This window comes from Alloalcanivorax balearicus MACL04, from assembly GCF_025532145.1.
Classification (GTDB): Bacteria; Pseudomonadota; Gammaproteobacteria; order Pseudomonadales; family Alcanivoracaceae; genus Alloalcanivorax; species Alloalcanivorax balearicus.
The window spans coordinates 1-112,757 of the sequence record NZ_ARXS01000014.1 but is presented as its reverse complement, the minus strand read 5'-3'; the positions used below and the strand labels follow the sequence as shown (position 1 = coordinate 112,757).

Here is a 112,757-nt window from a genome sequence, read left to right as displayed (position 1 = left end):
CCAGTCGTCGCGGCGCAGGCCTTCAAGGCCCTCCACTTCCCAGCGCAGGCCGCTGCTGATGCCGATGATGAGATTGTTGATCGACATCCAGGTTTCCGCTACTACCACCAGAGCCTGGGAAAGCCGGACCCGGGCACCGTGCCAGGGGAGAATCAGCTTGATCAATGTCAGCAGGTAAAACGGACCAATGATCACCGTGGTGCTCAGAACGATGCCTGTCAGCGCCAGAATGCCGCGAATTTTGTTGTATACGGTCATGGATACGTTTGGATGGGAAAACCGCGATGCTAACGGACTTGCCGGTCAAAGTCCCATGTCCATTTCGGCCACTTTGACGATCGACTTGGCCATTGGCGCCGCCGCGCCAACGCCGTACGCTCAGGCGCGCATAACAAGGAGTAAACGTATGACCGGCCCCCTCAATTCATTGAAAGTTCTGGATTTCTCCACGCTGTTGCCGGGCCCGTTCGGCACTCTGATGCTGGCGGACATGGGCGCCGATGTGCTGCGCATCGAGTCTCCCACGCGCCCGGACTTCGTGCGGTTGCTGCCGCCGTCGGTGAACGGTGTGTCCGCCGCTCATGCCTATCTCAATCGTTCCAAGCGCGCCATGGCGGTGGACCTGAAACAGCCCGAAGGCATCGAGATCGTGCACCGGCTGGTGCGCGACTATGACATCGTGGTGGAGCAGTTCCGTCCCGGTGTGATGGACAAGCTGGGGTTGGGTTACGAGGCGCTCAAGGCGATCAATCCGGGGCTGATTTATTGCTCGATCACCGGCTACGGTCAGACCGGGCCGTATCGGCACCGCGCCGGCCACGACCTCAATTACCTGTCCATCGCCGGCATGACCGGCTACAACGGCCGGCGTGACAGCGGGCCGGCGCCAATGGCGTGCCAGGTGGCGGATGTGGCGGGTGGTTCCTGTCATGCGGTGATGGCGATACTCGCGGCGGTGATTTACCGTCAGCAAACCGGCGAGGGGCAGTACCTGGACATCTCCATGACCGACGCCGCCTTCAGCCTGCATGCGCTGACCGCGCCAGGGGCCCTGGTCGCCGGCGAGGATCCCGAACTGGAAGGCACCAAGCTCAACGGCGGCAGCTTCTACGATTGTTATCGCACCAGCGATGGACGCTATCTGTCCGTGGCCGGCCTGGAGCCGCAATTCTTCAGCCGGTTCTGCGAGGCGATTCAGCGGCCGGACCTCACCGCCAAGGGGCTGAGTTTTTCGCCGGAGGTGGTGGATGAGGTAAAAGGCGCCATCGCCGAGGCGATCGGCGCCCATCCTCTGAAACACTGGCTGCGGGTGTTCGCCGAAGTGGATTGTTGCGTGGAGCCGGTGTTGAGCTTTTCCGAGGCCCGTGAGCATCCGCAACTGAAAGCGCGCGACATGGTGGTTTCCGTACCCGACGGCCGGGGCGGTGAACAACCTCAGGTGGCTTCGCCATTCCGTTTCTCCGCCACCCCGGTGGGGTATCGTTTCGCCGGCGTTGGCCTGGGGCAGCACAACGAGGAAGTGTTGCGCGAGCAAGGCTTCACCGATGAGGAGATCGCCCGCTTGCGTGGAGCCGGCGCACTGGGCTGATTCCCGCCGCCGCGAAGCGGCGCTATGCTGAGCCCCATGAGGCGTGTTTTATGGCTGGGCGTGCTGGTGTTGAGTGGAGCGGTTCGCGCGGAGTCGCCGGATAGCTGTTACTCAGGGGCCAACGATACTCTGGTGGATCGCACCCACGGCTGGCTGTCACGCACGCTGTGCTGGCCAAGCCGCTGGGTGGACGGCTTTTTCGAGGACCCGGTGCGCGGCAGCAACGAACCGGCCTCCAGCCGGGTACGTGTTACCGCGGAGCAGGTGTGGCGCGACGATAACGACGATGCTGGCGACGTGGATGTGGACGCACGGGTCTGGCTTCCCAGTGCCGAACGCCGTTTCTCTCTGTTGTTTCGTAACCAGGACGAGGAGCAGGGCAGGGATACCCCGGCGACCCGGGAGCTCCCCACAGGCGAACGCGATGACGGTTTTCGTGGCGCGTTGCGCTGGGTCATCGACCGCTCCGATGCCATGGATCTGGACCTGGACGCGGGCGTGCGTTCCGACCTGACCACCTACACGCGGCTGCGTTACCGCCGTCTGTACCCGTTGTTCAATGAAACCGCCTGGCTGCGCTATACCCAACGCTTGTACTGGCGCGACCCGGAAGGTTGGGGCAGCCGTTCCCTGTTTGAGCTGGATCGACCGCTGACGCCGACTTCCAGCCTGCGTTTTTCCAGCGAAGTGCGCTATACCGAGGAACTCAATGAGGAGGACCTTGGGATGGGGCTGTTTCAGGGCGTTAACCTGTTCAAGCGGCTCGGGTCTCGTTCCGCGCTGAATCTGGGGCTGGCCGTGGGAGGCTTTAGTAAGCCGGGGGTGGTGGAGAATTACCGGGTGTATGCACGCTATCGGCGGAATGTCTGGCGGCCCTGGTTGTTCGTGGAGGTGGAGCCCTTCGTATTATGGCCCCGGGAGCAGGATTATCACGGCGTCAATGGCGTGGTGCTGCGCTTGGAGACCTTGTTTGGCAGGCTGGAGAGTTGACGCCATGGGCGAGCCTTCGCTTGCAAGGCAAGTCCTGCAGAGGCCTTGTCCGTGGCAGACTGGAGAGCTGTGGGAGCTTGCCTGCAAGCGAATTCTTGGACCTGAAAGCCCATTCGCTGCCAGGGCAGCTCCCACAGCGGCTCTGTGGTCCAGTCCATGGGGCAGCGGGTCAGTTGGCCCAATTGTTCCGGCGGCGTCCGGATTTGGATTTCAGCAGCAAGCCGCCGATGGCGCCAAGCAACAAGATGCCCACGCCGGTAATCCATTTGCGGGAGGTATTGTCATTGCGCAGCAGGGCGTTCTCCGCTTTCACCTGATCCAGCTCCGAGCGCAGCATGCTCAACTCCTCGTTGAGTCGGCGGTTGGCCTGATCCAGACGGATCGGGTCGGCGGCCACATTACGTAACTGATCCAGTTCATTACTGCGGGAGGTCAGGGAGGCGCGCAGTTCTTCCACTTCACCGCGCAGGGCATCGCGTTGACCTTCCATTTCCGCCATCTGCTGGCGCAGATCACTGGCGGTGCTGGTGGCTTTCTCGGTGTCCTGGGTCAGCTTCTGCAGGCGTAGCGCCGCGGTGGGCGTGCGGCTGATGTACTGCTTTTCCACATAGCCTTCCCGGTCGCCGTAGCGGATGTGGATCCAGTCGCCCTCTTCGCCGAGCAACTCCACCCGGGTGCCGCTTTTGATCCCCCTGTGCACAATGCGATAGCCAGTGCCGGCGCCGGCTCGCATGGGCACATAGATTTCATCGTCGATCCAGGCCGCGGCGGCATATACGGGGGCTGGCAAACACAGTGCCAGCAGCAGCAAGCCGCTTAACCATCGATTTTGCATTCACGAGTCTCCTTCTTATGGTACGGCAAGAGCAGTACGGCGCTATGAATGGGAAGCGCGGCGGCTATTCTTGCCGAAACAAGCGCGCTTTGCCGTAGTGCCGCGTACAGTATTTGTAAAAACGATCTTAAACAGGCTCTCAGGGCAGAACCTTCTTGAAGGGCTTCACCTGAACCTGGCGGTATACGCCGGCATCCACGTAAGGGTCGGCATCGGCCCAGGCTTGGGCTTCCGCCAGAGAGGGGAATTCCGCCACTACCAGGGAACCGGTAAAACCGGCTTCGCCGGGGTTGTCGCTGTCCACCGCCGGCAGCGGGCCGGCCAGCACCAGCCGGCCTTGATCTCTGAGCGTTTCCAGGCGCGCCAGGTGCGCGGGTCGTGCGGGCGTTCGCAGGGGCAGAGAGTCGGGCACGTCCTCACTGATGATCGCGTAAAGCATCGTTGTCCTTGTCGTCGGGCTTTTTGTCATTGGCGTCGCCGTGAAACAGACTCTTGCGGTCCGCCTCCGGCATGCGCTTGTAAAAATAGGCGAAAGCGGCCAGATAGAACACCATCTGGATCGCGGTGAAACCGAACAGTTTGAAATTCACCCAGAAGTCGGTGCTGAAATTGAAGGCGATGTACAGATTCAGCAGGCCGATGAAGATGAAATAAAGCACGAACGCCAGATTCAGCCGCCGCCAATCCTTCGCTTGCAGGGTGACTACCTTGCCAAAGGCACTGCGCATCAGGCTTTCGCAGAGACGTTGCAGCAGATTGCGGTGTTTCAGGAAATGGCCCACGGCCAGAATCGCCGCCAGCACGAAACTGATGATGGAAGGGCGCCATTTAATGAAGACGTCGTTGTTCAAGGCCAGGGTCAGGCCGCCGAAAACCAGGGTGATAGCCAATACCACCAGATGCAGACGGTGCCAGCGCTTCCAGATCAGGCGCCCGGCGATGACCTGGAAACTGGTGGCGGCGAGCAGCCCCCAGGTGGCCAGCATGATATCCCGGCCGCTAACGAAGTAGAGGCCGAAGAACACCACCACGGGCAAGTAATCAAATAGGGTTTTCATGGCGACATTACTTTCATAGCGACGTTGTCCTCCCGGAGGACGCATGTTATCGGGAAGCGCGGCACAAATCACCCGCCCCGGTCCATGATGGGGATTGGTCGGCGGTTATGATAGTGTGCCACCACCATGATCGCCCGTCTGGAGGGCTAATGTACCAGTGTCCGGATTTTCACTCCCACAGCCGTGCTTCCGACGGCCAGCTGACCCCGGCGGAGCTGGTGTCGCGGGCGGCGGACTATGGCGTGGATGCCCTGGCGTTGACCGATCACGATACCCTGGCCGGGCTGCCGGAGGCGCGTGCCCGGGCGCGGGAAGTGGGATTGGAACTGGTGCCAGGCATCGAGCTGTCGGTGCAATGGGACAACCGCGAAATCCATGTGGTCGGATTGTGGCTTGATGAGGACAATCCGGTGCTCCGGGCCCGGGTGGCCAGCCAGATGGAGGCACGCCGGGAGCGCGCCCGGCGCATCGGCGACCGCCTCGATCGTGCCGCCGGACTGACCGGCAGCTACGACCAGGCCTGCGCCCTGGCGGACAGCGACGCACCCGGCCGCCCCTGGTTCGCGCGCATGCTGATCAGCGAAGGCAAGGCCCGGGACAACCAGCACGCCTTCAACCGCTTTCTTAAGAAAGGCCAGTCCGCGTACGTTTCCACGCCCTGGTGCACGCTGGAGCAGGGCGTGGCGGATTTGCTGGCCGCCGGCGCGGTGCCCGTGCTGGCCCACCCCCTGGCTTACAACATGACCCGCAAACGCTTGCGGCAGTTGGTTGGCGCCTTCCGTGATGCCGGAGGATTGGCGCTGGAGGTGTTAATGCCGGGGCTGACGCCGGCGCAGGGCGCGTTGCTTGAAGAATGTTGGCGTCATTTCGGGCTGGCGGTGTCCGGTGGCAGTGATTTTCATTCCCCGGAACAGAAATGGCTGCGGCTGGGCGGGTTGCCGCCGTACCCGAAGGATGCGGTCCCGGTATGGGCGGCCCGAGACCTTGCGTCAGCGCGGCAAGCGGCGGACAATCCGCGCCCATGACCACCGTACTCCACATTCATCCGGAAGATCCGCAGCCACGTCTGATCAGCGAAGCCGCCAAGGTGTTGCGCCAGGGCGGGCTGATTGCCTATCCCACCGACACCACCTACGCGCTGGGTTGTGGCATCGGGGAGAAGGCGGCACTGGATCGGCTGATTCGCCTTCGCCGACTGGACAATAAACACCAGTTCACTCTGTTGTGCCCGGACCTGTCGGTGCTGGCGCTGTACGCCAAGGTGGACAATCCGGACTACCGTTTGCTCAAGGCGCACACGCCGGGCGCGTATACGTTTATTCTTCAGGGCACCAGTGAGGTGCCACGGCGGCTGATGCATCCCAAAAAGCGCACCATTGGCATCCGGGTACCGGACCACCCGATCTGCCAGGCACTACTGGCGGAATACGGTGAACCGATCATGACCAGTACTGCCCATTTGCCGGACGATGAGTTTCCGCTCACCGACCCGCAGGACGTGCGCGACTTTCTGAATAACCAGGTGGATCTGGTGATCGATGGCGGCTTCTGCGGCGTCACCGAAACCACGGTGATCTCCCTGGTCGATGGCAACGGACCGGAGGTGATCCGTGAAGGGGCCGGGCCGTTGGACGCCATTTTCTGAACCCGGTGGGGTACACAATCCGTGCACCCTGTCCCTGGGCACCTTCTTCGCCTTATAATCGCTGGCTTTCACGCCTTCACGACAGGAGTCGGTTTTGAGTTCCGTGGTTCCCGCCCAACGAGTGGTTTCCGGCATGCGTGCCACCGGCCGTCTGCATCTGGGACACTATCATGGGGTACTGAAGAACTGGGCACGTCTGCAGCATGAGTACGAGTGTTTCTTTTTCGTCGCGGACTGGCATGGTCTGACTACCGAATATGAAAATCCGGGCAGCATCGAGCAGCACACCTGGGATCTGGTGGTGGATTGGCTGGCCGCCGGTGTCAACCCGGGTTCCGCCACGCTGTTCGTGCAGAGCCAGGTGCCGGAGCACGCGGAGCTGCATCTGCTGCTGTCGATGATCACGCCGCTGTCGTGGCTGGAACGGGTGCCGACCTACAAGGACCAGCAGGAAAAGCTCAAGGAAAAGGACCTGGGTACCTATGGTTTTCTCGGCTACCCCCTGCTGCAGGCCGCGGACATATTGATTTACCGGGCCGGGCAGGTGCCGGTGGGGGCCGATCAGGTGGCCCATGTGGAACTGACCCGGGAAGTGGCGCGCCGCTTCAACCACCTCTATGGCCGTGAGCCGGGGTTTGAGGAGGCGGTGGCCGCGGCGATCAAGAAGATGGGCAAGAAACAGTCCCGCATCTACTTGAATCACCGCCGTCAGTATCAGGAACAGGGCGATGAATCGGCCCTGGAAACCGCCCGGGCCTTGGTCCAGGACCAGCAGAACATTACTCTGGGCGACAAGGAGCGGCTCTACGGCGACCTGGAGGGTGGCGGCAAGGTGATCCTGCCCGAACCCCAGGCGCTGTTGACTCCGGCTTCGCGCATGCCGGGCCTGGACGGTCAGAAAATGTCCAAGTCCTACGGCAATTTCATCAGTCTGCGCGAGGAGCCGGGGGAAGTGGAAAGCAAGATTCGGCGCATGCCCACGGACCCGGCAAGGGTGCGTCGAAGTGACCCCGGAGACCCGGAGAATTGCCCGGTGTGGGAATTCCACAAGGTCTACAGCGACGATGCCACTCGTATCTGGGTGCGCGAGGGCTGCACCAGCGCGGGGATCGGCTGTCTGGACTGCAAAAAGCCGGTGATCGAGGCGGTGCAGGAGGAAGTGGAGCCGATCCGCAAGCGGGCGGAAGAGCATTTGCGTAATCCGGACCTGGTGCGGTCGGTTCTGTCCGACGGCTGCGAAGAGGCCAGGGAACAGGCTCGCGCCACTTTGGAAGAGGTGCGGGCGGTGATGGGACTGCACTATCGATGAATAAGCCGTCGATAAGCAGGTACCAATGAGCAAGGTGCGATGAACGATCCGAACCCGGTGGACAATCCGCTGATGCCACCGCCTGCTCCACAGCAGGCGGAGATGCCCTTTGGGCTGATCTACGGCAAGGCGATCACCAAGCTGCCGGATGATCTGTACATTCCGCCCGACGCACTGGAAGTGTTCCTGGAAGCCTTCGAGGGGCCGCTGGATTTGCTGCTGTATCTGATTAAACGGCAGAACCTGGACATCCTTGACATTCCGGTAGCGCAAATCACCAGCCAGTACATGGAGTACGTCGAGCTGATGAAGGCGCTCAACCTGGAGCTGGCCGCCGAGTATCTGGTCATGGCGGCCATGCTGGGCGAGATCAAATCCCGCTCGTTGCTGCCGCGCCCGGCCAACGAGGGAGAGGACGAAGGCGAGGATCCCCGCGCCGAGTTGATCCGCCGGTTGCAGGAATACGAGCGGTTCAAGAAGGCGGCGGAAGATATCGAGGCGCTGCCCCGGCTGGAGCGCGATATCCATCTGGCCGCCGCCCGCCGTCCGGAATATGTGCGTGAGAAGTCGCAGCCGGACGTGGATATGCGCGAGCTGCTGCTGGCGCTCAAGGAAGTGCTGCACCGTGCCGACATGTTTGAGAGCCATCAGGTGTCGCGGGAAAAGCTTTCCACTCGCGAACGCATGGCGAATGTGCTGGACCGCCTGAAGGGACGGGAATTCGTGCCCTTCGTGGAGTTGTTCGACGCCGAGGAGAGCAAGTTGGGCGTGGTGGTGACCTTCCTGGCGGTGCTGGAGTTGGTCAAGGTGTCACTGGTGGAACTGGTCCAGAACTCGCCGTTCTCACCGATCCACATCAAGGCAAAAACGGTGACGGTGGAAGAGTCTGATGTGATCGCGCAGCTGGAACTGGAAGATGACATCCCGGACGCCGAACAAGGGAGCGAGGCATGAGCGAACTGTCGCCGGAGCGGATCAAGAGCATTCTGGAAGCGGCGATTCTGGCCGCCGACGGCCCGCTGGACCGGGATACCATGCTGACTCTGTTCGACGAACAGGATTGTCCCAGCAAGGCGGATCTGAGCCGGTTGCTGGAATCTCTGAGCGAGGATTATGCCGAACGGGGCATTGAGCTGAAGGAAGTCGCCACCGGTTTCCGTTTCCAGGTGCGCACTGAACTGGGGCCCTGGGTCAGCCGTTTGTGGCAGGAAAAGCCGCCTCGCTACAGCCGGGCGGTATTGGAAACGCTGGCGTTGATGGCTTACCGCCAGCCGATCACCCGTGGCGAGATCGAAGAGATCCGCGGCGTTTCGGTGAGTTCCCATATTATTAAGAGCCTGATGGAACGCGGCTGGGTGCGCGTGGTCGGACACCGGGATGTGCCGGGCCGGCCGGCGATGTTCGCCACCACCCGCCAGTTCCTCGATTACTTCGATTTGAAGAGTCTGGACGAGCTGCCGCCTTTGGCGGAGATCCGCGACCTCGACAAGCTCAACGAGGAACTGGCGCTCAGTGATGCGCCGTCCGAGAACGAGCCTGTGACGGAGGGGGAAGACGGAGACGAGGCCGAGCCGGACAACGCCAACGTGCTGGCATTGAATATGCACGATGAGCCGGAGATCGACGAATCCACCTTGATGAGCATGGAAAAGGTGGACTCGGTGATCGCCAATTTTGAAGCGGAATTCCGCCGCCGGCCGGATTCGGGTGCATCGGAAGAGGAGGGCGCTTCTCCCGATGAGCAGGACCCGGAGCCGCCGGAGCAGGAGGCGGCCGACATGACGGCCGATGAAGAGCGTTCGCCCAATGAGTGAGAAGTTACAGAAGGTGCTGGCCCGTGCCGGGCTAGGTTCGCGCCGGGAACTGGAGGTCTGGATCGCCGAGGGGCGAGTCTCCGTGAACGGCAAGGTGGCGACCCTGGGAGACCGGGTGGAGCCAGAAGATGCATTAAGAGTGGATGGCAGGATCATTCGAGTGAAGCCGGAAGAAGACATAGTTCGACGCGTGATCATTTATCACAAACCCGCTGGGGAGGTGTGCTCGCGAAATGATCCCGAAGGCCGGCCCACGGTGTTTGATAACCTGCCGCGTCTGCAGGGTATGCGCTGGGTGCAAGTGGGACGGCTGGATATCAATACCACCGGCCTGATGCTGTTCACCACGGACGGAGAGCTGGCACACCGCCTGATGCACCCGTCGAACGGCTTTGTTCGCGAGTACGCGGTGCGTATCCGTGGCGAACTCGCTGACGAGCAGCGCGGTGCCCTGCTGGAGGGCGTGATGCTGGAGGATGGGGTTTCCAAGTTCGACAGCATTGAGGAAGCCGGCCACAACGAGGACGCCGCCAACCGTTGGTACAAGGTATCGCTTACTGGCGGGAAATACCGTGAAGTGCGCCGCCTGTTCCAGTCCCAGGGGCTGGATGTCTCCCGGTTGATGCGGATTCGTTTTGGCGACCTGACGCTGCCGTCCAGCTTGCGCATGGGACGCTGGCAGGAGCTCACCGAGGAAGAGATTCGTCCGCTATTGGACAGAGTGGATCTGAAGGGCAAGAAGTACACCGGCCTGTATGGTCGGGCCCGGTTGCGTCATCAGCGTGGCGGCAGCAAGCCACCGCGTAAGCCGCGGCGCAATCCTTACCGCCGCTGAGCACCGAGGAAGAGGGGTATCGCGGTCCGTGGACCGCTGGTGCCCCACGATTTAACTCCTGGCAATGTCATATTAGCGGGTGCCCGGACAAGCTCCCACAGCGGCTTCGTACTGATTCTTTGGTCAGGGCAAGCGCATCAAGCTGCCCACCAGGGCGGGCAGGGCGGTCTCCACGCGCAGAATACGGCTGCCGAAACGGTGGCAGCGGAACCCGTGCGCTTCCAGCAGCTCCACCTCGAACGGGGTCCAGCCTCCCTCGGGGCCGATGGCCAGGGTCAGCGGTCCGTCTTGTTGATGGGGCAGGTCCGCATGGTCGCCGGGGTGAGCCAGCAGCCGCTCTCCGGGGCCGGCCCAGGTATCCAGTTCATCTTCCACGAAAGGACGGAAGCGCGGCGCCAGGCGTAACTCCGGCAATCGGGTGTCCATTGCCTGCTCCAGTCCCAGCAGCAGTTTTTCCCGCAACAGGCCGGCCTTCAGATTGGGGGTGCGCCAGTAGCTCTTGTCCACCTTCCAGCTGTTGATCAACACAATCCGCTTGATGCCCAGGCTGGCGGCGTCCACCAGCAGTCGCTTGAGCATCTTGGGGCGGGGCAGGGCCAGCAGCAGGTTCAGATCAAGCGGGGGAGGAGGGGGAGAAACAGCTTTAAAAAAAATCGTTATCTCATTGTTTTTTATGGATTCCAAACGAGCAGAACCTATGTCTCCGTCGAGCACGCCGGCACGGCATTGATCCCCTTCGGCCAGCTGCAACACCTGGCGCACGTGCTCGCACTGGCGGGCATCGAGCCGCCAAAACGGGCCTTGCAGATGTTGTTCCGGGTGCAGAAGGAGCAGATTCATGGTCGCGGATTATGACACAATCCTCCCGCTTCATGGCGGTTCTGGCCCTATGCGCTCTGTCCGCGGATTGCTAGAGTGTCCGGCCATGTTTCCGAAACGATGTGGAGATTCCTGCATGCAGTTCCAGGGTACCGACCAGTACGTCGCCACCGACGACCTGAAAATGGCGGTGAACGCCGCGATCGCGCTGCAGCGCCCCCTGTTGATCAAAGGGGAGCCCGGCACTGGCAAAACCTTGCTGGCCGAACAGGTGGCCGAGGCTCTGGGCAAGCCGCTGCTGGCCTGGCACATCAAGTCCACCACCAAGGCTCAGCAAGGCCTGTACGAGTACGATGCGGTATCACGGCTGAGAGATTCGCAGCTTGGCGCCGACGGTGTGGAAGATGTTTCCAACTACATCAAGAAGGGCAAGCTGTGGGAGGCCTTCGCCGCCGATGAGCAGGTGGTGTTGCTGATCGACGAGATTGATAAGGCCGACATCGAGTTCCCCAACGATCTGTTGCAGGAACTGGATCGCATGGAGTTTTTCGTCTACGAGACCGGCGAAACCGTGCGCGCCGCCAAGCGGCCGATCGTGATCATCACCTCCAACAACGAGAAGGAACTGCCGGACGCGTTCCTGCGCCGTTGTTTCTTCCACTACATCAATTTCCCCGATGCCCAGACCATGATGAAAATCGTGGATGTGCATTTCCCGGACATCAAACAGGAGCTGGTCTCCGAGGCGCTGGAAATTTTCTTCGACCTGCGCAAGGTACCGGGCCTGAAGAAAAAGCCGTCCACCAGTGAGCTGATCGACTGGCTGAAGCTGCTGCTGGCCGACGATATCCCCGACGACGTGCTGCGCAATCGCGACACCAAGAAGGCGATTCCGCCGCTGTACGGCGCCCTGGTGAAAAACGAAGCGGACGTTCAACTGCTGGAACGCCTGGCGTTCATGAACCGGCGCGAGCGCTGATCGGCGGCCCGTGCCGATACGCTCATTCCGTTCACAGAGGTTGCTATGCTGATTGGCTTCTTTGAAAACCTGCGCACTCACCGGGTGCCGGTGAGCCTGCGGGAGCTGCTGGATCTGTGCGATGCACTCAAGCACCACGTGGCCTTCGGCTCCGTGGAGGACTTCTACATGCTCTCGCGGGCGGTGATGGTCAAGGACGAGAAGTACTACGATCGCTTTGACCGCGCCTTCGCCAGCTATTTCGAAGGGATCGAGAATATCGAGCCGGAATGGCTCAATCGGGTGATCCCGGACGAATGGCTGCGCAAACAACTGGAAAAGACCCTGTCTCCGGAAGAGCGCGAAAAGCTCAAGGGGCTGGGCAGTCTGGAAAAGATTCTCGACGAACTGCGCAAGCGTCTGGAAGAGCAGGAGAAGCGACACCAGGGCGGCAACAAATGGGTTGGCACCGGCGGCACCAGTCCGTTCGGTGGTTACGGCGAGAACCCGGAAGGGATTCGCATGACCGGCCCATCCCGCAACAAGCGCGCGGTGAAAGTCTGGGAAAAGCGCGAGTACCGCAACCTGGACGACTCGGTGGAGCTGGGTATCCGCAACATCAAGCTGGCGCTGCGCCGGCTGCGCAAGTTCGCCCGTACCGGCCGGGAGGAAGAACTGGATCTGGATGACACCATTTCTTCCACCGCCCGCAACGCCGGCTTGCTCGACATTAAGATGCGCCCGGAACGGGAGAACCGTGCCAAGGTGCTGTTGTTTTTCGACGTGGGCGGTTCCATGGACCCCTACATCAAGCTCTGCGAGGAGCTGTTCTCCGCTGCCCGGCTGGAGTTCAAGCACATGGAATATTTCTATTTCCATAACTTCGTGTATGAGTACGTCTGGAAGGACAACCGCCGCCGCTGGGACGAGAAGACCGCCACTTGGGATGTCCTGCACAAGTACGGCAATGATTACAAAGTGATCTTTATCGGTGACGCCGCCATGAGCCCGTACGAAATCAACTCCGCCGGCGGTTCCGTGGAGCACTGGAACGAAGAGCCCGGATCGGTCTGGTTCCAGCGCATCAAGGACACCTATGAGAAGGTGGTGTGGCTGAACCCCGAGCCGCAACGAGCCTGGGAGATGACCACGTCCACCCAGTGGATCAAGCAGCTCGCCGAGGACCACATGTACCCGCTGACCCTGGAAGGGCTGGAGCGGGCTATGAAACACCTCAGCAAATAACCTCCCGGGATGCCTCTCTCCCGGTGGGAGAGAGGCGCCGGGCTGGCTTCAGGCCGGTTTCGGTTTCTTGTCGGATTTCAGCATGGCGATGCTGGCCAGGACCAGCGCCATGCCCAGCCATTGCACCGGTCCCAGGTGCTCATCCGGAAACACTGTCATTGCCGCCAGTACCGTCACCACCGGCCCGAACATGGACACCACGCCGGCCCGGCCGGTATCGGTGCGGCGAATGCCCTCGAACATGAGAAAGAACGGGATCACGGTGGAGAACACCACCATGACCACCATCCAGCCGAGCGCCGGCGCTGGCAAGCGCAGGCTCTCAAGCGGCACGCCCGGCAACAGGAACGCCAGCATCGCCACCAGCGTGAAGCTGTTGGAAAGCTGGTTGAAGCGCACCGACCCCAGCGGTTTCATCAGCGACTGACTGGCCCGCCAGAACAGGGCGTAGCACAGTGCCGCGCCGAAGCCGTAGGCGAGACCGGCCGGATCCACGGCGCCGCCATGCCAGCCCGGCATCAGCACCAGCGCGATACCGACCCAGGCGCCGGTGAAGATCAGCAGGGAACGGCCCTCGGGCCAGCGTCGACGCTCCGCCGCCTGCAACACCATGACCATGGCCGGAAACAGATACAGCACCATGCGTGACAGGCTGGCGCCCAGGCTTTCGATGGCGTGGAAGTCGCACCAGGCGCTGATAAAGAACAGCAATCCGGTGCCGGCGCACAGAGTCCATTGTTTGGGGGCCAGGCTGCCGGCGGGAGCGGGATTGCGGCGCAGCAGCCACATCCCGCCAAGCCAGAACAGCGGCACGGCCAGGGCAAAGCGCCAGATCAGCAGCGCGTTCACGGAGACACCGTACTGATAGATCAGTCGGGCGAAAATGCCCTTGAAGGCCATGGCGAAAGTGGCGGCGGCCACCAGGGTCAGGCCGGCTTGCCAAAAACCGCGACGCATCATGGGTACTCCATCGGCAAAGACCGCATGTTCCCGTCACGTCGCGGGAAAATCCAATGAAAAGCAGGATTGGCATTCATTCCTTCGTGGAATGAATGCCTTGAAAATCGATAATTAAAAGTGTTACTTGTCCGTTTCTCCGGGTTTCAGGAACCCTTTCAGCAGATCCATGGGCAGCGGGAATACAATGGTGCTGGAGCGATCGTTGGCCACTTCCGTCAGGGTTTGCAGATAGCGCAATTGCAGCGCCTGGGGCTGCTCCGACAGCGTGCGCGCCGCCTCCAGCAACACCTGGGCCGCTTCTTTTTCGCCGTTGGCGTGGATCACCTTGGCGCGTCGAATCCGTTCGGCTTCCGCCTGCCGTGCGATCACCCTAACCATGGTTTCATCCAGGTCCACATGTTTGATTTCCACATTGGAGACCTTAATGCCCCAGGAATCCGTCTGGTCATCCAGGATTTCCTGGATGTCGCGATTCAGCTCGTCCCGGGAGGCCAGCATTTCATCCAGTTCATGTTTGCCGAGCACCGAACGCAGAGTAGTTTGTGACAGCTGGCTGGTGGCGGCGAAGAAATCCTCCACGTTAACCACGGCCTTCTGTGCATCGATCACGCGGAAATACAACACTGCGTTGACCTTCACCGACACGTTGTCCCGGGAAATCACATCCTGGGTCGGAATGTCGAGCACGCGGATACGCAAGTCTACTTTCACCATTTGCTGCACGATGGGGATGATCACGATCAGCCCGGGTCCCTTGACCCGGTAGAAGCGGCCGAGCATGAACACCACGCCGCGCTCGTACTCGCGCAGAATCCGAAAAGCGCTGAGCAGAAAGGCGATCAAAAGGACCGCCAGTGAAATCCAGAAATAGTAGGTCGTCATGATGCGTCCTCCACATTCAGGGTCAGCCCCTGCCGGCCGATGACCCGCAGTCGTTGGCCTTTGCGCACCGGGGCGGCGGTGCGGGCACGCCACAACTCACCGTTGATGCGTACCATGCCGAGAAGCTCGAAATCCTGGATCGCTACCGCCGGTTGGCCGATCAGGGTATCGGCGCCGCTGACCAGAGCCTGCCGCCGGGAGCGAGTGATCAGGCGGATCATGACGCCGACCAGGAGCAGGGATCCGGTGCCGACGGCGGCAATCACCGGTAGCGCGATCTGGAACGCGGGCAATTCGGTATCCATCAGCATCACCGAGCCGATCACGAAAGCGGCCACACCGCCGATACCCAGTACCCCGAACGAGGGCGACAGGGCTTCCGCCGCGATTAGCCCTATACCCAGCACAATCAAGGCCAGGCCAACGTAGCTCACTGGCAACAGGTGCAAGGCGTAGGCGGCCACCAGCAGACAGATGCCCCCGAGCACGCCAGCCACGCCGACGCCGGGGCTGGAGAACTCCAGGATCAGGCCGTAGATGCCCACCAGTAACAGCAGGTAGGCGACACTGGGGTTGGTGATGATCGCCAGAAAGCCGGTGCGCCAGTCCTGCTTGATGTTCCGTACCTGATGGTCGCTCAGCGTCAGAGTGTGTTGCTGCCCGCGAATTTCGATTTCACGGCCTTCCAATTGCGACAGCAAGGCGGGCAGGTCATCGGCGATCAGATCGATGACCTTCTGTTCCAGCGCCTCCGCGGCGGGCAGGCTGGCTCCCTGGCGTACCGCCTGCTCGGCCCAGTCGGCGTTGCGCCCGCGCAGTTCCGCCAGTCCACGGATATAAGCCACGGCATCGTTGACCTGTTTGTTGCGCAGGGCAGTGGCGCTGTCCGGCGCCGCGTTCTGATTTTCGTCGCCGTCGCCAGGGGGGTTGCGGATCGGGGCACCGCCGCCCATTTCCACCGGGGTTGCCGCGCCAAGATTGGTGGCTGGTGCCATGGCCGCGATATGGGCGGCGTAGAGCAGATAGGTGCCGGCGCTGGCGGCGCGGCTGCCGGAAGGGGCGACGTGGATGGCCACCGGCACCCGTGAGTCGAGAATGGCGCGAATCATGGCGCGCATGGAGTGGTCCAGACCGCCAGGTGTGTTCAGCCGTAGCACGAACAAAGCCGCTGCCTCGTCGTTGGCGTCTTCCAGCGCGCGCACGAACCAGTCGCTGACCGCCGGGCCGATGGCATCATCCAGGACCATTACGCGGACTTCAGGTGGTGACGCGGAAAGGGCGGAGTGCTGCGCGGAGGGAGATTGAGCGGAAACGGGGAGGGCGATCAGCACGGTCGCGGCCAGCGCCAGAAGCAGGATCAGGAACAACGGCTTGCGTGCCATGGTTCACCTCCCATTGAGGTCGAAGCCCGCCGGACCGGCGCGGCCCTGTTCCCATGTAAACGCAAACCGTTGCCGAGTACCAGCGCTTTGCACGTTGGTCGGTTTTGATCTTTTCTTTCTTTTTAAATCAATAATTTAAAGGGGAAAATTAAAGTAAATACTTCGCTTCTAGGCCGGCACGCTGACCGTCTTGTTCCAGTCAAACCCGGAGGTTTCACCGCGATAGCCGGACTGATTGGAGATCAAACGCCCTTCGCCTACCGGCAGATCCAGCGACAGATGGGTATGGCCGTGAATCCACAGATCCACCAGACCGATACGGTCTTCCAGTCGGGAGAAGAAAGCGCCGTCCAGCGGCCCGGGAGAGAAGACCGGATGGCAGCAGGCGCCGGCGGGTCCGTGATGGCTGATCACCACGGTGGGGCCGTCAAAAGGTTCGGCGATGCGCCGGTCCAGCCATTCAATGGCGGCCTGGTGCAGAGCGAGCGCGTGTTCCGGGAGAAACGGCACGCCTTCAATGGTGATCAATTGATGGTCTGGCATGCGTTCCGCGGCCATTGCCATCGGTTCGTCCCGATTTTCGCCGTCGTAGGCCAGGTAATCGGTCCACAGGGTGCAGCCGAGGAAACGAATGCCGCCGATCACCGTCTGATCCCGGTCCAGCACCTGGACCCGGGTCCCTTCCGCGCGCTGGCGCATGGCGGCCAGATTATCCTGGATATCGTGGCGGTAATATTCGTGGTTGCCCGGCACATAAAGCACCGGTTTATCGTGCTTTTCGGATTGCTCCACGGCCCATTGCACGCCGCGGTCACCGGTATCGATGTCGCCAGCGAGAACAATCAGGTCGGCGTCGGTCTCGGGGATGTCCGGAATCGCCACCGGTGGCTCGGCGCGACGGTACAGCTCGTTATGCAGATCGCTGAGAGGATGGATGATCACGATACTTCCTTGCTCCGGCAGGATGGTATGGGGTTCTTAAGCATAGCTGTTCCCTACGGTAAGGTCAGCCGTCGACACCGATGCTTTATTACGGCGATACACGCTGAGGGGCTTTCGGTGTAACGTTTCATGACCCGCAAATACACATCCCATTACACGGCGGGATTGCCGAACAAGAAATCCGGACAGCACCGGGAGAAGGGCATGGACCATCAGGCGGTATATCGACATAACCACGCCACCCGTCGCAAGATTCACGAGATTTTCACCCGTGAGGAGATGGCGGCACTCACCGCCCGCTCCGATGCCATGGGCGCTTGGGCGATCGCCTCCACCTGGGCCGCTATCGCCGGCTGTTTCTGGGTGATGGCTTGGGCTCTGAGGTGGGAACCATGGCTGCAGATACCGGTATTGATACTGGCGACGGCTCTGTTGGGTGGCCGGCAACTGGCCCTGTCCATCCTTACCCACGAAGCCACCCACAAGACGCTGTTTCAGCGCCGTTGGGCCAATGAAGGCCCCACCGACTGGTTGTGCGCCAGGCCGTTGGGACTCAATCTGGCCAAATACCGGGCCCACCATTTCATCCATCACGCCAGGACCGGTACCGATGAGGACGCGGACATTTCGCTGATCGAGCATTTGCCCACCACCCGCCGCTCTCTGATGCGCAAGTTCCTGCGTGACCTGACCGGCCTCACCGGTCTCAAGTTTCTGCTCGGCCGCGTGTTGATGGACGCCGAGCGGATGAAATGGACCGTGGCCACCAATGTGGAATGGCTGCCGAAGCGCGGCTTTGTCTGGCATCTGCGGGCGTGGCTGCGCAACAGCCTGCCGACGGTGATCACCAATCTGCTGCTGTTTGCCGCGCTTTACCTCTGTGGCTATCCGCAATTGTTTCTCGGCTGGGTCATGGCTTACCTGATTCCCTATCCCTTGTTTATCCGCATTCGCGCGCTTGCCGAACACGCCGGTACCGAACGCTGTGCCGACATGTTCCGCAATACCCGCACCACCCGGGCCGGCTGGCTGGCACGTCTGTTCGTGGCGCCGTTCCGGGTCAACTATCACCTGGAGCATCATGCCATGGCCTCGGTGCCCTGGTTCCGCCTGCCAGCCATGCACCGCATGCTGCGGGAACGGCAAGTGGTACCGGCACCACCGGGGTACTGGCGGGTGCTGGACATCGTTTCGTCGGCACCGGCGTGAGTGCCACTCAGGAGCCCTTCAGACCCGGACGCAACAGCGCCACGTATGCCAGCAAGGCCAACAACACCAGTGCCATGCTGTACAACGGAAAGGTGATGCTCTGGCCATCGTGCAAAGCCGCCATGCCTTGAGTAACGGCGGCTACCACGGCGTAATAGGCGAGTCCCATTACGGCTCCGGCGGTTCCGAGCGCATCATGGTACCGCTCCAGTGCCCGGTGCAGACAGACGGTGGTGGTCAGGGTGAAACCGGTGAATAGCAGGGCGGCGAAGGCGATGAACGGGACCAGGGCAGGGCCCTGCGTTGACAGGCTTGCGACACCCGCCAGACCGCCGGCAGCGAGCAACATCCCGATCAGCCCCAGCCGGATGAGCGCGCCGCTTTCCCAGCCTTTCCAGCCCAAATAACGCAGGATTATGGCGCCGACCACGCTGCCACCCACTACCCAGAGTCCAGTCAGACCGTACTCCGCGGGCGTCAGCCCCCCGCTTTGAATCAACAAAAACGGGGCTTCCCCGTGGTAACTGAACAGCACGCCGTTGGCGATTCCGATAACCGCCACCATGCCGGCAATAAAGCGATCACCCAGCATGCGCCGGACAACAGGCAGCAGCGCTGGCGTCGGCCCGCCGCCGGTCTCCGGCAAGGCGCGCCAGACCGCCAGCCACAGGACCAACCCCATCATCAGCAGCAGTGTCAGTGCGGCCCGCCAGCCCCACAAGGTGGTTACCATGCCGCCCAGCAAAGGGCCTATTGCGGTGGACAGCGGAATCAGCATGCCGATCGTGGCAAATACCCGCACCCGATCTTCGCCCTGGAACGCTTCCCGGCACACCGCCTGGATCACCACCGAACAGGCGGCAGCCCCGAACGCTTGCACCGCGCGTCCCGCGCGCAGCATGGCCAGTCCTTCTGCACCAACGCACAGCCAACTGCCCGCCGCGTAGACCGCAAGAGCAGCAAGCAGGGCGGGGCGGCGTCCCCAGCGGTCACTGAACCGACCCCACACCAAAACACCAAGTGCGAAACCGAGAAAGAAGACGCTTAGGGAGGTCTGCGCCTGACTTTCGCTGATGGCAAGTCCCGCGGCCAGATCCGTCAGCGCGGGGGTGTAGATGGTTTCGCCGATCTGCGGCAGTGTCACAAGAGCGGCGAGCAGAATCACCGAGGGTGGGGGAAATCGTGTAGGGGACATGGGGCCTCCGTTCAGCTTGGCGGGCAAGATTAGGAGGCCCGGGGTATTGATGGAATGTGCTTTAATGGAATCCTTTCTTAATCAGAAGTTACGAATTAATGAAGGCCAGACTGGACCACATGAGCACCTTCCTGAGCGTGTGCGACAACGGCAGTATTGCCGCGGCCGCCCGTGCGCTCGGATTGTCCGCGCCGGCGGTCAGCAAACAGTTGTCCGCTTTGGAGCAGTCCCTTGAGGTTGTCCTGCTTGAGAGAACCACCCGCCGCATGGTCCTGACTCCGGCCGGCAGAACCTTTCAGGAGCACGCCGTGGCCACGTTACGACTGCTCGACGACGCGGAAAGAAATTGCCTCTCGCGAATCAAAGGCGAACCTTCAGGAACCTTGAGAGTGGTGGCCGCCCGTTGGCTGACGAAGACGTCTTTGTTACCACACCTGGACGAATTCGTGCGCCGCTACCCGGCAATTGATCTGGAATTGGAACTGGCCGAGCGCTTCCCGGATCTGGAGCAGGAAAACGTCGATCTGATCTTCGCCATGTCGATGGCGGGCAGCAACGGTATGGTACGGCGAAGTCTTGGCAAGACCGCCTATTGGCTTTGCGCCTCGCCGGACTACATAGAGCGCCACGGCATGCCTGAAACACCGGAGCAATTGGCGGAACACCGGCTCATTACCCATGCCATGCGGCATCCGCCGGATCGTGTCTGGCTGTGGGGTAGTCGCCAAGTGGTTATGCGGCCGGCGCTGCGGCTCAACGACACCGAGGCAATGATCGAAGCCGTGAAACAGGGGCTTGGCCTGGCCTGGTTGCATCACTATATGGTGCTGGAAGCAATCGAGGCCGGACACTTGTGCCGGCTGCGGTCCGAGTGGGAACAACCACCGATTGATGTGGCCTTGTTCTATCGGGCCAGCGGCCGGGCCCTGCCGGCGCTGCGTCATTTCATCGATTTCGCGGTGAGCCACTGTCGCCTGCCGCCACTCCCGACTTAGCATTCCTGACCTGGCATTTCCGACATAGACTCGACAAAAGCGGAACAACAGGCGCAGTCTTGGCGGATGTTTTTCCATGAGAGCCAGGAATGACTGCCCCCCTTTATCGCCTGCCGCCGATGGATGCGCTGCGCGGCTTCGTCGCCGTGGCCCGTAGGATGAGTATCACCGTGGCCGCGGAGGATCTGCACCTTACCCAATCCGCGGTCAGTCGCCAGATCCAGACGCTGGAAGCCCGCCTGGGTTGCAAATTGCTGGTCCGGGAATACCGTGGCGTCAGACTGACCGAAGCAGGCCGGCGGCTGTTCCAATCGGTGGACCCGATGATGCGGGAACTGCAGGAACTGGTGGAAACGCTTGGTGGTGGCGAACAACGCAAGCCGGTCACTATTACCGCCAGCATGGGTGTGGTGGGACTGTGGTTGCTGCCGCGGCTCGGCGATTTCATCACGCGCCATCCGGAGGTGGATGTGCGTGTGGCCGCCAACAACAGAGTCGTGGATCTGGACACCGAGGGCGTTGATCTGGCGATTCGTTACTGTGCACGCTCCGCGGCTCCAGAGGGCGCGATCAAGCTGTTCGGCGATGAAATCATCGTGGTCGGACATCCGGACTGGCGGGATGTCGCGCTGAATCGGCCGGAAGTGTTCGCTCGTCAGGTGCTATTGGAATTCGACGATCCTGACCACCCCTGGTTGCAATGGTCATCCCATCTCGGCAGCGCCGGACTGAACCATTTGCGCCCGGCGCGGTTGGTACGTTTCAACCAGTACGACCAATTGATTCAGGCGACGGTGAACGGTCAGGGGCTGGCGCTGGGGCGACGGGCGCTGGTGGCGGATTTGATCAGGGAAGGGCGCTTGCAGGTCTTTGATCTGGGGAAGGGGGAGCCGTCCGGCCTGCCATCCCGCTCCTCCTCCAGCCCTTCGTCCAAAAAATATGCCCACTGGCTGATCCAGGCGTCGCCGTCGCCGTCCATCTCGGTGCGCGCACTGGCGGAATGGCTGGTGTCCCAGGCGGCATCCAGCCATGAGTAAAAAGCATATCATTGCTGCAAAATGATCGTTTGAGCGGCGCTTCTGCGAAGCCTTCAATGGATTCTCACCCAGATGGAGGCGCAGCGTATGAATCATCTCTCATCGTCTTTTGCTCGTCATGAGGCGGCCATGCGGGCCCATCTCAGTTTTCATGTGCCCGGCGCCGAACGCCCCCGCCACTACATGTATCAGCCCGAGGACGGCTCCCCCCAGGATTCAGGCCAATATGAAATCCGGGCCATGACCATTCTGGATGCGCGTCGCGCGGACTTCGAACCGGAGCTGGACAGACAGGGATTCCGGTTATTGCGAACGGACACAGCGGTGCCGAACCAGGTGGACGACGGCGACTGGGTCGCCGCAACCTACTATCCGCCGATGGCGGAGATGGCCCGGCGCGCCACCGGCGCCGACCGCGCGCTGGTGTTCGATCATCAGGCCCGCCGCCGTGAGCCCGGCCAGATCACCGCCGGGTTTGGGCGGCAGGGTGATGGCAGTCGCCCGGGGGCGGTGGGGCGGCTGCACAACGATTACAGCGAGGCCTCCGGACGGGCCAGGGTGGCCGCGGTGCTGGCTCGCCAGGGGGAGCGTATGTCACCGCACAGCCGTTATGCCATTGTCAATCTGTGGCGGCCGTTACGCGGCCCGGTGCTGGATGCGCCGCTGGCACTGTGCGATGCCTCGACCCTTTCGGTATTGGATCTGAACCCGGCGGAGGTGCGCTACCGAGAGCGCGCTGGCGAGATCTATCTGACTCGCCACACCGCCCGCCAGCGCTGGTATTACTACCCGGCGATGACGCCGGACGAGGTGCTGATTTTCAAGCAGTACGACACCCAATTGAGCGGTACCGCGCGGTTCACGCCGCATGGCGCCTTCGATCCGCTGGCGCTGCCCGCCGATGTGGCTCCGCGTCATAGTATCGAACTTCGCGTACTGCTGATTCATCACTGACGGCTCCCGACGGAGGAAATCCCATGGTCTCGAAACATGCCGCTCCAGCCATGGAGTTCTGGTACGACTTTGGCAGCAACTACAGCTACCTGAGCGTCATGCGGGTGGAAGAGGAGGCGGATCGCCACGGCGTCGCCATTGTCTGGAAGCCGTTCCTGCTCGGCCCCGTTTTCAAGGCACTGGGCTGGCAGGGATCGCCGTTCCTGGCGCAACAGGAAAAGCTGCGTTACGTGTGGCAGGACATGATTCGCCAATGTGAAAAATACCGGCTGCCGTGGACCCGGCCGTCGACATTTCCCCGTAACGGCTTGCTGTCGTCCCGGGTGGCGCTGCTGGGGGCGGATATGCCATGGATCGCGGAGTTCAACCGCCAGGTGATGCGGCATAACTTTCAGCGCGACCGGGACATCAACAGCGAGGAGGAGGTGGGTGATATCCTCGTGGACATGGGGTTGCCGGCGGAGTCGCTGTTAAAGGCCGCCCAGTCCGACCACAACAAACAACGCTTGAAGGAGCAAACCCGGGAAGCCCTGGACCGGGGCCTGTTTGGCGCCCCGACCTTTCTGATCGGTGACGCCATGTTCTGGGGGAACGACAGGCTGGATGATGCCCTGCTGCACGCCGCTACCGACGAATGCCAGAGCAGAAATCGCCGTGGTGATTGATGCGCTTGGTCTGGAGTAAAACACGGCGCTTGCCCCTTCGCTCGCTGCGGTGTATGCCTTGCAAAGAGCAGAGTCCCTTTCCATGAGGAGGCTTCATCATGAGCAAGCGGATACTGCATGTCGTCAGTAACGTCGCCCATTATGCTGATCCGGCGGATCCGACCGGACTGTGGCTTTCGGAGCTGACACATGCTTACCACGAGTTCGAGAGGGCCGGCCATCAGCAGCGCATCGTCAGCCCGGAAGGCGGTCAGTCGCCCCTGGAGCCCCGTTCCCTGAAATGGCCCAACATCGATGCCACGGCGAAAGCCTGGTTGGCGGATGAGAACCGAATGGCGTTATTGGCGAACACCGCCAGTCCGGACCAGATCGACTCCGCGGATTATGACGCTATCTACTTCACGGGCGGTCATGCCGTAATGTGGGACTATCCTGGCGCATCCGGCTTGCAGCGGATCACCCGGGAGATTTTCGAGCGGGGAGGGGTTGTGGGGGCAGTGTGTCACGGCTACTGCGGCCTGTTGAATACCCGGCTTTCGGACGGCTCCTTGCTGGTTGCCGGCCGTAAGATCACCGGCTTTTCCTGGACAGAAGAAGTTCTGGCGGGGGTAGCCAAGAAGATGCCCTACAACGCCGAACAGGAGATGAAGGACAGGGGAGCCTTGTATGAAAAGGCGCTGCTGCCATTTACCTCGAATGTGGTGACTGATGGCCACCTGGTTAGCGGTCAGAACCCTCAGTCCGCCAAGGCAACGGCCAAGCGGGTGGCGTCCCTGTTGTGATTGGGGCCTGTTAAGGCAGGAGGATTGTTTCCTTAGTAAATACTCTATTTAACATAATATACATTACACTTAATTGTGTGTGGGCCGAGGAGCCTCTGGGATGACGGAGCCCCTTCACCAAGTCGGCTCCTCATTAGGAGCCGACCATTTCGGATTCTGGGTCCTCATCCGTGTCCGGTACGTCGTAGTACCCAATGGCCTCCCTCAATTGCCCCTTGTATTGAAAGATGTCCGTTGGTGACCGGATTGGATATCGGGTTTCCTTTTTGTCCTTATCGAACAGGCCGATGTATTTCTGGGATCGGTTGAAATGTAACCGACATATCGGCTTGCGGTTGTTGTCATCCAGTAGTACGCCAAAATAGCTTAAGGTGTCCCGTTCAGTGATGCGGTTGATGTCCACCTGGTCAGACAGGATCGCCCGGACGATATAGAAGCCCTGGAGTTCTTCCGCCGTGGTTTCGATCTGCGGCCCCTGGCCTTCCTCCTGTTCCGTCTCTTCCTGACGGTTCAAAGCACTGGAACGCTGGGTGTAATCATCACGTACAGCCCCTTTCAAGCGCTCGTTCAAGTTGTCGTTCAGAAACTGAGCGGTGGCTCGCTGTACAATGTCCCGGAACTCCTCTTTGGCTTTCTGGGTGAGTCGCCCGTCATAAACCTTGCCAGCGAACAAAACGACGAATTCCTCGGACGGTTGCGAGAACTCCTCGGCAATCAGCTTCTTGATGCGATTAGTATATTTCAGCTCGCCGGCGGCGGTGATGACATCACCCAGATCAAAGTCGTTCTTGGATAGCTTTCGGATCTCGTCCGATAATCGCCAATTGAAGTTGGTGAAATCGACCTCCATAAAGGGGTTCTTGTCCATGCGATTGGCGGCATCAAGATCGGTGAAGAATTGATAGCGAATGCCATTCGTGAGAATGGCAATACGAGCCTCGGTAACTGAAAAATAACGATAGAGTTGAGATGCATGCTTAAAGCCCAGCTCATCGCCGGCCCGTTTGCACTCAATGAGGATCTGAATCGAACCATGCTGTTTAACCGCGTAGTCGACCTTTTCTCCTTTTTTGATGCCCTGATCCGCGGTGAACTCGGGAATGACTTCCAATGGATTAAACACGTCATAACCCAGGATGTCTTTTATGAATGGCATTACAAGAGCGTTTTTGGTGGCTTCTTCCGTGGCCAGATCTCCGGCCAACTGCCCTACTTTGGACCGCATTTGTTCCAAACGGTCTTCAAAATCCATGAACATGGGATTCCCCTTCTTTGTGTTGTTGTATTGTTCCCCAAGAGGGTCTGGTTAAATCGCCCTATGAGATTAAGTCTAGGCGAACCATGATTAAGGTCAAATAACAAACAAGCCGTTTGGTTTTTGCACCGATTAAAAATGACCTAAAAAACGAATAAAAACATATAGTTAACATGTTTTTTTAAAGTGACTTGGTGAGCATGACGGACAGGCCCGTTCCTCATTGCTCCAGCAATGCCTCTCCCCACGTCTCCGCCCCAGGACTGGAAGCCCCTCCATGATTCTATTTGCCAGGGGTAAGCCCCCTTCCCTGCCAGGCGCCACCCTCCCGCGGAGGATGGTGCCTGGCGGCGTACTGGCCGATGGCACTACCAGCGATAGCTTACTTTCGCCGTGATTTCACGACCCGGGTTGTAGTAGTTTGCTGTGCCTGAGCCGACCACATGCTGCTCATCGAACAGGTTGTGGACATTGACGGTAACATTGATGTTTTTTATGAGCTGGTAGCCGAGAGACGCATCGAAGAGTGTCTCCGAGTCGCTTCTGGACGTGTTGGCGGCATCAAAGTAATAAGAGCCGACATGGCGAGCACCAAGACCAAAGCTCATCCCCGTATCTGGCAGAGTATAATGCCCCCAGAGCGAGGCGGTGTGTTTCGGTGCAATGGCGAACTCGTTCCCTTCGAGTGACGTGCCATCCCGGAGTGTGCCGCGAATCACTTTGGGTTCTATATAGGAGTAGCCACCGGTAAGACTCAGGTTATCGGTCAGCTCGACTTTGGCTTCCAGATCACCCCCTCGCACGCGGGATTCGCCAATGGTTTCCTGCTCGATGGTGCCGTTATCCTGCACAACGGCAATGGAAACGTCGTCTTTGTTCAGCTCATAGACCGCTGCCGAGAACAGCGCGTTCATACCCGCGGGCGCGTACTTTACGCCTATCTCGTGCTGCTCACCGCGTTCCGGTTTAACGCCGATGGACGGCGGTGCCACCGATTCCACATAACTGATATAGGTCGAAAGCCTGTCATTGACTTTATAGGTTAGCGCGCCCCGGGCTGACGTTTCCGAAAAGTCATCACTGTCATCGAATGGCGAACCATAGGAACTACCCTTGCTGGAAAGATCCATTGAGTCATTGCGAACCCCGGCCGTGACAACGAATCGATCATAAAAAGATAAGTTCTGTGTCAGGAAAACTGATTTGGTGGTGTAATCCTGTTTGTTGGTGCTATAGATATTCAGGCTGCTCGGAGCCCCGGAGTAAACCGGGTCTTCGATATCAATTGATTCCGTATCCCCATAGAAGGAGCTGTCATCCGTTGAGGCGTCACGGTATTCGATCCCCAGCAATGTGCTGCTGTCGACGTGATCGAAGCTGGCATCGTATTGCAGAATGACGTTGCCGATCAGCTCATGTGCTTTGCTGTTGGTGCCGAAGTAATCCCGATCCACCACCGTCCCTGTTCGCGCCGCGGAATCCGTCAGATAGACGTAACCAAAATCATCGGTCAGATCGCTGTAGCGCAGATTCCCGCGCAGGGTAAGCCCGTTACTGAAATCATGGGTGAGCTGCCCTGTCATGCTGGTACGTTCAACGTCGTGATAGTTGAAATCAGGCTCACCGAAGAAATCGCTGCGATCATATTCTCGATCAAGGGGATAACCACCACTGTTGGGCGTGCTGTCACGCTTCAGATAGTCCAGGATCAAGGTGGCGGAGGTATACGCTGTCGGCTCCCAGGTCAGTGACCCCATGAAAAACTGATTATCGTCTTTCGAGTGATCGTATTCGCGCTCGCCATCCTTGAATTTTCCGGTGAAGCGATAGGCCAGTGTCTGATCAGCGTCCAGTACGTCCCCCACATCGATGCCGGCCTCTTTCTGGTCAAAGGAGCCATAGCCGAGGTAGCCCTCGCCAAAGCGATAAAACTTCGGCCGTTTGCTCACGAAGTTTACCGAGCCCCCTGGATCCGCCGGGCCGAACAAGGTGGAGTTGGCCCCGCGCAGCACCTCAACGCGCTCATAGGCGTAGGGTTCCTCGCGCACACCGCGCATCGATCCCAGTGTCATGCCGTCACGGTAGGTAGTGGCCTGGAAGCCTCGAATTTTGAAATAGTCGTTACGGTCGTCGGTGCCGTAGTAATCGGTGATGACCCCCGGGGTATATTGCAGGACCTCCTCGGTGGTATTCGCGTTTCGCTGCTCGATCTCCTTTTCCGTGATAACCGACACGGAGGCCGGTGTGTCGAGGATGCTGGTTGCGACCTTGCCACCTACCCATAACTCTCGGGCAACAGTGGAGTTGGCATCATCATCAGGAGCTATTGCCTGCGTATTGACGATAATGGGGGCGAGTCGGTATACCGTTTCACCCTCATCCCCGCCGCCCGCCTCCTGTGCACTCCCAATTGTCGGTGCAATAGCCAGAGTCGTGCCGCATAGCAGCGCGGTCGTGGCTCGTCGGCACCGTGGTCTATTGACCTGGCGTCGGGCTGCACTGTTGCGATCAATCATTTTGAACCCCCTAAAGGTGAAGAACGTGGCCTGGCGCGCCCAATGAGCCTGATCAGCGCGCTTTACGATTCTCTATCGAAAGGGGTAGGGATTATCCGGGGGGAATCTGCCCGGGTCAATAATGATAATGTTTATCATAATTATTATTGTTCTTTGGCCGGCCATGCCAACAACTGACACCTCCGGGCCCCTTCAGGTCCGGATTTCGGCATCCGCCACGGTTCTATTGATGTATATCAAGGGCAGCTTTAGCGCCGACTGATACCTTGCACTCGCCTCAATCTGCAAGGACAACACCATGCAAGACGCCGCTGCGCCGCCGGCGTACCACTATCGTGTGGTTCGCCAATTTACAGTCATGACCGTGGTTTGGGGGGTCGTGGGCATGTTCGTGGGGGTTTGGATCGCCGCGCAACTGGCCTGGCCCGCCTTGAACTTTGATTTGCCCTGGCTGAGTTTCGGGCGCCTTCGCCCGTTACACACCAACGCCGTGATCTTCGCCTTTGGCGGCTGTGCCTTGATCGGCACGTCCTTATATGTGGTTCAGCGCACTTGTCAGGCCCCACTGGTGTTGCCGGGGCTGGCGGCTTTCGTGTTCTGGGGTTATCAGGCGGTCATCGTTCTCGCCGCTGTGAGTCTGCCGCTGGGATTCACCAGCGCCAAGGAATACGCAGAGCTGGAGTGGCCCATCGACATTCTGCTGGCCCTGGTCTGGGTGGCCTACGCGGTGGTCTTTTTCGGCACCATCGCGAAACGGCGCACCGGGCACATTTATGTGGCCAACTGGTTCTACGGCGGTTTTATCCTGGCGGTGGCGCTGTTGCATATCGTCAATAGCGCCGCCATACCGATTTCCCTGACCAAGTCTTATTCGGCCTATGCCGGCGCCATCGATGCCATGGTGCAGTGGTGGTATGGCCACAACGCCGTGGGCTTTTTCCTCACCGCCGGCTTCCTCGGCATGATGTACTACTACGTGCCGATTCAGGCGGAACGTCCGGTCTATTCCTACCGTTTGTCCATTGTGCATTTCTGGGCGCTGATCGCGGTGTACATGTGGGCCGGGCCGCATCACCTGCACTATTCCTCCCTGCCAGATTGGGCCCAGTCCGTGGGCATGGTGTTCTCCATCGTGCTGCTGGCGCCCAGTTGGGGCGGCATGATCAACGGCGTGATGACGCTGTCCGGCGCCTGGCACAAGTTGCGTGACGACCCGATTATCCGCTTCCTGATCGTCGCCCTCTCCTTCTACGGCATGAGCACCTTTGAAGGGCCGCTGATGTCGATCAAGACGGTCAATGCGCTCAGCCATAACACCGACTGGACCATCGGCCACGTGCACGCCGGCGCCCTGGGCTGGGTGGCGATGATCTCCATCGGCGCGCTTTATGTCATGACGCCGCGCCTGTTTGGCCGCCAGCGCATGTATTCCGTGGGCTGGATCAACGTGCATTTCTGGCTTTCCACCATTGGCACGGTGCTCTACATCGCCGCCATGTGGGTGTCCGGGATCATGCAGGGCCTGATGTGGCGGGCGGTCAATGACGACGGCACCCTCACCTACAACTTCGTTCAGGAGCTGGTGGAACGGCAGCCGTTCTACATTGTGCGTCTGATCGGCGGTGTGGTGTTCCTGGTCGGCATGTTGCTGATGGCACTCAATGTCTATCTCACCATTCGCGGCACCCGTGATGACGCCGGTGAAGACAACCGTCTGGCCCTTGCCTACTAGGAGATCAACGATGGCAAACCGACACGCCGTAATCGAGAAAAACGTGGGCCTGCTGATCGTGCTGATTCTGGTGGCGGTGAGCTTCGGCGGGCTGGCCGAGATCGTACCGTTGTTCTGGCAGAAATCCACCACCGAGCCGATGTCCACTTTGCGGCCCTACGATGCCTTGGAAATGGCCGGTCGCGATATCTACATCCGTGAAGGCTGCCATGTATGCCACACCCAGATGGTGCGGCCGCTGCGCGCGGAAACCGAGCGGTTCGGGCCGTACAGCGTGGCCGGAGAAGACGTCTGGGAGCATCCGTTCCTGTGGGGGTCCAAGCGTACCGGTCCGGATCTGGCACGGGTGGGACTGCGTCCGATCACCGAGCAATGGCATCGGGAACACCTGCGCGATCCGCGCGCGGTGGTGCCTGAGTCCAATATGCCAGCCTACCCCTGGCTGCAAAACACGCCGGTGGATTGGAAGCACATGGAACGCAAGCTGAGCGTGTTCAAGGACATATTCGGCGTGCCCTACAGCGAGCAGGATGTGGTCGAGCAGATGGAAAAGGTGAACGGCGAATGGGCCGATGCCAGTGAGGAAGACGCGCTGGTGGCTTACCTGCTCTCCCTTGGCCAGGCCCGTAAGGAGGTTCGTGAATGACTTATCACAGCGTTCTGACCGTACTGTTTTTCCTGGCGTTTCTCGCCCTGGTGGCCTGGGTCTACCGGCCCGGCCGCAAACAGCAATATCAGGAACTGGCCAAGCTGCCGGTGCGTGACGATCAACAGGCCCGGGCCGGGAGCGACGGGGAGCAAATCCATGAGTGATTTCTGGAGCGGGTACATCATTTTTATCGTGGTGTTGAATCTGGTGGGTTGCGCGGTGCTGTTGTTCGCCAATTCTCGCCTGTCCGCCGAGGAGGCGCGCCAGGACACCACCGGTCACAAGTTCGACGGCATCGAGGAACGAAACCAGCCCCTACCCCGCTGGTGGCTGTTTCTGTTCATCGGCACCCTGGTTTTCGCCGTCGGCTATCTGGTGCTCTACCCAGGCCTGGGCCGGTTCGGCGGCCTGCTGAACTGGACCAGCGTCACTCAGTGGGAACAGGAAGTGGCGCTGGTGGAAAAAAGCAGTGAGCCGTTGTTCCAGGAATTCGCCAAGGTGCCGGTGGATGAGCTGGCTCATTATCCCGAGACCCGGGACGTTGGTGGCCGGCTGTTCGCGCAGAACTGCGCCATCTGCCACGGCTCCGATGCGCGCGGCGCACGCGGCTATCCCAACCTTACCGATGGTGACTGGCTCTACGGCGGCTCCCCCGACGCCATCGTGCAGACCATTACCAGTGGACGCCGCGGCACCATGACGCCGATGGCGGCGGCCATTGGCAACAGCGACGAAGCGGTGCGGGACATGGCCATGTACGTGCAAACCCTCAGCCGGCCCGACCTCAAGGACAAGCCAGAGTATCGTGACGCGGCCGAACGGGCCGAGCCTCGGTTCCAGGTGTGCGCCGCCTGCCATGGCGCCGACGCCACCGGCAACCAGATGATTGGCGCCCCCAACCTGACCGATGGTATCTGGCTCTACGGGGCCCGTCTGGAGGACATCGAAACCACCATCCGGGAAGGCCGTCAGGGGCATATGCCAGCCCATGAAGGGGTTTTGACGCCGGAACGTATCCACGTGCTGGCCGCCTACGTCTACAGCCTGTCCATGGAGACCGAGGAGTAGTCAGAATGTCGAAAACGGAGCGCATCCCGGTTCATTCCGAAGGCATCGACGACGGCCGCTCGGTGGCGTTGTACGCCAAGCGTGAACGGATTCAGGCCAAGCATGTGTCTGGCCATTACCAGCGCCTGCGCGATCTGGGACTGAGTCTGACCATGGGTCTGTATCTGTTGTTGCCCTGGGTACAGTGGCAGGGGCGGCAGGCGGTGCTGTTCGACCTGCCCCATCGCAGTTTCCACATCTTCGGCATCACCTTCTGGCCGCAGGACTTCCTGTTCCTGGCCTGGGCATTGATGCTGGCCGCGTTCGCCCTGTTCTTCTTTACCGTTCTGGCCGGGCGGGTCTACTGCGGTTATGTCTGCCCGCAGACCACCTGGACCCGCTTCTTTATGGGAATCGAACGGATATTCGAAGGCGACCGCCATCAGCGCATGAAGCTCGACAAGGCGCCCTGGTCGTTCAACAAACTCTGGCGTCGCACTGGCAAGCACCTGTGCTGGCTGTTGCTGGGGCTGGTCACGGGACTGACCTTCGTCGGCTACTTCACCCCGATCCGTGAGCTGGTGCCGGACTTTCTCACCGCCCAGGTGGGGGGCTGGGCGCTGTTCTGGATCGGCTTCTTCACCGTCGCCACCTACGGCAATGCCGGCTTCCTGCGTGAGCAGGTATGCCTGTATATGTGCCCCTACGCGCGTTTCCAGAGCGTCATGTTCGACCGCGACACGCTTATCGTGTCCTACGACACCGCCCGGGGCGAACCCCGTGGCCGTGGCTCCCGTAAAAAACAGGCCGTCTCCCAGACTGGTGATTGCGTGGACTGCAGCCTGTGCGTACAGGTTTGCCCCACCGGCATCGATATTCGCGATGGCCTGCAGTACGAATGCATCACCTGTGCCGCCTGTATCGACGCCTGCGATCAGGTGATGGATCGCATCAACAAACCTCGCGGGCTGATTCGCTACACCACCGAAAACGCCCTCGCCGGCGGCCGCCATCAGGTACTGAGGCCACGCCTGATCGGTTATGGCGTGGTGATTTCCCTGTTGTCGCTGGCGTTTGTCTGGGCGCTGTACAGCCGGGTGCCACTGCAGGTGGATGTGTTGCGTGACCGTAACCAACTCTATCGCCTCACCAGCCTGGGCGAGGTGGAAAACAGCTACCGCCTGGAACTGCAGAACAAGGACCAGCACAGCCACCGCTATCGCGTCACCCTGGAAGCGCCGGAGGGCCTGGAACTGGTCCACGGCGAAGTGACCGTGACACTGGAAGGCGGACAACACCGAAGCCTGCCCCTCACTGTCAGCTACGACCCCTATGTCACCGATCTGGACAACCGGACCATCTGGTTCCGGGTGCAGGATCTGGATGTGCCTGATCTGGAGGTGCGCCATGAATCACGCTTCATCGCTCCGTGATGGCACCCTGCCCTGGTATCGCTACCCGTTGGTATGGCTGGTTATTCTGATCCCGCTGTCCTCGGTGGTGGGGGGCATGGTTACCCTGACTCTGGCGATACGTCATGCCGACGCCACCGTGGCGGACGACTGGTATCAACAGGGCAAGGCCATCAACCGTTCCATGGCCGATCTGGATCAGGCCCGCCGGCTTGGTCTCGAACTGCAACTGTACGCCGGTGAACCAGCCGGCCTGCAACTGACCAGCAAAGTGCCCATGCCCTGGCCTGAACGGTTGCAACTGGCATTCCGCCACCCGACCTTCGCCGAGCGCGATATTGCCATGACGTTTATCCATCAGGGGGGCGGTCGTTATCGCGCCGACGGGGGCGCTCTGGCGGCGAATGATCATTGGGTGGTGACGGTGACGCCGGAACAGGGACATTGGCGATTGCGTCAGCGCCTGCAGCCGCAGCAGGGCGCACCATGAGCACGGCCTGCTGGCACTGTGGCGAAGGCGTCGGTGTTTCGCCTTTCGTCGCCCGCACTCCGGTAGGAGAAAAGCCCACTTGCTGTCCCGGCTGTGCCGCCGCGGTGGAGATGATTCATCGTCTCGGCCTCGAGGACTATTACGCTATCCGCAGCAAGAACGCGCCGCTGGTAGCCGGCGAGGAGGCAGAGCGCACTTTGGCGCTGTTCGATATGCCTCAGTTGCTGGCCGCTCACATCCAGGAGCAGGACGGCCAGCGGCGCCTGCGGCTGCAAGTCTCCGGGCTCACCTGCGCGGCTTGCTGCTGGCTGATTGAAAAGGTGGTGATGGGCCTCCCCGGTGCCCGTTCGGTGCAGGTCAACCTGGCCAGCATGCAATTGACCCTGGAATATGACGCCGCCCAACCCCAATTTCCTCGTAACGCCGTGCGGCGCATTCTGGAATTGGGCTACCGGGTCGCCTTGCCGGGCGATCCCACCTGGGAGGGGCATCTGCAGAAAGAACGGCGCCGCCTGCTGGGGCGGTTGGCGTTGGCCGGCCTTGGCGCGATGCAGGCCATGATGTATTCCGCCGCCCTTTACATCGGTGTGTTCGAGGGTACGGATCGCGTTTACCAGGACCTGTTCCGGCTGGCCGGCCTGCTGGTGGCCACACCGGTGGTATTTTATTCCGGCTGGCCTTTTTTCCAGGGAGCCTGGCGCAGCCTGAAAGTACGCCGCCCGACCATGGACGTGCCGGTGGCCCTGGCGCTGTTGTTGGCCTGGGGCGGTTCGCTGGTGGTTATGGCCAGCGGTGGTGAGCACGTTTACTTCGATTCCGCCGCCATGTTCGTATTCTTCCTGCTGCTCAGCCGCTGGCTGGAACTGCATCAGCGTCAGCGCATCCAGCGTTCCTGGCAGCAGTTGCAGGACACTCTGCCGTTGGTCGTGCGGCGGCTGGATGGCGCTGGCGGTGGTGACTGGGTGGCTACCGCCCAACTGTGCGCCGGCGATACGGTGCGCGTCAGCCAGGGGGAAACGGTGCCGGTGGATGGTGTTATCCGCGCCGGAGAGGCTCGCTTTAACGAGGCGGCCCTGACTGGCGAATCCCTGCCGCGTACCCGCACCATCGGCGACGCGGTACAGGCCGGGTGCCGAATCCTGGAAGGTAGTGTGGATATCGAGGCCTCGAGTGCCGCCGACAGCAGCCTGGTGGCGCGCATAGGCGAACAGGTGGCGCGCGCGCAGGAAGAACGAGTGACGGTGGTGCGCGACTGGCAGAGAGTGGCCCCTCTGTTTACCGTCACGGTGTTGCTGCTGGCGACAGCCACCCTTCTATTGCATTGGCATCGCGGTCCGGCTCAGGCATTCGAGCACATGCTGGCCTTGCTGGTGGTGACCTGCCCTTGCGCCTTGGCGTTGGCGGTGCCGTTGACACTTTCCGCCACGCTGGCTCGAGGGCTGAAACTGGGCTTGCTGATTGCTTCCCCCTCTCAGTTTTTATCCTTGCCAGGTATTCGCGGTGTCCTGTTCGATAAGACCGGCACTCTGACCACCGGCCGATTTCAGCGGGTGGAGTGGCGAGCCGCCGCCAACGTCAAACCGGAATGGCTCACCACCCTGCCCCGAATCGCAGCCGGGTTGGAGCGGGATCATCCGCACCCGCTGGCGCGCGCCTTTGATGATCTTTCGCCGGTACCGATCGAAGGTCTGCGTTTGGGCACCGCCGGAGCCAGCGGCCGCTTCCAGGGCCACCAGTGGGCCATGGGCGGAGCACCGGAGTTGAGTCGTGGCAACGAGACTTGTCTGGCCCTCACTCGTGACGGTCGGACGCAGGCGCTGTTCTGGTTGCGGGATCAGCCTCGCGCGGAGGCACCGGCGATACTTGATCAACTGCGTCAACGGGGCTGGCGGCCGCGCATGGCCAGTGGTGATGCCGCCGAGCCAGTGGCCACGCTGGCTGATGAACTGGGCATTGACGAAGCCCGCTCGCGATTGGCACCCCATGACAAAGCGGCCTGGTTGCAGAAGCTGGAGCAGCAGGAAGGGCCGCAGATGATGGTGGGGGATGGCATCAATGACGCTCCCGCGCTGTTGCGGGCGACGGTATCGGTGGCACCGGCGGCGGCTTCCAGTCTGGCCCGCCGCGCCGCCGGCGTCTATCTGCTCAATGAAGGTTTGCAGGGGTTGGCCGATCTGCCCCGTCTGGCGGATCGCTGCCGGGCGGTGATTCGCCAGAACCTGTCCTGGGCTCTCGGCTACAACCTGGTGGCGATTCCCCTGGCCATGGCCGGCTGGATACCGCCCTGGGCCGCGGCTCTGGGAATGTCCGCCTCGTCACTTCTGGTGACGCTCAACGCCAATAGGATAACCACATGGAAAGCCTGCTCCTGTTGATTCCGGTGGCCTTGCTGTTCCTCGCCGTGGCGGTGTGGGCGCTGTTCAAGGCTCTACGCCAGGGCCAGTTCGAGGATCTGGATCATGCTGCCTGGACGGTGATTTTCGAGGACCGTGAACAGCGCCGAAATGCTGGCAAGGGGGCGGATCATGATCGTTGACCCGCTTACCGTGGCGTTGACCGGTGCTCTCGCCCTCGGCGTCGGCGGAGCCCTTCACTGTGCCGGAATGTGCGGCGGCATCGCCGCCGCTCTGAGCTTCTCGATCCCCGAAGAGCGGCGGAGCGGTAGCAGGCTGATCGCCTGGCAGAGTCTGTTTGGCAGCGGTCGCCTGTTCAGCTACGCCGGTCTGGGAGCGTTAGCCGGAGGCCTGGGCGGGCAATTGGCCAGCGGCCCGGTCGCCGGCGGCTGGCACTGGCCAGCGTTATTGTCAGCGCTATTGATGGTTTTGCTGACCGCTCATTTCCTCGGCCGCAGCGCGCCGATCCGGGCACTGGAGCGTCTCGGGGCCGGGTTGTGGCGCCGGCTGTCCCCGCTGACGCGCCGTCTGATGCCGGTGGATCACCCTCTCAAGGCGCTGGCACTGGGTGGCCTGTGGGGATTCCTGCCCTGTGGATTGCTTTATTCCGCCCTGGTGCTGGCTGCCGGAACCGGTGAATGGGCCGATGGTGCCCTGGTCATGGGGATGTTCGGCGCCACTACCCTGCTGCCGGTGGGCGCCGCTGGCGTGTTCGGCGGGCAATTGGCGCGGTTGCGGCGGGGGCCTGCCCGATATGTGGCGGCGGCGATGACATTGGCGCTGGCGCTGGTGTTTCTTCAGCACGGGCTGCCGGGAGACGTCCACGTCCATCACCATCCTTGATCTGCATCAAGGTCGACGATGGTCATAGTGGCATGATGCCGCCATTACCCTTTGGAGCCACGACATGACGCAATGGAATCCGGATCTGATCCGCCGATTCGGAGGCCCCGGGCCCCGCTACACCTCCTATCCCCCGGCCACCCAGTTCCATGAGGAAGTCGGCGAGGAGGACTATCGGCGGGCCGCGGCTCGTGGCAATCAGGCCCGTCGTCCACTGTCGCTGTACTGCCATATCCCGTTCTGCGCCACGGTGTGCTACTACTGCGCCTGCAACCGGATCATCACCGGCAACCGGGCCAAGGCAGAGGATTATCTGACGTTCCTGAAGCAGGAGATCAAAGCCAAGGCGGCGCTGGTGGACCCGCAGCGGCCCGTGGTGCAGATGCACTGGGGCGGCGGCACCCCCACCTACCTCAGTGACGCGCAGATGACCGAGTTGGTCTATGATCTGGCCCGTCATTTCAATCTGCTGGAAGAGGATCGCGGCGAGTACGCCATCGAAGTCGATCCGCGCACGGTGGATCGCGCCCGTCTGGGGCTGCTGAGGGGGCTGGGTTTCAACCGGCTCAGCATCGGCATTCAGGATCTGGATCCGGTGGTGCAGAAGGCGGTTAACCGGGAACAATCCCTCGAGCTGATCACCGAGGTGTTCGACGCGGCCCGGGACTTCGGTTTCCACTCCATCAACGCGGACATGATTTACGGTTTGCCCTGGCAGTCCTCCTCCAGCCTGGCCCGCTCCCTGGAACAATTGCTGGCTTTACGCCCGGAGCGCATTTCACTTTACAACTACGCCCATATGCCGGCGCGCTTCAAGGTGCAGCGGCAAATCCAGGAAACCGCGCTGCCCAGCCCGGAGGAAAAACTGGCGATACTGAAACTGGCCGGCGAGACCCTGGAGGAGGCTGGCTATGTACTGATCGGCATGGATCATTTCGCCCTGCCGGACGATCCCATGGCAGTGGCGCAACGCAATGGTAGCCTGCACCGCAATTTTCAGGGCTACTCGTTACATGGCGATGCCGACCTGTTGGGCATGGGCGTCAGCGCGATCAGCGCCTTCGATGATTTCTACGCGCAGAACCTCAAGGTTCTGAGCAACTGGCAGGAAGCCGTGCAAGAGGGGCGTATGCCGATCGAGCGCGGTTTCCTGCTCGATTGGGACGATCGCCTGCGCCGTGACGTGATCATGGGGCTGCTGTGCGACCTGCGGCTGGATCTGGTCGCCTTTCGACAGCGTTGGGAAGTGGATTTCGCCGATTATTTCAAGGACCAGCTGGCCGCGCTGGGCGAATTCGAGAAACTGGGGCTGATTGATATGGACGGCCCCGTGTTGAAGGTCACCGATACCGGGCGCCTGGTGGTGCGCGCCCTGGCGATGTTGTTTGACCGCTATGCCGGCACCCCGAACCCACAGCGATTCAGTCGCATTATTTAGCTCGCCGTTACCGATCCGGGAGACCATAATGTCTCAAGCCGTAATTGCAATACGCAGTGTATCCAATATGGAGGTACGCAGCATGCCTCGTCACGTTTCATGCAACGACTGTAGTCTCAGCCCCATTTGCCTGCCGCTGGCCGTGGCGCCCTCCCAGCTCGACGAACTGGATGGCATCATCCGCCGTGGCCGTCCGCTGAAGCGCGGAGAGCACCTGTTTCGTGCCGCCTCTCCGTTCGGGGCGGTTTACGCCGTGCGTTCCGGTGCCCTGAAAACCTATGTCCTCTCCGATGAGGGCGAGGAGCAGGTTACCGGCTTCTACTTGCCAGGCGAGATCGTCGGCATGGACGGCATCAGCACCGCGCACCACGTTTCCAACGCCAAGGCGCTGGAAACCGCCACGGTGTGCGAGATTCCCTTCCATCGCCTGGAGGATCTGTCGCAGCGCATCCCCTCCTTGCAACATCATTTCTTCTCGCTGATGAGCAACGAGATCCGCGCCGACCGCGAACTGCACATGCTGTTGAGCAAGAAGAGCGCGGATGACAGAGTGGCTTCTCTACTGTTATCCCTGGCCGCGCGTCAGCAGCGCCGGGGCCTGAGCAGCAGCCGCTTCCGTCTGCCCATGTCCCGCTATGATATCGCCAATTACCTGGGACTGGCGGTGGAGACGGTAAGCCGTATTTTCACCCGTTTTCAGCAGCAGGAGATGCTGCTGGTGGACGGCAGGGATGTGGAAATCATCGACCGTGAGGCGCTTTGCGGCAGCGGCAGACTGCAAGTGGAGGCACCATGACTATTCCGACCGATGGCATTCTGGTTGTATTGGACCGTCATCTGAAGGCCCCGCAGCCGGCGCTGAAGAAAGGCCGGCTGCTGGCCGCGGCACTGAGCTGTCCTCTGCTGGTGACCGTCAATAGCGATTCGTCGGCCATGCGCCGTGCCGTGGGACTGGACCAGAAACGCCGACAAGCGGCCGAGCAGCAAATCCGCAATGCCTGGGAACGTCGTATTCAGGATTTGCTGGCGGGCACCGAGGCCACCGTGCATATCACCACGCACAAGGACCAGGATGAGGATCTGCGGCAGACGGTAATTGCCGCCAAACCACGTCTGGTGGTGGTTCATACCAGCGAGGAAGGCACTCTGCGGCGTCATCTGTTTACCCCTCGGGACTGGTTGCTGATCCGAAGGGCACCCTGCCCGGTGCTTTGCGTGCAGGACCGTCCTTGGAGCGAGCCGCCGGTATTTACCGCGGCGATCGAACCGGAGGAAGAGGACGAAAGCGGCTTGGACACCACCGTGCTGGCCGCTGCGAGGGAATGGTCGGCGTCGCTGCAGGCATCACTCAACGCCGTGCACGTACTGGAGCACCCGGACGAGACATTGTTATTGGTGGCGGGGGAAGCGTTACCCGAATACGCCGCCAGCGCCGAGAGCATTCGTAAAAGTCACCGCGAAGCTCTGGATCGTTTTGCCGAGCGCCACGGTCTGCCGCTGGAGCGCACGGAAATGCTGGAGGGGCCGATCGCCGGCACCCTGGCCGACTACTGTGAAAACAACGGCACCGATGTGCTGGTGGTGGGGACGGTGCGTCGCAACAAAGTGGAACGGCTACTGCTCGGGGCCACCGCCGAATCCCTGCTGGTGCATGCCCGCAATGATGTTCTGGTGATCAAACCGGACGGCTTTGACGCCGACTGGCAATGAAATCGTGGTCCTGGGCCGCCACGAAGCCGCTGTGGGAGCTTGCCCGCAAGCGAATTGGACCCGTTGCCAAAGAATCGCTTGCAGGCAAGCTCCCACAGCGGCTTCGTGGCACCCTCTGAATTCATGCCACCAAGGCGGGTGGCGGATCAACCGCCCTGCTCGGCCCTTCTGAACACCGGTTTGGTGTCCGTGGAAGACGCTTTGTCATAGCGATACCCGGCCTCTCTGAATCGCTTCAGATCCTCCGGCTTTTCAATCCCTTCGCGCAATATCCAGGCCGCCATCATGCCGCGGGCTTTTTTGGCGTAGAAACTGATGACTTTATATTTACCGTTTTTCTCGTCCTGAAAGACCGGCTCGATGACCGGGCCCGGCAGCAGTTTGGTTCGCACGGATTTGAAGTATTCATTGGAGGCAAGGTTCACCAGAACCTCGGTGCCCGCGGCGCGCATGTCCTTGATCAACTGCCGGGTGATGCGGTCATCCCAGAAGGCATACAGATCCTTGCCCGCGGGCGTATCCAGTCTGGTGCCCATTTCCAAACGATAGGGTTGCATCAGATCCAGCGGCCGCAGAACTCCGTAAAGACCGCTCAGCATGCGCAGCCGATGCTGCGCGGCGGCCAGGTCGTCTTTGCTGAAACGGCTGACATCCAGTCCGGTGTAAACATCACCTTTGAAGGCAAAGAGTGCCGGGCGGGCGTTGCCCTTGTTGAAGGGCCGCTGCCACAGAGCGAAGCGCTCGACATTGAGATGGGCAATCTTGTCACTCACCCCCATCAGGCTGGACAGATCCGCCGGTGACAGTTTGCGGGCTCTTTGCACCAATGTTTCACTGTCCTCCAGCATGCGCGGTTGAGTGGCGCGCAGCACCGGCAAGGGTGACTCGTAATCCAGGGTCTTGGCCGGCGAGACCACTATCAGCATGGGTTTTCCTCCGTGGCGTGAAATCGTGAATACCGCCATCATAATAGTCCGGCAACCGCTCTGTTGGGGCGGTACGGTGGCGGCTCATGATTAAGCAGCCATAGATGGTAGCGCAAGCGGCCATAGTTTGGACCACTGAACGGCATAGGCAGGGCCGGTTCAAATCCGGGTGACGCCGGCGGACGAGGATCGCGGCGTTGCCGGGGAAACAAAACAGAAGGATAAAGAGCATGCGGTATTTGTTGGTTCTGGCGGTGGTTACCGCGGTGGTGGTGTTGCTATGGGGCAGTTGGCAGGCCGGGCGGCGCCCTTTCTATCTGGTGCTCACCGGGGTCGGCGTGGCCAGCGCCGTGATGCTGGTTTCCTTTTTGTTCACCGACCAGGAACGTCTGGTGCCCGGTGATCCCGCGTCGGTCACCGTTACTGTCACCGGTGTCAGTCAGATGGAGACCGGGGTGCGGGTAAGTGGCGAGATCAGTAACCGGGGGGAGCATGCCATCGCCCATGTACTGCTGGACACGGTCGCCCTCTCCTGCCCGCCGGCGAAAGCCTGCGAGACACTCCATGAAGAGCGGATTCCGGTGTCCATTCATGTGCCCGCCGGTGGCCGCTATCCGGTGGCGGTGGTGGCCGACCGCGACCGCGACATGCAGACCCCGGACCGTTGGGAATTGCGGGTCCGGGAAGTACAAGTGTACGGCGAATAGGCAAGGTCGCCGTCATACCAGGGGGTTTGCAAGCCGGGACTAAATGGTCACAATGCGCTTCCCGAACCAATGGAGTTACCATGGCGGCGCTGATTCCCGGCCAGCCCACGGCCATCGCTACCAATGCCTGGCGTGTGCTGGGCCGTAACCCCGGCATGATGACCGGCCCCGGCACCAACAGCTATCTGGTGGGCGGCCGGGCCCTGACGGTGATTGATCCCGGCCCCACCGACCCGGAGCATACCCGGGCTCTGCTGGCCGCGGCCGAGGAGTTGGGGCGGCCGATCGAACGCATCATCGTCACCCATACCCATCGTGATCATTCCCCCGGAGCCCATGACCTGGCCGCCGCCACCGGCGCCGTATTGGAAGGCCCCTGGGTGCCGGACGACGGTTTGCAAGACACCACCTGGGAACCGGGACGCGAGCTCAAGGACGGTGACACCGTGGACTGCGGTGGCTTGACCCTGGAGGTGATCGCTACCCCCGGTCATGTCGGCAACCATCTGTGTTACCTCCTAAAGGAAGAGGCGCTGCTGTTCACCGGCGACCACCTGATTCAGGGGTCCACCGTGGTGATAGCCCCGCCTTCGGGCTCCATGAGTGCCTATCTGTCTTCCCTGGACAAGCTGCGGCAATGGGAGATCAAACGCATGGCTCCCGGGCATGGCGACGTCATCGACGAGCCGCTGGCGCTGGTGGACCACACCATCAAGCACCGGTTGGAGCGGGAAAAGAAGGTCTTCGCCGCCCTCACCGGCGAAGCCACCAGCGTGCCGGATCTGGTGAAACGGGTTTACGACGACGTGCCTGAATTTCTGCACGGGGTGGCGTGTCTGTCACTCGAGGCGCATCTGATCAAGTTACACGAAGACGGCCGTGCCCATCGCCAGGATGACCTCTGGCACCTGCCTTCCTGAGACGCGGTCCACTGTGGGAGCTTGCCTGCAAGCGAATGTACTTGATTCGCTTGCAGGCAAGCTCCCACAGCGGCTTCGTAGCGCCCTCGGTGGAAGAGCAATCAGTGCGTGGGCGTACCAACAGTGCGCTTACAGCCAGCCTTTCCGCTTGAAATACCAGTACGGGGCGAAACCCGACAGGAACATCAGGCCGATCACCGCCGGATAGCCGAACTCCCAGTTCAGCTCCGGCATCACCTGGAAGTTCATGCCATAAATGCTGGCGATCATGGTCGGCGGCAGGAACACCACCGCGGCGATGGAAAAGATCTTGATGATCTGGTTCTGTTCGATATTGATGAACCCCTGGGTGGAATCCATCAGGAAGTTGATCTTCTCGAACAGAAAAGTGGCGTGGGACATCAGGGTATCCAGGTCATGCTGGATTTCCGAGCAGGTGCGCCGGCGCTCCTTGTCAGCCCGTACATAGCGTTGGATAAAGGAGATCGAACGCTGGGTATCCATCAGGCACAGGCGGATTTTTCCGTTGCTGTCCTCCAGGTGGGCCAGCTTCTCGATGCCGTCCTCCAGTTCCGCTTCTTCATCCTCCAGCACCAGATAGCTGACATCCTCCAGGTCCCGGTGGATGTCCTCCAGTGTATCCGCCAGATTCTCGGTCTTTTGTTCAAGAATGCTCAGCAGAATGTCCAGTGGCTCCAGAGCACGCACCCAGCCCCGCCGGATACGCATGCGCATGAGCCGGAAATCCGGAGCGCGGGAATCACGGAAGGTCAGCAGTCGCCCGGGTTGCAACACAAAAGCCACGGTCGAAGTGCGATGGCGCCCCTCGCTCTGATGAACGAACAGGGAGTGCACGTGAAGACCATGCTCATCATGGAAGAAACGGGCGGAGGATTCGATTTCCTCCACATCGTCGGATTCCGGCAGCGCCTGGCGGAACAGGTGCTGTACCTCCTGCCGTTCCTCATCGGTGGCGTCCACCAGGTCGATCCAACTGGCTTCCTTGGCGGTGTCCGGGGTCAGCCCCGCCACATCCCGCTCGCGGAGCACTCCGTCTTCAATATCGTAAACGTACAGCATGCTAGACTCCTGGCGACGGACCTTCCACTAACTGCGCATAGCATCATCCACGCGTACATAGATGGTCAAAGGCGCTTAGATAGAGCAGGTTGCTATGACTGTCAACCACACACTTTCCCGGCTCGACTCCCTGCCCCCTCCCCTGGAATTGGGTCTAGGGGCACGCATTTGGCTGATTGAGCGGCTTCTCGGCCCTTCGGCTGCGGCCCTGTTCCACACGCTTTGTAACGAACTCCCCTGGGAACAACCCCGTGTACAGGTGTTCGGCCGTTCCCATCCGGTACCCCGACTGGTTTGCTGGCTGGGTGACACCGGTATCACCTACCGCTATTCCGGGCTCACCCACCGGGCCGGGGGCTGGCCCGATTCGCTGACATCATTACGCCGCGCGGTGACGGCGCTGACCGGATTAACGCCCAATGGTGCCCTGGCCAATCTCTACCGGGATGGCGACGACACCATGGGGTGGCACCGGGATAATGAGCCGGAACTGGGGCCAGCCCCCTGGATCCTGTCCTATAATCTCGGCGCCACCCGCGACTTCTGCTTGCTCCGCTACGGCGAGCATCGACAAAGCCATCGGTTGCCGCTGTCCCACGACAGCCTGTTGATTATGTCTCCCCAGGTGCAGCGCTATTATGAACACGCCCTGCCCCGTCGTCGGCGGGTGCATGAGTCCCGTCTCAACCTCACCTTCCGCCATATTGTCACCTGAACGGCGGACGTTCCCGGCTGGCAAGGCAGGCGATCAGCCGAAAAACAGGTAGCTCACCAGAATCGCGGTGACCAGTCCAGCGGTGTCGGCGGCCAGGCCGCACCACAAGGCATAGCGGAAGTTTCGCACTCCAACACTGCCGAAGTAGACGGCGAGAACGTAAAAAGTCGTCTCGGTGGAGCCCTGCATCACCGCCGCCATGCGACCGGCCAGCGAATCCACGCCTTGCGTGTGCATGACGTCCAGCATGGCGGCGCGGGCACCGGATCCGCTTAATGGTTTCAGTAAAGCCACGGGCAGAGCGTCGACGAAACGAGTATCCCAGCCAAGCCAGAGGGCGGCATGCCGGATCGCCGACAACACCGCTTCGAGCACACCGCTGGCGCGCAACATGGCGATGGCGGCCAGCATGGCCACCAGGTATGGAATCAGCCTCACAGCCAGATTGAAGCCTTCCTTGGCGCCCTCGATAAAGGCGTCATAGCTGTCCACTCGGGCCCGCCAGGCCGCCACGAAAAAGGCGCCGATTACCGCCAGCAGCAAGCCGTTGCCGAGCAGACTGGAAAGCCGCGCACTGGCGTCTGGCGGCACCCACCATACCGCCAATCCGAGTAATCCGAGCAACGCCAGCCAACCGGCCGCGACCGCGAGCAATATCGGATCCCGTAGCCGTATGCCCTGCAGGCGGGCGGTCAGGGCCACGCCGACAAAAGTGGAAGCGGTGGTTGCCATCAACATGGGCAAATAGATGTCGGCGGGATCGGCCGCGCCCTGTTGGGTGCGGTATAGCAGCACGGTCACCGGCACCAGCGTCACCGCCGAGGTGTTCAGTACCAGGAACATGATTTGCGCATCACTGGCCGTTCGTGGCCGTGGATTGCTTTCCTGCAGCGAGCTCATCGCCTTCAGCCCCAGCGGCGTGGCGGCGTTATCCAGACCGAGCATGTTGGCGGCCATATTCATGGAAATGCCGGCGCCCGCCTGTGAACCTTCTGGCACCGATGGCATCAGACGATGCAGTACCGGTTGAACCAGCGCGGCAAGCCGGTCGGCGAGACGGCTCTGCTCGGCCAGACGGAACAGGCCGCTCCACAGCGCCAGCACGCCGATCAGCCCCAGACTGACCTGAACCGCCAGATCGGCCGCTTCCCACAGCGCGCCGACCACGCGGGCGGGAGCCCCGGTATCACCGAGCAGCAGTTGGAGGATGGCACCGGCGATGCCGATCAGGAAGAAGCCGGTAAACAGGCGGTGCATGGTGTACGGTGCTCTCCGTGGTTGTGGATGCCGCGGCGGTGGGTGGCACACATCGTCAGGAACGATGTTTGATGTCGCCTTGGCGACGGCCCACAGGGCGACCACCATGGATGGCGGTCACAAATCCGGACCTCCCATACGAATTAATCAGAGGTTCCCGTATACTGCCAGTAAATGAATCATTGAGTGAGTCCATGAGCGTAATTCGCAAGCTGAGTGCCTTGATCGTTGCCGGGTTGCTGCTGGGCGGCGCCCTGCATATTGGAGACGGCCTGCAGGCAGCGGCGCCGGAGGTCCAGGGCAGCATCAAGCCGGATAAGGTGCATCGGGAAGCGGCGAAGGAAATCGTCGACCGCCTGAAATTGCATTACCGGCGGTTGGATTTCAATGATTCTCTGTCCGGCCAGGTGCTGGACCAGTACATCAAGGATCTGGACCCGAGCCGCCTGTACTTTACCGCCGAGGACATCGGCGAATTCGACCGCTATCGCGATCAACTCGATGATCAGTTGCGCAGAGGCACTCTGGAGGCGGGCTACACTGTCTTCAACCGCTTCCAGCAGCGGGTGGAACACCGTTTGCAGAAAGCACTGACGCAACTGCGCGGTGATATCGATCAATGGAAGTTCGACAGCGACCGCAAGGTACTGGTGGATCGCACCAAGGCCGATTGGGCGCCGGATCAGCAGGCCCTGGATCAAATTTGGGATGATTATCTGCGTAATTCCGTGCTGTCCATGCGGCTCAACGGTACCCCCGAGAGTGAAATCCAGGATCGCCTCGTGCGCCGCTACGAAGGTCAGCTCAGTCGGGTGCAGCAAAACAGCTCCGAGGACGTGTTCCAGCTCTATATGAACGCGCTGGCACAGACCTTCGATCCGCACACCAACTATTTTACTCCGCATAACTCGGAAAACTTCGACATCAGCATGAGCCGTTCCCTGGAAGGCATCGGCGCCGTGCTGCAGTATGAGGACGGCTACACCAAGGTGGTGCGGCTGGTGCCGGGCGGCCCTGCCGCCAAGGCCGGGCAACTGAAACCGGCGGATCGCATCATCGGTGTCGGCCAGGGTGACAAGGACGCCATCGTCGATGTGGTCGGCATGCGCCTGGATGAAGTCGTCGACATGATTCGCGGGCCCAAGGGGTCCGAGGTGCGGCTGGAGATCATTCCCGCTGGCGGCGCTGGCGAACACAGTACCCGCACGGTCACCATAGTGCGGAACAAGGTGGTGCTGGAGGAACAGGCCGCCAAGAAGGAAGTGATTGAACTGAATCACGATGGCGAGAACATCAAACTCGGCATCATCGAAATTCCGGCCTTCTACCTCGACTTCAACGCCTTTCATCGCGGCGACCCGAACTACACCAGCACCACCCGGGATGTGGCCAAGTTGCTGGTGGAATTGCGCAAGGAAAATCCGGACGGCCTGATCATCGATCTGCGCAACAATGGCGGCGGATCGCTGCTGGAAGTCAACAAGCTGGTGAGCCTGTTTATCAACCGCGGCCCCACCGTGCAGGTACGTGAGTCATCCGGCCGTGTCAGCGTCGAGAACGACCAATACCCGGGCATGCTCTACACCGGCCCCATGGCGGTTCTGGTGAACCGTTACAGCGCTTCCGCCTCGGAAATTTTTGCCGGCGCCATGCAGGATTACGGACGGGCGCTGATCGTTGGCGAGCCCACCTATGGCAAAGGAACGGTGCAGACCCTGCTGGACCTGAATCACGGCAAGCTGAAGATGACCAACGCCAAGTTCTATCGGGTGTCCGGTTCCAGCAACCAGAACCTGGGCATTGTTCCAGACCTGTTGATGCCGTCACTGATCGATACCAACGAGGTGGGCGAAGGCGCCCTGCCCAATGCCCTCCCCTGGGACGAAATCGACTCCGCGGATTATCAGCAGGTGGCGGATCTGATGCCGTTCCTGCAGACCTTGCGGCAGCGTCACGAAAGGCGCATCCAGAAAGATCCCGAGTTCGTCTATGTGGAAGAACTGCGCTCCTTGCTGGATGAGGCGCGCGAACGCAAGGAAGTGACGCTCAACGCGGCCAGCCGGGAATCCTGGCAGGAAGGTTTCGACAAGCGCCGTCTGAACATTGAAAACGCCCGCCGTAAAGCCCGCGACGAGGAGCCGCTGAAGGACATGGCGGCGCTGAGAACGCTGGAAGAGCAACGGGCACTGGATCCGGAAGCGGCGGAGGATCCAATGAAGAAGGACCCTTACCTGCGCGAGACCGGCCATATCCTGGCGGATATGATCGAGCTGGCACAGGCTCAGCGGGTGGCGGACAAACGGGATTAACAGAGCGTCACTTCAGGAGCCCGACGCCGCCCAGTTCTTCAACTCCCGAGCTAGCCAATCCGGCGCATCCAGGGACAGATCGTGACCGGCCCGAGGGTGTACGCTCAACGGCCGGTTCCAGGCGCGGGACAACGCTTGCGAACAGCGTGGACTCACCAGACGATCCCCTCCCCCATTCACAATCAGTACCGGGCTGCTCTCCGGTAATTGCTCGGGCGCCTGAAACCGGGTGGCAGCCCACAGTTGTCGCAGGCTGTTCGCCGTGGAAACCGGCCTTTGCCCGGCGATGAGGGTCCATTGCCGGGCCACTTCGGCCAGACAGTCCGGCGTCAGCAAGTTGGTGGTCAACTCGAGAATCGCTCGTTCCTTACCTTCAATATCCCGGCTTAGCAGCACATCGCGCAACAAGCGCGGATAATTGCGAACCTGCAAACGCTGGTGGAAGGGACTGAAGCGCGCCGTGCTGCTGTTGATCAGGGCGGCGCCACCGAGTTCGTCCGGAAAACGCCGCAGCCAGTCCATTCCCACCATGCCGCCGAGGGACAGAGCCACCAGTCTGGGCCGCTGGCCCAGCACCTCATCCCCCAACTCGGCACGGGCGGCATCCACCATCGCCGCCACCGTGGTGGGGCTGCGCTCATGGTGGCGCCGGCCATTGCCGGGGAGATCCACACAGCGGACCTCATGCCCCTCCCCCAACACTTCCGCCAAACGGCGATCAAAGCCCTGCCAGTGGGCCTGCTCGCGTATCAGTCCGCGCAGCAGAATCCAGGTTGTGGTCATAACGTTTCGGTTCTCCCGAGCCGGGGCGCCGCTGACGGCGCCAGATCTATTTGATTCCCGCGCTCCTGGCGGTATCGGCGGTATCTTGTTGCCGGTACTGCCATACCACTAGGATCGGAGCCGGGCTACACTGCCCTCTGTGAACCACGGTTTATGGCGGACCTTTCCAGACCGCCGCCCGTGGCTGATGCCATCGCCTTAGCAGATCTTGGAGTGCGCGAAAATATGGCACGAAAAACCGTCAAAAGGGTTAAAACCGGTTCCCTGGAACGGCGCTTTTCCCTTGCCCGCGCCGGCTTTCTCGCCGGCGCCCGCTACGCCACCGCCAGTGCCGGCACCCTGTTCTCCGCCCCGGATAAGCGCGAAGAAAGACGGAAGGCCATTCTCTCTCAACGGGCCGAGGAGTTGGTGGCCGAGTTGGGCGAATTGAAAGGCTCGGTGGTGAAAATCGGACAAATGATGGCCTTGTTCGGCGAGCATTTCCTGCCGGAAGAAGTCACCACCGCCTTGCACACGCTGGAAAACGACACCGCCGCGCTCGAGTGGCCAGCCATGGAACGCCATCTTAAACAGCAATTGGGCACGGTGAAACTGGCGGAACTGGAGGTGGATCCGGAGCCGCTCGGCGCCGCCAGCCTGGGGCAAGTCCATCGGGCCCGGCGTAAAAAGGATGGTCGCGAACTGGTGCTCAAGGTGCAGTACCCTGGTGTCGCCGACGCCATAGATTCGGACATGCGCGCTTTGGTGCGGCTGCTCAAGCTGAGCCGTCTGGTGCCGATCACCGACCAGTTCAATCAATGGTTGGATGAGGTGCGCGCCATGCTTGGCCGGGAAGTGGACTACGACCTCGAAGCCCATACCACCCGCCATTTCCGTGAAGCGTTACGTGAAGACCCCCGGTTTATTGTTCCAGAGGTGTTTTCCGAGTACTCCTCCCACAACATTTTGTGCCTTTCCTTCGAGAAAGGGCTGCATATCAGCGACCCTAAGGTGATCGCACTGAGCCAGGAACGCCGCAACTTTCTTGGTCGCGCGATCATGGAGCTGTGCTGTCGGGAGGTGTTCGAGTGGAACAAGATGCAGACCGATCCGAACTTCGGCAATTATCTGCTGCAAATCGATGAGGAAGGCCAAGACCGTATTGTATTGCTGGACTTCGGGGCCATCCGCGATTTCGATGACGAGGTGTTGGGCCCGGGCCGGGAAATGATCCGCGGCGCCTGGCATCATGATACGGAGCGTCTGGTGCGGGCGATGAAGGCGTTGCATTTTCTTTCCGGCGATCCCCCTCGTCGGGTGCAGGAGGACTTCGCCGGCCTCTGCTTCGAGGCCATCGAGGCCTTGCAGGACCCGGACCGCTTCCCGCCTCCGGCTTCGGTGGTCAATGAGAACGGGGAATATCTGTGGGGGGAAAGCAACCTGCCCAGCCGGGTGCTGAATCGCACCAGTCGCAACGCCCTGTCTGTTCACTTCGACGTGCCGCCGAAGGAATTCATCTTTTTGCTCAGGAAGTTACTGGGGGCTTACACTTTTTTGCATGTGATCAAGGCACAGGTGCGTGGCGATACCATTCTGGGTCCCTTCATCCATATGCATGAAGATGATGACAAGGCCCGTGTTGATCAACAATTGAGCGAAAGTGCGAAGAAATCATGATCTTTATGATCAAAATCTAACCATCTATCCACCAAACCGCGATTTCTTGTTTGCCAAGCTGGCCACTCCACAATAAGGTTAGCAGCCTGCTCGACGGCCGGTTTTCTTAAACCGGCCTTTTTGTGAGGGCCTTTGTGCATTTCCGGTTAATGCCGTGGCATGGGGGCTGCCCAACAAACCATATAAACGGGGGTAACGCAGGTGATTATCGGTGTTCCCAAGGAAATTCGCCCCGGCGAGGAGCGCGTCGCCCTGACGCCCGCCAATATCGCGGCTTTATTAAAGAAGCACGATGTTCAAATCCTCGTTGAAACGGGTGCCGGCGTCGCCGCCGGTTTTACCGACGGTCAGTATGAAGCCGCCGGTGCCAAGCTTGCTGACCGGGATCAAATCTTCTCCAGCGCCCAGGTTATCCTGCAGGTGCAAACGCCAGGCAGCAATACGACCAATGGCCAGGAGGATTTGGACAAGATGAGGGACGGACAGTTCCTCATCGGCATGACCGATCCTCTGGCCAATCCGGGTTTTGCCCAGCAGCTGGCTCAGAGCAATGTCACCGGCATCGCTCTGGAACTGGTGCCGCGGATCACCCGGGCTCAGGCCATGGACGTGCTGTCCTCCATGGCGATGATCGCGGGCTACAAGTGCGTTCTGCTTGCCGCCACCACCGCCAACCGCATGTTTCCCATGAACATGACCGCCGCCGGCACGCTGAACGCCTCGCGGGTGTTTGTCATGGGCGCCGGTGTGGCCGGTCTGCAGGCCTGTGCCACCGCCAAGCGCCTCGGCGCCGTGGTGGAAGCCTATGACGTCCGCCCCGCTGCCCGTGAGCAAATCCTTTCCGTTGGCGCCAAGCCGGTGGAACTGGATCTGGATACCGGTGAAGCGGAAGGCAGCGGCGGCTACGCCAAAGCCCAGGGCGAGGACTTCCTCAAGCGTCAACGCGAGCTGATGACCGACGTGATCAAGGACATGGACGTGGTGATCACCACCGCCGCCGTCCCTGGCGCCAAGAGTCCGATCCTGGTCACCGCCGACATGGTCAAGGCGATGAAGCAGGGTTCGGTGATCGTCGATCTGGCCGCCGAACGGGGTGGCAACTGTGAGCTGACCCAGTCCGGCAAGACCGTGATCGAGCATGGCGTGACCATCATCGGTCCGGAAAACGTTCCCTCCTCCGTGCCGCACCATGCCAGCCAGATGTTCGGCAAGAACATGGAGAACCTGCTCAATCTGCTGCTTGACGACCAGGGCGAGTTGGCTCTGGACTTCGAGGACCAGATCGTGGCGGACACTGTTATCAGCTACAACGGCGACGTGCCGCACACACGCTTGCGTGAGCTGCTTGGCCTGCCCGCGCTGGAGAAACCGGAACCCGAGGCGGCGGACGCCGACAACGGGAAGGAGGAGAAGTAATGGACTTCGTAGCCGAACTAACGCTTTTCGTGCTGGCCATCTTTCTCGGCGTGGAACTGATCACCAAAGTTCCCCCCACCCTGCATACCCCGCTGATGTCGGGCTCCAATGCCATCTCAGGCATTACGCTGGTGGGCGCCCTGATCGCCGCCGGCTCCGACGCCGGCATGCTGGTGAAGGTGCTGGGTTTCATCGCCGTGGTACTGGCCACCATCAACGTGATTGGTGGCTTCATGGTGACCAATCGAATGCTGGCGATGTTCAAGAGGAAGTAAGCAATGCAGATTTCCCAGAACTGGATCGATATCGCCTATTTGATCGCCGCCGTGCTGTTCGTGCTCGGCATCAAGGGCCTGACCAAACCGAAAACCGCGGTGCGTGGCAACATGCTGGCCGGCGCGGGCATGGCGGTGGCCTGTGTGGTGACCTTGCTGCACCGGGACATTGTCAGTTATGAAGTCATCATTGCCGGCATCCTGGTTGGCGGCATCATCGGTGTGTTGTTGGCGAAGAAAGTACAAATGACCGCCATGCCGCAGCTGGTGGCGCTGCTTAACGGCTTTGGTGGCGGCGCTTCCTTCTCCGTGGCGGCGGCTGAGTTCTTCCGTGGTGGCCACCCGGACACGGTGGGCATCATCGCCACCGGAGCCGCGGTGCTGATCGGTGCCGTGACCTTCACCGGTTCCTTCGTGGCTTTCGCTAAACTGCAGGAACTGATCGACGGCAAACCGATGGGTTTCCCGGGCATGAAAGCGGCGAACGCCGTGTTGCTGCTCGGCTCCATCGTGGCTATTGCCTACTTGGTCTCCAACCCCGGTTCACCAACGGTATTCTGGGGGCTGGCCATCGCCGCCGCCGTGCTGGGCATCCTGCTGGTGATGCCGATCGGCGGTGCCGACATGCCAGTGGTGATCGCGCTGCTGAACTCCTACTCCGGTGTGGCCGCTTCCGCCGCCGGTTTCGTCATGGGCAACAGCGCGCTGATCATTACCGGTTCCCTGGTGGGTGCCTCCGGCCTGATTCTGACCCAGATCATGTGTAAAGCCATGAACCGTTCTCTCACCAACGTGCTGTTTGGTGTGATGGCGGAAGGCGGCGAAACCATCGATCAGGATGAGGTCTACGCCGGCAAGATCAAATCCACCTCCGCCGAGGAAGTGGCGATGCTGCTGGAAACCGCACAGCGCGTGGTGATCGTGCCCGGCTTCGGTCTCGCCATGGCTCAGGCCCAGCACGCCGTGCGCGAACTGGCCGACACTCTCGAAGCCAATGGAATCGAGGTGGAATACGCCATTCACCCGGTGGCGGGTCGTATGCCTGGCCATATGAACGTGCTGCTGGCCGAGGCGGAAGTGTCCTATGACAAGCTCAAGGATATGGACACCATCAACCCGACCTTCGAGCAGACCGACGTGGCGATCGTACTCGGCGCCAACGATGTGACCAACCCGATGGCCCGCGAAGACAAAGGCAGCCCGATCTACGGCATGCCGATCCTCAACGTGGACAAGGCCAAGACCGTGGTGGTGGTGAAACGCTCCCTGAGCGCCGGTTTCGCCGGCCTGCCCAACCCGCTGTTCGCCAAGGACAACACGCTCATGTTGTTTGGGGATGGCAAGGGCGCGGTGGTGGATATCACCGCGGCTCTGAAGGAAGGCTGAGCGTCGCTTTTCTTCAACCCTGCTCCAACGAAAAAGCCCGCGAAAGCGGGCTTTTTCGTGTTGGGCTGTCTCTCGCGCCTACATCTCGCTGATATCGTCACGCGCCGTGGCGGTATTGGTCGCCGACCCGCCGGGTCCGCGGGCTCCCGATGGCCTGGCGGCCCCGGGGGTGGTGCCCGCCGCCATGGACAGGGCATCGTGGATGCCCAATGCCAACTGCGCGACGTCCAGCGGCGCGCTGTCGGCGGCCAGCACGTAACCGCGTCCGTTCTGGCTCCACCGCACCAGGGTTACCGGTGACTGGGTCAGTACATGCAACCAGTTATCGCCCGACCCGCCCTGCCCTGTTTCATACAGCGCCACCCGTTGCCCCTCGGCGTTTTCGAAACGGTACTCCTGAATATGCTGTCCGGAAACCAGCAGCGGTTGCTGGCCAGAGGAAACCAGGCCCAGGCGATCCAGCGGCAATGCCGGGGCCGTCGCGGTATCGGGTAACGCCACCGGATTGCTGAAGGCGTGGACGATGGCCTGGGTCAGGTCGACGGAGGGGGCCGCGGTGACCGGAGAAGGAGGCGGAGTTTGCCACCACACCGCCATCATCAAGCCGGCCGCCACCAGCGTGCCGAGCCCTCCGGCGGCAAGCCAGTGGCGCCGGGGGGCGGCGCCTGGAACCCGGACCGGGGAGGACAACGGCGCGGCGCTGCTATCGTCCTTGAGTACACGCCACAGTGTTTCGTCATGGCGCCAGTAGTCACGCACGCGATCCGCGTAGGCCGGTCGCCGCCGGATTCCCGCCGCCACCCGGCGGGCACGCCGGCGTGGCAGTTCACCGTCGGCGAAGGCACTCAATTCCTCTTCGGTAACGGTCTCGCGATACAATAAACCTTGCTCCCGCCAGCTCATTTCACTCTCCTTAACCGGGGGCGCCCGTCATCCCGGGTCGGACTGTCGAGGACCTGACGCAACGTCTCGCGGGCTCTGGAGAGACGCGAGCGCAGCGTCCCCACTTTAATGCCGAGAATGCGGGCGGCCTCGGCGTAACCGGGACTTTCCAGCACCATCAACAGCAACGCCGCCCGTTGCTCCCGGGGTAATGCCCGCATCGCTTCCATCGCTTCGTGGCAGGCCAGGAACGGCTCCTGCCGTGCCTCCTGAGGCCGTTCCAGTCCGGCATCCGGGGTCAACGATTCCCGCCGCGCCCGGGCACTGGCGCGGTCGTTCAGATACAGCCGGTACAGCATCCTGAACAGCCACGGCCGTACCGAACGCCCGGGCATCCACAGGTGACGCTTGCGCAGCGCCCGTTCCAGACAATCCTGCACCAGATCCTCCGCCTGTCCCGGGTTATCACACAGAGCCCGGGCGTAGCGTTGCAGATGTGGGATCTGGTCGCAGATCCGACGTTCAAAACTCACTCCGGCGATTCCTTTCCGGCCGACCTTGAGGCCCTCACTAGTACTTACAGCAGGGCGTGCGGTTTGGTTCCCAAAAAACACTTTGCCATGGAACCAAACCGCACCCTGTCCTGTAGACAGTAGTGAGGCGGCGGCAACACCGACCCTTCGGTGGCGCCCCGCCCACTGAAGTCACCCGATGGATCGGGAGGTAATCCGATGTACGCAATGAACGTTCGCAAAGCCCTGTTGATGATCCTCGGCGCCGCCTTTCTTGGCGTTTCCGTTACCGCTGCCGCGGATGACGGCAATCGCCCGGCGCAAATGCCGCCCGACGATCAGCGCACCATGCCGGCCCAGCCCGGCCCACCGGCGGACCCGGACCGGCCCGGTCAACCCGCTTACGGCAATCCCAATGGCCTGGAGGGTGACTCCCGGGATATGGGGCGGCCTGATGAGCGGGGCTGGCCCAGCGGGGAGGATCGCGATGGCGGTGACGACACCCGCAGTGACGACCCTGACCGACCCTGATTATTTGGGCGGCCCGACGCCGCCCGTGCACAGTCACTTAATGGGAGGAAAAACCATGAAAGACGGAAAAATGGAACGAAGAACCGGATTGAAAAGAGGTGTGGCCGGCACGCTGGCCCTGTTGCTGATAGGCTCGGTGCTGGCCGCCTGCGATCCCAAGCAGCCGGATTCACCAGCACCAGGCGATCCACAGCAGCCCTCTCAGCCCGGTATGCAAAGTGGCGATGACCCCGCTGGCGGCGGCTCCGCCGGAGGCGCCGGCGGTTATGGCGGAGGCCAGCAGTAACCGCTTGGATGGCTCTGAGGTCCGGAATCGTCTTCCGGGGCTCAGAGCCGGCTTTTCAGTGATTGCCGCCATCGTGCCCGATAGCCTTGTCGGCTCTCATAGAGGACGACTTCGTAGACATCGAATTCAGCATGGTCTCCATATAGACTTTCCGCACTCTCGTTTGCCCTTTTCGTGGTGAGTCGATGGTGACCGCGAGCCAGGGTCACATGGGGCTGAAAACCACGCTGGTCACGTTCCACGCCGAGATCTTCCAAAGGACGCCAAATACGTTCATACAGTGCCATCAGAGCGGGCGATGGCAAGGCCCGTGCCGCCCATAGGCGACTGCCGCTGGATGGAAAGGGACCGCCATGAGCAAGTTTCAGGCTCAGCGGCTGCACTTCCGCCAGAATCGATTCCAGGTGCCGGCATAGTACCTGCGTCCAGGAGAGCTCACGCTCGCCGAGGAACGCCAGAGTCAGATGCAGATCGGTCAACGGCAATTGCCGCCCAGCCCCTTCCGGAACGCCCCTCAACAGAGTGCGACCGGCCTCCTCCGGCACCGGCAGTCCAATGAAACAACGCATAGGTGTTTTCTCCCTGCACCGCCAACCCAATAGGCATTCACGCCGGGTTAATAGTAGAATGCCGCCCCGCTGACTTCGAGGTGGTTTATGTCCGGTAAAGTTGGGTTTATCAGCCTGGGTTGCCCCAAAGCCCTGGTGGATTCCGAACGCATTCTCACCCAACTGCGCACCGAAGGGTATGAGGTGACGCCCAGCTACGATGACGCCGATGTGGTGGTGGTGAACACCTGCGGGTTCATCGACGATGCCAAGGCCGAATCCCTGGAGGCCATCGGCGAGGCGCTGAGCGAGAACGGCAAGGTCATTGTCACCGGCTGCATGGGCGTGGAAGAAGACAATATCCGCAAAGTGCACCCGGCGGTGCTATCGGTCACCGGCCCCCAACAGTATGAGCAGGTCGTCAGCGCCGTGCACCAGGCGGTGCCCCCTCGCGCCGACCACAACCCCTTCACCGATCTGGTGCCGCCTCAGGGCATCAAACTGACCCCACGACACTATGCCTATCTGAAGATATCCGAGGGCTGCAACCATAAATGCAGCTTCTGCATCATCCCAGGCATGCGCGGCAAACTCGATTCCCGGCCGGTGGGCGATGTGCTCGATGAAGCGGAACGGCTGGTGAAAGCGGGCGTGCAGGAACTGCTGGTGATCAGCCAGGATACCAGCGCCTACGGCGTGGACCGCAAGTACCAGACCGGCTTCTGGCAGGGCATGCCGGTGAAAACCCGCATGCTGGAGCTGTGCCAGGCGTTGGGGCAGCTGGGCGCCTGGGTGCGGCTGCATTACGTTTATCCCTATCCGCACGTGGACGAGATCATTCCGATGATGGCCGCCGGCCACATCCTGCCGTACCTGGATATTCCGTTCCAGCACGCCAGCCCGGCGGTGCTCAAGGCGATGAAGCGCCCGGCCCACGCGGAAAACACCCTGGAACGGATTCGCCGCTGGCGTGAGATTTGCCCGGACATCACCCTGCGCAGCACTTTCATCGCCGGCTTCCCTGGCGAAACCGACGATGATTTCGAGATGCTGCTGGATTGGCTGGAAGAGGCGCAACTGGATCGGGTTGGCTGTTTCACCTATTCGCCGGTGGACGGCGCTCCCGCCAACGCCCTGCCCGACCATGTCGACGAAGATGTGGCACGCGAACGCCAGGAACGCTTCATGAATGTCCAGGCGCGGATCAGCGCCGCGAAACTGCAGCGCAAGATCGGCCAAACCCTGGAAGTGCTGGTGGACGAGGTTGGTGAAAACGGCGTGGTGGCCCGCTCCCAAGCGGATGCTCCGGAAATCGACGGCCTGGTGTATCTACCAGACGATGCGCGGGTGACACCGGGGCAACGCCTGCAGGTGACCGTCGAGGACGCCGACGATCACGACCTGTGGGCCCGGCCGGTCGCGTGAATAACGACCAGCCTCTGAAGGGCGCCTTGCTGTTGATTCTGGGTGAAGGGTTGCTGGCGATCATGGCGGCCCTGATCAAGCATCTCTCCGACACGCTTTCCACCGAACTGATTGTGTTCGCGCGCAATTTCGTCGGCCTGCTGGTATTGCTGCCGGTGCTGATGATCAGTGGTGGCATTCGCGACCTGGGCACCCGCCATCTCGGCCTGCATTTCATTCGCGGCTTCACCGGCGTGGCCGCCATGTTCTGTTTTTTTTACGCCATCGGCCATATTACTCTTGCGGAGGCGGTCCTGGTCAAAATGACGGTGCCGTTTTTCTTGCCATTGGTGGCCTGGGTCTGGCTGGGCGACCGGGTGTCGCTGCGGACCTGGATGGCGGTCGCACTGGGTTTTGTCGGCGTTGCGGTGATTCTGCGCGCCGACCAGGGCCAGGTGGATCCGGTGATGTGGGTGGCGCTCGGCGGCGCCGCCATCATGAGCGTGGCCAAGGTCAGTATCCGGCGTATGGCGGTGAGCGAGCCGGCCCACCGGGTGGTGTTCTATTTCACGCTGTTCGCCACCCTCCTTTCCGCTTTGCTGTTACCCAGCGTCGAGCAATGGCCCAATGGCGTGGAAATGCTCTGGATGCTGGGGATCGCCCTGTTCGCCATCGCCGGCCAGTTCGCCATGACCACCGCCTATCAGGTGGCCCGTCCCGGCCAGGTTGGCGTCTACAACTACTCCGCGGTGGTATGGGCGGCGATTCTCGGCTGGTTGTTCTGGGATGAGGCGCTGGCCCTGAGCACTTATCTGGGCACCTTGCTGATTATCGGTGCCGGTATCTGGAACCTGAAATCACGGTGACAATGTCTTAGTGCTTCGATCAACACCCTGCTTCCCGCACAACTGGCATGGCAGGCGTATCGCCCACGCTGATCATCCCGGCCTCGAACCATCCCAACCTTGAACAAAGCCGCCGGCGCCCGTAAGGTCTTTCCTTTTTCAAGGCGCCGGCCAGCCATGACCTTATCCGACAACCCCATTGCCAAAATCCGACGGGGCGAATCCCATACCATCCACACCCGGGGTATTACCCTTTTGCGTTCCGGTCACCGTGAGGTGCGCCGTCTGAAACGCGCCAATCACGTGCCCTCGATCCATGGCAATAAAGTGTGGAACTCCAGCTTCCTGATCATGGATCAGTTGACCCGCGACCGCCGGGCGCTGTCCCTGGGACCGGATACCCATTTGATGGACATTGGCTGTGGCTGGGGACCGCTGTCCATATTCGCCGCCAAACGCCTTGGCTGCCGGGTTACCGCCGTGGACGCGGACGAGGATGTGTTCCCCTATCTGGAATTGCATGCCGCCATCAACAAAACCTCGGTGACAACACTGCAAAAACGCTTCGAGAATCTGACCAAGGCGCTGCTCGCCGATGTCGATGTCATTACCGGTGCCGATATCTGCTTTTGGGATGAGCTCACCCCGGTGCTGTTCAATCTGATTCGCCGTGCCTTGAATCAGCGGGTGCGGCGGATCATTATCGCCGACCCCGGACGCTCGCCATTCTATGAGCTGGCGCAGCGGTGCGAGGAAAAATTCGACGCCCGGCTGGTGGAGCGGCGCACCCAGACTCCCCGTGAGCTCAGTGCCGATCTATTGATCATCGATGGCCCGCGCTGAATCCGGCTATTGAAAACCGGTTCGGAGACTCCATTCAGATGACTGGTCGCGCGTCGCCGTCCTGTCGTAATGTCAACGGCGACGCTTCCCGTTTATGACGAGTGGATATCATGAACCAAGACGAGCAGGAAACCACCATCGAACAGCCCACCCCCCAGGGCGCTCTGGCTTTGCCGGATCATCATTTGCCACAGCGGGTTTATCTGATACCAGTGCGTCACCGCCCCTTCATGCCCGGGCTGGTGCAGCCGATCCTGCTGAGTCAGGAGCTGTGGCAGTCCACCCTGGAGCGGGTCAGCCAGACCCCACACCATGCCCTGGGCCTGATCTATGTGGGCGATCGTGATCCGGATGAGGTCTCGGTGGAGGACTTTCCGGAATATGGCTGTCTGGTGAAAATTCATGCCGTCAATCAGGAAGATGATCATCTGCAGGTGGTCGCCCAGGGGCTGGCGCGTTTCCGCGTCTCTGGCTACACCAACCGCAAACGTCCGTTCATGGCGGAAGTGGAGTATCCCGAGCCCAAGGACGAGCTCACCGACGCCCTGCGTGCCTACGCCATGGCGATCATCAACACCATCCGTGAACTGTTGCCGCTGAACCCGCTCTACAACGAGGGGCTCAAGCACTACCTGCAGAACTTCTCGCCACGGGATCCCTCTCCGCTGACCGACTTTGCCGCCGCGTTGACCAGCGCCAACGGGGATGATCTCCAGGACATTCTGGAAACCGTGCCGTTGAAGCAGCGCATGGAAAAAGTACTGACATTGGTGCGCAAGGAAGTGGAAGTCGCGCGCCTGCAGAACGAGATCAGCGAGGAGGTTAACGAAAAGATATCCCGTCATCAGCGCGAGTTTTTCCTCAAGGAACAGCTCAAGGTGATTCAGCGCGAGCTGGGCCTGGAAAAGGATGACCGCACTGCCGACGTGGATGAATTCCGCTCTCGCATGGAGTCACTGGCCCCGCCGGAGGCGGTGGCCAAGCGCTTTGATGAGGAAGTGCGCAAACTGGGCGTGCTGGAAAGCGGTTCGCCGGAATACGCGGTAACCCGCAACTATCTCGACTGGCTCACTTCGGTACCCTGGGGACGCTTCTCCGAGGACAATCTGGACCTCAAGCACGCGCACGATACTCTGAGTGCGCACCATAGCGGTCTGGATGACGTCAAGGACCGCATCGTTGAGTTTCTCGCGGTGGGCGCCATGCGCGGCGAAGTCAAAGGCTCAATCCTTCTGCTGGTGGGGCCTCCCGGGGTGGGCAAGACCAGCGTGGGTCGCGCCGTCGCCGAAGCCCTGGATCGCCGCTTTTACCGACTCAGCCTTGGCGGCATGCGCGACGAGGCGGAAATCAAAGGTCACCGGCGCACCTACATCGGCGCCATGCCCGGGAAGCTGATTCAGGCACTTAAAGAGTCCGGCACCAGCAACCCGGTGATCATGCTCGATGAAATCGACAAGCTCGGCACCTCGTTCCAGGGCGACCCGGCCTCCGCCCTGCTGGAAGTACTGGATCCGGAACAGAATCAGGACTTTCTCGATCACTATCTGGACGAACGTCTGGATCTGAGTCATTGCCTGTTTATCTGTACCGCCAATACGCTGGATTCGATCCCCGCTCCCCTGCTCGATCGAATGGAAATGATCCGTCTGAGCGGTTACATCACCGAGGAAAAGGTGGAAATCGCCAAGCGGCATCTGTGGCCGCGCTCCCTGGAACGGGCCGGGGTCAAGCCCGGACAGCTCACCATCAACGCCAGCGCCTTGCGCCAGGTGGCGGAGGGTTATGCGCGCGAGGCCGGGGTGCGCAACCTGGAGAAGCAGCTCAACAAAATTATTCGCAAGGCGGCGGTTCGACTGCTTTCCGGCGAGAAGAAGATCAGCGTCACCAGCAAGAACCTCGAGGAATTTCTCGGCCAACCCTATTTTCAGCGGGAAAAAACCCAGCGTGGTATCGGTGTCGTCACCGGTCTGGCATGGACCTCCATGGGCGGCGCGACACTGTCGATCGAAGCCACCCAGGTGCATGTGCAGCAGCGTGGTTTCAAACAGACCGGGCAACTGGGCGACGTGATGAAGGAATCCGCCGAGATTGCCTACAGCTACGTGGCCAGCCATCTGCAGGCCTACGGCGGTGACGGCGACTGGTTCGATCAGTCCTTCGTCCATTTGCATGTGCCGGAGGGCGCCACTCCCAAGGACGGCCCCAGCGCCGGCATCACCATGGCCACGGCGCTGATCTCCCTGGCCACGGGGAAAAGGTTGCCGCGCAAGCTGGCCATGACCGGCGAGTTGACGCTGACCGGACAGGTGCTGGCCGTGGGCGGTATTCGTGAGAAGATCACCGCCGCCCGCCGCGTTGGTATTCGTGAAATCATTCTGCCGAAGGCCTGCGAACGTGATTACAAGGAACTGCCGGAACATCTTAAAAAGGGGCTGACGGTGCACTTCGCCGAGCGCTATCAGGATGTCCATGACGCTGTCTGGGGATAGTCCGGTGCGATTGCCCCGAGCCAGGCAGCCCGAGCACTATATCGTGCCCCGTTGCCATGAGGAGGTGGTCATCCTGCACCGGGACGATCACCTTCTGGTGGTGAACAAGCCGGCCTTCCTGCTCAGCGTGCCGGGCCGGGCGCCGGAGAACAAGGATTGTGTGATCCGCCGTCTGGCACTGGACTTTCCCGAAATACGGCTGGTGCATCGGCTTGATCTGGACACCTCGGGCATCATGGTGTTCGCCCTTACCCGCGAGGCGCAGAGCCAGCTGAGCCGGGCCTTCCAGCAACGCCGGGTATTCAAGGAGTATCAGGCCGTGGTGGATGGCCTGGTGGAATGCGGGGACGGCGTCGTGGACTTGCCGCTGATCGCCGACTGGCCCAATCGGCCGTTACAGAAAGTCTGCTTTGAAACGGGCAAGGCGGCCCTCACTCATTGGAAAGTGCTGGAGCGGGATGCCGCCCGAGGCCGCACCCGGCTCCGGCTGCGGCCAGTGACCGGACGTAGTCATCAGCTGCGTATTCACTGCCGGGAACTGGGGCATCCGATTCTCGGCTGTGATCTCTACGCGCCGGAGGCGGCGCTGGCCGCCAGCGAACGGTTGCTGCTGCATGCCCACCGGCTGGCCTTCAATCATCCTCACACCGGCCTGTGGAGCGAGTTCGTTTCTCCGGTGCCCTTTTAAAACCGGACTACTGCCAGTCCTCACCGTAATCGTGCAACAGCTCCTGCCCGGCTTTCACTGCTTTCAGCGTCACCACGGTAAGGTCGTCGTAGTAGGCCACATTGGCCGGCCGCCCGTGGTTGATGTAACGCAACTCGCATAAAACCCGGTGCCGTTCTTCACCGTCGTCATCCAGCCACAACACATAGGGTCCGTTACGGCGGGCGGGTTTGGTTTTCAACACGCCGAGCACGGTGCCGGCGGGAAGACGTTGGCGGGCGAACAGCCCCTTGCCATGGATATCACTGGTCTGGACCGAAACCAGGTCGTGACGTACATAGGGTTTCATGGGCACCGTGCTTGCAGTTGTTATCGTCAGCGTGGCATCTTGCCAGAAAAGCTACCTGGACGCATGGCATGGGCTTCGCGGACTGTCCTTTCCGATCCCGCTACGTATCGGTGCATGGGCAACGGCTGCATTATCTGGATGAAGGCTCCGGTCCCACCTTGTTGTTCGTGCATGGCAATCCCACCAGCAGTTATCTCTGGCGGAACGTGATCAAGCTTCTGCGTCACCGTTACCGCTGCGTGGCATTGGACCTGCCCGGTTTCGGTCGCAGCGCCAAGCCGGATCTGGATTACCGGCTATGCACCCTCCACCACTTCTTTTCCGGTTTCCTGGAACAGATGGCGCTTGAGCCGGTGACACTGGTCCTGCATGACTGGGGCGGTCCGCTCGGCTTCAGACTCGCGCAGCAACAACCCCAACGGGTTCGTGCCCTTGTGTTCATGGAGACCTTTCCTTTCACTTTTGATTGGCAGGAGTTTCCGCTCATCGCCCGTCCGCTGTATTTCGCCTTTCGCCGGCCGGGCCTGAGTCCCTGGCTGCTGCAGCGGCATAATCTTTTCGTTAATACGGTAATGCCCATGGGCACCTTGCGGCGTTTACCACGCAGCGTCATGAACGTATATCGCTCCGCTTTTCCCGACCGTGACAGCCGCCGGGCAATCCGCGCCCTGCCCTTGGAGTTGCCGATTGATGATCGCCAGGGCGAAACCTGGCGGGCGATTGAGGAAATTGAGAAGCGTCTGCCGGAGATGGACCAGCCGATGTTACTGCTGCACTTTCGCCCCGGCGCGGTGTTGCCCGAACAACGTATTCCCTGGTTCAAACAACGACTAAAATATCTGGATGTGGTGCACGCCGGCCCCGGGCTGCACTTCGTGCCGGAGGACAATCCGGCGGTGATCGCCGATTCTCTGGACCAATGGTTCCAGGTACGCTTGGCGAATCCGCGATGAGCGCGGTGAGGGTCTGTTCAAAGGAATCACGGACATCATGAATCTGCTGCACACCGGCCAGGATCTGCGCCGCCTCAATGAACTGGCGGCGATTCTGCTGAAATACGGATTTGCTGACATGTTGCGCCGGCTGGGGCTTGCACCGATGATCGAGCACGCTGGCCGTTTGCTGCGCAGCGGGCTGGATCCCCGCTTCCTGCACATGGGCAGTGCCGAACGTCTGCGTCATGCGATGGAGGAAATGGGGCCGACCTTCGTCAAGCTTGGTCAGGTTCTGGCCACCCGGGTGGATCTGTTTTCTCCGGAGTGGATCGAGCAGTTCGAAAGGCTGCAGGACCGTGCCCGCCCGGTGTCCTTCGCCAGCCTGGCACCGACGGTGGAGGCGGCGCTGGGCCGGCCGCTGGATCAGGTGTTCGCCTCGGTGGATGAGCACCCGTTGGGCGTCGCCTCCATCGGCCAGGTGCACGCGGCGGTGACCCGCTCCGGCGATCGGGTGGTCATCAAAGTGAGAAAGCCCGGCATCGAGGCCAAAATCCAGTCCGATCTGCGACTGCTGGATCAGTTGGCCAAACTGGCCTCCGACAACTCCCAGGAACTGCGCCGCTACCGCCCGGTGGAACTGGTGCGCGAATTCCACCGCTCACTGACCCGGGAACTGGACTTCACCATCGAGGCGCGCAATGCGGAGCGCATCCGCCAGAGCGTCAAAAGCCTGCGCTGGGTGATGATCCCGAAAGTCCATGCCCGTCTCAGTTCCGCCACTCTACAGGTACAACAACGTCTCAATGGCACACCGGCGCGGGATCTGGCCCGTCTCGACGCCCTCGGCGTGGACCGCCCGCTGGTGGCGAGACGCGGCGCCATGGTGGCCTGGAAGATGGCCCTGGAGGATGGCTTTTTCCATGCCGATCCCCATCCGGGTAATGTGCTGATTCTGAGCAACAACCGCATCGGCCTGCTGGACTTCGGCATGGTCGGCAAGCTCACCGATGGCCGGCGTGAGCAGATCGTGCAGTTGGTGCGCGCCATCATAACCCGGGAGTCGGAGCACGCCGCGGCGGTTTTGACGGGCTGGTCCGACGGCCAGCCGCTCAACTTTGATCAGTTGGTGGCGGATGTGGAGGACGTGGTGTCCCGGTACTACGGCCTGCCGCTGGCGGAGCTGGATCTGCCTGCCCTGCTCGGTGACATCACGGCTCTGATCCGCAATCACGGTCTGATCCTGCCCAGCGATATCGCGTTGTTGATCAAGGCCTTGATCACCCTGGAAGGCTTTGGCCGACTGATGAATCCGCGCTTCGATCTGATTCGCGAGGCAGAGCCCCTGATGCATCGGCTGTTGCGGCAACGTTATGGTCCCAAGCGGCTGGTGCGCAGTCTGGGACTGCGGGCATTGGATGTGGTCGATCGGCTCTACGCCCCGCCGCCGCCGTCGACACTGGCCAGTGGCCGCCCTGACGGTGGTGTCGATCCGCGCCATCTGGAACGTTTGGTGAGCCGCCTGGAGCGTGGTCAGTACCGTCAGATACAAACGCTTTTGGTGTGCGCATCGATGATTACCGGCGCTTTGATGCTCGCCGGGCGGGTGCCACCGACAATTTGGGATCTTTCCGTGCCCGGAGTGCTGGTATTATTGGCGTGTGGATTGTGGTCCACATGGTTGCTATGGATAGCCCGCCGCCATTTGCGTGAGTGGGAATAAGGAGGAATGCATTGATGAAAAGAATCGCCCTGCCCGTGCTGACCGCCCTGGCGCTGACGGCTTGTGCCACTTCACCTCTGGGGCGCAGCCAGTTCCTGCTGATGCCCGCGGACCAGATGGATCAGATGGGGGTGACTGCCTACGATCAGATGAAGACGGAACAGAAGATCAGCACCAACAGTAAGCAAAAACGGTATGTGCAATGCGTGGCCAGTGCGGTCACCGCCGAGTCTGGTAGTGAGCAGCAGTGGGAAGTGACCCTGTTCGACGATCCCGCCGCCAACGCCTTTGCTCTGCCCGGCGGAAAAATCGGGGTCTATACCGGCTTGCTGAAAGTGGCCAAGACTCAGGATCAACTGGCCGCGGTGCTGGGCCATGAAGTGGGCCATGTGCTGGCCCAGCACTCCAATGAGCGCATGTCGATTCAATACGCCACGGAGACCGGTACGCAATTGCTGGCGGCCCTGGCCGGGGACAGCGGCGGCGCTGCCCAGCAGGGCCTGATGGCGGCCCTGGGACTAGGTACTCAGGTGGGCGTGACTCTGCCCTTCAGTCGCAAGCATGAGTCCGAGGCTGACATCATCGGCTTGCAGATGATGGCCAGGGCCGGATTCGACCCGCGGCAAAGTGTGGAGCTGTGGAAAAACATGGCGGCGGCCAGCAATGGCAGCCCGCCGGAACTGCTCTCCACTCACCCCTCCAGCGGCACTCGCATCGAGGACTTGGAGGCCAGCATGCCCGAGGCCCTGCCGTTGTACCAACAGGCCCGCGCCGCGGGCAAACGACCCAACTGCGGTTAGCGGTGGCAAACATGTCGCGGTCCATGGAGTGATAGCATCCGGCAACTCGCTGGCACGCTAGACGCTATTCACCGCTAAAGCAGCCCCCACAGATCGGATTACGAGGTCGCTGTGGGAAGCTTGCTTGCAAGCGAATGCCGGGTAATCGGTCGGAAGTCAGCTGTAGTAGGCGTTGTCGGTAACGCTGTGGTCGGTCTTGTCCCGCACGCCGGTCAATTCCGGCAGACGCTCCTTGAGGGTGCGTTCCACACCGTCACGCAGGGTGACATCCACCACGGAACACCCCTGGCAGCCGCCGCCAAATTCCAGCACCGCGACATTGTCCTCGGTCAACTCCAGCAACTGCACGCTGCCGCCGTGGGCCGCCAGGTTCGGGTTGATCTCGGCGTACAGCACGTAGTTGATGCGCTCTTCCAGACTGGCATCCGGACTGATGTCGGGGACCCGGGACTTGGGCGCGCGAAAGGTCAGCTGGCCACCCATGCTGTCCTTCTTGTAGTCGATCACCGCGTCCTCAAGGTAGCGCACGCTCTTGCCCTCGATCCAGGCGTGAAAGCCTTCGTAGTCATAGCGCGCGTCCCCGTCTTCCTGCTCATCCGGCGGGCAATACGCCATGCAGCACTCGGCATGGGGGGTGCCGGGGCGTTCGACGAAGATACGCACACCCATACCCTCCTGGTCCTGCTTGGAGAGCAGGTCGCGGAGGTAATCCTGGGCGCTGTCGGTGATGCGGATCAGTTCTTCGCTCATTCCGGTTTCCGGTTGGGGTATTTCCTGACTATTTTAGTCAGGTACTGCTCAGTTGCAATGGCCATCCCCCTTTTCCGAAGGCTGATCCTGGGGCAGGGATACGCTTTCTGGTATGGTTGCCGCTTTCGTCAAAAAGCCAGAAATCACCGTGCCTCCACTGCATCGAAGCCGTCGTGTCCTAGCCCTGGGTCTGCCCATCATGGCGGCCATGATAAGCCAGAGCCTGCTGAATCTGGTCGACGCCGCTCTGGTCGGGCGGCTCGGCGGCGATGCCCTGGCCGGCGTCGGCCTCGGTGGCTATGCCTCCTTCCTGTCAATCAGCGTGGTCATCGGCCTCGGCGCCGGGGTTCAGGCCATGGTGGCGCGGCGCAAAGGAGAAGGTGACGAGCGTCAATATGCCCTGCCCCTGAATGCCGGATTGCTGGTGGGGCTGGTGCTGTCGTTGCCGCTGACCGCCCTCTTTCTGGCGATCAGCGTGCCGATGATGCATTTTCTTGCCCCCAATGCGCCAGTAGCCGGACTGGCGGAAGGCTACTTTGACATGCGCCTGCTGGGCATCTGGGCGGTGGCGATGAATTTTTGCTATCGCGGCTATTGGAATGGTATCAGCCGCCCCGCGGTGTACATGCGCACCCTGATCACCACCCATGTGGCCAATGTGGTACTCAGCTACGGGCTGATCTTCGGCCGCCTCGGCCTGCCGGAAATGGGCGCCGCCGGCGCCGGCCTGGGCACCACCCTGTCCCTGTATCTCGGCAGCCTGCTTTATTTGGCGCAAACCTGGAAGTTGGGCCGCGAGCACGGCTTCATGACCGCCTGGCCCTCCGCGACCACCCTGCGCAGCATCGCCAGGGTCAGTATTCCCAACTCCGTGCAGCAGTTCTTCTTCTCCGCCGGCCTCACCGTGCTGTTCTGGATCATCGGCATGGTCGGCGCCGATGAAGTGGCTGTGGCCCACGTGCTGATCACCTTGATTCTGCTGCTGATTCTGCCGGCCATCGGACTCGGGCTGGCCGCCGCGTCGCTGGTCGGTCAGGCGCTGGGGCGCCGTGATGCGGCCGATGCTTATCGCTGGGGCTGGGATGTCACCTGGCTGGCGGTGCTGATGCTGTTCGTCACCGCGCTACCGATGTGGCTGATGCCGGAGTGGATTCTGGGCTTGTTCCTGCACCAGCCGGATCTGGTGGCGCTGGGACGGGTGCCGTTGATGATCACCGGGCTGGCGATTTGCCTGGACGGCGCGGCCATCATTTTTACCCAGGCTTTGCTGGGGGCCGGCGCATCCCGATCGGTAATGATGGTCACCCTTGTAGTACAATGGTGCCTGTTCCTGCCGCTGGCCTATATCATAGGTCCCTGGTTGGGATTTGGCCTGCTTGGTATCTGGCTGGCCCAGGCTCTGCAACGGCTGGTGACCTCCTCCCTGCTGGGAGGGCTGTGGGTGCGCCGGAGCTGGGCTCACATTCAATTATGATGAGGTCTTCATGAGCGATCAGAACAATTCCGGCTCGGACCGCCCTGGCTTCCTGCAAGTGCTGAAAAGCATCCTTGCCGGACTGTTTGGCGTGCAGAGCCACGCCAACCGCGAACGGGATTTTAACAAGGGCAATCCAGGCGATTATATCGGCGTTTATGTGATCCTGGTGCTGGGCCTGGTGATCGGTGTTTTTGTGGTAGTGAAAATGGTTCTCAGTGCCGCGGGATCATAGCGGAACACACTAGGGATATAGCGATATATTTCTTTTAAGTATAAAAACCCTTTGCTAAAGTTCGCGCCACTCGGAATTGTAAGCCGCCAAACGGCTTGCAAATCAACGAATTAACACGGCGCGACACAGCAATGTACGTATATCAGGACTATGACCAACGGCTTCTGGAAGAGCGGGTGGCACAGTACCGCGACCAGACCCGGCGTTACCTGGCGGGCCAACTGAGCGAGGACGAATTCCTCGCCCTGCGGCTGCAGAACGGGCTCTACATCCAGCGCTATGCGCCGATGATGCGTATCTCAGTACCTTACGGCATGCTCAATAGCACTCAGGTACGCAAGCTGGCGTCCATTACCCGCGATTACGACAAGGGCTTCTGCCACGTCAGTACCCGTCAGAATATTCAGTTGAACTGGCCGGAACTGGCCGACACTCCCGACATTCTCGCCGAGCTGGCCAGCGTGCAAATGCACGCCATTCAAACCAGCGGCAATTGCATTCGTAACATCACCACCGATGAATACGCCGGCGTTAATCCGCGTGAAATCGAGGACCCGCGCCCCTGGTGTGAAGTGATTCGCCAATGGGCCACCTTCAACCCGGAATTCGCCTATCTGCCGCGCAAATTCAAGATCGCCGTGAACGCGGTGCCGGATGCCGATCCGGCTTTGATTGGCGTGCACGATATCGGCGTGCAGATCGTTCACGACCACAACGGCGAAACCGGCTTCCAGGTTTGGGCTGGCGGTGGTCTCGGCCGTACCCCGATGACCGGCGAAGTCATCGGCGAATTTGTCGCCTGGCCGGATCTGCTTGCCTATCTGGAAGCGATTCTGCGGGTGTACAACAAGTACGGTAATCGTGACAACAAGTACAAAGCCCGTATCAAGATTCTGGTGAAAGCCCTGGGCGCGGATAAATTCCGTGAGCTGGCGGAAGCGGAATTCGCCGAGTTGAAAGGTGGTGCGATGACACTGACCCGGGATGAGGTGGCTCGCATCAAGGCCTGCTTCGTGGATCCGGATTACCGCACCGATGTGGATACCTCAGCGCTGCGCAATGCACTGGATGAACACCGAGCCTTCAATCGCTGGTACCACACCAATACCCGCGCCCATAAAAAGGACGGCTATCGGTCGGTGACTCTGACATTGAAGAAGACCGGCCGTATCCCCGGTGACATTACCGACGAACAACTGGAAGACGTGGCCGATCTGGCGGACCGCTATGCGTTCTCTGAAGTGCGCACCACGCACCAGCAAAACATGGTGCTGGCCGATGTCGCCGAGGACGAGCTGTATGAGCTCTGGCGGCAGTTGGACGCGCTCGGGTTCGCCACTCCGAACCTGGGGCTGATCACCGACATCGTGTCCTGCCCCGGCGGCGACCTGTGCGCCCTGGCCAATGCCAAGTCGGTGCCGATCGCCGAGGGCATCCAGCGCCAGTTCGACGACCTGGATTTCGTTCACGATCTGGGTCCGTTGGACGTCAATATTTCCGGCTGCATGAACGCCTGCGGTCATCACCATATCGGCCACATCGGTATTCTCGGCGTGGACAAGAAAGGCAAGGAGTTCTACCAGATCACCCTGGGTGGTCGCGGTGACCGCCAATCCCGCATTGGCGAAAAAATGGGGCCGTCCTTCGAGTCCCACGAAGTCACCAGCGTGATCGGCAAGATCATTAGCGTGTACCTGGACAACCGTCTGGAAAACGAGCCTTTCATCAGCACGTACGAACGTATCGGCATGGACCCGTTCAAGGAGGTGGTATATGGCTAAGGTGATCGTCAACGGTGAAATCGTCGAGAACACCTGGCAGCGGCTGACCTCCGAGGAACTCGATCAGCAAGACGTTCCGGCGGAAGGGGCGGTGATCGTGCCGCTGGCCTACTGGCTGGCTCATCGTGATGCCCTGCTGGAGCGCGCCGCGCCGGTGGGCGTGTGTCTGGAACCCGGCGAGGAGCCGGCGGACCTGGCCGCGGATCTGCCCGCCCTGCCCCTGGTGGCGGTGAATTTCCCGGCTTTCAAGGATGGCCGCGGCTATTCCTACGCCCGTGAGTTGCGCACCCGCTATGGCTTTGAAGGTGAAGTCCGGGCGGTGGGGGATGTGCTTCAGGATCAGCTGTTCTACATGCACCGGGTCGGCTTCAATGCCTTCGAGGTACGTGCCGACCGCGATATCGAGGAAGCCCTGAATGGCTTGCGTCCGTTCTCGGTGACCTACCAGGGCGACGCTCATGACGAGCGCCCGATCTATCGCCGTCAGTCAGCCTGATCTCTGTGCTGTAAGAGCTTGCCCCGTGCGATTTCTGATATTCGCTTGCAGGGCAAGCTCCTACAGTAGCCGTCTTATCCCGATTCACACCCAGCGTCGCCGGATCATCCACAACAGAATGCCGGTGCCGGTGATAACGAGCATGCCGGTAAACCACCAAAAGCCTTTGGGATCTTCCAGCCAGGGCAGCCCGCCCACATTGATACCGAACAGACCGGTCAAAAAACCCAGCGGCAGAAAGGTGGCGCTGATGATGGCCAGCAAGTACATGCGGTCGTTGATGGTCTCATTCTGCGCGGAAAAGACCTCTTCCTGCAGCAGGGTGGCGTGCTCGCGGGCCGCGTCAAGATCCTCCAGCAGGCGTTGCAGGCGATCCGTGGCTTCACGAATGATCTCCGCGTCGCCACTGCGAATGCGGCTGTCGCCATGGAGCTTGGTCAGCGCATCCCGTTCCGGGGCCATGTAACGTCGCAGGGTAATCGCCCGGCGTCGCAAGGCGCCGATACGGCGGGTCTGATCGCGGTTGCCAGATTCGCCTTCCAGTCGTTCGGAAAAGTCCGCCACCTGATCCTCGATCTGCTCGATCACCTCTTCCATGCGCCAGACAAGCCCGTCCACCAGACTGGCCAGCAGTTCCGACGAGGTCGTCGGCCCTTCTCCGGCCTGCAGAGCGTCCACCAGCTCGGTAAGCGACTTCAGTGTGCGCTTCTGCGTGCTGATCACCAGGCCATCCCGGATCCACAGCCGCACCGCGATCATGTCCTCGGGCCGGGCATCCGGGGACAGATTGACGCCCCTGAGATAGACCAGTAACCCGCCTCCCACGTCGCTGACTCGCGGGCGGGTCTCCGGCGTCAACAGAGCTTCGCTGACCACCATCGGGATGTCCGCCCGCGCCTCCAGCCAGTCCCGGCTTTCCGGGCAGGTGTAATCCAGATGAATCCAGCGGGTGGTGTGGTCGCCAGCGGACAGTTGCGGCTCGAAGGGCGCCGCCCCGCCCTTGCCGTCCAGACGCAGTGCGAATTTCAGCCATCCCGGGTCAGTCATGGCGCCTCCCGTATTTGCGGTCTGCCGGAGAGCCGGCGATCAGCCGCCCACCTTGACCACCACGCGGCCGCGCACCCCGCCAGCGAGGATCCGTTCGAACCATTCCGGCAGTTGTTCCCGGGTGATTTCCGCCGCTTCCAGCGCGGCCAGATCCGGGATCCAGTCCGAGGCCAGCAGTTGCCAGATCTGCTGCTTCACTTCGCGCGGCAGTTCCACACTGTCCACGCCGAGCAGGTTGACGCCACGCAGGATGAACGGAAGCACCGTGGCATTATTGAGTTGCGGTGACCCCACCAGGCCACAGCAGGCGGCACTGGCACCGTATTGCAGGCTTTTCAGCGCGTTCACCAGCATGTCGCCGCCGACACAGTCCACCACCCCGGCCCAGCGCGGCTTCAACATCGGCTTATTGGCATCCGCCAGGGCTTCCTCACGGGAAATGATGTCCGCCGCGCCCAGGGCTTTCAGCCAGTCATGGGCATCGTTTTTACCGGTAACGGCCACCACCCGGAATCCCAGCCGGGACAGGATCGAGACCGCCACGCAGCCGACACCGCCGGTGGCGCCGGTAACCAGAACATCGCCCTGGTCCTCTTGCAGACCGGTATCCAGCAAGGCCTCCACGCACAAGGCGGCGGTGAGCCCGGCGGTGCCCAGCACCATGGCGGAACGCGGGTCCATGCCGTCCGGCAAAGGCACCAGCCAGTCCGCCGGCACACGAATGTAGTCGCCATAACCGCCGGCGGTGTTCATGCCCAGGTCATAACCGGTGCAAATTACCGCGTCACCGGGGCTGAAGGGGCCCTGCTCCGCTTCTTCCACCACACCGACGGCGTCGATGCCCGGTGTATGCGGATACTGCCGGGTAACGCCCTTATTGCCGCTGGCGCTGAGCGCATCCTTGTAATTCAGGGAAGACCAGGCCACCTTCACCAGGACTTCGCCTTCCGGCAGGTCGCCCAGTTCGCGCTCCCCTACCCGGCTTTGGTAACCATTGTCGGTGTTTTCGGTGATCAGGGCCGTGAATGTCATTGCGAGCTCCGTTTGCTGTTGTCCGTCGGGTATTGCCATTTTTTATTGGAATGAGCGTTATTGGAATGGCCGCTGCGAGCCGCGCTGCCAGAAACGGTCCGCCACACGCTGGGCGGCGGTGGCCAGGGACAGGCTTAGCCGGTCGGCGAGCTTGCGCTTCTCTTCCCAGGTGATCTGGTAGATATCCACCTGGCCCTTGCGCCCCTGCAAGTATTCATCACTGGTCATGATGTCGTCCACCAGCCCCAGTTCCTTGGCCTGGCTGCCGAACCAGTGCTCACCAGTGGCGACGGCATCAATATCCAGGCCACGGCGATGCTCGCGGACAAAACTTTTGAACAGCTGGTGGGTTTCCTCCAGCTCCTCCTGGAACTTGGCGCGGGCCTTGTCGGTGTTTTCGCCGAGCATGGTCAGGGTGCGTTTGTATTCGCCGGCGGTCATCAATTCCACATCCACATCGTGTTTTTTCAGCAGACGATGAACATTGGGGATTTGCGCCACCACGCCAATGGAACCGATCACCGCGAAAGGGGCGCTGAGAATGCGATCGCCAATACAGGCCATCATATAGCCGCCACTGGCGGCCACCTGGTCCACCGCCACGGTGAGTTTCAAACCGCGCCCGCGCAGGCGTTTCAGTTGCGAGGCGGCCAACCCGTAGCTGTGCACCAGCCCGCCGGGGCTTTCCAGCCGCAGCAGGACTTCGTCATCCGCCTCCGCCACCTCCAGGATGGCACTGATTTCACGGCGCAGGGTTTCCACATCGCTGGCTTGAAGGTCGCCATCGAAATCCAGCACGAACAGGCGCGGTGGTGATTTGTCCTCGCCGCCCGCTTTTTTGCGCTGCTTGGCCCGTGCCTTTTCTTCCTTGCGTTTTTTCTTGGCTTCGGCCTTGCGGCGCTGCTCCGGCCACACTTCATCAATAATGCTCTCGCGCAGATCGTCGAACTCCTCATTGAGGTATTTGACGCGCAGTTCGCCATCACGGCCGCTGCGCTGGCGACTGCGCGCCGCCGCCGTGGCGATCCCGCCAATCACAAACAAAACCGCCACCACGAGGGTGGCGACTTTGGCGAGAAACATGCCGTACTCGGAAATTAAATCGATGATCACCGTGTCTTGCTCACCTGTATGTATGGGTTTAATCGCCCGCCCTGCTCACTGGCGCTGGGCCCCGCTTATTGCCAGCCGGAAACCGCCTGCTGCGCGCTGCCGTTGAGAGGCCGCCCCACCAGGCCAGTGGGAGAAACCGTTACTTCAAAAATCGCTCCGTCGGCCATCGGCAGATAGGCGGCGCTACCATAGCGCGCATCGACGAGAAAACTCCAGCCCTCCCGGGCCTGGCGCCAGACATCCAGCACCGGCGGCTCATCATGGAGACTATACACGGTGCGTTCCCGTGAACGCTCATCCTCCAGGGCGAAGTAGCGCCCCTGGATGCGGTCCAGTTGATAGGCCGGCTTCAGCCCCAGTAGGGCGAAGGGGGTCTTCCATTTGATGATTCTGGCGTCCAGTTGCCATTGGTCGCCGGCCAGCCGGAAATCCCGGGTGCGGCCATCACGGCCGGTAACCGTGGCGATGTAGGCCTGGTCATCGGTGGCGCGGAAGCTGATGGTGGCCACCGGTGATTCCGCGCTCAGCTCGTGGTAGCTGTACAGACTCACCGCCACCAGCACCAGATAGATGGCGCCGGCCACCAACAGCAATCCAACCGTGCCCTTGAGCCATTGCCACAGCCATTTCTGCCGCAACAGGATCCAGGCTCCGATCAGCACCAGAACCAAGCCAATGACCATAATCAAAAGCGGGGCGAACGAAAAGCTCATCGGGACTCCATCATCATGGAAGGCTGTGATCAGGGCGCTATCGGTAAGGCGCGCGCCATTGCTCAATCAGGGTGTGGGCAATGCTGCCCGGCGGTGGCGTGCGCGGCAATTGGTCGTGGCGGTACCAGCCGGCATCAACGATTTCATCGTCATCGATGACAATATCGCCACCGGCATAATCGCCATGGAAACCGAGCATCAGGGAGTGCGGGAAGGGCCAGGACTGGCTGCGCGCGTAGCGCAGATCGCCAACCTGGATGCCAGTTTCCTCCATGACTTCCCGGCGTACCGCCTGCTCGGCGGTCTCCCCGGCCTCCATGAATCCGGCCAGGCAGGAATAGAATCCCGATGGAAAGCGCGCGGAGCGGCCCAGCAAAGCGTATTCGCCGTCACTGATCAGGGCGATCACGCAAGGTGTGATGCGGGGGTACTGGCGATAGTCGCAAGCCTGGCAGATCATTGCCAGTTCACGGTCATGGGGGGTGGTGGAAGAGCCGCAGCGGCTGCAGAAACGGTGGTTGTGTCTCCAGCTCATCACCTGCAGCGCCCGCGCCACCATGGTGAAAGTATCGTCATCCAACTGGCCGATGATCTGTCGCAACGGGGTCGGATGCAGGCGCTGGTCGGCCAGTTCATGCTCGCCTTCATCGCACACGTAACAGGGCTGCCCGTGCAGTACGCCGATGTAGCGGTAATTCGGGTGCTGGCGCAGCAGGAAGGCCGGCAGCCTGGGAATGCCCAGGTCACCGGGCTGCTGGGCGAAATCGATGTACAGGTTTTGTTCTTGGACCACGAAACACCAGGCTTCGTCCGCGTCTCTCGGCTCCGCCGAAGACAGGTCCAGGGAAAAGAAATGGTTCACGATGTCGCTCCGCCTGTGGGATAGCCAAGGGCACCCACGGCCTGCTCCGCCACATCCAGAACGCCTTCTCCAATCGGTTTCTGTTCTTCCATGCTCTCAAGATAGTAATCGATGGCGGTCAGGGCATCCGCCAGGGTCTCCATGGCGGTGACCGTGGGTGCCTCGCTGCCACCGATCAACTCCTTCTCGATATAACACCGACAGGCGTTGGTTACGGCGCAGGCCCGCTCCAGATCGAGGAAGGTCAGCCCTCCCACCACCGAAGCGAAAGTGCCCGGAAGATTACTGAGATGCATGGTATCCCACTGTTGCTCCATATAGGAGGCCAACGACCGTTTTGCCAGCGCCAGGCCGGCCCGGCATTCGCCCACCACCGTCATGCGCGCCTCATCCAGTTGATAGCGGGAGATGCGATCGTTGTTGACCTCACGGCGAACATCGTCCGCCGGCGCCAGACTGCGCTCCAGGGTGGCGATGGTGTTCTCCGCGGCGAGCAGATCGTCCACCAGAGCGTGGAACGCATCGCTGTCCACCTCGCCGCCGGGGCGCCAGCCGGCGACATCCTCGGCACGTCGGCGCAGCTCCTGGGCGCCTTCGTTCTCGCCAATCATGTCCAGGGTGCTGGCGATGCGTCCGAGCCCTTCGGCGACGGCGCCGTAATCGGTATCGGCCACGCCCTGGGCGGCCATGTCCAAGGTGTCCTTGATCTGGTTGATTTCCTCTTTCAAAGCGCCGGCCACGGAGCGGATCACGGATCCCTTGGAGCCGGTCATCAGCGCCAGTTCACGCTGCAGATCGGCGTCGGCGGGACGCTCCCCTAGCCCGAATGCGGAGCGCACCTCGGTGGCGGCGTCGCCCTTTCCGCTGCCTAAAGCAGAGAGGTACAGGCATTCGCGCAGCAACTCCGCCGGTGGCTCCCGTTCAAGGGCATCGCGCCCGTCGTACACCAGAGCTTTCAATTGGCGGTCATAGCGTGCCAACAGGGCGCGCCGGGCCGCGGTCAGCGCCATGTCGTCGTGCAGCAGGGACTCCAGTGCCGCTCGTGCCAGCCACCAGCGTTTGCCGCCGGCAAGCCGGTCAATACGCTCCATGGCCCGCAGCATCAAACGCAGATGAGTCTGCCGGTCCTGCCCCTGCAGCAAGCCCAGCAGCCCCACCTGGTACATATGGCGCAGACGGCGACTTTGCCGTGCCAGGCCGTCGACATCCGCCGGCGGCACTGGCGGCGTGCGCGGCAGGCTCTCGTCCACCTGGAAAAAGCGGCTTTCCGGCAGTGGCGCGCGGCCGCCGGCCTGGCGTAATTCATTGATGCCGGCCACCAGGACCTCCGGCAACGGACTGCCGCTGAGTTGAACGTACTCCAGATAGTGGCCGAGCAACACGATGGCGTTGCCCAGGGCCTGGATCAGAGGCGTCTCAGGACGCCGCTGAACCTCCCTGGCGGTGAGCACCATGTCCTCCGCCATCACCGTGGCGGCATCCAGTTCCAGCATCTGGCAGATGCCGCGCAATTGCTGGAAAGCATCGATACACCGCTCCAGAGCCGCCCCCTCGGTCTGGTTCTCGGCGAAGGCTTCCAGACTGGATTCCGATTCGCCGAGGGTGGTATCAATGGCTTCCTTGAGAAAGGTCAAGGAGGTGGTATTGGTGATCGCGACCATGGGCAACCCACTCGCTTGTTTTGGTTTTGTCTTGATGCCACGGGCCCGGCGGGCAACCCAACCCAGCCTAGGCTTCGCGGCGAGAGCGAAATAATTTTCACTTTGTCACTGCTTAAACAGTGCGTCAACTTTCGCGGCTAAACAACTGATTTGTCTGCGTATTGTTAACCAGGGCACAGCTGGAATCAGCGTCTTGCCCAGCCATGGCACTTTAGTTGACTGTACCGTGAGAATTGAACTGCTTATGGTTGCCGCGCCGATCCGATCCGATCTGAAATCCGTAGGAAACCAGTGTCATGTCCGCCCGAATCGGTCGTGCCCTCGGTCAGAATTTCCTGGGGCAAACCCCTGCCTGGTACAAATACGCCAATGCCGTCTTTTTGCTTATCAACCGTCTGATGGGCTGGGTGCTCGGCCCGGAGGCGGCGGGCTGGTTACCGCTGGCGGAGTTCATCATCATCGGAAGATAATACCGGCGCCCATTGACGCCGGCCGCGAACCGCCCCCCGGCGGTATTTCAGGGGTCCGGAGATCTGGTGCGGGCACCTCCCTCATACTGCAAGGACGACACTATGGCGCTGCGACTCCCGCCCAGAGCGGAAAGCCTGACTCTGATTCCCAACGACACCCCCTGTGGCTACCTGCCTCTGGGCTTCCTTCCCTTCGCTGAATACCAGTTGGGGAACGGCGATTATTTCGGCCTGTATTGGCCAATAGGCCGGGAGAGCGACCCACCGATCGTAGCCGAGACCTTTCATGACGAGGGAGTGCTGGTCCCGGCCTATTCCAGCCTTCAGCGCTTCCTCGCTCTCGCTGGCGACGAAGGCGACGACCATCCCGAGCCACCGGATCATCACGCCGACCCGCTATCGCCGTTGGCCTGTTATCAGCAAGCACGAGCCTGTTTACAGGAGCAGCGGGTTGAGCCGGCCACGGCGCTGCTGCGGCAGGCGGTAACCGTGCTGCCTGAATACACCGCGGCACTGGCACTACTGGCCACTCAATGTCTGCGTCAGGGGGATGAGGATGAGGCCTGCCGATTCGCCGCGCGGGCGCTGATTTCGCCACCGAGTTTCGGCGCCGATGCCACGGTGACGCGGATGGCCGCCTGGTTCTCACAACTGGACCGCGGACCGCAAGACCTGATCATGGAGCCGATTTGGCGGGAACGCGCCCAACTCGCCTCAATCCCCAGCGGTGGACACAAAGACGGTGGCGCCTACCACCTCCTCCGTGACCTGATTCAGGAGTACCTGCTAGAAGGGGAAACCGTCACGGCACTCACTCTGATACAAACCTATGGCGAGTATATGAACGCTGAGACTGTGTCTTTTCAGCAGCGCCATGGTTACCGTTTCGCGGCGCACTGGCAGTGGCAGCGGGACATCTCGGCGCGACTGCCACAAGGGCCGAGATATCCAGATTGAGCCCTGCGCGGGAGGCGATCTCCCCCCGGCAAGGTAAGCCAACTCAGGCAGTCAGAGAGGGAGTTCGCGGCTGCTGGCCTTAACGATTTCTTTCTTCAGGTCCTGGTAGCTGTGTACCGCCGGAAACTGAGGGAACTCTGCAATAACGTTGTCCGGCGCATGGAACAGAATGCCCTGCTCCGCCTCGGCCAGCATGGTGGTGTCGTTATAGGAGTCGCCGGCGGCAATGACCCGGTAGTTCAGGCTGTGCAGTGCCTTGACCGAGGCTCGCTTGGGGTCCTGTTGGCGCAGTACGTAGTCGGTGATACGGCCGTTGTCGTCCACTTGCAGACGATGACAGAACAAGGTCGGATAACCCAGCTTGCGCATCAGCGGCAAGGCGAACTCGTAGAAAGTGTCGGAAAGGATGATCAGTTGGAAATGCTCCCGCGCCCAATCGACGAAGGCGCGGGCGCCGTCCAGCGGTTCCAGGGTGTCGATCACCGCCTGGATATCCGGCAGCCCGTAGCCATGCTGGTCAAGCAGCCCCAGCCGCATTCGCATCAGTTCGTCGTAATCGGGGATGTCCCGGGTGGTGGCCCGCAGTTCCTCGATTCCGGTGCGCTCGGCGAAGTTGATCCAGATCTCGGGGATCAACACCCCTTCCAGATCAAGACATAACAATTCCACGTTGATCCCCCTTGGGGTTGAATGAAGATTGACGGTGTCGTTGGCCGCGAACGGCGGTCCCGGCGGCTCCGGGCCGGCACCACCCGGCGTCTCCGGGCCGGCACAATGTATCCGCGCCCTGGCCGCTTTGCAACGCGCTCACGGGGATCGGAGCCCCTGAGCCGGTGCTCACAGCATGGGCAGTTCGATGTTCTGAAACAGCGCTTCGCGTTCCTCCCGGGTGCTGGCCCGGACCGCTGCGTCAATGACATCACGGGTCAGGTGCGGTGCGAACAGCTGGATGAATTCGTACATGAAACCACGCAGGAAGGTGCCTTTGCGGAAGCCGATCCGGGTGGTGCTGGGTTCGAACAGATGGCCGGCTTCCAGATTGACCAGCCCTTTGTCCTGAACCGGGTCCACCGCCATGTGGGCGACGATCCCCACTCCCATGCCAAGGCGCACATAGGTCTTGATCACGTCCGCATCGGCGGCGGTGAACACCACTTTCGGTTCCAGGCCCTGCCGGGCGAACGCATCGTCCAGCTTGCTGCGGCCAGTAAAGCCGAATACATAGGTGACGATCGGGTACTCGGCCAGGGCTTCCAGAGTCAGCGGCTTGATCTTGGTGAGCGGGTGCCCTTCCGGTACCACCACGGTCCGGTTCCAGCGGTAGCACGGCATCATCACCAGATCGGAAAACAGATCCAGGGCTTCGGTGGCGATGGCGAAGTCGACACTGCCATCCGCCGCCATCTCGGAAATCTGCATGGGCGTGCCCTGATTCATATGCAGGGAGACATCAGGGAAGCGCTGGGTGAACTTCTGAATCACCGGAGGCAGCGCGTAGCGGGCCTGGGTATGCGTGGTGGCAATACTCAGGTCACCCTTGGTCTCGTCGCGGAACTCCTGGGCCACTCTTTTGATCGCCTCGGTCTGCTGGAGGATGTCACCGGCGATACGCAGGATCGCCTCCCCCGCGGGGGTCACATGGGTCAGATGCTTGCCGCTGCGGGCGAACACCTCCACCCCCAACTCGTCTTCCAGCATGCGGATCTGCTTACTGATGCCGGGCTGCGAGGTATACAGGGCCTGGGCCGTGGCGGACACATTCAGATCGTGGCGGGCCACTTCCCAGATATAACGAAGCTGCTGGAGTTTCATGGGCGCTCCCGGCCTATGCTGAACAGGTTATAAAAATATAAAGAACTATTCAGAGAAAGCATAGGGGCGGCGTTTTTTCCACCCCTTGCCTGAACCGGCGCCAAGACCATGAACGGGCGTCACGGGTCGACCGGGGGCGCATTGGCAATACCATGCGGAACATGGCCGGCGGCCACGTGCTCACGGGCGGATTCGCAGTGGCCCTGTTGATCATCGAAAAACACATCGGCGCCGAAGGCGCGCAGAAACGGCCCTTTCGGCAGTCCTCCCAGGAACAGGCTTTCGTCCAGGCGAATCCCCCAGGCCCGCAGAGTACGCACGACCCTTTCATGGGCCGGCGCAGAGCGCGCGGTGACCAGAGCGGTGCGAATCGGGCATTGCTCCATCGGGAAGGCCTTCTGGATCTGATGCAGCGCCTCCAGAAAAGGCTTGAACGGCCCGTCGCTCAGCGGCTGCCAGGCGGCGGCCTTTTCGCTCTCCGCGAATGCCTCCAGGCCGGCGCTCTGGAAAACCCGCTCGGATTCGTCGGAAAACAACACCGCGTCACCATCAAAGGCGATGCGCAGGAGATCGTCCTGCTGTTCCAGCGGTCCGCCGGAGAGGATATTGGCGGCGGCGAACCCGGCATCCAGCACCTGACGAACGTCATCCGGACTGGTCGACAGGAACAAGTGGGCGCCGAATGCCGAGACATAACGGTGCGGGCTTTGCCCACCGGCAAAAGCCGCCCGGGTGATCGGGAGGCCGTAATGTTCTATGGAATTGAATACGCGCAAGCCGGTATCGGAGCTGTTGCGCGACAACAAAATCACTTCCACCCGGTCGCGGCCCTGCTCCAACTGGTTGATCGCCAGCAGCTTGGTCACCAGCGGAAAGGCATCGCCGGGCTTGAGAATGTCGTCCTCATGGGCGGTCTGGTACTCCTGAAAAGCATTCAGCCCGTCCTCTTCATAGACTTTGTGGCTGTCGCTGAGATCGAACAACGCCCGCGAACTGATCGCCACCACCAGCTTGCCGTCAAAGGAAATCGCCATATCCGTTTATCCCGTTACGCTGCGGGCAGTATCTCCGCTGGCCCGGTAAAGCTCAATGGCCTTGCCGGAATGACGTGAATCGTCGGCGCTGCGCTGTTGTCCAGCCCCAGGATGTGACATAAAGTTTCAGTGGCACCGTGGAGGATTCCAATCCGGTGCTTATCAAAGCCCTCACACACATCCATCCGGGGAAAGGGAGTCATCCATGGCCGCGAATACAGTACGAAGCCGCCTTGACGATCTGCAGGCACAGATCCGCAAGCTGGCGGAACGTTTCGATAACGAAAGGGATAAACAGATCGCGCAACTGGAAAAACAGCTGGAAAAGGCTCGCCAGCGGCTTAATCAGGAGGTTGAGCGGCGCCGTGACACGCTCAATCGACTGGAGAAGCTGCAGGCGGAATACCGGAAGAAAGCCAATGCCACGGTCAAGCGGCAGGTGGATCGCGCCCGCAAGGCGGTGGACGAGGCTCGCTCCCGGGTGGACGAATCGGAAGCCCGCAAGCGTTTCCTGGAAACCGAGGTGAAGGTGCTCAAGGCCACCGCCAAGCAGGCCAACAGCCTGGCCAAAGTGATCGGTCAGTACCAGAAGGATCTGGAAAAGCGCGCCAAGGATATTGAAAAGCGGGTTGGCGGCGATGCACCGAAAGCGGCACCGAAACGCAAAAAGGCCGCGGTGAAGAAGCAAGCCGCCGCGCCTCGGAAAAAGGCGGCCGCCAAGAAAAAAGCCGCGGTGAAAAAGACGCCGGCAAAGAAAAAGGCAGCCACTCGCAAGAAAACCGCAACCCGGGCCAAGAGCGCTCCAGCTCCGTCCACCCCGACTCAGGGCGGCGCCTCCTGAGCCGCGCCGCGCCGGCGGCAATGCCGTCGGCGCGGTCTTGCCTATTCGTGTTTAGCCGAATCGGTGCAGCAGGCTCTGATAGTACGCCACCACCGGTTTGCGGTGACTGCGTTCCATGGCCGGCAGTCCCTTGTCCACGGCGGATGTGGAAGCCTTGTTGATGGTGGCGCGGGCGGTGGACACCAGGCCACGGTTGATGGCGCCGAGTTTCAGACTGCCCAGGGTCTTATCCAGATAGTTTTCGATGGCCCCGTCGGTGATGCCGTGCATCACTTCCACCAGATGCGCCATCTCCCCTTCCCCGTTGGCGAATGACTCGAAAACCCGATTGGCGCGCTCCGCCAGATCCGCTGGCAACGGATAGCCGACGAAGATGCCGCCATCCTTTTCCAGTCGCAGTGAACTGAAATGTTGAGCCAGGGCCTGTTGCTCCTCGACGCTGGCCTTGCGCATCAGCCGTCCGGCCAGCCCATGGGCGGCCTTACGAATCACCTTCATGGCGCCCATGATCATGTTCACGGCGGTACCGCGGGCATTGACCGCTTCGATCGGGCCGGTGAAGTAGGTATGCAGGACCTCGTCGATGAACGGATCGGTGATGCCATCCAGATCCGCGGCATGGTTGCCAGACGGGTTCTCCCGCATCTTGGCAAGAAAAGTGTCGATACGCTGGCACAGTGTTTCGCTGGCGGGAAAGGCCACGTACAAGGTGTCACTCATAATCTGAACTCGGCTTCCAATAACTGGTAGAGGTGATTGCAAACAATGGAAAGCGCCGATCATACCCAATGGTATACAGGGCGCCCGCAGCCGTGACGCCTGAGTCGAGTGTCTTTTCAGTCAGTCCGCCGGCGCGGACAAAGTTGTTGCCGCCATTGCACCAGCACACCCGCAAGCCGCTCGGTGGCTTGCATGAACGCCTCCGCTTGCTCATCTTCCAGACGCAGGCGGTCAAGATCCTCCCGGTTGCGTTGAGCCGGGGTCAGCCCTTTGCGGGCATCGCCCCGATGAAAGTTCTCGCAGTCGCTGGCCAACTGGTGAATCGCCGCCAGATCCACTTTGGGCGCGATCCGCGCCGGCAAACAGTCCAGCAGCGTGGCCATTCTCAGACTGGCCTCACCAGCATCCACCTGCCCTTGCATATAAGCGCGGCTGAGTACCTCCAGGCTTTCCAGCACCTGGGCATGGCGATGCCGCTCGAGGGCGGCTTCACGGCGCCGTGACATCCAGCGCCAGATAAGCAGACCCAACAGCACACCGATCAGCAGACCGATCCCGATTGCCAGGGCCAATTGCGCCGCCATCCCCATAAAGGTTCTCCTGCTTCACCATGTCTTCGTTGATTGGTCTCGACTCACCAGACGGTCGCCGTGGCACGGTTGGCCGCTCCGACGGTCCCATGTTATACGGCGGTACATGGGCTGTACGACGATGCATTGAAAATCATCATCGCTGGTCTCATATTTGCGCGGGAGGGTCGCCGGTCTTGTCCCATGGCCGGCGACTCACGCGTCATGCGCCGGCCATTGCGACGGCACGGCACCAACCCTGCGAAGCGGAACATACCGGTTTAACTGGCCAGACGTCCAACCCGCTCCGTTTGTTGGTGCGCAGGCAACGAGGCCAGACGCCAAAGGCTGTGTAAGGAAAATTGTGAGGAGAGCCGAGCAGTGACGCTGAGCCTGCCCCCCTGGCTGCACCAACTGGGACAAACCCTGGAACCGTGGTTTCCCACTCTCACCTTGATCGGGCTGCTGATGGCGGTGATTTCCACCTTGGCCATTCCCTGGCTGGTGATTCGCATGCCGGCGGATTATTTCACCGCCGAGCGGCGCCCCACTCACTACCGACACCCGGGCCATTGGGTGTTGTGGGCGTTGCGCAATGCCCTTGCCGTGGTGTTATTGGTGGCGGGTCTGCTGATGTTGATTCTGCCCGGGCAAGGCCTGTTAACCATGCTTATCGCCGTCATGGTCAGCACTTTTCCGGGCAAATATGGTCTGGAACGGGCCATCATTCGTCAACACAGTGTGTTCCGGGCGGTCAATTGGATTCGCCGCCGCCGCCGCCGGGAACCGCTCCACTATCCTCCCTGACAGGGATGACTCTCCATCGGGGACGCGTGAGCGGCATTGCCAATTCGGAGGGCACTACAAGGCCGCCGTGGGAGCTTGCCCGCAAGCGAATACCCAACATCGGAGGCCATATTCGCCAGCAGGCTGGCTCCCACAGAAGGCCGGGCTACGAGGCCGCTGTGGGAGCTTGCCCGCAAGCGAATACCCAACATCGGAGGCCGTATTCGCCAGCAGGCTGGCTCCCACAGCGCTTCGTAGCCCCTTCTGTGCCAGCGGTCGACGTTGTTAGAGTCCGGAAGGCGCCCTGAGAGCTGCCGCCCGAGCGGATGACTGTTGTAGAATAACGCCCCGGCCCGGTGCCGGGTGACGCTTTCGCTACTTTCACGGAGACATTGATGGCCCTGGCGAGTCTCGCGATCCGCTGGCACGACACCGCACTTGATCTGCTCGATCAGCGCGCCCTGCCCACCGACACGACCTGGCTGCGCATCACCGACGCGCGGGAAGCCGCCCATGCCATCCGCGAGATGGTGGTGCGCGGCGCGCCCGCTATCGGTATCACCGCTGGCTATGGCCTGGCGCTGGAAGCCCAACGACTTGGCGACCAAGCCTCCCTGGCGGCGCTGGCGCCAGCCTTCGAGGTGCTTGCCGCGAGCCGCCCCACCGCGGTGAATTTGTTCTGGGCGCTGGACCGGCTGCGCCAGGCTGCCGGTGATCTCAGCGGCGGAGCCCTCGCCCAGCACCTGAGCGAGCAGGCTGAGCGCCTGCATCGGGACGACCTGGCCGCCAATCGGCGTCTCGGTGAGGCGGGTCTGTCTCTGCTACCCCAAGAGGCCCGGGTTTATACCCACTGCAACACGGGCGCTCTGGCCACCGGTGGCCACGGCACCGCCCTCGGCATCATCCGTTCCGCCTGGGAGGCAGGCCGCTTGCGGTCAGTGTATGCCGGGGAGACCCGGCCCTGGCAGCAGGGGGCTCGCCTGACCAGTTGGGAACTGATGCAGGACGGCATTCCCGTCACCCTGGTGGCGGACAGTTGCGCCGCCATGCTGATGGCCCAGGGCGAGGTGGATGTGGTCATCGTTGGCGCCGACCGCATCGCCGCCAACGGCGATACCGCCAACAAGATCGGCACCTATTCCCTGGCCGTGCTGGCTCGCCATCATGGCATCCCGTTCATTGTCGCGGCACCGGATTCGACCCTGGACGCGGCGATGCAGGACGGTTCCGGCATCGTCATCGAGCAACGTCCGGCCGAGGAAGTCCGGCAGGTGGCGGGCCAGCCCTGCGCCCCGGCGGACTGCCCGGTCTATAATCCCGCCTTCGATGTGACGCCGGCCGCCTTGATCAGCGCCATTGTTACTGAAAACGGGGTCATCCCGTCCCCCGACCCGACCGCCATGGCGGCGTATTTCGCCCGGAGTGCCTCATGAGCCAGCGCCCCTATTCCATCGCCGCCTTCCGTGAAGCCGCCCGCACCCTCGCGGCCACCGGCCATCGTTTGTATCAGCAGGGCTGGTCCCCCGCCACCAGCAGTAATTACTCAATACGCTTGAATGCCGGGCACGCCGCCATTACCTGCTCCGGCAAGGACAAGGGGCTGCTGGAAGAAACCGACATCATGGTGGTGGATTTGCAGGGCCAGCCGGTGGGTGATGGCAAGCCCTCGGCTGAAACCCTGTTGCACACCCAGCTCTACCGGCGTTATGACGAAGTCGGCGCGGTGCTGCATACCCACAGCCATGCCACCACCGTGTTGACCATGCACTGGCCAGCGGATCACCTTACCCTGGAAGGGTATGAGCTGCTGAAAGCGCTGGAGGGCATCACCACCCACGATACCCGGGTCACCCTGCCCGTGTTCGACAATACGCAGGATATCGCCGAGCTGTCGGCCCGGGTGGATCAGGCCATGGACCAGGGCCTGGCCCACCACGCTTACCTGATTCGCGGCCACGGTCTGTACACTTGGGCCGCGGATATGGCCACGTGTTACCGCCAGTTGGAAGCGTTGGAAACGCTGCTGGCCATTGAACTGGATCGTCGCCGGCTGGGTTGACCCCACCCCGCCAGCGTAGAGATCGTGAACAGGCTCTTAACGAGGATCACCCCATGAGTAATCTGAAAATTTTCCGCGACGGTGAGCCGGATAAACCGCAACTGGTGGTGGATAGCAAAGCCGCCATGGCGGTGGAACTGGCCAAGGCCGGGATCCGCTATGAACAATGGCAGGCAACCAAGCCGTTGACGGCCAGCCCATCCCAGGAGGAAGTGCTGGAAGCCTACGCCCAGGACATCAACCGCCTGAAGCGCGAGGAAGGCTACCAGACCGTGGACGTGGTCAGCATGCAACCGGATCATCCGGACAAAGCGGTGTTCCGGGAAAAGTTCCTGGACGAGCACCGCCATTCGGAAGACGAGGTTCGTTTCTTCGTCGAGGGTCAGGGGCTGTTTACTTTGCACATCGACGGCCGGATTTATGAGGTGTTGTGCACCAAGGGCGACCTGATCTCCGTGCCGGCCAATACCGCGCACTGGTTCGATATGGGCCCGAACCCGCACTTCGTGGCCATTCGTTTGTTCAATAACCCGGAAGGCTGGGTGGCCAACTTCACCGGCAGTGACATCGCCGGCCGGTTCAGCCGCCTGGAGAACTGAGCCGATGACGATCGAGGTCATTCTCACCGACATCGAAGGCACCACCAGCAGTATTTCCTTCGTCAAGGAAGTGCTGTTCCCTTATGCCGACCGGAAAATGGAAGCTTTCCTGCGCACGCACTGGGAACGGCCCGCCGTGGCGGAATGCGTGGCCCAGGCCCGTGCCGAGAGCGGCCAGCCCCTGGCGTCACCGGAGCAAGCCGCGGCCTTGTTCCGGGGCTGGATTGCCGAGGATCGCAAGATCACATCTCTGAAAACGCTGCAGGGCATGATCTGGCAAACGGGCTATGAGAACGGCGACTACCAGGCCCACATGTATTCCGACGCGGTGGAACGGCTCCGGCAGTGGCAGGCCCGGGGGCTGAAGCTGTACGTGTACTCGTCCGGCTCCATTGCCGCCCAGAAGCTGTTCTTCGGCTACAGTGAGGCCGGTGACCTGACGCCGTTGTTCAGCGGCTATTACGACACCACCAGCGGCGGCAAAAAAGAAGCCGACAGCTACCGGCGTATCACCGCCGACATCGGTGTGGCTCCCGAGCGGGTGCTATTTCTCTCCGATGTGGAAGCGGAGTTGGACGCGGCGCGGGAGGCCGGCTTGAATACCTCCTTGCTGGACCGCGAAAAGGTTTTGCGAAACACGGCGCATGCCCGCGCCGAAACCTTTTACGACGTCGCTCTCTGACCGCACCGGTAGATGATGAACTTGGCGTTGCCGGCCACCACATCCACCTGAGCGAATGCCCGCCGCAACGGCGGGCGATAAGGCAAATGCCGATTCGCCACCACCCACAACGCGCCTTCTTCCGCCAAATGCCGTCGGGCATGACGAAACAGCGTCAACGCGACCCGGTCGTCGACGGCATGGCCCCGGTGGAACGGCGGGTTCAGCACGATCAGGTCGAACCGCTGCTCCAGGCCATCCAAACCGTTGCCCAGATGGAAGCGGCAGCGCTCGGGCTCGGAAATATAAAGGGCCGCGTTACGGCGTGCGCTTTCCACGGCCAGAAAGGACTCATCGCAGAACGTCACCCGCGCCCTGGGATTATCTGCTGCCAACGTCAGCCCCAGCACACCATTACCGCACCCCAGATCCGCGATCTCCCCTTCCACCTGCCGGGGCAGATGCTCCATCAGGAAGCGCGCGCCGATATCCAGATGCTGGCGCCCGAAGACGCCGGCGCCGGTATGCAGTTCCCAACCACGCCCCGGCACGTTGACCAGAGCCTCTTCCGGAACCGGCCCAAGGCCCTTGCCAGGGGCAAGGGCCGAGAACCGGCGCGCTTTTTTCCAGCCCAACCCGGCCTGACCATTGCCCAGATAAGTCTCCATCAATGGCACCAGGTTCGGCGGCAGATGCTTGTCCATCCCGGCCAGCCAGATCGGTGTGCCTTCCGGAAGAATGCGCGCCAGCCAGCCCAGTTGCGCCTCCAGCAGCGACAACTCCTTGGGAACCCGCATCAGTACCTGGTCAGGGCGGATCGAAGGTGCTTGCCAAGGCCACGACCAGCCGGCTTCCGGTAATGTCATGGCGTTGTCGGCGGCGTTGGCCTCCGCCGCGCGCCAGGCCAGCCAGGAGTCCCCCTGACTGCAAGCCGGCCCACGCCGCAGTGCCGTCAGCCACAGCGCTCCGCACTGGTCGTTCACCACCAGGGTGGCCGGCCCGGCCCCCTGCTCTTGCAGCGTTCTGAGTAAGTATCGGTCCGCCGCGTCCCAGGCTTGCAGGCGCTCATCGCGCCGACGGGGCCAGCGCCGCAGACGCAGATCGTCCAGTTGTTCAGGTAATTCGGGCATCAAACCGGCTATCAGGCAGGCCAAAGAAGGCGCATTGTACGGGTAATTGAGCAGAATATGGACAACCGAATAAATTCCCGTTGCAAAACAGTAGCATTCTGAAAATTCGCTGCTAGAATACGCCACCACATTCGGAGTATAGCTCAGCCTGGTAGAGCACTACGTTCGGGACGTAGGGGTCGCAGGTTCGAATCCTGCTACTCCGACCAATTAAAAAAAGCCGGCCCTCGGGCCGGCTTTTTTTATGTCGGTCAGAAAGTGTAGACGACAGAGACCCGGGTTTCCTGGTCGCTGCGGTGGCTGCCGTCATCCGGCACCTTGGAGTTGCGCTTCAGCAGATGGCTGAGCCGCAGTGAGAAATGATCGTTGATCTTGGACGTCAGCGAGGTTTCCGCCCGTACCACGGTGTTCTCATCGCCCACTTCGGTGGTGAAATCTTCCTTGAAGGAAGCGGTTTCGGAGATCTTCCATTCGTATTTGGCGGCGAAACGGCCGATCAGACTTTCCTCGGTATCCTGACAGCTGGTGTAGGAATCAGAGGGATCGAGGCAGTCCACGCGGTAACCGGGGCCGGCTTCCAGGTCCAGAGTGTGGGTTTCTGTATCCAGGAAACGACGGCCAAGACCGATGGCATAGCTGGCCTGATAGTGATAGCCGGAGAAGTTGTCTTTATCGTAGGTCACGATATTGAAGATGTAGTTCCGCCCGAGATCGCCGAACTTGCGATCCAGCTTGTAAGAGCCGTAATAGCGTTCCGCGGTGCGCTCGTCCTCGCGAGTGTCATCGTTGCGGGACATCTCATTGACCGCTTCCAGTTTGCCGGTATGACGCCACAGCCGGCCATCGTGGGTCAGATTGGCGGCGGCGGCCGCGTTCTGGGAGCGGGTGTTACCGGACTTCAGAAGGTAAGAGCCTTCCAGTTCGATGTCCCAGCCACGCGGTTCAGCTGCTTTTTCCGCTTCCTGGGCGTAACTCAGGGCTGGCCCCGCCGCCAGGGCGCATGCCAGGACCAAGCATTGTTTGCGCATCATGCCTCCTACGCTATGTTGATGATTCAAAGCCCGTTCCGGGGCCATTAACAGTAAAAGGGCGCATTATGCGCAAACGCGCGCGCCTGCCCCACCGTATACAGTGCATTGGCGGTTTTTTTTACAATACGACTATCAACCGGTCACAATCCGGCCCTCGATGAGGGCGCCATGAGTATGATCACGGCAAAGGCGCTCAGTATAGCGGGCACTCGGGTGCGTTGGGCAACACCGTCCCAGCCGCTATAATGCGCCCCCGGTCACCCAACGGAGCAGTTCATGTCCAACCAACGCCGCGCACAGCTCACCTCTCTCATGCAGGATCGCATCGTCATCCTGGACGGGGGCATGGGCACCATGATTCAGCGCCTCAAGCTCAGCGAAGACGACTACCGGGGCGCTCGGTACGCGGACTGGCACTGCGATTTGAAGGGCAATAACGATCTTCTGTCCATTACTCAGCCGGAAAAAATCGAGGCGCTGCATCGCGCCTACCTGGAGGCCGGCGCCGATATCATCGAAACCAACTCTTTCAACAGTACCGCCATCGCCATGGCGGACTACGACATGCAGGCGCTGGCCCATGAATTGAACAAGGCCTCCGCCGAGGTGGCCCGTCGCGCCGCCGACGCGGTGGCCACGCCGGAGCGGCCTCGTTTTGTCGCCGGGGTTTTGGGCCCCACCAACCGCACCGCCAGTATCAGTCCGGATGTGAACGATCCCAGCTACCGCAACGTCAACTTCGACGCTTTGGTGGAAGCGTATCTGGAAGCCGTGGACGGTCTGGTCCAGGGCGGTTCGGATCTGATCCTGATCGAAACCATCTTCGACACCTTGAACGCCAAGGCAGCGGTATTCGCGGTGGATCAGTATTGTTACGAGCGGGGACTCGATCTGCCGGTAATGATTTCCGGCACTATTACCGATGCCTCCGGCCGTACTCTTACCGGGCAGACCACCGAGGCTTTTTATAATTCCCTGCGTCATGCCAGACCCATTTCCGTCGGCCTGAACTGCGCTCTGGGCCCTATGGAACTGCGCCCTTACATCGAAGAGCTGTCGCGCATCTCCGAATTCCACGTCTCCGCCCACCCCAATGCCGGACTGCCCAATGAGATGGGCGAGTACGACCTGGATCCGGACACCATGGCGAAGGAAATCCGTGGTTGGGCGCAAAAAGGCTTTCTCAACATCATCGGCGGATGCTGTGGTACCACCCCGGAACACATTGCCGCCATGGCGGCGGCGGTGCGGGACTGTGCGCCCCGTGCCCTGCCCGCGATCCCGGTGCAATGCCGTCTGTCCGGCCTTGAGCCCTGCAGTATCACTCCTGACTCACTGTTCGTGAACGTGGGCGAGCGCACCAATGTCACCGGGTCCAAGCGCTTTCTGCGTCTGATCAAGGAAGGCGATTACGACACCGCGCTGGATGTGGCCCGGGACCAGGTGGAAAACGGCGCCCAGATCATTGATATCAACATGGACGAGGGCATGCTCGACTCGCTCGAGTGCATGGTCCGGTTCGTCAATCTGGTGGCCTCGGAACCGGAAATTTCCAAAGTGCCGATCATGATCGACTCTTCCAAGTGGGAAGTGATCGAGGCTGGCCTGAAATGCATTCAAGGCAAGGGCGTGGTGAACTCCATCTCCCTCAAGGAAGGAGAAGAGGCGTTCCTGAATCAGGCACGCCTGATCCGCCGCTACGGTGCTGCAACCGTGGTGATGGCGTTCGATGAGAACGGCCAGGCGGAAACCCGTGAGCAGAAAGTGGCGATCTGCAGCCGCGCCTACAAGCTGCTGACCGAAGAGGTGGGCTTCCCGCCGGAAGACATTATCTTTGACCCGAACATCTTCGCCATCGCCACCGGTATCGAGGAACACAACAATTACGCGGTGGACTTCATCGAAGCCGTGGCGGAGATCAAACGCACCCTGCCCCACGCGTTGATTTCCGGCGGTGTCTCCAACGTGAGCTTCTCGTTCCGGGGCAACAACCCGGTGCGGGAGGCGATTCACGCGGTATTTTTGTACCACGCCATCCAAAATGGCATGGACATGGGTATCGTCAACCCGTCGCAGTTGGCGATCTACGCGGACATCCCGGCGGAACTGCGCGACGCGGTGGAAGACGTGGTATTGAATCGCCGCGAGGATGGCACCGAACGCCTTCTCGATCTGGCCGAGAAATACCGTGACAGCGGCGACAAGGAAACCAAGAAGGAAGACCAGGAATGGCGCTCCTGGCCGGTGGAGAAGCGGCTCGAGCACGCCTTGGTCAAAGGCATCACCGATCATGTGGAAAGCGACACAGAGGAAGCCCGGCTGCGGGCGGAGCGCCCTCTGCACGTGATCGAAGGCCCGCTGATGGATGGCATGAACGTGGTCGGCGACCTGTTCGGCGCCGGCAAGATGTTCCTGCCCCAGGTGGTGAAATCCGCCCGGGTGATGAAAAAAGCGGTGGCCTATCTGCTGCCGTTCATGGAGAAAGAAAAGGAAGAAATGGGCACCCAGGATGAATCCAATGGGCGCATCCTGATGGCCACGGTGAAAGGGGATGTTCACGATATCGGCAAGAACATCGTCGGCGTGGTGCTGCAGTGTAACGGCTATGAGGTCATCGACCTCGGCGTCATGGTCCCCTGCGATAAGATCCTTGAAACCGCCCGTGCGGAAAAGGTGGATATCATTGGGTTGTCCGGCCTGATCACCCCTTCCCTGGACGAAATGGTCCATGTGGCCAGCGAAATGGAACGGCTGGAGATGGATCTGCCGCTGATGATCGGCGGCGCCACCACCAGCCGCATCCACACCGCGGTGAAGATCGATCCTAACTATCGCCATGCCGTGATCCATGTGGCGGACGCTTCCCGCGCCGTCGGCGTGGTTTCCCGGCTGCTCTCCGATACCCAGAAAGACGGTTACGTGGAGGAGACCAAGGCCACTTATCAAGACCTGCGCGAACGGCGCAAACAACAACAGGTGGATCGCTCCCTGGTGAGCATCGAGAAGGCCCGGAAACACCGTTTCCAGCCGGATTGGAGCAGCTACACGCCGCCGGAGCCGAAGATCAAGGGCCTCAAGGTGTTTGACGACTACCCTCTGGAAGAGCTGGTGGAGCGCATCGACTGGACGCCGTTTTTCCGCTCCTGGGAGCTGGCTGGCCGCTTCCCTCGTATTCTCGAGGACGACGTGGTGGGCGAGGAAGCCACCCGGCTTTACCAGGACGCGCGCGACATGCTGGATCGCCTGCTCAAGGAGAAATGGCTCACCGCGCGGGGCGTGATCGGCTTCTGGCCGGCGCAATCGGATATGGATGACATTCAATTGTTCCGGCAGCCCGGCGACGCCGAACCCTTCATGACACTGCACCATCTGCGTCAGCAACTGGACCGGGCAAAGAACGATAAACCGGATTATTGCCTGAGCGATTTCATCGCTCCCAGAGACAGCGGCAAACAAGACTGGCTGGGTGGCTTCGCGGTCACCACCGGCATCGGTATCGACGAGCATGTGGCGCGCTTCGAGGCGGACCATGACGATTATTCCGCGATCATGCTCAAGGCTTTGGCGGACCGGCTTGCCGAGGCCTTCGCCGAACGCCTGCATGAGCGGGTGCGCAAGGAGTTCTGGGGATACGCCGCGGATGAAACCCTGGACAATGACGCTCTGATTTCCGAGCAGTACCGGGGCATTCGCCCCGCTCCGGGTTATCCGGCCTGCCCGGATCACACCGAGAAAGCCCTGCTGTGGGAGCTGCTGGAGCCGGAAACAAACGCCGGCATGACGCTCACCGACCATTACGCCATGTTCCCGGCGGCGGCGGTATCCGGCTGGTATTTCTCTCACCCGGAAGCCAAGTATTTCGGTACCGGGAAGCTCGGCAAGGATCAGATGGATGACTACGCCGCCCGTAAGGGAATGAGCCGGAAGGAAATCGAAAAGATGGTCCCTCACCTGCTCGGCTATATCGACGAGGACTAGCTGTGACCTCTCAGTAGGTTGTTCATTCGGGGCGTACCCAGAAGACTGGAGGTGTGAGACTACGCAACCCTCTAGGAGCCCCGAATGAACAGCCACCAAAATGCCCGATTAACCGTCCATGGTCGAGCCTTGCTCGTGACTCGCATTCTAGAACACGGTCTGCGGCCCGAGGAGGCCGCCCAGGCGATGGGCGTGAGCGTGCGCACCGCCTACAAGTGGCTCGCTCGATATCGCCAGGAAGGCTTGCCCGGCCTGGAAAACCGCTCCTCAAGGCCACACCGATGCCCCCACCAGATTAGCGATGACCAGCGCCAGAGCATCATCAACGCTCGCCGCAAGCGCCGGATCTACCGTCAGATCCATCAGGAGACGGGCATCAGTGTCAGTACCATCGCCCGCCTGCTGCACCGCGAGGGCCTGAACCGGCTCGCCGCTCTGGAGCCGGCAGAACCGCCCAACCGCTATGAGCGAGAAGCGCCCGGTGAGTTGCTACACCTGGATATCAAGAAGCTGGGCCGCTTCGACCGGCCCGGCCACCGAGTGACTCGCGATCGGCAGAAAGGCACCTCACGAGGGGCCGGTTGGGACTACGTGCATGTCGCCATCGACGACCACAGCCGCATCGCCTGGGCCTGCATCAAGCCCGATGAAACCGGTGCCAGTGCGTGGCGGGCCCTGATCGCCGCAGTGCGGTACTACCGCCATCTGGGCATTCGCTTCCACCGGGTCCTGACCGACAACGGCGCCTGTTATCGTTCCAAGGCCTTCGCGCGCGCCTGTCGGCGTCTGGGGCTAAAACACACAACAACCCGACCTTACCGGCCACGCACCAACGGCAAGGCCGAAAGGCTGATCCAAACGGCGTTGCATGAGTGGGCCTATGCTCGAGCCTATGACAACGCCGATCAGCGGGCGGAATACCTGGCCACCTGGCTGCATCAGTACAACTGGCATCGACCTCACTCCAGCCTCGGCTATCAGCCTCCCGTCAGCCGACTGCCCTTACTGAACAACCTGGTGGCTTTACACAACTAGCCGCCCGGCACCGGCGACGTGTTCCGGGCCACGGTGCCCGCCGCGCCGTCCAGGGTCACCCACTCCTCGTCGCGCACACCGTGCAGGGCATCGGCCAGCCCCCATACCGCCGGGATGCCGCAGGCCCGGGCCAGGCTGGCGGCGGGATTGGCCGGGTCCCGGCGGCTCAGGATCAAGGCGCCGGCGCGCGCCAGCCAGGGGGTCCAGGCGGCGTCCACTTCATCCACCACCAACACATCGCCGGGCTGGATGTTGTTCAGTGCCCAGGCGCTGCAGAGCCGGCGGACCGGCCCTTCCACTCGCCCCGCCACCAAAGGCAGTCCGAGTAATAATGGCTCGGCGGTGTTACCCCCGAAACCGTAGCCGATGCGGTCCATTTTCCAGTCCGGCGCGCCGACCAAAGCGTCTTCCAGGTAGCGGACCTTACGCTGGGCGATGATGCGCCCGGCGGCGGATTTGGGAATGCGGCGCTGCATCCACAAGGTCCACAGCTCATCGAAATACAGAAAATGGATATCGTCCGGATGAGCCAGCAACTCTTGCGATACCAACTCTCCGGCCGCATGGACCAACCATTCCCGCAGTTGTTGTGCCAACGCCTGCCGCAACGCCCGCGCCCGCTTTGCCAACGACAACCAGGCGGCCACCGCCGGATCCAACCGGTCGCCGGGATCATGACGCCGGCGCCGTTCTCCGACGGCCTCCAATACCGCCTGCAAAGAAGGGCTGTCCTGCACTGGCGCGTGCACCGGGTCATCGCCAGGGCGCAGCGTCGCCAGCACTGCCCCCTGCCCCGCGTCCTTCACATCCCTCTTTCCCAGATTAAGGGCCTGGTCCAGCGCTCGCAGTTCGGAGGCCGTCAGCAGCGATGTGAGCGGAAAGGGCTGGTCATGGGACTCCGGCAATTCCGGCAGCCACAAGTAACACAACCGGCCTTCCAGACGGGCCAGCCGTTCGCCAATGCGATCCAACGCGATCAGTTGGTGCCAGAGGGCATCCCGGTCGCTGTTCACGACCCGCTCTTGTTTCAGGTGGAGCTGTTTCAAGCGGCGCTCCAGCACCGCCAGCGTCCACAGCCAGCGCCGACGTGGTGGTGATGGCCGCCGGCGGGTGGTCAGGTCGTCCAGGGACTCCGGCGGCTGCCAGGCGGGCGGTACCTGTAACCAGGCCGCCGGCCAGGTTTCCGCCAGGCGGCGAAAGTAAAGCCCGTTACTGTACAAATGGCTGTGCTGTCGCCGGTAAGGCTCGACGTTCTCCAGTTCCTTCCAGCCGTGACGACGAGCCAATGGCCACCAAAAGGCGGTTTTCAGCCAGCGCCCTTCCAGGGTATACCACAGCGGGGTCAGGGCCTGATTGAACAGGGCACCGCCGGCCCGCCGGTTCCAGGCTTCCTCGGGCACTGGCAGTGACCCCACCGGCAGGCTCTGCAGCAGCCAGATCCGCTCGCCGTCATATACCCATTCCCCGGCCTGCGGATGGTCAAACTGATTGCGCAGCAAATGCCCCAGAGTCACCAGAGCCTCGGCGGGCACGATCCGGTCCAGGGCCGGAGAGCCATCACCATGGTGCACCAGCCGTCCATCGGTATCGAACACCAGCCGTTGTCGTCCCCCTGCCCCGGCGGGAACACCCTCCACCACCATGTGGGGCAGATCCTGACGCAGCGGATGGCGAGTGAACAGCACCCCGGCGGCCTGCAAGTCCGGCAATGCCTGGATGATCGCGTGATCCGGGCCGGGGCGGTGTTCGAACAACTGATGGAGGGCGCGGGCCAGCGCCTGGTCACTGTCCAGTTTCAGCAGGCTTTCCCGTCGGGAACGGGGATTCATCACGCCATGATGCAGCACCCAGCGGCGTTGCCGGCCGAACATACGCGGTAAAGCACGTAAACGACGGGCGAGATCGTCCACCTGCAGTGCCAGTACCGTCTCCCGGCTGACCCGCCAGCTCGGCGGTACCGGCAACCCCGATGCTGCCCAGCGCTGAACGTTCTCGGCCCCAATGGCGTCCGGGCCCAGTACTTCGATACCACTCATGCGCTGGCAGGACTCCCCCGCCCCGCCAGCCGCAGACCGGTGAAATAAATCACAGGCGTCAGTACGGCAATCCCGGCGGACAGCACCAGGGCGATACCGCCGAACAACACTGGCGCTTTCATCAATGTGCTCATGAGTGAATCCTGCCAGTAGAAAAACCATTCATGTTCGGGCGGAAAAAGCCAGATATGAAACTGGTAAAACACCGCCTCAGGACCGGCCACCAGCAGCCAACCCGCCAGTCCCAGCAACGGCACCGCCAGGGCGATAAGGCGACGGCCAGCGGCCGGTCGGCGCTGATACCGTACCCATAAGGCCAATGGCCACCAGAGGCAGGCGGCAATCAGCGTGATCACCGTTCCCAGGCGGATCAGGTGGGCCACATCCCTGAGGTGCAGGATTTCCGCCTCCCGCAGCAGCGGGACCGGTTGCTCCAGGCGATTGGGATAGTGAATGTCTTCCAACCCTTCGCCGTTGTCGTGGACGGCCTCGCGGATTTGGTGAAACAGCGCTTGATACTGCTCCGCTTCGAGCCGCTCGAAGTCCCTACGGTATCGGTTCTGAGGGCCGTATTCCCGGATGTGCTCCTCAATATCCAGGGTTGGATACCAGAACGAGTAGCCATAGTCGCACAGGCTGTAGAGCCCCCAGCTAACGCCGAGCGCCAGGACCATGGCGTTGAGGGTATACAGCCACCAGGCCGCCAGGGCGGCGGCGCCACCAACGCGCCCCTTCATCAACTAGCGGCTCAGGGAAGCACGTAGCGTGGCAGTGCCGGGCTCGTTGCCGGGCCCCAGCTCCAGGGTACCCAGGTTGAGGCCCTGCTCTTCGAGGAAATGCAGCCAGATCAGCACGGCATTGGCGGGCTGGTCTTCCAGTTGAATCCTCACCGAGCGGTCACCGTCGGGGGTGAACCCCTGCAGGGTAAGGCCGTGGTTCTGTGCCGAGCGGCTGATCTCGCTGACCCAGTTATCGCCGAAGGCGCTGGTCTTGTTGCGAGTATCGCTTTGGCCACGGGCTTCGCGCACCGCCGGCGCGTTCAGTTCGATCCACTGCCGTGTTTGTTCGTTGGCTACGTAACGCTGACGAGCGGATTCCCGCGCGTTCCAGACCGGCTGCCAGATCAACGCGTAAATCAGGAACAACACCAGGACAGCGGCGAGCAACTGCAGAATGGTTTGCTCCCGGGGCTCCCTGGAGGCATACCATTCAAAGGCGGGCCGCAGACGCTTGTTCAATTGGCTTCGGGCTTGCTCTATTTGCTGTTTCATCCGGCCTGCTCCACCCGAATACGCGCGGTGACCCCATTGGGGCCATTGCGATAGTTGGCGATGGACGCATTGACGCCTTTTTCCCGTAATGCGGTTTGCAGTTTCTCCAGGTCGGCATATTCCTTGGCGCCCAGATCCAGCAGCAAATTGCCCTGACGTTCATCGAATTGCAGCCGTTTGGGCTCCACTTCGCTGGCGGAAAGCACCGCCGCCACCGAAGGTAGTACCTGGAACAATCTGGCACTGCCGGTGGCGCCACCGCCACTGGAAAGGCGGGCCAGCCGGGCCTCGAATTGCCGCCGCAAACCGGCGGTGGCCCGATCTCCCGGGAACAGACTTTGATAGAGTTTGCCGGCATCGGCGAGAGCCTGATCCGCGGCCCGTTCATAGCGCCAGGTCTGGACGCCCAACGCCACCAGGGACAGCACGAACACCGCCGCGGCCAACCCCAGTACCGGTTTCCATGGCGCCCATGGAGAGGGACCGCCCCGGCGGTTCTGGCGCGGGGCCAGAGCGCCCTGCAGGATCTCCACGGTGCCAGCGTCATTGATGCCGTCCCGGAGTTGCTGAAACAGAGCGGTGGGAGACTCCACACGAGCCAGGGGCTGTTCCGGATCGTTTGAGACTGGCTCCCCTGTGATCTCGAACTCCTCCGCTTCCGGGGCCGCGCACAGCGCCATCAGCGAGCTCAGTTGGGCTTCGTCCGCGTAGCTGAGGGCCCGCTCCCTATCCAGCACCAGTGTCTGGCAGCCTGGTACCGCCACTGCCACCGGCGCACTGCGGGCCAGCACATCCCCCAGGGACTTGATGCTGGTGATGTGCACATGCACATCCCTGGCCAGGGCCAGCAGGGCATCCACGGCTTCCCGGTCCACCACGGTGACCGGGTAGCGGCCGTGATCGCCTTTGCCGGCGGCGAACCAAAGCCGCTCGGGGGCGTCCAGCAACTGCTCCTCCAGCAGAAAGGGCAATACCCTTTGCAGATGACGCGCTTGCTTCCGTGACAGGTTGACGTGGGTGCACAAGGCATCGGCGCCGCCGATGACGATCCGCGCACTGCCCCCATGCAGCGCCTCCAGCGCCTGCGGCAGACTGCCCTCGCTCACCGGGTCCGCCGGCGATTCCTGGTACAGCGCCGGGCTTGCGGCGAGTCCATTACGGAATGCCCCCGGGGCCAGATAAATCAGTGCTGTGGCCACAAATCTCGTCCTTTTCCGTTTATTTAACCGCCGCTACGGGCCTAGCCGTTCGGGTTCAGTTCCACGGTATTATTGCTTTCGTTTTCCGCATTGTAGAAGGGATTGCAAGCCGGTTCGAGGGGGCTCAGCAGCGGCGTCACCTGACGACTGAACACCCGGGTGCCGTCCGGCCCGCCCTGGGAGGAGCGGCGCAACCGACTGACAAGACGGCTGACCTGCCCGTCCACTTCCACATCCACCATAATCTGAAAATATTCGCTACCCACCGACAGCATGCCTGACAGGTTCTGTTTTTGCTCGTCATCGAGGGACGTAAACGGAGCCAGTGCCATGACGTCGTCGACATTGGCGATCGGCCCTTCTTCGCGCAATGCCATCACCGCTTCGGCGGCTTCGTTGCCCGCCATGGTCCCCAGCACCGCGTCCAGCACCGGCTGCGGTGCTGTGTTGACATTCAGCTTGGTGCCCGATGGCAGCGCGGTGAACAGCCCCCACATCATCATGTCCGGAAACAGATCCTCGACGGTGAAGCTGCGCAGCGCGCGCAATTCGGTTTCGTGCGCCACCGCCATGTTCGGCGTGCGACGGGAGCGATACTCGGAGTCCTCCGCCCCTTCCACGTTGTCGACGATGTTGTTGGTATCAATCCAGTCCGCCATCTCATTGGACAACAGGGAAGCCTTATTGGGCTCCGGCAGCACCTGCTCCAGCAATCTCCGCAGGCGCTCCCGGTTTTCCTCATTGCGCTCAAATCCGGGGCCACTGGCGGTGCCCAGCCAGTTGAGGTTGAAGCGGCCCTGCAAATCTTGCACCGAGGCACTGAGGATGGCGTCTTCATAGGGCGTGGCGGGCAGTTCCACCGCCCATTGCTCTTCCACGCAATCGTCCACCATGGCGTTATTGCGCTTGTCGTCTTCCAGATCGTCGATCAGCCCCTGCGTGGCCACCACTTCCACCGCCATGGCATATTGATAGCGCTTGTCCCATTGCAGCAGGTTGTCGGCGCGGGTACGGAAACGGTCCTGGCGGAACATCACTTCCGTGGCCACCGCGGCAAGGATGGCGAACAGCATCAAAACGATAATCAGGGCCATGCCGCGCTGGCGGCGAGGGCTCATCGCGGTCACGCCCATGGGTTCACCACCGTGCGGAAGAAGCGGTGCAGAACATCGCCGCTTTCCAGTTCAACACTGATTTCGACGCTGCGCGGCAACCGCTGCAACCAAACCGGCTGGGTCGCCACATTCGGCTCGGGCCAGAATTCCAGCCACTGCCACTCACCCTGATCGTTCTGGTCCAGGTAGCGCACGGTGAAGCGTTTGACGTTGTCGATCAGAACGTCTTCCTGATATTCCGTGGCCACGGTGGTATCGAGCACCGGCCAGTAACGCCGGTACAAAGTGCCGTTCTCGAAAACGTAGATGACCCTCTGCATCTCACTGCGGCGGCGCAATTGAAAGGGATTGGACCAGCCCAAGCGAGTGAACTCCACGTATTGCTCGGTGCCGATCATGGCCGGCTGGTAGTCGCCATAGCCATCCCGTACGGGACGGGAAATAAGCTGCTCGAAATCGAGGGTGAGATAGGTCACCGCGCGCTGGCTGTTTTCCATCTCGGTGGCGCCTTCGGCCAGCTGCTCCCGGCTATCCAGCGCGTTGCCGAGAAACTCCACCGCCACTATGTACATCATGGCGAAGATGCCGATCACCACCAGCATTTCCAGCAAGGTAAAGCCACGCTGGCGCATTATCCCCCCGGGTTGTTCTGGTTGTTGCCGTTCTCGCCCATGGCGGCGGCGGGTTTGCCGATCAGACTGGCGAGACTGTATGCCAGCCCCATTTCCTCATCGTCGATCAGCGGCCCCACATCGATATCCACGCGGCGGGTATCCGGATAGGGGCCATCGCTGATTTTGGTTTGCACCCACCATTCGCGCTCGCCATATTTGACGCGGTCATCCTGTTCCCCGTTTTCCGGCCACAGCTGGAAGGTCTGCATTTCCACCAGTTTGTCCGCCGCCACCATATAAGCCAGCCGGGTGTCGTCGATGTTGCGGTAGGCCACGGCGCTGGCGCCCAGGGTCTGCCCAAGCGCGATCATCGCCAGGGACAGAACGGCCAGGGCCAGCAGCACTTCCACCAGGGTGAACCCGCTCTGCGTCTTCATTGCTCGTCCCGCTTCAGGTTGAACAGGCTACCGGGATCTTCACTGGTCCGGGTACGCATCTCACGGATGGTCTGGCTGCGCTCTTCTTCTTCGCGAATGGCTTCCGCATCATCCGGGTCGCGAATCTGGCCAAGAGCGGTGAGGCGCCGGCGGATTTCCAGGTCCGGTTCGTTGATGGCACGGAGCGTGAGCAACACCGGCGTGGTTTCACCACTGGGAAAGAAAAATACCTGCGGCAATGGCTCGGAGCGGGCTTGTTCGTCTTTCTCCGACTGCTCCTTGTCCAGCAGCCCGATGCCACCGGAAAACTTGCTGTCGTCCACCAGCCGTTTGGCCACATCACCGAGATTCACCGGCGTCACCCGGTCATCATCATCACGCTCCAGTTCCTCCACTTCCCACAATAACTCGATGCCTTCTGGCAAGGACTCGGCGCTGAGGCCGTTGCCCTCCGCCGGACGGAACACCCGCGCTCCCACATCGTATTCCACCGGGGTCCAGCCGCGCTCGGTGAAACGCATTGCCATCAGCCGGCCGGAAAACAGGCTTTGCTCATTGAGCAACACCAGTTGGTCGGTGAGCTTGGCGATACTGGTGTCCAACTGACGGCCATCATCGGTCCACACCGGCACCACCAGCACGGCCAACGACAGCATCGCCATCAACCCGATAACCACCAGAATTTCCAGCAGGGTGAAGCCGCGCTGCATCCGCATGGCAGATCCTTCCGGTCGTCAGTCGCCAGCGTTAGTTGCTGCTGTCGCGCCAGCTGATGTCGGCGTCCACACCGGTGCCACCTTCAGCACCGTCCGCTCCCAGGGAGTAAAGGTCGAAAGGACCGTCCACGCCCGGGCTCAGATAGACGTAATCATTACCCCAGGGGTCCTGGGGGATCTGCGGCAAATAGCCACCCTCAGGCCATTTTTTCGCCGACGCCGGACGCTCCACCAGAGCCCGGATACCTTCCTCGGTGCTCGGATAGCGGCCATTGTTGAACTTGTACATATCCAGCTGCTGGACAATGCGGGACATGTTGGTCTTGGCAATATCGACCTTCGCCTGCTCCCCCTGACCGATCACGTTGGGCACGATCATCGCCGCCAGCAGGCCGAGAATCGCCACTACCACCATGATTTCCAGGAGGGTAAAACCGCGCTGGTTCCGTCGCTTGGTTTTCATCTGTTCACCTTCTTTACGTTATCGAGCACCTGAGAAAAAGGGGATTATCCCGCCATGAAATTGTTCATCTGCATGATCGGCAGCATCACCGCCAGGACAATCATAATCACGAATCCCGCCATCACCAGCAGCATGATCGGCCCCAGCAGCCCCACAAGAGTACTGACCGTACTATTGAGCTCCCGTTCCTGGTAATCCGCCGCTCGGGTGAGCATATGATCCAGCTCGCCGGAGGTCTCGCCGCTGGCGATCATCTGCACCAGCATGGGCGGGAAGAACCCGCTCTTGTCCAGCGCGCGGCTGAGGTTGCCGCCCTCGCGAACCCGCGCCGCCGCATTCTTGACCGCCTCGCGGATGGCCAGATTGCCGACCACCTGGGCGGCAATGAACAGAGCATCCACCAACGGTACGCCGGAGCGCCCGAGAATGCCCAGGGTGCTGGCCAGGCGGGCGGCGTCCGAAGCGCGCAGCATGGTGCCCACCAAAGGGATATTGACCAAACGCCGATGCACGCGCAGGCGAAACCCGGGTTCGCGCAGGGCCCGGGCAAACAACGTGATGGCGCCGATCACAACCAGCACCACCAGCCAGCCCCAGTCGCGGGAAAAATCACTGAGCCAGATCACCACCTCGGTAATGGCGGGCAGTTTCTGATCGCGGTTTTCAAACACCGCCACCATCTTGGGCACCACGAAAGTCATCAGAAAGCCGATCAACACCATGGAAAAGACCATGATGAAAGCCGGGTAAATCATCGCTTGCGACACCGAACGGCCGGTGTCATGGCGGGTTTCCAGGTAATCGGCCAATTGCTCGAGCACCTGCTCCAGGTGGCCGCTTTGCTCGCCGGCCGCCACCGTGGCCCGATACATTTCCGGGAAGGCACGGGGGAACTCCGCCAAGGCGCGGGCCAGACTGAAGCCCTCCAGAACCTTGGCGCGAACCGCCATCATAATCCGTTCGACACGCGGGTTGGCGGCCTGCTTGGCCACCGCGGAAAGTGCCTGCTCCACCGGCAGACCGGATTTGAGCAGTGTCGCCAGTTGGCGAGTCACCAACGCCTGCTCGCCACCCTTGAGTTTGTTGGAGCCGCCGGAGAGACGCAGTCCGCCCTGCCCGCCCCGGTCGCGGGTTTCCACCACTTCCAGCGGCACCCAGCCCTTGTCACGCAGCTGTTGGCGGACCTGGCGGGCGCTGTCGGCCTCGGCGGTGCCTTTTTTGACTTTGCCCCGGTGATCCAGGGAACGGTATTCAAACGCGGGCATGATGGCGGCCTGTTACTGCGTGCCCAGAGGCGCAAAGTGGGGGCACTGTCACCGCAAACCATGACCGTTGCATGACAGGCGCTTGCGGGCCGTCTCCGATTGCTCGAATTCCATACTTCACGACATTTCTCCATGCGCCTTTCCGGCGTCTTATTGAAGGCGGCGAATCAGTCTTCCCGAGTGACCCGCAGCACTTCCTCGATGGTGGTTTCTCCAGCCAGCACTTTGCGCCAGCCGTCATCACGGATACTCGGCGTCAGCGTGCGGGCATGGCGGGCCAGTTTCAGTTCGCCGGCGCGATCATGGATCAACTGACGCATGGGCTCATCAATAATCACCAGCTCATAGATGCCGGTACGCCCGCGATAACCTTGATGATTACACTGTTCACAGCCCACCGGACGATACAGAGTGGCTTCCTGGTCTGGCGCCAACCCCATTAATTCGCGCTCGCTTTCGGTTGGCTCATGGCCTTCCTTACAGTCATCGCAAAGCACTCTCACCAGCCGTTGGGCCAGGGCTCCGAGCAGGGAACTGGAGAGCAGAAACGGTTCAATACCCATGTCCTGAAGACGGGTCACCGCGCCCACCGCGGTATTGGTGTGCAGGGTGGAAAGCACCAAGTGCCCGGTCAGTGATGCCTGCACCGCGATTTCGGCGGTTTCCAGGTCCCGAATCTCCCCCACCATCACCACATCCGGGTCCTGGCGGAGAATCGCACGCAAACCACGGGCGAAGGTCATGTCCACCTTGGAGTTGACCTGGGTCTGGCCGATCCCTTCGAGCTGATATTCGATGGGGTCTTCCACGGTCAGGATATTACGGGTGGATTCGTTCAGTTCGGTCAGGGAAGCGTACAGCGTGGTGGTTTTACCGGAACCGGTGGGTCCGGTAACCAGAATGATGCCGTGGGGTTTGTGGATCAGTTCGCGCATGCGCGAATCGCACTCTTTGCCCATGCCCAGATGGGAGACTTGCAGCCGCCCGGCCTGCTTGTCCAGCAGACGCAGCACCACCCGTTCACCATTGCTGGAGGGCATGGTCGATACCCGCACGTCCACATCGCGACCGCCGAGCCGCAGGGAAATACGGCCGTCCTGGGGAACCCGTTTCTCAGCGATGTCCATGCGCGCCATGACCTTGATCCGGGATACCAGCAGCGGCGCCAGCTCCCGTTTCGGCGTCAGCACTTCGCGCAGCACACCGTCCACGCGCATGCGCACCACCAGGCGGCGTTCAAAGGTTTCGATATGGATATCGGAAGCGTTCTCGCGGATCGCTTCCTGAAACAGGGCATTGATCAGGCGAATGATCGGAGCGTCGTCTTCCTGCTCCAGCAGATCAGAGGTTTCCGGCAGAGAATCCGCCAGACTGGCCAGGTCCAGGCCTTCCAGGTTGTCGGCGGCTTCCGCCGCGGCACCACGCTGCTGCTCATAGGTCAGCGCCATGGCGGTATTGAAAGCGCCGTCATCCAACGTCACCACCGGGGGCAAGGCGCCCAGCCAGCGTTGCACCTCGGACAGCGCGGACAGATTCGCGCCACGGCGGCAGCATAACTCCTGGCGCCCTTCTTTCTCCCTCAGCAGCACACCGAAGCGGCGCGCGAAACCGTAGGGCAACAGCAAGGGGCCATCCTGCATTTCTTCCATATCGGCCGGTTGCCGTTCTTCGGTGCCTTCCAGGACTGCTTCGCTCATGGTCAATACCTGTTCATTAACGTCTCCACAATCTCCCGATTCGCCTCCGAGAGATCCAGGAACTGGAATCCCCCGTGATACTCCGAAGGACCGGTTCCCTGCTCACTCCACACCACCCGGGCATCGAAGCTCATGGTGTTCACGTCTCCGATTCGATCCGGAAGCACCATGCCCAGTTCCCAGTGTTCGCCGGGCGCCGCATCACGGCGCATGGCCAGCCGGAACCCACCCAGGCTCAGATTAGTCAGCCTGCCCACATTACCACCGGTGCCGCGATCAAACACCACCAATTCCCGAAACATCTGTTTACGGGGATGCTTGCGGCGTTCCGGCCCGCGCATCGGTTCCTCGCCATGGCGCGGTCGCAGTACGAAGACCGTCCCGGTGAACGGATCGTCCTGACGACACACCGGATTGGCGTGAACCCGCAAGTATTGAGGCGCTTCCTCGCTGCCGCTTTCCAGGGTTAGATCGCCTTCCCAGGCTTCCCCTTGCGAGCAGCGGGCGAATATGGGGCTATCCTGCCAGCTTGCGTTGCTGTCGTCACCTGTGACGATAGGCAGTACTTGCGTGATCGGCCGGCTCAGCAGCGAATCCCGTTCGCGGTCCAACAATGCACAGGCGGAAGCGTTACAGAAACTGACCACGCCTTCCGCGTCGGTGCCGATGACGGCGTCGCCAAGGGCTTGCAGCAAACGCTCGTTCTCGTCCTTGAGCCGCTTCATCTGCACCACGGCCTGCTGCAAGCGCCAGCGCTGACGGTCCAGCTCCAGGAAGATATTGACCTTGGCTTCCAGAATCTGTTCATCGACCGGCTTGAACAGGTAGTCCACCGCTCCGTGCTGATAACCCTTGAAGACGTAGCTCTGATCCTTGGAAATGGCGGTGACGAAAATAATGGGAATGTGCCGGGTACGGCGGTTCTGTCGCAACAGCGTGGCTACCTCGAAGCCATCCATGTCCGGCATCTGCACGTCGAGTAGAATCAGGGCCAGGTCATATTTGAGCGCCCGCGCCAGGGCCTCATCACCGGATTTCGCCATGATCAGGTTACGGTCCTCCCCCTCCAGCACCGCTTCCATGGCGACCAGGTTCTCCTGACGGTCGTCCACAACCAGAATATTCTGTTTTTTCATGTCACAGCCCAACCAAATAGTCCGCCAGGTACGGCCCGATCCGTTCCAGATCGAGCACCTCCCGCGCCGCGCCTTTTATTATCGCCGCCTCGGGCATCACCGGCGCCTCGCTGCTTTGCGGTGACTGCACCAGGGTGTGGCCGCCGCGCCGACGGATATAATCAAGACCGTCGGAGCCGTCGTCGTTGGCGCCGGTCAACAATACGCCAACCAGCGCCGCGCCATAGGCATGTCCCGCGGAGAAGAACAGCTCATCAATGGACGGCCGGGAAAAATGCACCGGCCGATAGGTGGAAAGTGCCACGGTGTCATCCTCGTTGACCAGCATGTGGTACCCCGGCGGCGCCACATATACGTGACCGGGCAAAATCTCCTCTTTGTCCTCCGGAGCCCGCACCGGCAAGGTGCTGTAGCGGGACAACAGCCACGCCAGCCGGTTGTCGGCGCTGGCGTGCTGGTGCTGAACCAGCAGCACAGCGGCCGGAAACCTCGCCGGCAAACCAGCGAGAATCGTGGAGAAGGCGTTCAATCCTCCCCAGGACGCCCCCATTACCACCGCTTTCATCGTCCGGCGCATGGCGCCCGGCCGGTACCGTGCCCACTGGCTTGCCGGTGTTGTGTCATTGCCATCCGCTCCCTTTCGCTCCTGCTCCCCGCCTTATCGTCTTCAGGCGGTACCGGAGCCGCCTCCACGTTCCCGTTGCATGCGGGCCTTCTCCGCCTCATAGGCGGCGCGGTGGGCCTGGGCTTCCTTCAGTTTGGCAAGCAGGTCCCGGCGTTGCCGGTCCAGTTCCAGGAAGAAGTTGACTTTACTTTTCAGAATCAGCGGATCCAGCGGCTTGAACAGGTAATCCACGGCGCCGGCCTGATAGCCCTTGAAGACGTACTTTTTCTCTTTGGAGATAGCCGTCACGAAAATAATCGGAATGGTCTGGGTATCCTTGCGCTGACGCATCAGCTCCGCCACTTCGAAACCGTCCATGCCTGGCATCTGCACATCCAGCAGCACCAGGGAAATGTCCTCCCTGAGCATGATCCTCAAGGCGGCCTGACCGGACTCGGCCTTGAGCAACACGCGTCCTTCCTCCTCCAGAATGGCTTCCAGAGATACCAGATTGGCGGGTTGGTCATCGACCAAAAGCAGCTTCTGCTCGATCATCATTCTTCTCGGTTTAGGCGTTATGTGGGATCTGTCGCTTACGGAAGATGCGCAGTGACTTGTTGATCACATCGAAAGCGTCTTCGTTCCCACTGAAACGCAGACTTTCCTTGGTCCCCAGGCAAAGGAAACCGCCCAGATCCAGGCTGTCGTCGAACAGGCGGATCACCCGTTCCTGTAACGGCCGGTCAAAGTAGATCAGTACATTGCGGCACAAGATCACGTGCATCTCGCCGAACACCTGGTCCGTGGCCAGATCATGATCGGCAAAAACAATGTTGCGCTTTAACCGTTGTTCCATGATCACGCTGTCGTAACGCGCCGTGGCGTACTCCGACAGCGACTTGCGGCCGCCGGCCCGGCGGTAGTTCTCGGTATACTGCTTGAAGGCATCGATGGGATAGATACCCTTCTTCGCCGCCATCAGTACATTCTTGTCGATATCGGTGGCGTACAACATGGCCCGGTCGTATAGCCCCTCCTCCTCCAGCAGAATGGCCATGGAATAAATTTCCTCGCCGGTGGAGCAACCGGCATGCCAAATCTTGATGAACGGAAAAGTCTTCAATACCGGAATCACCTCCTCGCGGAAGGCGCGATAAAATTCCGGATCCCGGTACATCTCAGTCACGTTGACGGTGAGATCATTGAGCAAAATGACGAAAAACTGACGATCACGCAGCACTCGTTCTGTCATTTGCGTCACCGAGGGAAAGCCGGACATGGCCAGCCGATGCATCACCCTGCGCCGCATGGAAGCCCGGCTGTAGGCGCGAAAATCATAGCCGTAGAGCTGATAGATCGCCTCCAGCAGCAAGCGGATCTCGATGTCCTCGATTTGAATCTGATCGTCGTCGATCACGTCCATGGACTGCTGCACGGAATGCCCTCCTAGCGGTGCAGCCAGACCCGCATCAGCGAGGTCAGCTTGCTCATGTCGATGGGTTTGGAGCAGTAGTCATTGGCTCCCGCCTCCAGGCACTTGGCCCGATCATCCTTCATCGCCTTGGCGGTGAGGGCCAGGATCGGCAGCGCGGCGAACTGAGGCTGCTGCCGGATGTGCCCCATCGCCTGATAACCGTCCATCTCCGGCATCATGATGTCCATCAGTACGATATCCGTTTGCGGTGACGCATCCAGGGCTTCAATGGCTTCACGGCCGTTGTTGGCGATTTCGATATCGAAGCCCAGTTCTTCCAGTTGGGCGGACAGTGCATAGATGTTGCGCATATCGTCGTCCACCAACAGCAGCCGCTTGCCCTCGAAAATGTCATCGCGGTGTTCGATCAGTTCCGGATTGCCGCGCCGATGGCTCGGCAGAGTGGATTCCAGCCAGTGCAGGAACAGCGAGGCCTCGTTAAGCAATCGCTCGTGGGAACGCTCCGTCTTGAGGATGATGCGGTCCGCGTACTTGCGCAGCTTGGCCTCTTCTTCCCGGGTCAGATCCTTGCCGGTGTAGATGACCACCGGCAGGGCCTCGTTCTCGTCACCTTCGTGCAGACGCTCCAGCAATTCGAAGCCGGTCATATCCGGCAGGGTCAGGTCCAGAATCATGCAGTCGTAGACCCGTTCGCCTAACGCCGCCAATGCCTCCTCGCCGCTGGTTACCGCGGTAATCTCAACACCCTTCTGATCGAACAGCTCGCGGATGCTGGCGTGCTGAGCCTCGCTGTCTTCCACCACCAACAAGCGGCGGACATTCTTTTCGATGGCCTGCTCGATGGTGCCGAACGCGGACAGCATCTGCTCCTGGCTGACCGGCTTGGTCAGGAAATCAATGGCGCCCAGATCCAGCGCTTTCTTGCGTTCATCCTTGCCGGACAGGAAGTGCACCGGAATATCCTGAGTGCGCGGGTCCGCCTTGAGGCGTTCCATTACCTCCCAGCCATCGATACCCGGGAGGCCAATATCCAGAATGATGGCGCTGGGACGGTACCGGCTGGCGTATTCAAGGCCGCTTTCGCCGTCGACGCAGATATGGCTCTCCAGCCCGTAGTCCGCGGCCAGATCCACCAGCACATTGGCGAACTCACGATCATCCTCCACCACCAGCACGGTCTTCTCCCGGACCACATACTCTTCCGCCGATGGCTCCACGGCGAGGGGCGCGGTGGGGGCGGTGTGCGCTTCGGCGTTGGCGCCCACGTCCATGCTCTCCTCCAGCGCGGCCTCGGCTCCCAGCGCCTCGCCTTCCGGCAAGTACAAAGTGAAGGTCGCGCCCTGCCCCAGCCCATCACTGCGCAGGCCAATTTCCCCGCCCAGCAGACGGGCCAGTTCCCTGGAAATGGTCAGCCCCAGTCCGGTACCGCCATATTTGCGGCTGGTGGTGCCATCGGCCTGCTGGAAGGCCTCGAAGATCAGTTTCTGCTTATCCTCGGCAATACCGACACCGGTATCGGTGACGGCAAAACACACGGTACTGTCGCGTTCCAGGGTCCGCCCGGGAATGCGTTCCTCCTCGGCCGGCCGGCCGATGGTCAACGTTACGCTGCCATCATCAGTGAATTTGAGAGCATTGGAGAGCAGGTTCTTGACGATCTGTTCCAGCCGCTGCTTGTCGGTATAAAAATGCAGCGGCGCCTCCTCCTGAATCACCACATTGAAGCCCACGCCCTTGTTTTCAGCCACATGGGTGAAATGACGCTGGAAGTAGTCAGAGACGTCCCGAGGCGTGATCTCATCAATGACCACGTCCATTTTGCCTTCCTCAATCTTGGAAATATCGAGGATGTCGTTGATCAGTGACAGCAGGTCGGAACCGGCGGAATGAATCACCTGAGCATGCTCCACCTGCTTCTCTTCCAGGTTGCCTTTCTTGTTCTGCCCCAGGGCGTTGGACAGAATCAGGATCGAGTTCAGCGGTGTACGCAACTCGTGGGACATGGTGGAGAGGAACTCGGATTTGTACTTGGACGACAGCTCCAGTTCCTTGACCTTGTCCTCCAGCTCCTCATGGAGCGTCTCCAACTCGGTATTCTTGCGCGACATCTCCCCTTTTTGCTCACTGAGCATGCGCGCCTGGGCCTCCAGCTCCTCATTGGTAACCCGCAGCTCTTCCTGCTGCGCCTGCAATGACTCCTCCGAAGCCCGTAATGCCTGGGTTTGCGACTCCAGCTCCTCGTTGATGGCCTTGAGCTCTTCCTGTTGCTGCTGCAGGCGCGATTCGGACGCCGCCAGCTCGGAAGCCTGGCGTTCCAGATCCTGGTTGGCCCGGGTCATCTCCTCCTTCTGCAGGCTCAATTCCTTCGCCTGCTCCTGGGTGCGGGTCAGCATTTCCCCCAAACGCAACCGGTTCTGCGCGCTATGCAGCGCCACCCCGATCAGTTCCACCCCTTGCTCCAGGAACGTCAGGTCATCCTCTTCGAAGCGCCGGAACGAGCCGATCTCCAGCACCCCCTTGAGTTCCTCCTCATGGAAGATGGGAATGACCATCAGATTGCGAGGTACCGCGTTGCCCGTGCCGGACGACACCAGAATGTAATCCTCCGGGACCTCTTCGAGAATGATCGGCTTGCCCTCGAGCCCGCACTGGCCGACCAGCGACTCACCCAGAGCGAAATCGTTGGCCAGATGCTTGCGGCGCTGCATGGCATAGGCCGCGCGCATATACAGGCGCTCGCGCTCCACATCGAAGGTATAAAAGGCACCAATCTGCGCGTTCAAGGTGGGAATCACGTAGCCCAGCAGATTGCTGCCGAGCTTGTCGATGGCCATGTCGCCACGCATCAGATCCCCCAGTTGGGAGAGGCGGGTCTTGATCTGTTCCTGGCGTTTTTCGTCCTCGATGCGATGTTTGATGGTGTCCCGCATCTTGCGGATAGCACGGATCAGATGGCCGGTCTCGTCCCGGCTCTCGCTCTGGATCGCGGTGTCCCAGTTGCCATTGGCGATACTGTCCGCGGCCCCCACCGCATCCTCCAATGGCCTGGTGATGGAGCGCGTCACTCGCAGGGCGATCCAGCCAAGCAGGGTAAAGGCCATCACGCCCAGCGCCAGACCGATCATCTGCGTGCTGCGATTATCCTCACGGCTGCGCAGCAGAGTGTCTCGGAAAGCCTCGTAGCGCTTTGCCTGGAACTCGTCCTGCACCTCCTTGAACTGACGCTCCAGCAACTCCACCCGATCCAGCCAGGCGTAGCTGTTTACCAGGGTCATGGGGTCTTCAATCAGCGCCTGAGCGAGACCATTCGCTTCATTCAGGTAGTCGATGAAAGACATGCGGATTTTGTCCACATCATCCGTCAACGCCGGATCCAGCCGATCAATATCGCCAAGCCGCTCCAGAAACTGGTCCGAGTGCACCCTGGCCTCATCCAGCGGCCGCTCGTCGATCTGGGCGATGGCCGTACTGTAAGCGTCGGCGATCCCCACGAACTCGAGATTGTTGGCGTTCACCAGCTCCAGCACCGGAAAATCATGGTTCTCGATGCGGCTCAAGTGGTCGATATTGGTCGCGGCGATATAGTAGCTGTACAAAAAGTAAGCGAGAAAAAGCACAATCCCCAAAACCGCCACGGCGAGAATCTTCAGCCGGACGGACAGATTCTGAAACCACCTCATTAACGCGTCCCCATGCGTGCCTACAGGCGCTTTTGTTGTATTCCCCCCAAAACGGGAATAAGACTAAATTCGTAGGCTAACAGAAAGGACGAAAGGGCCAAACCCTAAGCGGAGTTCCGTGATGGGAAGGGCAAGAAAATGTGAGATGGCGCACATTGCGCTCTTTTGGAGACTTGACCAGGAAATCCCGTCGGATACCAAGCCGAGTCAATGGTTCGGCTGTCTCTCCACGACGACTGACGCTACTCTTGTGGCCGTGTCCACTGTGCCAACTCTTCTTCCGTCAACGCCGGACCTCCGGCGACCTCGACCACTTCTGGTGGAAATTCCGGTAGTTTGTCGCGGTTGACCCTACGCAACTGATCACCCGGCTGCAGCGGCGGACCTCCCTCCTCCATGTAACGGCGGATGTGTTCCC

At 61.2% G+C, this 112,757-nt stretch carries 109 protein-coding genes, 1 tRNA gene and 1 pseudogene (1 of these 111 running past the window's edge); 61 read left to right on the top strand and 50 right to left on the bottom strand.

Annotated features, from left to right (window positions below; translation table 11 throughout):
• Positions 1 to 258, bottom strand: the beginning of a protein-coding gene (locus MA04_RS13245) for an acyltransferase (protein WP_163127440.1). 633 nt of this gene lie to the left of the window's left edge; 258 of the gene's 891 nt are visible here — the first part of the coding sequence; its start codon is at positions 256 to 258; the stop codon falls past the left edge of the window.
• Between the two features lie 148 nt (positions 259 to 406).
• On the opposite strand from MA04_RS13245, the gene MA04_RS13240 reads away from it, so the two are divergent.
• Positions 407 to 1,588, top strand: a complete 1,182-nt coding sequence (locus MA04_RS13240) for a CaiB/BaiF CoA transferase family protein (RefSeq protein WP_262460899.1) — start codon at positions 407 to 409, stop codon at positions 1,586 to 1,588.
• 36 nt (positions 1,589 to 1,624) lie between these two features.
• The gene (locus tag MA04_RS13235) at positions 1,625 to 2,578 is read left to right on the top strand and encodes a hypothetical protein (protein WP_262460897.1); all 954 of its coding nucleotides are present in this window, start codon (positions 1,625 to 1,627) and stop codon (positions 2,576 to 2,578) included.
• Positions 2,579 to 2,747: 169 nt separating this feature from the next.
• Here MA04_RS13235 and MA04_RS13230 read toward each other — a convergent pair whose 3' ends face one another.
• From MA04_RS13230 to MA04_RS13220, 3 genes are all read right to left on the bottom strand, one after another.
• A complete protein-coding gene (locus MA04_RS13230) occupies positions 2,748 to 3,413 on the bottom strand; it encodes a TIGR04211 family SH3 domain-containing protein (RefSeq protein WP_262460896.1) in 666 nt (221 codons plus the stop codon).
• 139 nt (positions 3,414 to 3,552) lie between these two features.
• Positions 3,553 to 3,852: a YciI family protein gene (locus MA04_RS13225; protein WP_022995022.1), complete on the bottom strand. Its 300-nt coding sequence runs from the start codon at positions 3,850 to 3,852 to the stop codon at positions 3,553 to 3,555.
• Positions 3,830 to 4,471, bottom strand: coding sequence for an inner membrane-spanning protein YciB (locus MA04_RS13220; protein ID WP_163127443.1), 642 nt, complete (start codon positions 4,469 to 4,471; stop codon positions 3,830 to 3,832). Before MA04_RS13220 ends, MA04_RS13225 begins: the two co-directional genes overlap by 23 nt.
• Before the next feature lie 149 nt (positions 4,472 to 4,620).
• On the opposite strand from MA04_RS13220, the gene MA04_RS13215 reads away from it, so the two are divergent.
• From MA04_RS13215 to rluB, 6 genes are all read left to right on the top strand, one after another.
• Positions 4,621 to 5,496: a PHP domain-containing protein gene (locus MA04_RS13215; RefSeq protein ID WP_163127444.1), complete on the top strand. Its 876-nt coding sequence runs from the start codon at positions 4,621 to 4,623 to the stop codon at positions 5,494 to 5,496.
• Positions 5,493 to 6,116 (top strand): L-threonylcarbamoyladenylate synthase, encoded by a 624-nt coding sequence (locus tag MA04_RS13210; protein WP_014994667.1) that lies wholly within the window; start codon positions 5,493 to 5,495, stop codon positions 6,114 to 6,116. Before MA04_RS13215 ends, MA04_RS13210 begins: the two co-directional genes overlap by 4 nt.
• Before the next feature lie 94 nt (positions 6,117 to 6,210).
• The gene (locus MA04_RS13205; RefSeq protein WP_014994666.1) at positions 6,211 to 7,425 is read left to right on the top strand and encodes a tryptophan--tRNA ligase; all 1,215 of its coding nucleotides are present in this window, start codon (positions 6,211 to 6,213) and stop codon (positions 7,423 to 7,425) included.
• Between the two features lie 39 nt (positions 7,426 to 7,464).
• Positions 7,465 to 8,379 carry a segregation and condensation protein A gene (locus MA04_RS13200; protein WP_014994665.1) on the top strand — a complete coding sequence of 305 codons (915 nt, stop codon included), beginning with the start codon at positions 7,465 to 7,467 and terminating at the stop codon, positions 8,377 to 8,379.
• The gene (gene scpB / locus MA04_RS13195) at positions 8,376 to 9,239 is read left to right on the top strand and encodes an SMC-Scp complex subunit ScpB (RefSeq protein ID WP_163127445.1); all 864 of its coding nucleotides are present in this window, start codon (positions 8,376 to 8,378) and stop codon (positions 9,237 to 9,239) included. The genes MA04_RS13200 and scpB overlap by 4 nt, the downstream gene beginning before the upstream one ends.
• Entirely contained in the window at positions 9,232 to 10,074 is an 843-nt protein-coding gene (gene rluB / locus MA04_RS13190; protein WP_262460892.1) for a 23S rRNA pseudouridine(2605) synthase RluB, read from the top strand. Before scpB ends, rluB begins: the two co-directional genes overlap by 8 nt.
• Positions 10,075 to 10,197: 123 nt before the next feature.
• On the opposite strand, the gene MA04_RS13185 is transcribed toward rluB, so the two are convergent.
• On the bottom strand, positions 10,198 to 10,914 hold the full coding sequence (locus MA04_RS13185; RefSeq protein ID WP_163127448.1) for a 16S rRNA (uracil(1498)-N(3))-methyltransferase: 717 nt from the start codon (positions 10,912 to 10,914) through the stop codon (positions 10,198 to 10,200).
• A 115-nt stretch (positions 10,915 to 11,029) separates the two neighbouring features.
• Between MA04_RS13185 and MA04_RS13180 the strand changes: the two genes are divergently transcribed.
• Together MA04_RS13180 and MA04_RS13175 are read left to right on the top strand one after the other, a co-directional pair.
• Positions 11,030 to 11,872, top strand: a complete 843-nt coding sequence (locus MA04_RS13180) for an AAA family ATPase (RefSeq protein WP_014994661.1) — start codon at positions 11,030 to 11,032, stop codon at positions 11,870 to 11,872.
• 45 nt (positions 11,873 to 11,917) lie between these two features.
• Positions 11,918 to 13,096 (top strand): vWA domain-containing protein, encoded by a 1,179-nt coding sequence (locus MA04_RS13175; protein ID WP_262460890.1) that lies wholly within the window; start codon positions 11,918 to 11,920, stop codon positions 13,094 to 13,096.
• A 48-nt stretch (positions 13,097 to 13,144) separates the two neighbouring features.
• On the opposite strand, the gene MA04_RS13170 is transcribed toward MA04_RS13175, so the two are convergent.
• The 4 genes from MA04_RS13170 to MA04_RS13155 form a co-directional block, all read right to left on the bottom strand.
• Entirely contained in the window at positions 13,145 to 14,056 is a 912-nt protein-coding gene (locus MA04_RS13170; protein ID WP_262460889.1) for a DMT family transporter, read from the bottom strand.
• A 120-nt stretch (positions 14,057 to 14,176) separates the two neighbouring features.
• Positions 14,177 to 14,938, bottom strand: a complete 762-nt coding sequence (locus tag MA04_RS13165; protein ID WP_262460887.1) for a slipin family protein — start codon at positions 14,936 to 14,938, stop codon at positions 14,177 to 14,179.
• Positions 14,935 to 16,320 (bottom strand): NfeD family protein, encoded by a 1,386-nt coding sequence (locus tag MA04_RS13160; RefSeq protein ID WP_163127454.1) that lies wholly within the window; start codon positions 16,318 to 16,320, stop codon positions 14,935 to 14,937. The genes MA04_RS13165 and MA04_RS13160 overlap by 4 nt, the downstream gene beginning before the upstream one ends.
• Positions 16,321 to 16,488: 168 nt before the next feature.
• Entirely contained in the window at positions 16,489 to 17,262 is a 774-nt protein-coding gene (locus MA04_RS13155; protein ID WP_163127456.1) for a metallophosphoesterase, read from the bottom strand.
• A gap of 129 nt (positions 17,263 to 17,391) precedes the next feature.
• On the opposite strand from MA04_RS13155, the gene MA04_RS13150 reads away from it, so the two are divergent.
• Positions 17,392 to 18,471, top strand: coding sequence for a fatty acid desaturase family protein (locus MA04_RS13150; protein ID WP_262460885.1), 1,080 nt, complete (start codon positions 17,392 to 17,394; stop codon positions 18,469 to 18,471).
• Positions 18,472 to 18,478: 7 nt separating this feature from the next.
• Here MA04_RS13150 and MA04_RS13145 read toward each other — a convergent pair whose 3' ends face one another.
• Positions 18,479 to 19,666: a Bcr/CflA family efflux MFS transporter gene (locus MA04_RS13145; protein WP_262460882.1), complete on the bottom strand. Its 1,188-nt coding sequence runs from the start codon at positions 19,664 to 19,666 to the stop codon at positions 18,479 to 18,481.
• Positions 19,667 to 19,764: 98 nt separating this feature from the next.
• On the opposite strand from MA04_RS13145, the gene MA04_RS13140 reads away from it, so the two are divergent.
• The 5 genes from MA04_RS13140 to MA04_RS13120 all read left to right on the top strand — a co-directional run bounded on the left by MA04_RS13140 (position 19,765) and on the right by MA04_RS13120 (position 24,099).
• Complete coding sequence (locus tag MA04_RS13140) at positions 19,765 to 20,661, top strand: LysR family transcriptional regulator (protein ID WP_022995038.1); 897 nt, start codon at positions 19,765 to 19,767, stop codon at positions 20,659 to 20,661.
• An 89-nt stretch (positions 20,662 to 20,750) separates the two neighbouring features.
• Positions 20,751 to 21,698 (top strand): LysR substrate-binding domain-containing protein, encoded by a 948-nt coding sequence (locus MA04_RS13135; RefSeq protein ID WP_163127462.1) that lies wholly within the window; start codon positions 20,751 to 20,753, stop codon positions 21,696 to 21,698.
• 87 nt (positions 21,699 to 21,785) lie between these two features.
• Positions 21,786 to 22,652, top strand: a complete 867-nt coding sequence (locus MA04_RS13130) for a CmcJ/NvfI family oxidoreductase (protein WP_262460881.1) — start codon at positions 21,786 to 21,788, stop codon at positions 22,650 to 22,652.
• 23 nt (positions 22,653 to 22,675) lie between these two features.
• Positions 22,676 to 23,317: a 2-hydroxychromene-2-carboxylate isomerase gene (locus MA04_RS13125; RefSeq protein WP_262460879.1), complete on the top strand. Its 642-nt coding sequence runs from the start codon at positions 22,676 to 22,678 to the stop codon at positions 23,315 to 23,317.
• Positions 23,318 to 23,415: 98 nt separating this feature from the next.
• Positions 23,416 to 24,099, top strand: coding sequence for a type 1 glutamine amidotransferase domain-containing protein (locus tag MA04_RS13120; RefSeq protein ID WP_063139552.1), 684 nt, complete (start codon positions 23,416 to 23,418; stop codon positions 24,097 to 24,099).
• Positions 24,100 to 24,232: 133 nt separating this feature from the next.
• Here MA04_RS13120 and MA04_RS13115 read toward each other — a convergent pair whose 3' ends face one another.
• Entirely contained in the window at positions 24,233 to 25,357 is a 1,125-nt protein-coding gene (locus MA04_RS13115) for a type I restriction enzyme HsdR N-terminal domain-containing protein (RefSeq protein WP_205475479.1), read from the bottom strand.
• Between the two features lie 365 nt (positions 25,358 to 25,722).
• Positions 25,723 to 27,870, bottom strand: coding sequence for a TonB-dependent siderophore receptor (locus MA04_RS13110; protein ID WP_262460878.1), 2,148 nt, complete (start codon positions 27,868 to 27,870; stop codon positions 25,723 to 25,725).
• A 298-nt stretch (positions 27,871 to 28,168) separates the two neighbouring features.
• Here MA04_RS13110 and ccoN point away from each other — a divergent pair, with 298 nt between their 5' ends.
• From ccoN to MA04_RS13050, 12 genes are all read left to right on the top strand, one after another.
• A complete protein-coding gene (gene ccoN / locus MA04_RS13105) occupies positions 28,169 to 29,602 on the top strand; it encodes a cytochrome-c oxidase, cbb3-type subunit I (protein WP_262460876.1) in 1,434 nt (477 codons plus the stop codon).
• Positions 29,603 to 29,612: 10 nt separating this feature from the next.
• Positions 29,613 to 30,248, top strand: a complete 636-nt coding sequence (ccoO, locus tag MA04_RS13100) for a cytochrome-c oxidase, cbb3-type subunit II (protein WP_262460875.1) — start codon at positions 29,613 to 29,615, stop codon at positions 30,246 to 30,248.
• Complete coding sequence (locus MA04_RS13095) at positions 30,245 to 30,415, top strand: cbb3-type cytochrome oxidase subunit 3 (protein WP_022995063.1); 171 nt, start codon at positions 30,245 to 30,247, stop codon at positions 30,413 to 30,415. Before ccoO ends, MA04_RS13095 begins: the two co-directional genes overlap by 4 nt.
• On the top strand, positions 30,408 to 31,319 hold the full coding sequence (ccoP, locus tag MA04_RS13090; RefSeq protein ID WP_014994627.1) for a cytochrome-c oxidase, cbb3-type subunit III: 912 nt from the start codon (positions 30,408 to 30,410) through the stop codon (positions 31,317 to 31,319). The genes MA04_RS13095 and ccoP overlap by 8 nt, the downstream gene beginning before the upstream one ends.
• A 5-nt stretch (positions 31,320 to 31,324) precedes the next feature.
• Complete coding sequence (ccoG, locus tag MA04_RS13085; protein WP_163126885.1) at positions 31,325 to 32,731, top strand: cytochrome c oxidase accessory protein CcoG; 1,407 nt, start codon at positions 31,325 to 31,327, stop codon at positions 32,729 to 32,731.
• Positions 32,706 to 33,200: a FixH family protein gene (locus MA04_RS13080; RefSeq protein ID WP_163126884.1), complete on the top strand. Its 495-nt coding sequence runs from the start codon at positions 32,706 to 32,708 to the stop codon at positions 33,198 to 33,200. Before ccoG ends, MA04_RS13080 begins: the two co-directional genes overlap by 26 nt.
• The gene (locus tag MA04_RS13075; RefSeq protein ID WP_262460871.1) at positions 33,197 to 35,575 is read left to right on the top strand and encodes a heavy metal translocating P-type ATPase; all 2,379 of its coding nucleotides are present in this window, start codon (positions 33,197 to 33,199) and stop codon (positions 35,573 to 35,575) included. Before MA04_RS13080 ends, MA04_RS13075 begins: the two co-directional genes overlap by 4 nt.
• On the top strand, positions 35,554 to 35,736 hold the full coding sequence (gene ccoS, locus MA04_RS13070) for a cbb3-type cytochrome oxidase assembly protein CcoS (protein ID WP_014994623.1): 183 nt from the start codon (positions 35,554 to 35,556) through the stop codon (positions 35,734 to 35,736). Before MA04_RS13075 ends, ccoS begins: the two co-directional genes overlap by 22 nt.
• Positions 35,726 to 36,436 (top strand): sulfite exporter TauE/SafE family protein, encoded by a 711-nt coding sequence (locus MA04_RS13065; protein ID WP_262460868.1) that lies wholly within the window; start codon positions 35,726 to 35,728, stop codon positions 36,434 to 36,436. Before ccoS ends, MA04_RS13065 begins: the two co-directional genes overlap by 11 nt.
• Positions 36,437 to 36,500: 64 nt before the next feature.
• Positions 36,501 to 37,874, top strand: a complete 1,374-nt coding sequence (hemN, locus tag MA04_RS13060; RefSeq protein ID WP_262460867.1) for an oxygen-independent coproporphyrinogen III oxidase — start codon at positions 36,501 to 36,503, stop codon at positions 37,872 to 37,874.
• Between the two features lie 82 nt (positions 37,875 to 37,956).
• Positions 37,957 to 38,670 (top strand): fumarate/nitrate reduction transcriptional regulator Fnr, encoded by a 714-nt coding sequence (gene fnr, locus MA04_RS13055; protein WP_014994620.1) that lies wholly within the window; start codon positions 37,957 to 37,959, stop codon positions 38,668 to 38,670.
• Complete coding sequence (locus MA04_RS13050) at positions 38,667 to 39,584, top strand: universal stress protein (protein ID WP_262460865.1); 918 nt, start codon at positions 38,667 to 38,669, stop codon at positions 39,582 to 39,584. Before fnr ends, MA04_RS13050 begins: the two co-directional genes overlap by 4 nt.
• A gap of 146 nt (positions 39,585 to 39,730) precedes the next feature.
• Here the strand turns inward: MA04_RS13050 and yaaA are convergent, their stop codons facing one another.
• Complete coding sequence (yaaA, locus tag MA04_RS13045) at positions 39,731 to 40,510, bottom strand: peroxide stress protein YaaA (RefSeq protein ID WP_262460864.1); 780 nt, start codon at positions 40,508 to 40,510, stop codon at positions 39,731 to 39,733.
• Positions 40,511 to 40,740: 230 nt separating this feature from the next.
• Here yaaA and MA04_RS13040 point away from each other — a divergent pair, with 230 nt between their 5' ends.
• Both MA04_RS13040 and MA04_RS13035 read left to right on the top strand, forming a co-directional pair.
• Positions 40,741 to 41,217, top strand: a complete 477-nt coding sequence (locus tag MA04_RS13040; RefSeq protein ID WP_163126877.1) for a hypothetical protein — start codon at positions 40,741 to 40,743, stop codon at positions 41,215 to 41,217.
• An 80-nt stretch (positions 41,218 to 41,297) separates the two neighbouring features.
• A complete protein-coding gene (locus tag MA04_RS13035) occupies positions 41,298 to 42,137 on the top strand; it encodes an MBL fold metallo-hydrolase (protein ID WP_262460862.1) in 840 nt (279 codons plus the stop codon).
• 129 nt (positions 42,138 to 42,266) lie between these two features.
• Here MA04_RS13035 and corA read toward each other — a convergent pair whose 3' ends face one another.
• On the bottom strand, positions 42,267 to 43,217 hold the full coding sequence (gene corA, locus MA04_RS13030; protein WP_022995076.1) for a magnesium/cobalt transporter CorA: 951 nt from the start codon (positions 43,215 to 43,217) through the stop codon (positions 42,267 to 42,269).
• A 94-nt stretch (positions 43,218 to 43,311) separates the two neighbouring features.
• Here corA and MA04_RS13025 point away from each other — a divergent pair, with 94 nt between their 5' ends.
• Positions 43,312 to 43,932 carry an alpha-ketoglutarate-dependent dioxygenase AlkB family protein gene (locus MA04_RS13025; RefSeq protein ID WP_262460859.1) on the top strand — a complete coding sequence of 207 codons (621 nt, stop codon included), beginning with the start codon at positions 43,312 to 43,314 and terminating at the stop codon, positions 43,930 to 43,932.
• Between the two features lie 33 nt (positions 43,933 to 43,965).
• Here MA04_RS13025 and MA04_RS13020 read toward each other — a convergent pair whose 3' ends face one another.
• Positions 43,966 to 45,189, bottom strand: a complete 1,224-nt coding sequence (locus MA04_RS13020; protein ID WP_262460857.1) for a nucleoside recognition domain-containing protein — start codon at positions 45,187 to 45,189, stop codon at positions 43,966 to 43,968.
• A 194-nt stretch (positions 45,190 to 45,383) separates the two neighbouring features.
• Between MA04_RS13020 and MA04_RS13015 the strand changes: the two genes are divergently transcribed.
• Positions 45,384 to 47,498, top strand: a complete 2,115-nt coding sequence (locus MA04_RS13015; RefSeq protein ID WP_262460855.1) for a carboxy terminal-processing peptidase — start codon at positions 45,384 to 45,386, stop codon at positions 47,496 to 47,498.
• Positions 47,499 to 47,510: 12 nt separating this feature from the next.
• On the opposite strand, the gene MA04_RS13010 is transcribed toward MA04_RS13015, so the two are convergent.
• Positions 47,511 to 48,281 (bottom strand): alpha/beta fold hydrolase, encoded by a 771-nt coding sequence (locus MA04_RS13010; RefSeq protein ID WP_262460854.1) that lies wholly within the window; start codon positions 48,279 to 48,281, stop codon positions 47,511 to 47,513.
• Positions 48,282 to 48,506: 225 nt separating this feature from the next.
• On the opposite strand from MA04_RS13010, the gene MA04_RS13005 reads away from it, so the two are divergent.
• The 4 genes from MA04_RS13005 to MA04_RS12990 all read left to right on the top strand — a co-directional run bounded on the left by MA04_RS13005 (position 48,507) and on the right by MA04_RS12990 (position 53,014).
• Positions 48,507 to 49,937, top strand: a complete 1,431-nt coding sequence (locus MA04_RS13005; RefSeq protein WP_163126872.1) for an ABC1 kinase family protein — start codon at positions 48,507 to 48,509, stop codon at positions 49,935 to 49,937.
• A gap of 201 nt (positions 49,938 to 50,138) precedes the next feature.
• Positions 50,139 to 51,353, top strand: a complete 1,215-nt coding sequence (locus MA04_RS13000) for a Re/Si-specific NAD(P)(+) transhydrogenase subunit alpha (RefSeq protein WP_163126871.1) — start codon at positions 50,139 to 50,141, stop codon at positions 51,351 to 51,353.
• The gene (locus MA04_RS12995) at positions 51,353 to 51,628 is read left to right on the top strand and encodes an NAD(P) transhydrogenase subunit alpha (RefSeq protein ID WP_014994608.1); all 276 of its coding nucleotides are present in this window, start codon (positions 51,353 to 51,355) and stop codon (positions 51,626 to 51,628) included. Before MA04_RS13000 ends, MA04_RS12995 begins: the two co-directional genes overlap by 1 nt.
• Positions 51,629 to 51,631: 3 nt before the next feature.
• A complete protein-coding gene (locus tag MA04_RS12990) occupies positions 51,632 to 53,014 on the top strand; it encodes an NAD(P)(+) transhydrogenase (Re/Si-specific) subunit beta (RefSeq protein ID WP_240342791.1) in 1,383 nt (460 codons plus the stop codon).
• 78 nt (positions 53,015 to 53,092) lie between these two features.
• Here MA04_RS12990 and MA04_RS12985 read toward each other — a convergent pair whose 3' ends face one another.
• Complete coding sequence (locus MA04_RS12985) at positions 53,093 to 53,917, bottom strand: hypothetical protein (RefSeq protein WP_262460850.1); 825 nt, start codon at positions 53,915 to 53,917, stop codon at positions 53,093 to 53,095.
• Positions 53,914 to 54,429 (bottom strand): RNA polymerase sigma factor, encoded by a 516-nt coding sequence (locus tag MA04_RS12980; protein ID WP_163126869.1) that lies wholly within the window; start codon positions 54,427 to 54,429, stop codon positions 53,914 to 53,916. The genes MA04_RS12985 and MA04_RS12980 overlap by 4 nt, the downstream gene beginning before the upstream one ends.
• A gap of 198 nt (positions 54,430 to 54,627) precedes the next feature.
• Here MA04_RS12980 and MA04_RS12975 point away from each other — a divergent pair, with 198 nt between their 5' ends.
• Entirely contained in the window at positions 54,628 to 54,939 is a 312-nt protein-coding gene (locus tag MA04_RS12975) for a hypothetical protein (protein WP_262460849.1), read from the top strand.
• A 55-nt stretch (positions 54,940 to 54,994) separates the two neighbouring features.
• Positions 54,995 to 55,225 carry a hypothetical protein gene (locus tag MA04_RS12970; RefSeq protein WP_262460848.1) on the top strand — a complete coding sequence of 77 codons (231 nt, stop codon included), beginning with the start codon at positions 54,995 to 54,997 and terminating at the stop codon, positions 55,223 to 55,225.
• A 41-nt stretch (positions 55,226 to 55,266) separates the two neighbouring features.
• Here the strand turns inward: MA04_RS12970 and thpR are convergent, their stop codons facing one another.
• Complete coding sequence (thpR, locus tag MA04_RS12965) at positions 55,267 to 55,794, bottom strand: RNA 2',3'-cyclic phosphodiesterase (protein WP_262460847.1); 528 nt, start codon at positions 55,792 to 55,794, stop codon at positions 55,267 to 55,269.
• Between the two features lie 87 nt (positions 55,795 to 55,881).
• On the opposite strand from thpR, the gene rimO reads away from it, so the two are divergent.
• The 5 genes from rimO (at position 55,882) to MA04_RS12940 (ending at position 62,042) form a co-directional block, all read left to right on the top strand.
• On the top strand, positions 55,882 to 57,198 hold the full coding sequence (gene rimO, locus MA04_RS12960; protein ID WP_262460845.1) for a 30S ribosomal protein S12 methylthiotransferase RimO: 1,317 nt from the start codon (positions 55,882 to 55,884) through the stop codon (positions 57,196 to 57,198).
• On the top strand, positions 57,195 to 58,043 hold the full coding sequence (locus MA04_RS12955) for a DMT family transporter (protein ID WP_163126864.1): 849 nt from the start codon (positions 57,195 to 57,197) through the stop codon (positions 58,041 to 58,043). Before rimO ends, MA04_RS12955 begins: the two co-directional genes overlap by 4 nt.
• A gap of 156 nt (positions 58,044 to 58,199) precedes the next feature.
• Positions 58,200 to 58,865, top strand: coding sequence for a class I SAM-dependent methyltransferase (locus MA04_RS12950; protein ID WP_163126863.1), 666 nt, complete (start codon positions 58,200 to 58,202; stop codon positions 58,863 to 58,865).
• Between the two features lie 110 nt (positions 58,866 to 58,975).
• Positions 58,976 to 61,354, top strand: coding sequence for an endopeptidase La (lon, locus tag MA04_RS12945; RefSeq protein WP_163126862.1), 2,379 nt, complete (start codon positions 58,976 to 58,978; stop codon positions 61,352 to 61,354).
• Positions 61,355 to 61,418: 64 nt separating this feature from the next.
• On the top strand, positions 61,419 to 62,042 hold the full coding sequence (locus MA04_RS12940; RefSeq protein WP_163126894.1) for a pseudouridine synthase: 624 nt from the start codon (positions 61,419 to 61,421) through the stop codon (positions 62,040 to 62,042).
• A gap of 7 nt (positions 62,043 to 62,049) precedes the next feature.
• Here the strand turns inward: MA04_RS12940 and MA04_RS12935 are convergent, their stop codons facing one another.
• Complete coding sequence (locus MA04_RS12935; RefSeq protein WP_163126861.1) at positions 62,050 to 62,370, bottom strand: SET domain-containing protein; 321 nt, start codon at positions 62,368 to 62,370, stop codon at positions 62,050 to 62,052.
• 68 nt (positions 62,371 to 62,438) lie between these two features.
• Between MA04_RS12935 and MA04_RS12930 the strand changes: the two genes are divergently transcribed.
• Genes MA04_RS12930 through MA04_RS12920 form a run of 3 tightly spaced genes read left to right on the top strand, consistent with a single transcriptional unit; the run spans position 62,439 to position 65,825 of the window.
• Positions 62,439 to 63,323, top strand: coding sequence for a haloalkane dehalogenase (locus MA04_RS12930; protein ID WP_262460843.1), 885 nt, complete (start codon positions 62,439 to 62,441; stop codon positions 63,321 to 63,323).
• 37 nt (positions 63,324 to 63,360) lie between these two features.
• Positions 63,361 to 65,025 (top strand): ABC1 kinase family protein, encoded by a 1,665-nt coding sequence (locus tag MA04_RS12925; protein WP_163126859.1) that lies wholly within the window; start codon positions 63,361 to 63,363, stop codon positions 65,023 to 65,025.
• Positions 65,026 to 65,039: 14 nt separating this feature from the next.
• Positions 65,040 to 65,825, top strand: coding sequence for a M48 family metallopeptidase (locus MA04_RS12920; protein ID WP_262460842.1), 786 nt, complete (start codon positions 65,040 to 65,042; stop codon positions 65,823 to 65,825).
• A 156-nt stretch (positions 65,826 to 65,981) separates the two neighbouring features.
• Here MA04_RS12920 and nfuA read toward each other — a convergent pair whose 3' ends face one another.
• On the bottom strand, positions 65,982 to 66,575 hold the full coding sequence (gene nfuA, locus MA04_RS12915) for a Fe-S biogenesis protein NfuA (protein ID WP_163126857.1): 594 nt from the start codon (positions 66,573 to 66,575) through the stop codon (positions 65,982 to 65,984).
• 112 nt (positions 66,576 to 66,687) lie between these two features.
• Here nfuA and MA04_RS12910 point away from each other — a divergent pair, with 112 nt between their 5' ends.
• The 4 genes from MA04_RS12910 (at position 66,688) to MA04_RS12895 (ending at position 70,561) form a co-directional block, all read left to right on the top strand.
• Positions 66,688 to 68,049: an MATE family efflux transporter gene (locus MA04_RS12910; protein ID WP_394356152.1), complete on the top strand. Its 1,362-nt coding sequence runs from the start codon at positions 66,688 to 66,690 to the stop codon at positions 68,047 to 68,049.
• 10 nt (positions 68,050 to 68,059) lie between these two features.
• Positions 68,060 to 68,284 carry a DUF2970 domain-containing protein gene (locus MA04_RS12905; RefSeq protein ID WP_163126855.1) on the top strand — a complete coding sequence of 75 codons (225 nt, stop codon included), beginning with the start codon at positions 68,060 to 68,062 and terminating at the stop codon, positions 68,282 to 68,284.
• A 131-nt stretch (positions 68,285 to 68,415) separates the two neighbouring features.
• A complete protein-coding gene (locus MA04_RS12900; protein ID WP_262460838.1) occupies positions 68,416 to 70,065 on the top strand; it encodes a nitrite/sulfite reductase in 1,650 nt (549 codons plus the stop codon).
• Positions 70,058 to 70,561: a DUF934 domain-containing protein gene (locus MA04_RS12895; RefSeq protein ID WP_163126853.1), complete on the top strand. Its 504-nt coding sequence runs from the start codon at positions 70,058 to 70,060 to the stop codon at positions 70,559 to 70,561. The genes MA04_RS12900 and MA04_RS12895 overlap by 8 nt, the downstream gene beginning before the upstream one ends.
• 84 nt (positions 70,562 to 70,645) lie before the next feature.
• Here the strand turns inward: MA04_RS12895 and MA04_RS12890 are convergent, their stop codons facing one another.
• The 6 genes from MA04_RS12890 to MA04_RS12865 form a co-directional block, all read right to left on the bottom strand.
• Entirely contained in the window at positions 70,646 to 71,608 is a 963-nt protein-coding gene (locus MA04_RS12890; RefSeq protein ID WP_163126852.1) for a zinc transporter ZntB, read from the bottom strand.
• A 39-nt stretch (positions 71,609 to 71,647) separates the two neighbouring features.
• The gene (locus MA04_RS12885) at positions 71,648 to 72,640 is read right to left on the bottom strand and encodes a YhdH/YhfP family quinone oxidoreductase (protein WP_163126851.1); all 993 of its coding nucleotides are present in this window, start codon (positions 72,638 to 72,640) and stop codon (positions 71,648 to 71,650) included.
• A gap of 57 nt (positions 72,641 to 72,697) precedes the next feature.
• Positions 72,698 to 73,753 carry a protease SohB gene (gene sohB, locus MA04_RS12880; RefSeq protein ID WP_394356151.1) on the bottom strand — a complete coding sequence of 352 codons (1,056 nt, stop codon included), beginning with the start codon at positions 73,751 to 73,753 and terminating at the stop codon, positions 72,698 to 72,700.
• Positions 73,754 to 73,818: 65 nt separating this feature from the next.
• Positions 73,819 to 74,466, bottom strand: coding sequence for a hypothetical protein (locus MA04_RS12875; protein ID WP_163126849.1), 648 nt, complete (start codon positions 74,464 to 74,466; stop codon positions 73,819 to 73,821).
• Positions 74,467 to 74,503: 37 nt separating this feature from the next.
• A complete protein-coding gene (gene nudC / locus MA04_RS12870) occupies positions 74,504 to 75,328 on the bottom strand; it encodes an NAD(+) diphosphatase (RefSeq protein WP_262460836.1) in 825 nt (274 codons plus the stop codon).
• Complete coding sequence (locus MA04_RS12865) at positions 75,325 to 76,989, bottom strand: hypothetical protein (RefSeq protein WP_163126848.1); 1,665 nt, start codon at positions 76,987 to 76,989, stop codon at positions 75,325 to 75,327. Before MA04_RS12865 ends, nudC begins: the two co-directional genes overlap by 4 nt.
• Positions 76,990 to 77,285: 296 nt before the next feature.
• On the opposite strand from MA04_RS12865, the pseudogene MA04_RS12860 reads away from it, so the two are divergent.
• Both MA04_RS12860 and MA04_RS12855 read left to right on the top strand, forming a co-directional pair.
• Positions 77,286 to 77,444: pseudogene (locus MA04_RS12860) on the top strand (sodium/proton antiporter); the annotation flags it as partial.
• A 117-nt stretch (positions 77,445 to 77,561) separates the two neighbouring features.
• Positions 77,562 to 78,416: a hypothetical protein gene (locus MA04_RS12855; RefSeq protein ID WP_163126846.1), complete on the top strand. Its 855-nt coding sequence runs from the start codon at positions 77,562 to 77,564 to the stop codon at positions 78,414 to 78,416.
• A gap of 51 nt (positions 78,417 to 78,467) precedes the next feature.
• Here MA04_RS12855 and thrH read toward each other — a convergent pair whose 3' ends face one another.
• The 3 genes from thrH to MA04_RS12840 form a co-directional block, all read right to left on the bottom strand.
• Positions 78,468 to 79,085 carry a bifunctional phosphoserine phosphatase/homoserine phosphotransferase ThrH gene (thrH, locus tag MA04_RS12850; protein WP_163126845.1) on the bottom strand — a complete coding sequence of 206 codons (618 nt, stop codon included), beginning with the start codon at positions 79,083 to 79,085 and terminating at the stop codon, positions 78,468 to 78,470.
• 168 nt (positions 79,086 to 79,253) lie between these two features.
• Positions 79,254 to 80,228 carry an HTH-type transcriptional regulator CysB gene (gene cysB / locus MA04_RS12845; RefSeq protein WP_026949316.1) on the bottom strand — a complete coding sequence of 325 codons (975 nt, stop codon included), beginning with the start codon at positions 80,226 to 80,228 and terminating at the stop codon, positions 79,254 to 79,256.
• Between the two features lie 119 nt (positions 80,229 to 80,347).
• Positions 80,348 to 81,262, bottom strand: coding sequence for a 5'-nucleotidase (locus MA04_RS12840; RefSeq protein ID WP_163126844.1), 915 nt, complete (start codon positions 81,260 to 81,262; stop codon positions 80,348 to 80,350).
• 205 nt (positions 81,263 to 81,467) lie between these two features.
• Here MA04_RS12840 and MA04_RS12835 point away from each other — a divergent pair, with 205 nt between their 5' ends.
• The gene (locus MA04_RS12835) at positions 81,468 to 82,103 is read left to right on the top strand and encodes a S46 family peptidase (protein ID WP_163126843.1); all 636 of its coding nucleotides are present in this window, start codon (positions 81,468 to 81,470) and stop codon (positions 82,101 to 82,103) included.
• Positions 82,104 to 82,154: 51 nt separating this feature from the next.
• Here the strand turns inward: MA04_RS12835 and MA04_RS12830 are convergent, their stop codons facing one another.
• Positions 82,155 to 82,823, bottom strand: a complete 669-nt coding sequence (locus tag MA04_RS12830) for a hypothetical protein (RefSeq protein ID WP_163126842.1) — start codon at positions 82,821 to 82,823, stop codon at positions 82,155 to 82,157.
• Between the two features lie 116 nt (positions 82,824 to 82,939).
• On the bottom strand, positions 82,940 to 83,413 hold the full coding sequence (locus MA04_RS12825; protein WP_240342788.1) for a DUF2489 domain-containing protein: 474 nt from the start codon (positions 83,411 to 83,413) through the stop codon (positions 82,940 to 82,942).
• A gap of 360 nt (positions 83,414 to 83,773) precedes the next feature.
• Between MA04_RS12825 and MA04_RS12820 the strand changes: the two genes are divergently transcribed.
• The 5 genes from MA04_RS12820 to mtnC all read left to right on the top strand — a co-directional run bounded on the left by MA04_RS12820 (position 83,774) and on the right by mtnC (position 87,518).
• Positions 83,774 to 84,199 carry a hypothetical protein gene (locus tag MA04_RS12820; RefSeq protein WP_163126841.1) on the top strand — a complete coding sequence of 142 codons (426 nt, stop codon included), beginning with the start codon at positions 83,774 to 83,776 and terminating at the stop codon, positions 84,197 to 84,199.
• Between the two features lie 374 nt (positions 84,200 to 84,573).
• Positions 84,574 to 85,611, top strand: a complete 1,038-nt coding sequence (gene mtnA / locus MA04_RS12815; protein ID WP_262460831.1) for an S-methyl-5-thioribose-1-phosphate isomerase — start codon at positions 84,574 to 84,576, stop codon at positions 85,609 to 85,611.
• Positions 85,608 to 86,237, top strand: coding sequence for a methylthioribulose 1-phosphate dehydratase (locus tag MA04_RS12810; RefSeq protein WP_262460829.1), 630 nt, complete (start codon positions 85,608 to 85,610; stop codon positions 86,235 to 86,237). The genes mtnA and MA04_RS12810 overlap by 4 nt, the downstream gene beginning before the upstream one ends.
• A gap of 53 nt (positions 86,238 to 86,290) precedes the next feature.
• Positions 86,291 to 86,836: a 1,2-dihydroxy-3-keto-5-methylthiopentene dioxygenase gene (locus MA04_RS12805; RefSeq protein WP_262460827.1), complete on the top strand. Its 546-nt coding sequence runs from the start codon at positions 86,291 to 86,293 to the stop codon at positions 86,834 to 86,836.
• A gap of 4 nt (positions 86,837 to 86,840) precedes the next feature.
• Complete coding sequence (gene mtnC, locus MA04_RS12800; protein WP_262460826.1) at positions 86,841 to 87,518, top strand: acireductone synthase; 678 nt, start codon at positions 86,841 to 86,843, stop codon at positions 87,516 to 87,518.
• Here mtnC and MA04_RS12795 read toward each other — a convergent pair.
• Positions 87,500 to 88,627, bottom strand: coding sequence for a methyltransferase (locus tag MA04_RS12795; protein ID WP_262460824.1), 1,128 nt, complete (start codon positions 88,625 to 88,627; stop codon positions 87,500 to 87,502). The genes mtnC and MA04_RS12795 overlap by 19 nt on opposite strands.
• Before the next feature lie 132 nt (positions 88,628 to 88,759).
• On the opposite strand from MA04_RS12795, the gene MA04_RS12790 reads away from it, so the two are divergent.
• Positions 88,760 to 88,836: transfer RNA gene (locus MA04_RS12790), tRNA-Pro, on the top strand.
• A gap of 42 nt (positions 88,837 to 88,878) precedes the next feature.
• Here the strand turns inward: MA04_RS12790 and MA04_RS12785 are convergent.
• Entirely contained in the window at positions 88,879 to 89,658 is a 780-nt protein-coding gene (locus MA04_RS12785) for a DUF481 domain-containing protein (protein WP_262460822.1), read from the bottom strand.
• 276 nt (positions 89,659 to 89,934) lie between these two features.
• On the opposite strand from MA04_RS12785, the gene metH reads away from it, so the two are divergent.
• On the top strand, positions 89,935 to 93,636 hold the full coding sequence (gene metH / locus MA04_RS12780; RefSeq protein WP_163126834.1) for a methionine synthase: 3,702 nt from the start codon (positions 89,935 to 89,937) through the stop codon (positions 93,634 to 93,636).
• Positions 93,637 to 93,720: 84 nt separating this feature from the next.
• Positions 93,721 to 94,671: an IS481 family transposase gene (locus tag MA04_RS12775; RefSeq protein WP_262460820.1), complete on the top strand. Its 951-nt coding sequence runs from the start codon at positions 93,721 to 93,723 to the stop codon at positions 94,669 to 94,671.
• On the opposite strand, the gene MA04_RS12770 is transcribed toward MA04_RS12775, so the two are convergent.
• The 16 genes from MA04_RS12770 to MA04_RS12695 form a co-directional block, all read right to left on the bottom strand.
• Entirely contained in the window at positions 94,668 to 96,707 is a 2,040-nt protein-coding gene (locus tag MA04_RS12770) for a PEP-utilizing enzyme (RefSeq protein ID WP_262460819.1), read from the bottom strand. The two genes, MA04_RS12775 and MA04_RS12770, sit on opposite strands and share 4 nt — an antisense overlap.
• On the bottom strand, positions 96,704 to 97,444 hold the full coding sequence (locus MA04_RS12765; protein ID WP_163126832.1) for a lipoprotein intramolecular transacylase Lit: 741 nt from the start codon (positions 97,442 to 97,444) through the stop codon (positions 96,704 to 96,706). The genes MA04_RS12770 and MA04_RS12765 overlap by 4 nt, the downstream gene beginning before the upstream one ends.
• Before the next feature lie 3 nt (positions 97,445 to 97,447).
• Positions 97,448 to 97,978: a type II secretion system protein M gene (locus tag MA04_RS12760; protein ID WP_262460818.1), complete on the bottom strand. Its 531-nt coding sequence runs from the start codon at positions 97,976 to 97,978 to the stop codon at positions 97,448 to 97,450.
• On the bottom strand, positions 97,975 to 99,177 hold the full coding sequence (gene gspL / locus MA04_RS12755; RefSeq protein WP_262460817.1) for a type II secretion system protein GspL: 1,203 nt from the start codon (positions 99,175 to 99,177) through the stop codon (positions 97,975 to 97,977). The genes MA04_RS12760 and gspL overlap by 4 nt, the downstream gene beginning before the upstream one ends.
• A 41-nt stretch (positions 99,178 to 99,218) precedes the next feature.
• Positions 99,219 to 100,310 (bottom strand): type II secretion system minor pseudopilin GspK, encoded by a 1,092-nt coding sequence (gene gspK / locus MA04_RS12750; RefSeq protein WP_163126829.1) that lies wholly within the window; start codon positions 100,308 to 100,310, stop codon positions 99,219 to 99,221.
• Positions 100,301 to 100,924 carry a type II secretion system minor pseudopilin GspJ gene (gene gspJ / locus MA04_RS12745; protein WP_262460815.1) on the bottom strand — a complete coding sequence of 208 codons (624 nt, stop codon included), beginning with the start codon at positions 100,922 to 100,924 and terminating at the stop codon, positions 100,301 to 100,303. Before gspJ ends, gspK begins: the two co-directional genes overlap by 10 nt.
• On the bottom strand, positions 100,924 to 101,343 hold the full coding sequence (gspI, locus tag MA04_RS12740; RefSeq protein WP_163126828.1) for a type II secretion system minor pseudopilin GspI: 420 nt from the start codon (positions 101,341 to 101,343) through the stop codon (positions 100,924 to 100,926). The genes gspJ and gspI overlap by 1 nt, the downstream gene beginning before the upstream one ends.
• On the bottom strand, positions 101,340 to 102,059 hold the full coding sequence (locus tag MA04_RS12735) for a prepilin-type N-terminal cleavage/methylation domain-containing protein (protein WP_262460813.1): 720 nt from the start codon (positions 102,057 to 102,059) through the stop codon (positions 101,340 to 101,342). The genes gspI and MA04_RS12735 overlap by 4 nt, the downstream gene beginning before the upstream one ends.
• A gap of 31 nt (positions 102,060 to 102,090) precedes the next feature.
• A complete protein-coding gene (gspG, locus tag MA04_RS12730; RefSeq protein WP_014994558.1) occupies positions 102,091 to 102,522 on the bottom strand; it encodes a type II secretion system major pseudopilin GspG in 432 nt (143 codons plus the stop codon).
• A gap of 44 nt (positions 102,523 to 102,566) precedes the next feature.
• Complete coding sequence (gene gspF, locus MA04_RS12725; protein WP_262460811.1) at positions 102,567 to 103,787, bottom strand: type II secretion system inner membrane protein GspF; 1,221 nt, start codon at positions 103,785 to 103,787, stop codon at positions 102,567 to 102,569.
• Between the two features lie 167 nt (positions 103,788 to 103,954).
• Positions 103,955 to 105,436 carry a type II secretion system ATPase GspE gene (gene gspE / locus MA04_RS12720; RefSeq protein ID WP_163126892.1) on the bottom strand — a complete coding sequence of 494 codons (1,482 nt, stop codon included), beginning with the start codon at positions 105,434 to 105,436 and terminating at the stop codon, positions 103,955 to 103,957.
• Between the two features lie 50 nt (positions 105,437 to 105,486).
• On the bottom strand, positions 105,487 to 106,620 hold the full coding sequence (locus MA04_RS12715; protein WP_262460810.1) for a response regulator: 1,134 nt from the start codon (positions 106,618 to 106,620) through the stop codon (positions 105,487 to 105,489).
• 1 nt (position 106,621) lies between these two features.
• Entirely contained in the window at positions 106,622 to 107,185 is a 564-nt protein-coding gene (locus tag MA04_RS12710) for a chemotaxis protein CheB (protein WP_240342786.1), read from the bottom strand.
• A 102-nt stretch (positions 107,186 to 107,287) separates the two neighbouring features.
• Positions 107,288 to 107,779: a response regulator gene (locus tag MA04_RS12705; protein ID WP_022995918.1), complete on the bottom strand. Its 492-nt coding sequence runs from the start codon at positions 107,777 to 107,779 to the stop codon at positions 107,288 to 107,290.
• A gap of 13 nt (positions 107,780 to 107,792) precedes the next feature.
• Complete coding sequence (locus tag MA04_RS12700; RefSeq protein WP_262460904.1) at positions 107,793 to 108,647, bottom strand: CheR family methyltransferase; 855 nt, start codon at positions 108,645 to 108,647, stop codon at positions 107,793 to 107,795.
• 23 nt (positions 108,648 to 108,670) lie between these two features.
• A complete protein-coding gene (locus tag MA04_RS12695) occupies positions 108,671 to 112,339 on the bottom strand; it encodes a response regulator (protein ID WP_262460809.1) in 3,669 nt (1,222 codons plus the stop codon).
• Between the last annotated feature and the right edge of the window lie 418 nt (positions 112,340 to 112,757).

Bases quoted from the DNA above. Each gene is read 5' to 3' on its own strand.
- MA04_RS13240 (WP_262460899.1), top strand. From the start codon at position 407: ATGACCGGCCCCCTCAATTCATTGAAAGTTCTGGATTTCTCCACGCTG.
- MA04_RS13235 (WP_262460897.1), top strand. From the start codon at position 1,625: ATGAGGCGTGTTTTATGGCTGGGCGTGCTGGTGTTGAGTGGAGCGGTT.
- MA04_RS13230 (WP_262460896.1), bottom strand. From the start codon at position 3,413: ATGCAAAATCGATGGTTAAGCGGCTTGCTGCTGCTGGCACTGTGTTTG.
- MA04_RS13225 (WP_022995022.1), bottom strand. From the start codon at position 3,852: ATGCTTTACGCGATCATCAGTGAGGACGTGCCCGACTCTCTGCCCCTG.
- MA04_RS13220 (WP_163127443.1), bottom strand. From the start codon at position 4,471: ATGAAAACCCTATTTGATTACTTGCCCGTGGTGGTGTTCTTCGGCCTC.
- MA04_RS13215 (WP_163127444.1), top strand. From the start codon at position 4,621: ATGTACCAGTGTCCGGATTTTCACTCCCACAGCCGTGCTTCCGACGGC.
- MA04_RS13210 (WP_014994667.1), top strand. From the start codon at position 5,493: ATGACCACCGTACTCCACATTCATCCGGAAGATCCGCAGCCACGTCTG.
- MA04_RS13200 (WP_014994665.1), top strand. From the start codon at position 7,465: ATGAACGATCCGAACCCGGTGGACAATCCGCTGATGCCACCGCCTGCT.
- scpB (WP_163127445.1), top strand. From the start codon at position 8,376: ATGAGCGAACTGTCGCCGGAGCGGATCAAGAGCATTCTGGAAGCGGCG.
- rluB (WP_262460892.1), top strand. From the start codon at position 9,232: ATGAGTGAGAAGTTACAGAAGGTGCTGGCCCGTGCCGGGCTAGGTTCG.
- MA04_RS13185 (WP_163127448.1), bottom strand. From the start codon at position 10,914: ATGAATCTGCTCCTTCTGCACCCGGAACAACATCTGCAAGGCCCGTTT.
- MA04_RS13180 (WP_014994661.1), top strand. From the start codon at position 11,030: ATGCAGTTCCAGGGTACCGACCAGTACGTCGCCACCGACGACCTGAAA.
- MA04_RS13175 (WP_262460890.1), top strand. From the start codon at position 11,918: ATGCTGATTGGCTTCTTTGAAAACCTGCGCACTCACCGGGTGCCGGTG.
- MA04_RS13170 (WP_262460889.1), bottom strand. From the start codon at position 14,056: ATGATGCGTCGCGGTTTTTGGCAAGCCGGCCTGACCCTGGTGGCCGCC.
- MA04_RS13165 (WP_262460887.1), bottom strand. From the start codon at position 14,938: ATGACGACCTACTATTTCTGGATTTCACTGGCGGTCCTTTTGATCGCC.
- MA04_RS13160 (WP_163127454.1), bottom strand. From the start codon at position 16,320: ATGGCACGCAAGCCGTTGTTCCTGATCCTGCTTCTGGCGCTGGCCGCG.
- MA04_RS13150 (WP_262460885.1), top strand. From the start codon at position 17,392: ATGACCCGCAAATACACATCCCATTACACGGCGGGATTGCCGAACAAG.
- MA04_RS13145 (WP_262460882.1), bottom strand. From the start codon at position 19,666: ATGTCCCCTACACGATTTCCCCCACCCTCGGTGATTCTGCTCGCCGCT.
- MA04_RS13140 (WP_022995038.1), top strand. From the start codon at position 19,765: ATGAAGGCCAGACTGGACCACATGAGCACCTTCCTGAGCGTGTGCGAC.
- MA04_RS13135 (WP_163127462.1), top strand. From the start codon at position 20,751: ATGACTGCCCCCCTTTATCGCCTGCCGCCGATGGATGCGCTGCGCGGC.
- MA04_RS13130 (WP_262460881.1), top strand. From the start codon at position 21,786: ATGAATCATCTCTCATCGTCTTTTGCTCGTCATGAGGCGGCCATGCGG.
- MA04_RS13125 (WP_262460879.1), top strand. From the start codon at position 22,676: ATGGTCTCGAAACATGCCGCTCCAGCCATGGAGTTCTGGTACGACTTT.
- MA04_RS13120 (WP_063139552.1), top strand. From the start codon at position 23,416: ATGAGCAAGCGGATACTGCATGTCGTCAGTAACGTCGCCCATTATGCT.
- MA04_RS13115 (WP_205475479.1), bottom strand. From the start codon at position 25,357: ATGTTCATGGATTTTGAAGACCGTTTGGAACAAATGCGGTCCAAAGTA.
- MA04_RS13110 (WP_262460878.1), bottom strand. From the start codon at position 27,870: ATGATTGATCGCAACAGTGCAGCCCGACGCCAGGTCAATAGACCACGG.
- ccoN (WP_262460876.1), top strand. From the start codon at position 28,169: ATGCAAGACGCCGCTGCGCCGCCGGCGTACCACTATCGTGTGGTTCGC.
- ccoO (WP_262460875.1), top strand. From the start codon at position 29,613: ATGGCAAACCGACACGCCGTAATCGAGAAAAACGTGGGCCTGCTGATC.
- MA04_RS13095 (WP_022995063.1), top strand. From the start codon at position 30,245: ATGACTTATCACAGCGTTCTGACCGTACTGTTTTTCCTGGCGTTTCTC.
- ccoP (WP_014994627.1), top strand. From the start codon at position 30,408: ATGAGTGATTTCTGGAGCGGGTACATCATTTTTATCGTGGTGTTGAAT.
- ccoG (WP_163126885.1), top strand. From the start codon at position 31,325: ATGTCGAAAACGGAGCGCATCCCGGTTCATTCCGAAGGCATCGACGAC.
- MA04_RS13080 (WP_163126884.1), top strand. From the start codon at position 32,706: ATGAATCACGCTTCATCGCTCCGTGATGGCACCCTGCCCTGGTATCGC.
- MA04_RS13075 (WP_262460871.1), top strand. From the start codon at position 33,197: ATGAGCACGGCCTGCTGGCACTGTGGCGAAGGCGTCGGTGTTTCGCCT.
- ccoS (WP_014994623.1), top strand. From the start codon at position 35,554: ATGGAAAGCCTGCTCCTGTTGATTCCGGTGGCCTTGCTGTTCCTCGCC.
- MA04_RS13065 (WP_262460868.1), top strand. From the start codon at position 35,726: ATGATCGTTGACCCGCTTACCGTGGCGTTGACCGGTGCTCTCGCCCTC.
- hemN (WP_262460867.1), top strand. From the start codon at position 36,501: ATGACGCAATGGAATCCGGATCTGATCCGCCGATTCGGAGGCCCCGGG.
- fnr (WP_014994620.1), top strand. From the start codon at position 37,957: ATGCCTCGTCACGTTTCATGCAACGACTGTAGTCTCAGCCCCATTTGC.
- MA04_RS13050 (WP_262460865.1), top strand. From the start codon at position 38,667: ATGACTATTCCGACCGATGGCATTCTGGTTGTATTGGACCGTCATCTG.
- yaaA (WP_262460864.1), bottom strand. From the start codon at position 40,510: ATGCTGATAGTGGTCTCGCCGGCCAAGACCCTGGATTACGAGTCACCC.
- MA04_RS13040 (WP_163126877.1), top strand. From the start codon at position 40,741: ATGCGGTATTTGTTGGTTCTGGCGGTGGTTACCGCGGTGGTGGTGTTG.
- MA04_RS13035 (WP_262460862.1), top strand. From the start codon at position 41,298: ATGGCGGCGCTGATTCCCGGCCAGCCCACGGCCATCGCTACCAATGCC.
- corA (WP_022995076.1), bottom strand. From the start codon at position 43,217: ATGCTGTACGTTTACGATATTGAAGACGGAGTGCTCCGCGAGCGGGAT.
- MA04_RS13025 (WP_262460859.1), top strand. From the start codon at position 43,312: ATGACTGTCAACCACACACTTTCCCGGCTCGACTCCCTGCCCCCTCCC.
- MA04_RS13020 (WP_262460857.1), bottom strand. From the start codon at position 45,189: ATGCACCGCCTGTTTACCGGCTTCTTCCTGATCGGCATCGCCGGTGCC.
- MA04_RS13015 (WP_262460855.1), top strand. From the start codon at position 45,384: ATGAGCGTAATTCGCAAGCTGAGTGCCTTGATCGTTGCCGGGTTGCTG.
- MA04_RS13010 (WP_262460854.1), bottom strand. From the start codon at position 48,281: ATGACCACAACCTGGATTCTGCTGCGCGGACTGATACGCGAGCAGGCC.
- MA04_RS13005 (WP_163126872.1), top strand. From the start codon at position 48,507: ATGGCACGAAAAACCGTCAAAAGGGTTAAAACCGGTTCCCTGGAACGG.
- MA04_RS12995 (WP_014994608.1), top strand. From the start codon at position 51,353: ATGGACTTCGTAGCCGAACTAACGCTTTTCGTGCTGGCCATCTTTCTC.
- MA04_RS12990 (WP_240342791.1), top strand. From the start codon at position 51,632: ATGCAGATTTCCCAGAACTGGATCGATATCGCCTATTTGATCGCCGCC.
- MA04_RS12985 (WP_262460850.1), bottom strand. From the start codon at position 53,917: ATGAGCTGGCGGGAGCAAGGTTTATTGTATCGCGAGACCGTTACCGAA.
- MA04_RS12975 (WP_262460849.1), top strand. From the start codon at position 54,628: ATGTACGCAATGAACGTTCGCAAAGCCCTGTTGATGATCCTCGGCGCC.
- MA04_RS12970 (WP_262460848.1), top strand. From the start codon at position 54,995: ATGAAAGACGGAAAAATGGAACGAAGAACCGGATTGAAAAGAGGTGTG.
- thpR (WP_262460847.1), bottom strand. From the start codon at position 55,794: ATGCGTTGTTTCATTGGACTGCCGGTGCCGGAGGAGGCCGGTCGCACT.
- rimO (WP_262460845.1), top strand. From the start codon at position 55,882: ATGTCCGGTAAAGTTGGGTTTATCAGCCTGGGTTGCCCCAAAGCCCTG.
- MA04_RS12950 (WP_163126863.1), top strand. From the start codon at position 58,200: ATGACCTTATCCGACAACCCCATTGCCAAAATCCGACGGGGCGAATCC.
- lon (WP_163126862.1), top strand. From the start codon at position 58,976: ATGAACCAAGACGAGCAGGAAACCACCATCGAACAGCCCACCCCCCAG.
- MA04_RS12935 (WP_163126861.1), bottom strand. From the start codon at position 62,370: ATGAAACCCTATGTACGTCACGACCTGGTTTCGGTCCAGACCAGTGAT.
- MA04_RS12930 (WP_262460843.1), top strand. From the start codon at position 62,439: ATGGGCTTCGCGGACTGTCCTTTCCGATCCCGCTACGTATCGGTGCAT.
- MA04_RS12925 (WP_163126859.1), top strand. From the start codon at position 63,361: ATGAATCTGCTGCACACCGGCCAGGATCTGCGCCGCCTCAATGAACTG.
- MA04_RS12920 (WP_262460842.1), top strand. From the start codon at position 65,040: ATGAAAAGAATCGCCCTGCCCGTGCTGACCGCCCTGGCGCTGACGGCT.
- nfuA (WP_163126857.1), bottom strand. From the start codon at position 66,575: ATGAGCGAAGAACTGATCCGCATCACCGACAGCGCCCAGGATTACCTC.
- MA04_RS12910 (WP_394356152.1), top strand. From the start codon at position 66,688: ATGGTTGCCGCTTTCGTCAAAAAGCCAGAAATCACCGTGCCTCCACTG.
- MA04_RS12905 (WP_163126855.1), top strand. From the start codon at position 68,060: ATGAGCGATCAGAACAATTCCGGCTCGGACCGCCCTGGCTTCCTGCAA.
- MA04_RS12900 (WP_262460838.1), top strand. From the start codon at position 68,416: ATGTACGTATATCAGGACTATGACCAACGGCTTCTGGAAGAGCGGGTG.
- MA04_RS12895 (WP_163126853.1), top strand. From the start codon at position 70,058: ATGGCTAAGGTGATCGTCAACGGTGAAATCGTCGAGAACACCTGGCAG.
- MA04_RS12890 (WP_163126852.1), bottom strand. From the start codon at position 71,608: ATGACTGACCCGGGATGGCTGAAATTCGCACTGCGTCTGGACGGCAAG.
- MA04_RS12885 (WP_163126851.1), bottom strand. From the start codon at position 72,640: ATGACATTCACGGCCCTGATCACCGAAAACACCGACAATGGTTACCAA.
- MA04_RS12875 (WP_163126849.1), bottom strand. From the start codon at position 74,466: ATGAGCTTTTCGTTCGCCCCGCTTTTGATTATGGTCATTGGCTTGGTT.
- MA04_RS12865 (WP_163126848.1), bottom strand. From the start codon at position 76,989: ATGGTCGCGATCACCAATACCACCTCCTTGACCTTTCTCAAGGAAGCC.
- MA04_RS12855 (WP_163126846.1), top strand. From the start codon at position 77,562: ATGGCGCTGCGACTCCCGCCCAGAGCGGAAAGCCTGACTCTGATTCCC.
- cysB (WP_026949316.1), bottom strand. From the start codon at position 80,228: ATGAAACTCCAGCAGCTTCGTTATATCTGGGAAGTGGCCCGCCACGAT.
- MA04_RS12840 (WP_163126844.1), bottom strand. From the start codon at position 81,262: ATGGCGATTTCCTTTGACGGCAAGCTGGTGGTGGCGATCAGTTCGCGG.
- MA04_RS12835 (WP_163126843.1), top strand. From the start codon at position 81,468: ATGGCCGCGAATACAGTACGAAGCCGCCTTGACGATCTGCAGGCACAG.
- MA04_RS12830 (WP_163126842.1), bottom strand. From the start codon at position 82,823: ATGAGTGACACCTTGTACGTGGCCTTTCCCGCCAGCGAAACACTGTGC.
- MA04_RS12825 (WP_240342788.1), bottom strand. From the start codon at position 83,413: ATGGGGATGGCGGCGCAATTGGCCCTGGCAATCGGGATCGGTCTGCTG.
- mtnA (WP_262460831.1), top strand. From the start codon at position 84,574: ATGGCCCTGGCGAGTCTCGCGATCCGCTGGCACGACACCGCACTTGAT.
- MA04_RS12810 (WP_262460829.1), top strand. From the start codon at position 85,608: ATGAGCCAGCGCCCCTATTCCATCGCCGCCTTCCGTGAAGCCGCCCGC.
- MA04_RS12805 (WP_262460827.1), top strand. From the start codon at position 86,291: ATGAGTAATCTGAAAATTTTCCGCGACGGTGAGCCGGATAAACCGCAA.
- mtnC (WP_262460826.1), top strand. From the start codon at position 86,841: ATGACGATCGAGGTCATTCTCACCGACATCGAAGGCACCACCAGCAGT.
- MA04_RS12795 (WP_262460824.1), bottom strand. From the start codon at position 88,627: ATGCCCGAATTACCTGAACAACTGGACGATCTGCGTCTGCGGCGCTGG.
- MA04_RS12785 (WP_262460822.1), bottom strand. From the start codon at position 89,658: ATGATGCGCAAACAATGCTTGGTCCTGGCATGCGCCCTGGCGGCGGGG.
- metH (WP_163126834.1), top strand. From the start codon at position 89,935: ATGTCCAACCAACGCCGCGCACAGCTCACCTCTCTCATGCAGGATCGC.
- MA04_RS12775 (WP_262460820.1), top strand. From the start codon at position 93,721: ATGAACAGCCACCAAAATGCCCGATTAACCGTCCATGGTCGAGCCTTG.
- MA04_RS12770 (WP_262460819.1), bottom strand. From the start codon at position 96,707: ATGAGTGGTATCGAAGTACTGGGCCCGGACGCCATTGGGGCCGAGAAC.
- MA04_RS12765 (WP_163126832.1), bottom strand. From the start codon at position 97,444: ATGAAGGGGCGCGTTGGTGGCGCCGCCGCCCTGGCGGCCTGGTGGCTG.
- MA04_RS12760 (WP_262460818.1), bottom strand. From the start codon at position 97,978: ATGAAACAGCAAATAGAGCAAGCCCGAAGCCAATTGAACAAGCGTCTG.
- gspK (WP_163126829.1), bottom strand. From the start codon at position 100,310: ATGGGCGTGACCGCGATGAGCCCTCGCCGCCAGCGCGGCATGGCCCTG.
- gspJ (WP_262460815.1), bottom strand. From the start codon at position 100,924: ATGCGCCAGCGTGGCTTTACCTTGCTGGAAATGCTGGTGGTGATCGGC.
- gspI (WP_163126828.1), bottom strand. From the start codon at position 101,343: ATGAAGACGCAGAGCGGGTTCACCCTGGTGGAAGTGCTGCTGGCCCTG.
- MA04_RS12735 (WP_262460813.1), bottom strand. From the start codon at position 102,059: ATGCGGATGCAGCGCGGCTTCACCCTGCTGGAAATTCTGGTGGTTATC.
- gspG (WP_014994558.1), bottom strand. From the start codon at position 102,522: ATGAAAACCAAGCGACGGAACCAGCGCGGTTTTACCCTCCTGGAAATC.
- gspF (WP_262460811.1), bottom strand. From the start codon at position 103,787: ATGCCCGCGTTTGAATACCGTTCCCTGGATCACCGGGGCAAAGTCAAA.
- gspE (WP_163126892.1), bottom strand. From the start codon at position 105,436: ATGGAAGAAATGCAGGATGGCCCCTTGCTGTTGCCCTACGGTTTCGCG.
- MA04_RS12715 (WP_262460810.1), bottom strand. From the start codon at position 106,620: ATGAAAAAACAGAATATTCTGGTTGTGGACGACCGTCAGGAGAACCTG.
- MA04_RS12710 (WP_240342786.1), bottom strand. From the start codon at position 107,185: ATGAAAGCGGTGGTAATGGGGGCGTCCTGGGGAGGATTGAACGCCTTC.
- MA04_RS12705 (WP_022995918.1), bottom strand. From the start codon at position 107,779: ATGATCGAGCAGAAGCTGCTTTTGGTCGATGACCAACCCGCCAATCTG.
- MA04_RS12700 (WP_262460904.1), bottom strand. From the start codon at position 108,647: ATGGACGTGATCGACGACGATCAGATTCAAATCGAGGACATCGAGATC.
- MA04_RS12695 (WP_262460809.1), bottom strand. From the start codon at position 112,339: ATGAGGTGGTTTCAGAATCTGTCCGTCCGGCTGAAGATTCTCGCCGTG.